The sequence below is a fragment of the Streptomonospora salina genome, assembly GCF_014204715.1.
Taxonomy (GTDB): Bacteria; Actinomycetota; Actinomycetes; order Streptosporangiales; family Streptosporangiaceae; genus Streptomonospora; species Streptomonospora salina.
On sequence record NZ_JACHLY010000001.1, the window covers coordinates 337,294 to 450,273 of the forward strand.

105 protein-coding genes, 3 pseudogenes and 1 riboswitch (2 of these 109 cut by a window edge) are annotated in these 112,980 nt (G+C 72.5%); of the genes and pseudogenes, 45 read left to right on the plus strand and 63 right to left on the minus strand.

Annotated features, from left to right (window positions below; all coding sequences use genetic code 11):
- Positions 1-12, plus strand: partial view of a DUF997 family protein gene (locus HNR25_RS01585; RefSeq protein WP_184632804.1) — the 3' portion only. 309 nt of this gene lie to the left of the window's left edge; 12 of the gene's 321 nt are visible here — the last part of the coding sequence; its start codon lies beyond the left edge, outside the window; it ends in the stop codon at positions 10-12.
- A 5-nt stretch (positions 13-17) separates the two neighbouring features.
- The gene (gene panF, locus HNR25_RS01590; RefSeq protein WP_184632806.1) at positions 18-1,523 is read left to right on the plus strand and encodes a sodium/pantothenate symporter; all 1,506 of its coding nucleotides are present in this window, start codon (positions 18-20) and stop codon (positions 1,521-1,523) included.
- A gap of 249 nt (positions 1,524-1,772) precedes the next feature.
- Here panF and HNR25_RS01595 read toward each other — a convergent pair whose 3' ends face one another.
- From HNR25_RS01595 to HNR25_RS01610, 4 genes are all read right to left on the minus strand, one after another.
- The gene (locus tag HNR25_RS01595; protein WP_184632808.1) at positions 1,773-2,186 is read right to left on the minus strand and encodes a hypothetical protein; all 414 of its coding nucleotides are present in this window, start codon (positions 2,184-2,186) and stop codon (positions 1,773-1,775) included.
- Positions 2,187-3,114: 928 nt separating this feature from the next.
- Positions 3,115-3,393 (minus strand): hypothetical protein, encoded by a 279-nt coding sequence (locus HNR25_RS01600; RefSeq protein WP_184632810.1) that lies wholly within the window; start codon positions 3,391-3,393, stop codon positions 3,115-3,117.
- Positions 3,390-3,860, minus strand: coding sequence for an ATP-binding protein (locus HNR25_RS01605; RefSeq protein ID WP_184632811.1), 471 nt, complete (start codon positions 3,858-3,860; stop codon positions 3,390-3,392). Before HNR25_RS01605 ends, HNR25_RS01600 begins: the two co-directional genes overlap by 4 nt.
- Positions 3,857-3,997, minus strand: coding sequence for a hypothetical protein (locus HNR25_RS01610; protein WP_184632812.1), 141 nt, complete (start codon positions 3,995-3,997; stop codon positions 3,857-3,859). The genes HNR25_RS01605 and HNR25_RS01610 overlap by 4 nt, the downstream gene beginning before the upstream one ends.
- A gap of 267 nt (positions 3,998-4,264) precedes the next feature.
- Here HNR25_RS01610 and HNR25_RS01615 point away from each other — a divergent pair, with 267 nt between their 5' ends.
- From HNR25_RS01615 to HNR25_RS01635, 6 genes are all read left to right on the plus strand, one after another.
- The gene (locus tag HNR25_RS01615; RefSeq protein WP_184632814.1) at positions 4,265-5,029 is read left to right on the plus strand and encodes a Scr1 family TA system antitoxin-like transcriptional regulator; all 765 of its coding nucleotides are present in this window, start codon (positions 4,265-4,267) and stop codon (positions 5,027-5,029) included.
- Positions 5,026-5,202, plus strand: a complete 177-nt coding sequence (locus tag HNR25_RS01620) for a DUF397 domain-containing protein (protein ID WP_184632816.1) — start codon at positions 5,026-5,028, stop codon at positions 5,200-5,202. The genes HNR25_RS01615 and HNR25_RS01620 overlap by 4 nt, the downstream gene beginning before the upstream one ends.
- 200 nt (positions 5,203-5,402) lie before the next feature.
- Positions 5,403-5,969 carry a replication initiator gene (locus HNR25_RS26715; protein ID WP_312862700.1) on the plus strand — a complete coding sequence of 189 codons (567 nt, stop codon included), beginning with the start codon at positions 5,403-5,405 and terminating at the stop codon, positions 5,967-5,969.
- 681 nt (positions 5,970-6,650) lie between these two features.
- The gene (locus HNR25_RS01625) at positions 6,651-6,824 is read left to right on the plus strand and encodes a hypothetical protein (protein WP_184632818.1); all 174 of its coding nucleotides are present in this window, start codon (positions 6,651-6,653) and stop codon (positions 6,822-6,824) included.
- A gap of 228 nt (positions 6,825-7,052) precedes the next feature.
- Positions 7,053-8,276 (plus strand): hypothetical protein, encoded by a 1,224-nt coding sequence (locus HNR25_RS01630; RefSeq protein ID WP_184639727.1) that lies wholly within the window; start codon positions 7,053-7,055, stop codon positions 8,274-8,276.
- Positions 8,277-8,553: 277 nt separating this feature from the next.
- Positions 8,554-9,066, plus strand: coding sequence for a DinB family protein (locus HNR25_RS01635; protein ID WP_184632820.1), 513 nt, complete (start codon positions 8,554-8,556; stop codon positions 9,064-9,066).
- Between the two features lie 42 nt (positions 9,067-9,108).
- On the opposite strand, the gene HNR25_RS01640 is transcribed toward HNR25_RS01635, so the two are convergent.
- The gene (locus tag HNR25_RS01640; RefSeq protein ID WP_184632822.1) at positions 9,109-12,363 is read right to left on the minus strand and encodes an AfsR/SARP family transcriptional regulator; all 3,255 of its coding nucleotides are present in this window, start codon (positions 12,361-12,363) and stop codon (positions 9,109-9,111) included.
- 116 nt (positions 12,364-12,479) lie between these two features.
- Here HNR25_RS01640 and wrbA point away from each other — a divergent pair, with 116 nt between their 5' ends.
- Positions 12,480-13,112: an NAD(P)H:quinone oxidoreductase gene (wrbA, locus tag HNR25_RS01645; protein WP_184632824.1), complete on the plus strand. Its 633-nt coding sequence runs from the start codon at positions 12,480-12,482 to the stop codon at positions 13,110-13,112.
- A 223-nt stretch (positions 13,113-13,335) separates the two neighbouring features.
- Positions 13,336-13,501, plus strand: a riboswitch (cobalamin riboswitch).
- Between the two features lie 173 nt (positions 13,502-13,674).
- Entirely contained in the window at positions 13,675-15,954 is a 2,280-nt protein-coding gene (gene metE, locus HNR25_RS01650) for a 5-methyltetrahydropteroyltriglutamate--homocysteine S-methyltransferase (protein ID WP_221457875.1), read from the plus strand.
- Positions 15,955-16,106: 152 nt separating this feature from the next.
- Here the strand turns inward: metE and HNR25_RS01655 are convergent, their stop codons facing one another.
- From HNR25_RS01655 to HNR25_RS01665, 3 genes are all read right to left on the minus strand, one after another.
- A complete protein-coding gene (locus HNR25_RS01655) occupies positions 16,107-17,672 on the minus strand; it encodes a PTS transporter subunit EIIC (RefSeq protein WP_184632828.1) in 1,566 nt (521 codons plus the stop codon).
- Positions 17,669-18,658, minus strand: a complete 990-nt coding sequence (murQ, locus tag HNR25_RS01660; protein ID WP_184632830.1) for an N-acetylmuramic acid 6-phosphate etherase — start codon at positions 18,656-18,658, stop codon at positions 17,669-17,671. The genes HNR25_RS01655 and murQ overlap by 4 nt, the downstream gene beginning before the upstream one ends.
- A 240-nt stretch (positions 18,659-18,898) precedes the next feature.
- Positions 18,899-19,297 (minus strand): transposase, encoded by a 399-nt coding sequence (locus tag HNR25_RS01665; protein WP_312862296.1) that lies wholly within the window; start codon positions 19,295-19,297, stop codon positions 18,899-18,901.
- Between the two features lie 736 nt (positions 19,298-20,033).
- Between HNR25_RS01665 and HNR25_RS25590 the strand changes: the two are divergent.
- Positions 20,034-20,169 (plus strand): annotated as a pseudogene (locus HNR25_RS25590) (IS5/IS1182 family transposase); the annotation flags it as partial.
- Positions 20,170-20,290: 121 nt separating this feature from the next.
- On the opposite strand, the gene HNR25_RS01670 reads toward HNR25_RS25590, so the two are convergent.
- Positions 20,291-21,196, minus strand: a complete 906-nt coding sequence (locus tag HNR25_RS01670) for an NADP-dependent oxidoreductase (RefSeq protein ID WP_184632834.1) — start codon at positions 21,194-21,196, stop codon at positions 20,291-20,293.
- A gap of 145 nt (positions 21,197-21,341) precedes the next feature.
- Between HNR25_RS01670 and HNR25_RS01675 the strand changes: the two genes are divergently transcribed.
- Positions 21,342-21,713, plus strand: coding sequence for a MerR family transcriptional regulator (locus HNR25_RS01675; RefSeq protein WP_184632836.1), 372 nt, complete (start codon positions 21,342-21,344; stop codon positions 21,711-21,713).
- Positions 21,714-21,853: 140 nt separating this feature from the next.
- Positions 21,854-22,008: pseudogene (locus HNR25_RS25595) on the plus strand (IS5/IS1182 family transposase); the annotation flags it as partial.
- A gap of 62 nt (positions 22,009-22,070) precedes the next feature.
- Here HNR25_RS25595 and HNR25_RS01680 read toward each other — a convergent pair.
- The 4 genes from HNR25_RS01680 to HNR25_RS01695 form a co-directional block, all read right to left on the minus strand.
- On the minus strand, positions 22,071-24,233 hold the full coding sequence (locus HNR25_RS01680; RefSeq protein ID WP_184632838.1) for a peptidase domain-containing ABC transporter: 2,163 nt from the start codon (positions 24,231-24,233) through the stop codon (positions 22,071-22,073).
- A gap of 67 nt (positions 24,234-24,300) precedes the next feature.
- The gene (locus HNR25_RS01685; RefSeq protein ID WP_184632840.1) at positions 24,301-27,282 is read right to left on the minus strand and encodes a type 2 lanthipeptide synthetase LanM family protein; all 2,982 of its coding nucleotides are present in this window, start codon (positions 27,280-27,282) and stop codon (positions 24,301-24,303) included.
- 121 nt (positions 27,283-27,403) lie between these two features.
- Positions 27,404-27,583 carry a plantaricin C family lantibiotic gene (locus tag HNR25_RS26720; RefSeq protein WP_184632841.1) on the minus strand — a complete coding sequence of 60 codons (180 nt, stop codon included), beginning with the start codon at positions 27,581-27,583 and terminating at the stop codon, positions 27,404-27,406.
- A 536-nt stretch (positions 27,584-28,119) separates the two neighbouring features.
- Positions 28,120-29,121, minus strand: a complete 1,002-nt coding sequence (locus HNR25_RS01695) for a LacI family DNA-binding transcriptional regulator (RefSeq protein ID WP_184632843.1) — start codon at positions 29,119-29,121, stop codon at positions 28,120-28,122.
- A gap of 429 nt (positions 29,122-29,550) precedes the next feature.
- On the opposite strand from HNR25_RS01695, the gene HNR25_RS01700 reads away from it, so the two are divergent.
- Positions 29,551-30,975 carry a glycoside hydrolase family 16 protein gene (locus HNR25_RS01700; protein ID WP_184632845.1) on the plus strand — a complete coding sequence of 475 codons (1,425 nt, stop codon included), beginning with the start codon at positions 29,551-29,553 and terminating at the stop codon, positions 30,973-30,975.
- Between the two features lie 99 nt (positions 30,976-31,074).
- Here HNR25_RS01700 and HNR25_RS01705 read toward each other — a convergent pair whose 3' ends face one another.
- From HNR25_RS01705 to HNR25_RS01725, 5 genes are all read right to left on the minus strand, one after another.
- The gene (locus HNR25_RS01705; protein ID WP_184632847.1) at positions 31,075-32,535 is read right to left on the minus strand and encodes an FGGY-family carbohydrate kinase; all 1,461 of its coding nucleotides are present in this window, start codon (positions 32,533-32,535) and stop codon (positions 31,075-31,077) included.
- Positions 32,532-33,584 carry a 2-hydroxyacid dehydrogenase gene (locus HNR25_RS01710; RefSeq protein ID WP_184632848.1) on the minus strand — a complete coding sequence of 351 codons (1,053 nt, stop codon included), beginning with the start codon at positions 33,582-33,584 and terminating at the stop codon, positions 32,532-32,534. The genes HNR25_RS01705 and HNR25_RS01710 overlap by 4 nt, the downstream gene beginning before the upstream one ends.
- A gap of 100 nt (positions 33,585-33,684) precedes the next feature.
- A complete protein-coding gene (locus HNR25_RS01715; protein ID WP_184632850.1) occupies positions 33,685-34,137 on the minus strand; it encodes an RpiB/LacA/LacB family sugar-phosphate isomerase in 453 nt (150 codons plus the stop codon).
- Positions 34,138-34,144: 7 nt separating this feature from the next.
- Positions 34,145-35,923 (minus strand): dihydroxyacetone kinase family protein, encoded by a 1,779-nt coding sequence (locus HNR25_RS01720; RefSeq protein ID WP_184632852.1) that lies wholly within the window; start codon positions 35,921-35,923, stop codon positions 34,145-34,147.
- Positions 35,923-36,618: an HAD family hydrolase gene (locus tag HNR25_RS01725; RefSeq protein ID WP_184632854.1), complete on the minus strand. Its 696-nt coding sequence runs from the start codon at positions 36,616-36,618 to the stop codon at positions 35,923-35,925. Before HNR25_RS01725 ends, HNR25_RS01720 begins: the two co-directional genes overlap by 1 nt.
- A gap of 164 nt (positions 36,619-36,782) precedes the next feature.
- On the opposite strand from HNR25_RS01725, the gene HNR25_RS01730 reads away from it, so the two are divergent.
- Complete coding sequence (locus tag HNR25_RS01730) at positions 36,783-37,574, plus strand: DeoR/GlpR family DNA-binding transcription regulator (RefSeq protein WP_184632856.1); 792 nt, start codon at positions 36,783-36,785, stop codon at positions 37,572-37,574.
- A gap of 298 nt (positions 37,575-37,872) precedes the next feature.
- Entirely contained in the window at positions 37,873-39,243 is a 1,371-nt protein-coding gene (locus tag HNR25_RS01735; RefSeq protein ID WP_184632858.1) for an MFS transporter, read from the plus strand.
- 163 nt (positions 39,244-39,406) lie between these two features.
- On the opposite strand, the gene HNR25_RS01740 is transcribed toward HNR25_RS01735, so the two are convergent.
- Positions 39,407-39,892 carry an Lrp/AsnC family transcriptional regulator gene (locus tag HNR25_RS01740; RefSeq protein WP_184632860.1) on the minus strand — a complete coding sequence of 162 codons (486 nt, stop codon included), beginning with the start codon at positions 39,890-39,892 and terminating at the stop codon, positions 39,407-39,409.
- A gap of 100 nt (positions 39,893-39,992) precedes the next feature.
- On the opposite strand from HNR25_RS01740, the gene HNR25_RS01745 reads away from it, so the two are divergent.
- Positions 39,993-40,613 carry a LysE family translocator gene (locus HNR25_RS01745; RefSeq protein ID WP_246463498.1) on the plus strand — a complete coding sequence of 207 codons (621 nt, stop codon included), beginning with the start codon at positions 39,993-39,995 and terminating at the stop codon, positions 40,611-40,613.
- Between the two features lie 265 nt (positions 40,614-40,878).
- Here HNR25_RS01745 and aztC read toward each other — a convergent pair whose 3' ends face one another.
- From aztC to aztB, 3 genes are read right to left on the minus strand one after another with little or no spacing between them, the layout of a single operon-like run.
- Entirely contained in the window at positions 40,879-41,874 is a 996-nt protein-coding gene (aztC, locus tag HNR25_RS01750) for a zinc ABC transporter substrate-binding protein AztC (protein ID WP_184632862.1), read from the minus strand.
- Positions 41,868-41,990, minus strand: coding sequence for a hypothetical protein (locus HNR25_RS26365; RefSeq protein WP_281387408.1), 123 nt, complete (start codon positions 41,988-41,990; stop codon positions 41,868-41,870). Before HNR25_RS26365 ends, aztC begins: the two co-directional genes overlap by 7 nt.
- The gene (gene aztB, locus HNR25_RS01755; RefSeq protein WP_184632864.1) at positions 41,987-42,904 is read right to left on the minus strand and encodes a zinc ABC transporter permease AztB; all 918 of its coding nucleotides are present in this window, start codon (positions 42,902-42,904) and stop codon (positions 41,987-41,989) included. The genes HNR25_RS26365 and aztB overlap by 4 nt, the downstream gene beginning before the upstream one ends.
- A gap of 53 nt (positions 42,905-42,957) precedes the next feature.
- Here aztB and aztA point away from each other — a divergent pair, with 53 nt between their 5' ends.
- The 6 genes from aztA to HNR25_RS01785 all read left to right on the plus strand — a co-directional run bounded on the left by aztA (position 42,958) and on the right by HNR25_RS01785 (position 47,992).
- Positions 42,958-43,728 (plus strand): zinc ABC transporter ATP-binding protein AztA, encoded by a 771-nt coding sequence (aztA, locus tag HNR25_RS01760; RefSeq protein ID WP_184632867.1) that lies wholly within the window; start codon positions 42,958-42,960, stop codon positions 43,726-43,728.
- A gap of 323 nt (positions 43,729-44,051) precedes the next feature.
- Positions 44,052-45,287 (plus strand): sensor histidine kinase, encoded by a 1,236-nt coding sequence (locus HNR25_RS01765; RefSeq protein ID WP_184632868.1) that lies wholly within the window; start codon positions 44,052-44,054, stop codon positions 45,285-45,287.
- On the plus strand, positions 45,284-45,727 hold the full coding sequence (locus HNR25_RS01770; RefSeq protein WP_184632870.1) for a roadblock/LC7 domain-containing protein: 444 nt from the start codon (positions 45,284-45,286) through the stop codon (positions 45,725-45,727). Before HNR25_RS01765 ends, HNR25_RS01770 begins: the two co-directional genes overlap by 4 nt.
- Before the next feature lie 31 nt (positions 45,728-45,758).
- On the plus strand, positions 45,759-46,103 hold the full coding sequence (locus HNR25_RS01775) for a DUF742 domain-containing protein (RefSeq protein ID WP_184632872.1): 345 nt from the start codon (positions 45,759-45,761) through the stop codon (positions 46,101-46,103).
- A complete protein-coding gene (locus HNR25_RS01780; protein WP_184632874.1) occupies positions 46,081-46,701 on the plus strand; it encodes a GTP-binding protein in 621 nt (206 codons plus the stop codon). The genes HNR25_RS01775 and HNR25_RS01780 overlap by 23 nt, the downstream gene beginning before the upstream one ends.
- A 49-nt stretch (positions 46,702-46,750) precedes the next feature.
- Positions 46,751-47,992 (plus strand): styrene monooxygenase/indole monooxygenase family protein, encoded by a 1,242-nt coding sequence (locus HNR25_RS01785; RefSeq protein WP_184632876.1) that lies wholly within the window; start codon positions 46,751-46,753, stop codon positions 47,990-47,992.
- Between the two features lie 103 nt (positions 47,993-48,095).
- Here HNR25_RS01785 and HNR25_RS01790 read toward each other — a convergent pair whose 3' ends face one another.
- Entirely contained in the window at positions 48,096-49,241 is a 1,146-nt protein-coding gene (locus HNR25_RS01790; protein WP_221457406.1) for a hypothetical protein, read from the minus strand.
- Between the two features lie 475 nt (positions 49,242-49,716).
- Positions 49,717-50,145: a nitroreductase/quinone reductase family protein gene (locus HNR25_RS01795; RefSeq protein ID WP_184632878.1), complete on the minus strand. Its 429-nt coding sequence runs from the start codon at positions 50,143-50,145 to the stop codon at positions 49,717-49,719.
- Positions 50,146-50,412: 267 nt separating this feature from the next.
- Here HNR25_RS01795 and HNR25_RS01800 point away from each other — a divergent pair, with 267 nt between their 5' ends.
- Positions 50,413-53,436, plus strand: a complete 3,024-nt coding sequence (locus HNR25_RS01800) for a glycosyl hydrolase (RefSeq protein WP_184632880.1) — start codon at positions 50,413-50,415, stop codon at positions 53,434-53,436.
- A gap of 153 nt (positions 53,437-53,589) precedes the next feature.
- Here HNR25_RS01800 and HNR25_RS01805 read toward each other — a convergent pair whose 3' ends face one another.
- Positions 53,590-54,960 (minus strand): sodium/glutamate symporter, encoded by a 1,371-nt coding sequence (locus tag HNR25_RS01805; protein ID WP_184632882.1) that lies wholly within the window; start codon positions 54,958-54,960, stop codon positions 53,590-53,592.
- Positions 54,961-55,075: 115 nt separating this feature from the next.
- Positions 55,076-56,209 carry an NAD(P)/FAD-dependent oxidoreductase gene (locus HNR25_RS01810; protein WP_184632884.1) on the minus strand — a complete coding sequence of 378 codons (1,134 nt, stop codon included), beginning with the start codon at positions 56,207-56,209 and terminating at the stop codon, positions 55,076-55,078.
- 75 nt (positions 56,210-56,284) lie between these two features.
- Between HNR25_RS01810 and HNR25_RS01815 the strand changes: the two genes are divergently transcribed.
- Complete coding sequence (locus HNR25_RS01815) at positions 56,285-57,184, plus strand: MurR/RpiR family transcriptional regulator (protein ID WP_184632886.1); 900 nt, start codon at positions 56,285-56,287, stop codon at positions 57,182-57,184.
- 63 nt (positions 57,185-57,247) lie between these two features.
- On the opposite strand, the gene HNR25_RS01820 is transcribed toward HNR25_RS01815, so the two are convergent.
- Both HNR25_RS01820 and HNR25_RS01825 read right to left on the minus strand, forming a co-directional pair.
- Entirely contained in the window at positions 57,248-57,601 is a 354-nt protein-coding gene (locus HNR25_RS01820) for a hypothetical protein (RefSeq protein ID WP_184632888.1), read from the minus strand.
- Positions 57,598-58,095: an ATP-binding protein gene (locus HNR25_RS01825; protein WP_184632890.1), complete on the minus strand. Its 498-nt coding sequence runs from the start codon at positions 58,093-58,095 to the stop codon at positions 57,598-57,600. Before HNR25_RS01825 ends, HNR25_RS01820 begins: the two co-directional genes overlap by 4 nt.
- Before the next feature lie 222 nt (positions 58,096-58,317).
- Between HNR25_RS01825 and HNR25_RS01830 the strand changes: the two genes are divergently transcribed.
- The gene (locus HNR25_RS01830; RefSeq protein WP_246463500.1) at positions 58,318-59,148 is read left to right on the plus strand and encodes a helix-turn-helix domain-containing protein; all 831 of its coding nucleotides are present in this window, start codon (positions 58,318-58,320) and stop codon (positions 59,146-59,148) included.
- Entirely contained in the window at positions 59,135-59,332 is a 198-nt protein-coding gene (locus HNR25_RS01835) for a DUF397 domain-containing protein (protein ID WP_184632892.1), read from the plus strand. Before HNR25_RS01830 ends, HNR25_RS01835 begins: the two co-directional genes overlap by 14 nt.
- Before the next feature lie 138 nt (positions 59,333-59,470).
- Here HNR25_RS01835 and HNR25_RS01840 read toward each other — a convergent pair whose 3' ends face one another.
- Positions 59,471-59,758, minus strand: coding sequence for a helix-turn-helix domain-containing protein (locus tag HNR25_RS01840; RefSeq protein ID WP_221457407.1), 288 nt, complete (start codon positions 59,756-59,758; stop codon positions 59,471-59,473).
- Here HNR25_RS01840 and HNR25_RS01845 point away from each other — a divergent pair.
- Positions 59,715-60,017: pseudogene (locus HNR25_RS01845) on the plus strand (type I methionyl aminopeptidase); the annotation flags it as partial. The gene HNR25_RS01840 and the pseudogene HNR25_RS01845 sit on opposite strands and share 44 nt — an antisense overlap.
- A 46-nt stretch (positions 60,018-60,063) precedes the next feature.
- On the opposite strand, the gene HNR25_RS01850 reads toward HNR25_RS01845, so the two are convergent.
- Positions 60,064-62,511, minus strand: a complete 2,448-nt coding sequence (locus HNR25_RS01850; RefSeq protein WP_184632893.1) for a PEP/pyruvate-binding domain-containing protein — start codon at positions 62,509-62,511, stop codon at positions 60,064-60,066.
- Between the two features lie 270 nt (positions 62,512-62,781).
- Positions 62,782-63,126 carry a hypothetical protein gene (locus HNR25_RS01855; protein ID WP_184632895.1) on the minus strand — a complete coding sequence of 115 codons (345 nt, stop codon included), beginning with the start codon at positions 63,124-63,126 and terminating at the stop codon, positions 62,782-62,784.
- Positions 63,127-63,759: 633 nt separating this feature from the next.
- Here HNR25_RS01855 and HNR25_RS01860 point away from each other — a divergent pair.
- The 7 genes from HNR25_RS01860 (at position 63,760) to HNR25_RS01890 (ending at position 72,064) form a co-directional block, all read left to right on the plus strand.
- The gene (locus tag HNR25_RS01860) at positions 63,760-64,797 is read left to right on the plus strand and encodes a LacI family DNA-binding transcriptional regulator (RefSeq protein WP_184632897.1); all 1,038 of its coding nucleotides are present in this window, start codon (positions 63,760-63,762) and stop codon (positions 64,795-64,797) included.
- Between the two features lie 118 nt (positions 64,798-64,915).
- Positions 64,916-66,157, plus strand: coding sequence for a sugar ABC transporter substrate-binding protein (locus HNR25_RS01865; RefSeq protein WP_184632899.1), 1,242 nt, complete (start codon positions 64,916-64,918; stop codon positions 66,155-66,157).
- On the plus strand, positions 66,154-67,116 hold the full coding sequence (locus tag HNR25_RS01870) for a carbohydrate ABC transporter permease (protein ID WP_184632901.1): 963 nt from the start codon (positions 66,154-66,156) through the stop codon (positions 67,114-67,116). The genes HNR25_RS01865 and HNR25_RS01870 overlap by 4 nt, the downstream gene beginning before the upstream one ends.
- On the plus strand, positions 67,113-67,970 hold the full coding sequence (locus HNR25_RS01875; protein WP_184632903.1) for a carbohydrate ABC transporter permease: 858 nt from the start codon (positions 67,113-67,115) through the stop codon (positions 67,968-67,970). The genes HNR25_RS01870 and HNR25_RS01875 overlap by 4 nt, the downstream gene beginning before the upstream one ends.
- A 118-nt stretch (positions 67,971-68,088) precedes the next feature.
- Entirely contained in the window at positions 68,089-70,419 is a 2,331-nt protein-coding gene (yicI, locus tag HNR25_RS01880) for an alpha-xylosidase (protein ID WP_184632905.1), read from the plus strand.
- A 136-nt stretch (positions 70,420-70,555) separates the two neighbouring features.
- The gene (locus HNR25_RS01885) at positions 70,556-71,173 is read left to right on the plus strand and encodes a hypothetical protein (RefSeq protein ID WP_184632907.1); all 618 of its coding nucleotides are present in this window, start codon (positions 70,556-70,558) and stop codon (positions 71,171-71,173) included.
- 51 nt (positions 71,174-71,224) lie between these two features.
- Positions 71,225-72,064 (plus strand): aldo/keto reductase, encoded by an 840-nt coding sequence (locus tag HNR25_RS01890; RefSeq protein ID WP_184632909.1) that lies wholly within the window; start codon positions 71,225-71,227, stop codon positions 72,062-72,064.
- A 51-nt stretch (positions 72,065-72,115) separates the two neighbouring features.
- Here HNR25_RS01890 and HNR25_RS01895 read toward each other — a convergent pair whose 3' ends face one another.
- From HNR25_RS01895 to HNR25_RS01915, 5 genes are all read right to left on the minus strand, one after another.
- Positions 72,116-73,441 (minus strand): hypothetical protein, encoded by a 1,326-nt coding sequence (locus HNR25_RS01895; RefSeq protein WP_221457408.1) that lies wholly within the window; start codon positions 73,439-73,441, stop codon positions 72,116-72,118.
- A 123-nt stretch (positions 73,442-73,564) separates the two neighbouring features.
- On the minus strand, positions 73,565-74,227 hold the full coding sequence (locus tag HNR25_RS01900; protein WP_184632913.1) for a class I SAM-dependent methyltransferase: 663 nt from the start codon (positions 74,225-74,227) through the stop codon (positions 73,565-73,567).
- Positions 74,227-74,979: a TIGR04282 family arsenosugar biosynthesis glycosyltransferase gene (locus HNR25_RS01905; RefSeq protein WP_184632915.1), complete on the minus strand. Its 753-nt coding sequence runs from the start codon at positions 74,977-74,979 to the stop codon at positions 74,227-74,229. Before HNR25_RS01905 ends, HNR25_RS01900 begins: the two co-directional genes overlap by 1 nt.
- Positions 74,976-75,737, minus strand: coding sequence for a glycosyltransferase family 2 protein (locus HNR25_RS01910; RefSeq protein WP_184632917.1), 762 nt, complete (start codon positions 75,735-75,737; stop codon positions 74,976-74,978). Before HNR25_RS01910 ends, HNR25_RS01905 begins: the two co-directional genes overlap by 4 nt.
- A gap of 302 nt (positions 75,738-76,039) precedes the next feature.
- Positions 76,040-77,098: an NAD-dependent epimerase/dehydratase family protein gene (locus HNR25_RS01915; RefSeq protein WP_184632919.1), complete on the minus strand. Its 1,059-nt coding sequence runs from the start codon at positions 77,096-77,098 to the stop codon at positions 76,040-76,042.
- Between the two features lie 125 nt (positions 77,099-77,223).
- Between HNR25_RS01915 and HNR25_RS01920 the strand changes: the two genes are divergently transcribed.
- From HNR25_RS01920 to HNR25_RS01935, 5 genes are all read left to right on the plus strand, one after another.
- Positions 77,224-77,649 (plus strand): pyridoxamine 5'-phosphate oxidase family protein, encoded by a 426-nt coding sequence (locus HNR25_RS01920; protein WP_312862302.1) that lies wholly within the window; start codon positions 77,224-77,226, stop codon positions 77,647-77,649.
- Positions 77,649-77,804: a hypothetical protein gene (locus HNR25_RS26725; RefSeq protein WP_312862303.1), complete on the plus strand. Its 156-nt coding sequence runs from the start codon at positions 77,649-77,651 to the stop codon at positions 77,802-77,804. The genes HNR25_RS01920 and HNR25_RS26725 overlap by 1 nt, the downstream gene beginning before the upstream one ends.
- Before the next feature lie 171 nt (positions 77,805-77,975).
- Positions 77,976-78,713 carry an SAM-dependent methyltransferase gene (locus tag HNR25_RS01925; protein WP_246463501.1) on the plus strand — a complete coding sequence of 246 codons (738 nt, stop codon included), beginning with the start codon at positions 77,976-77,978 and terminating at the stop codon, positions 78,711-78,713.
- 132 nt (positions 78,714-78,845) lie between these two features.
- Positions 78,846-80,018: an IS4 family transposase gene (locus HNR25_RS01930; protein WP_026129722.1), complete on the plus strand. Its 1,173-nt coding sequence runs from the start codon at positions 78,846-78,848 to the stop codon at positions 80,016-80,018.
- Positions 79,999-80,220 carry a hypothetical protein gene (locus tag HNR25_RS01935; RefSeq protein ID WP_184632921.1) on the plus strand — a complete coding sequence of 74 codons (222 nt, stop codon included), beginning with the start codon at positions 79,999-80,001 and terminating at the stop codon, positions 80,218-80,220. Before HNR25_RS01930 ends, HNR25_RS01935 begins: the two co-directional genes overlap by 20 nt.
- Before the next feature lie 86 nt (positions 80,221-80,306).
- Here HNR25_RS01935 and HNR25_RS01940 read toward each other — a convergent pair whose 3' ends face one another.
- Complete coding sequence (locus HNR25_RS01940; protein WP_184632923.1) at positions 80,307-80,645, minus strand: histone-like nucleoid-structuring protein Lsr2; 339 nt, start codon at positions 80,643-80,645, stop codon at positions 80,307-80,309.
- Positions 80,646-81,068: 423 nt separating this feature from the next.
- Between HNR25_RS01940 and HNR25_RS01945 the strand changes: the two genes are divergently transcribed.
- Complete coding sequence (locus tag HNR25_RS01945; RefSeq protein WP_184632925.1) at positions 81,069-81,743, plus strand: HAD family hydrolase; 675 nt, start codon at positions 81,069-81,071, stop codon at positions 81,741-81,743.
- Positions 81,744-82,168: 425 nt separating this feature from the next.
- Here the strand turns inward: HNR25_RS01945 and HNR25_RS01950 are convergent, their stop codons facing one another.
- From HNR25_RS01950 to HNR25_RS02040, 19 genes are all read right to left on the minus strand, one after another.
- The gene (locus tag HNR25_RS01950) at positions 82,169-82,774 is read right to left on the minus strand and encodes a cysteine hydrolase family protein (RefSeq protein WP_184632928.1); all 606 of its coding nucleotides are present in this window, start codon (positions 82,772-82,774) and stop codon (positions 82,169-82,171) included.
- Between the two features lie 66 nt (positions 82,775-82,840).
- Positions 82,841-83,146: a GNAT family N-acetyltransferase gene (locus tag HNR25_RS01955; protein ID WP_184632930.1), complete on the minus strand. Its 306-nt coding sequence runs from the start codon at positions 83,144-83,146 to the stop codon at positions 82,841-82,843.
- A gap of 223 nt (positions 83,147-83,369) precedes the next feature.
- Positions 83,370-84,794, minus strand: a complete 1,425-nt coding sequence (gene der, locus HNR25_RS01960) for a ribosome biogenesis GTPase Der (protein ID WP_184632932.1) — start codon at positions 84,792-84,794, stop codon at positions 83,370-83,372.
- A 297-nt stretch (positions 84,795-85,091) separates the two neighbouring features.
- Positions 85,092-85,835: a (d)CMP kinase gene (cmk, locus tag HNR25_RS01965; protein ID WP_184632934.1), complete on the minus strand. Its 744-nt coding sequence runs from the start codon at positions 85,833-85,835 to the stop codon at positions 85,092-85,094.
- 134 nt (positions 85,836-85,969) lie between these two features.
- Positions 85,970-87,073: a prephenate dehydrogenase gene (locus HNR25_RS01970; RefSeq protein WP_184632936.1), complete on the minus strand. Its 1,104-nt coding sequence runs from the start codon at positions 87,071-87,073 to the stop codon at positions 85,970-85,972.
- A gap of 188 nt (positions 87,074-87,261) precedes the next feature.
- A complete protein-coding gene (gene aroH / locus HNR25_RS01975; protein WP_184632938.1) occupies positions 87,262-87,624 on the minus strand; it encodes a chorismate mutase in 363 nt (120 codons plus the stop codon).
- Positions 87,625-87,702: 78 nt separating this feature from the next.
- Entirely contained in the window at positions 87,703-89,193 is a 1,491-nt protein-coding gene (locus tag HNR25_RS26730; RefSeq protein ID WP_184632940.1) for a pseudouridine synthase, read from the minus strand.
- Positions 89,177-89,782: an SMC-Scp complex subunit ScpB gene (gene scpB, locus HNR25_RS01985; protein WP_376767408.1), complete on the minus strand. Its 606-nt coding sequence runs from the start codon at positions 89,780-89,782 to the stop codon at positions 89,177-89,179. The genes HNR25_RS26730 and scpB overlap by 17 nt, the downstream gene beginning before the upstream one ends.
- Positions 89,779-90,606 carry a segregation and condensation protein A gene (locus HNR25_RS01990; RefSeq protein ID WP_184632942.1) on the minus strand — a complete coding sequence of 276 codons (828 nt, stop codon included), beginning with the start codon at positions 90,604-90,606 and terminating at the stop codon, positions 89,779-89,781. The genes scpB and HNR25_RS01990 overlap by 4 nt, the downstream gene beginning before the upstream one ends.
- Before the next feature lie 62 nt (positions 90,607-90,668).
- The gene (locus HNR25_RS01995) at positions 90,669-91,106 is read right to left on the minus strand and encodes a hypothetical protein (RefSeq protein ID WP_184632944.1); all 438 of its coding nucleotides are present in this window, start codon (positions 91,104-91,106) and stop codon (positions 90,669-90,671) included.
- Positions 91,079-92,038, minus strand: a complete 960-nt coding sequence (locus tag HNR25_RS02000) for a ParA family protein (RefSeq protein WP_184632946.1) — start codon at positions 92,036-92,038, stop codon at positions 91,079-91,081. Before HNR25_RS02000 ends, HNR25_RS01995 begins: the two co-directional genes overlap by 28 nt.
- Before the next feature lie 189 nt (positions 92,039-92,227).
- On the minus strand, positions 92,228-93,247 hold the full coding sequence (locus tag HNR25_RS02005) for a site-specific tyrosine recombinase XerD (protein WP_376767533.1): 1,020 nt from the start codon (positions 93,245-93,247) through the stop codon (positions 92,228-92,230).
- A gap of 242 nt (positions 93,248-93,489) precedes the next feature.
- Positions 93,490-94,149 (minus strand): NUDIX domain-containing protein, encoded by a 660-nt coding sequence (locus HNR25_RS02010; RefSeq protein ID WP_184632948.1) that lies wholly within the window; start codon positions 94,147-94,149, stop codon positions 93,490-93,492.
- Positions 94,146-95,897, minus strand: a complete 1,752-nt coding sequence (pyrG, locus tag HNR25_RS02015) for a CTP synthase (RefSeq protein WP_184632950.1) — start codon at positions 95,895-95,897, stop codon at positions 94,146-94,148. Before pyrG ends, HNR25_RS02010 begins: the two co-directional genes overlap by 4 nt.
- A gap of 233 nt (positions 95,898-96,130) precedes the next feature.
- A complete protein-coding gene (locus tag HNR25_RS02020; protein ID WP_184632952.1) occupies positions 96,131-96,772 on the minus strand; it encodes a hypothetical protein in 642 nt (213 codons plus the stop codon).
- A 179-nt stretch (positions 96,773-96,951) separates the two neighbouring features.
- Positions 96,952-97,860, minus strand: coding sequence for a hydroxymethylglutaryl-CoA lyase (locus HNR25_RS02025; RefSeq protein ID WP_184632954.1), 909 nt, complete (start codon positions 97,858-97,860; stop codon positions 96,952-96,954).
- A gap of 256 nt (positions 97,861-98,116) precedes the next feature.
- The gene (locus tag HNR25_RS02030; protein WP_184632956.1) at positions 98,117-99,112 is read right to left on the minus strand and encodes a GNAT family N-acetyltransferase; all 996 of its coding nucleotides are present in this window, start codon (positions 99,110-99,112) and stop codon (positions 98,117-98,119) included.
- Between the two features lie 395 nt (positions 99,113-99,507).
- Positions 99,508-101,616, minus strand: coding sequence for an excinuclease ABC subunit UvrB (gene uvrB / locus HNR25_RS02035; protein ID WP_184632958.1), 2,109 nt, complete (start codon positions 101,614-101,616; stop codon positions 99,508-99,510).
- 507 nt (positions 101,617-102,123) lie between these two features.
- A complete protein-coding gene (locus tag HNR25_RS02040) occupies positions 102,124-102,684 on the minus strand; it encodes an ATP-binding protein (RefSeq protein ID WP_184632960.1) in 561 nt (186 codons plus the stop codon).
- 203 nt (positions 102,685-102,887) lie between these two features.
- Here HNR25_RS02040 and HNR25_RS02045 point away from each other — a divergent pair, with 203 nt between their 5' ends.
- Entirely contained in the window at positions 102,888-103,748 is an 861-nt protein-coding gene (locus HNR25_RS02045; RefSeq protein WP_184632962.1) for a helix-turn-helix domain-containing protein, read from the plus strand.
- Entirely contained in the window at positions 103,745-103,999 is a 255-nt protein-coding gene (locus tag HNR25_RS02050) for a DUF397 domain-containing protein (protein WP_184632964.1), read from the plus strand. The genes HNR25_RS02045 and HNR25_RS02050 overlap by 4 nt, the downstream gene beginning before the upstream one ends.
- Positions 104,000-104,066: 67 nt before the next feature.
- Here the strand turns inward: HNR25_RS02050 and HNR25_RS02055 are convergent, their stop codons facing one another.
- From HNR25_RS02055 to polA, 7 genes are all read right to left on the minus strand, one after another.
- Positions 104,067-104,729, minus strand: a complete 663-nt coding sequence (locus HNR25_RS02055) for a class I SAM-dependent methyltransferase (protein WP_184632966.1) — start codon at positions 104,727-104,729, stop codon at positions 104,067-104,069.
- Positions 104,730-105,292: 563 nt separating this feature from the next.
- On the minus strand, positions 105,293-105,424 hold the full coding sequence (locus HNR25_RS26370) for a hypothetical protein (protein ID WP_281387414.1): 132 nt from the start codon (positions 105,422-105,424) through the stop codon (positions 105,293-105,295).
- A gap of 43 nt (positions 105,425-105,467) precedes the next feature.
- Positions 105,468-106,061 (minus strand): dephospho-CoA kinase, encoded by a 594-nt coding sequence (coaE, locus tag HNR25_RS02065; protein ID WP_184632968.1) that lies wholly within the window; start codon positions 106,059-106,061, stop codon positions 105,468-105,470.
- A 10-nt stretch (positions 106,062-106,071) separates the two neighbouring features.
- Positions 106,072-106,584, minus strand: a complete 513-nt coding sequence (locus HNR25_RS02070) for a GNAT family N-acetyltransferase (RefSeq protein ID WP_184632970.1) — start codon at positions 106,582-106,584, stop codon at positions 106,072-106,074.
- A 113-nt stretch (positions 106,585-106,697) separates the two neighbouring features.
- The gene (gene rpsA, locus HNR25_RS02075) at positions 106,698-108,200 is read right to left on the minus strand and encodes a 30S ribosomal protein S1 (protein WP_184632972.1); all 1,503 of its coding nucleotides are present in this window, start codon (positions 108,198-108,200) and stop codon (positions 106,698-106,700) included.
- A 422-nt stretch (positions 108,201-108,622) separates the two neighbouring features.
- Positions 108,623-109,054 (minus strand): alternative ribosome rescue aminoacyl-tRNA hydrolase ArfB, encoded by a 432-nt coding sequence (gene arfB / locus HNR25_RS02080; RefSeq protein WP_184632974.1) that lies wholly within the window; start codon positions 109,052-109,054, stop codon positions 108,623-108,625.
- A 125-nt stretch (positions 109,055-109,179) separates the two neighbouring features.
- Positions 109,180-111,957 carry a DNA polymerase I gene (gene polA, locus HNR25_RS02085; RefSeq protein ID WP_184632976.1) on the minus strand — a complete coding sequence of 926 codons (2,778 nt, stop codon included), beginning with the start codon at positions 111,955-111,957 and terminating at the stop codon, positions 109,180-109,182.
- A 198-nt stretch (positions 111,958-112,155) separates the two neighbouring features.
- On the opposite strand from polA, the gene HNR25_RS02090 reads away from it, so the two are divergent.
- Complete coding sequence (locus HNR25_RS02090) at positions 112,156-112,572, plus strand: PaaI family thioesterase (RefSeq protein ID WP_184632978.1); 417 nt, start codon at positions 112,156-112,158, stop codon at positions 112,570-112,572.
- A 355-nt stretch (positions 112,573-112,927) separates the two neighbouring features.
- Positions 112,928-112,980, plus strand: partial view of an ABC transporter substrate-binding protein gene (locus HNR25_RS02095; protein WP_184632980.1) — the 5' end (the start) only. The gene runs 1,189 nt beyond the window's last position; the window shows 53 of its 1,242 coding nt (coding positions 1-53); it begins with the start codon at positions 112,928-112,930; its stop codon lies off the right edge, out of view.

Sequence of the window (112,980 nt, forward strand, 5' to 3'; positions counted from 1 at the left end):
GAAGAAAGGTAGTCGCCATGCGCTGGGGCATTCTCATCCCGATCCTGCTTTACGCCGTCGTGCTCCTGGCGATCGCCTGGTGGAGCTTCCGGCGGCGCCAGGCGGTCGCCGAAGGACGCAAGACCGAGCACTACTACATGGGCGGCCGCTCGCTGGGCTGGATGCTGCTGATGTTCACGCTCCTGGCCAGCGGCGCCAGTGCGGGCACGTTCATCGGCGGTCCCGGGCTCGTCTACGGCGAGGGCTACGGCTGGATCCTGGTGTCGGTCTTCCAGGTGCCCACGGCTTTCATCGCGCTGGCGGTGCTCGGCAAGAAGTGGGCCATCGTGGGGCGCAAGCTGGGCGCGCTGTCGATCGTGGAAATGCTGCGCCACCGCTACGAGAACCCGGTCGTGGTCGTCCTCAGCTCGCTGGGCATCGTGGTCTTCCTGTCCGCGTACATGGTGCCCCAGTTCGTCGGCGGCTCCCGGTTGCTGGAGGCGGCCACCGGCGCCGACTACCGGGTGGTGCTCATCTGCCTGGCGGCGCTCGTCGCGGTCTACACGACCTTCGGCGGCTTCCTCGCCGACGCCATGAGCGACGTGCTGCAGGGCGTCATCATGCTCGTGGGCGCCGTAGTGGTGTGGGTGGCGCTGCTCAGCGCCGCCGGCGGCATGGGCGCCGTCAACGACCAGGTGATGAGCACAGCGCCGGAGCTGTTCACGCTGCCCGGTCCGGGCGGGTTCACGCCGCAGATGATCGCCTCCTACTCGCTGCAGCTGGGCCTGATGTTCGGCGTCCTTCCGCACCTGGCGGTGCGGGCGATGAGCTACCGCGATTCCCGCTCGGTGCACACCGCGATGAAGGTCGGCCCGCTGGTGATGACCGTCATCACGCTGGGTTTTCTGACCATGGGCATGATGGCGCGCTACTACCACCCCGACATGGAGGTCGGCGACCTGGCGCTGCCGACGACCATCGTCGAGGTGCTGCCCGCGGGCGTCGCCGGCGTGCTCTTCGCTGCGCCGCTCGCCGCGGTGATGTCCACGGTCGACGCGATGATCCTGGTCGTCGCCGGCACCATCATCCGCGACCTCTACACCGCCTACGTCAATCCGCGCGTCAGCGACGGCCGCACTTCGGCGATCACCTCGGCGACCACGCTGGGTCTGACGGCACTGGTCCTCGTGCTGGCCCTGAATCCGCCCGACTACCTGGAACTGCTGGTCATTTACGCCATCGGCGGCCTGGAGACGGCGTTCTTCTTCCCGCTGGTGCTGGGGCTGTACTGGAAGCGCGCCAACGCGCTGGGCGCCGGGCTGGGGATGGCCGGCGGGATGGCCTGGTACACGGTCGTCAACAACTGGGCGCCGGAGCTGGCCCTGGGAATGTTCCCGATCGCGACGTCCTCGGCCGTCGCCTTGGCACTGTTCCTGCTGGGCAGCTACCTGGGGCCGCCGCCGCGACGCGAGGTCCTGGTGAAGTTCTGGGGCACTCAGGCCGAGATCGACAGACTGGGCGACGCCGCACGTCCCGCCCGCTGAACCGCCGCCTTCGGCACCTCGCCGAGGCCGGTCCGGACGGCCTCCTCACCCGGTGCCCGGGGGCGTGGCGTTCCCTCTCGCGCCCCCGGGCACCGGGCCGCGGCTCCCCCGCCGGAAGAAGCGGCGGGGGAGCCGCCGCCTCGGCCGGCGGGAGCCTGATCCGGAATGTGCCGCTGCACGAGGTCGCGCAGCCAGACGTCGACCGGCGACATCGCCACCGCTTGGACGGAGGCGAGCCGCGGCCCGCGCTCAGTCCGCGCCGGACGGACCGCCGCCGCGCCGGTCGAGCTGCTCACGCAGAGCCTCCCAGTCGCTCCTGCGCGCCATGACTCGATATACCGGCAGCGACGTGGTCGTTCGCCGCCCCACCGTCATCGTCAGCCGTGTGCCGCCGGCATCGAGGCGCGCCTGCGGACGGATCCCGGTCCGGGCCAGTCGGCCCCGCATCATGGGCACTATCAGTTCCGTCGGAGTCAGGATGAAATAGGGCATGCGGACGTAAAGGATCCCGAAGAACAGGGCGATCACACCGGGGACGAGCGCGGACATCCCCTCATTACCGCCGACGGTCGCCCAGAGCCAGATGCCGAGACCGCAAGTGCCGATGCCCAGCGCCAGGAACATGCCGCAAAGCCACCAGGCGATCCGTACCGTGACCGTCACGCTCTTCTCACCGCTTCCACGGGCGACCGGCTCCGCCGATCAGGGACCTTCAGGCAAAGCCTGATTCTAAGGGAGGCCGGAACCCCGTCGCCACCCGGCCCCGACCGCTTCCGGTCATGGTGGCGACGCGCCATCGCCCCACCTGGGACCGTCCCCCGGGTGTGCGGGGAGCACGGCCGTATGCGCAGCCTTCTCAACCGGCGCGAGGGACCATCCCCGCGTGCACGGGGAGCACGGCCGCCACCGGCGCGTGCGTGCTGGTGCTGCTGGGACCATCCCCGCGTGCACGGGGAGCACGCCAGCCCTTCGCCGGCGAGCACGTTGGCGGCGGGACCATCCCCGCGTGCACGGGGAGCACTCCCCGCCGTCCTGCCTGCTGGCGGTGTAGTCGGGACCATCCCCGCGTGCACGGGGAGCACACTGAATGACCTGCGCCTTCGCCAACCCTATAGGCCGTTTTCCTTCACTTCCCCAGAAACCGACAAAAGCCCCACGCTGCTGCAGCTCGCTCCGCCCCGGCCCCGTTCCGGTCGCTGCAGCGCGAATGGAGGCGCCGCCGCCCGGTCGAAGCTCCCCTCCTGTCCCCATCGCTTGATCGAGCCGCCCCAACGGTCTCCGTGATCGCGGGGGACGCGATCCCGCCGCCGGTGGGGCCGGAGTCGTTGTAGCAGTGGGTGCACTCCAGCGGGCATTTGCGCGTGAGGTCCAGCCAGAGTGTGTCCAGAGGGGGTGTGGTCGCCGGTTCGGGAAGAGCGGTGGTCATTCCTCGTTCCTCTCGCTGTGATGACCGGGCCGCGACGCGGGGATGGCAGCGGCGCGGTCCCGGCGGCCGGACGGCCCTCGTCGCGCCCGGCCGGTGCGCTCGGTCTCTCGGTCGGCGCGTACTCCTTTCGTCATGGCCCGGGAGCGGACGTGTCGGCGGTGGGGGCTAATTCGGGTGCTGCGTGTCGTGCCAGTGCTGCCAGGCGGTTTCCTGCTCCTCCAGCCACGTCCACAGTTCGGCGGGGCGTATCCATCCCGCGTGCCGGTCGCACACGCCGTGAGCGGTGGCGTCGGCGGGGGCGGGCCAGCGGCGGGTGGCGGTCCAGTACCACCCGCCGGGGGTGGGTTCGCACGTGATGTGCCAGGTGGCGCCGAAGCGGTGGTTGAGGTATCCGTGCGGGTCGTGGCCGCCGGGGCCGAGTTGGGCGTCGGGGATAGCGATCATCGCGCGTGCTCCCGTGCCGTGCGGGCGCTTGCGCTGTCGGGCGTGCCGGTCGGTGTCGGGGTGAGGCTGAGCGTGAAGGAGATCCCGTTGCCTCCCGGCAGTGGTTGCCAGGTGTCGGCGAAGGCCTCGACCAGTGCCAGGCCGCGCCCGTGATCGTCGGTGATAGAGGTTCGTGCGCGCTCGGGCCGGGTGGTGGCGCCCGCGTCCTGGACGACGAGGGTCAGGGTGTGCCGGTCGGCGTGGACGTGGACGGTGAAGGTGGATCCGGGGGCGCCGCTGGGCGTGTGGGCGAGCGCGTTGGTGGCGGTTTCCGACAGCAGGAGCACGGATGTGGCGGTGGTCGCGTCGGGGATGCGTCCGGGGGTGCGGGTGAGGGTGTCCTCCAGCCAGCGGCGGGCGGTGCCGACCTGGTCCGGGGTGCCGGGGAAGGTGCGGGCGACCAGGATTCCGGGGGGCGTGAGTGTCATCGGTGCACTCCCGCCGTGGTGGGGGCCGGGTGGGCCAGGTCGGGGCGGGTGGCCAGCAGTCGCCGGACCGCGCTGCACAGCTCGGCCGTGCCGTCGTCGGAGACGGGCAGCACAGGGGGCTCGGGGGCGGGCTGCATCGCCAGGTACGGACGTGCACCGCGCGGACGGCGAGCGCGGCGTCGGCGCCAGGGCGCTGGGGAGACGGACCGTTGGTGGGGTCGCCATCCGGGCGCGGCCTCGTTCTCGGCTTTCGCGGCTTCCCGGACGGTCCAGCACGCCGGGACCGCTGCTGCAAAGTTCGTCATGCTGTCCAGCCTGAAGACAGGAAGGTAGATCCCATAGATCTCACAAAGATCGTGGGATTTGCCGTACGAACATGGGATCGCGCCGGTAGCGTTTGAGGCATGCCCCCTACTTTGTTCTCCGCTGCCCTCACCAAGTTTCGCGAACTGGCAGGGTTAACACAGCTCCAGCTGGCCGGCCGGAGCGGCACCGCGCATTCCAGCGTCAACCGCTGGGAAAACGGCGGTTCGCTGCCCAAGCGGGATAATGCGGAAAGCCTTGATGCTGCCCTAGACGCCAACGGGGAGTTGCTTGCCGCGTGGCGTCGTTCGACTACTGGAACGGGGCTACCGGAGTGGGCTCGCACGCTGGACGCGATCGAGCGCGGAGCGCGTCACCTCTCCATTGCCGCACCGTCCTTGGTACCTGGCTACTTGCAGTGTGAGGAGTACGCGCGGTTCGTTTTCGCCTCCGGTCAGCCGTTCGCGGAATCTGATGAGCTAGACCGGCTTACCAACCTGAGATGCCAGCGGCTCAGGGATCTTCCCCAGCTCAGCATCACCGCTGTGTTCCCACTGTCCGCTGTGGCGGGCGTCCCTACCGCAATCGCTCAACAGCAGGCCCGGTACCTGGTGGAATGGGCTGATACCGATAGGGTTGCGGTCCATGTGGTACCGAGCGGTTCGACGATGCCCGTTCCCACGTCGCCGCTCATGCTCTTCCGCCTTCGTAGCGGGGAACAGGTCGTCACTAGTGACTACGCGGACGGTAGTGTGACCTTGGATCCCGACACGCACGAGCGCATGGGCACGCTGTTCACGACGGCTTTGGCTGCCTCCCTACCGGGCGATCTATCAGTTGCAGCATTGAAGGACATCTACTCATGAGTGACTGGCACACCTCTAGCTACTCCCCCAACGGTTCCAACTGCGTAGAGGTCCGGGAGACGCCTGAAACCGTGGACGTCCGGGACACTCAGAACCGCGCGGTCGGGCATCTCACCTTCGATGCGGCGGAGTGGACGGCGTTCCTGGACGAGGTTCGTTCCGGTCGGCTGTAGACCTCCCTCCTGGCTCGACCTGACCCCTTCGGCTTCGGCTGAGGGGGTTTCGTCATGCCAGGGGGTGTGTGCGGCGTCGGGTGCGGGTCCGCGCAGGTCCCGGGAAAGTCGTCGTTGACCCTGGGTGCGGCTGATCGAAGGATCGGGGGTGTCGGTTCGCCGGTTGTGGGGCGAGGGTTGGCGTGGATCTGTCGGCGGGTATGCGGGCGGTGCTGGACCGGGTGGAAGCGGCGGACTATCCGGCCTGGCGGCGACAAGTCGAGCGGGCGGGCCACTGTGGGGCGCCGGTGCGGGTGCGGAGCTCGGCTGCGGCGGTGGATCGGGCTACGGGTCAGGTGCGGGCGGAGTACTCCTCGGCCGATCAGCCGGACGGGACGCTTCTGGTGGCGTGCGGGGATCGGCGGGCGCGGGATGTAGACGCTGTCGCTGGGACCATCCCCGCGTGCACGGGGAGCACACTGAACGACCTGCGCCTTCGCCAACCCTATAGATCGGTGATGGGGGTTTGCCGAGGGGCTGCGGACCGAGGAGGCACCCTCCGGGAACCACAAGCATCGCCGCCACCACAGAGGTTGCGGCAATGGGGCGCAGCTCGCCCCGCGAGCGAGCCGGCTTGCCGCCGAGCGCACGCCGCACACGGCAACGGGACCCGCCGCCGCCCACTGGAGACGCTTCGCGTCGCGTGCGTGTCCGGGGCCGCCGAGCGCACGCCGCACACGGCAGCGGGACCCACCACCGCCCAGGGCTGGTTCACAGTCGTTCGGTGAGTGCGATGAGGCAGGTCACGGCATCATGACGGTTGCGGCGATCGACCGACACACGACACCGGAACACGCGCTGCTGTGCGGGTCCCGCTCGCTGCGCGCGATCGGCCGGTGGGCCGCCGACACGCCCCGGCACACCCGCACCCGCCTGGGCCGCCGCATCGCCGGTCCTGAACCGGCCGTGCGCATCGCGCCCGGCACCTCCACGATCCGGCGGGTCCGGCAAAGCCCCCACGGGCCACGGGCCACGGGCCGACCGACCTCGCCGCGTCGCGCGGCCCGGCCGCGCTGCCGCTCTCCGCGCCGGGACGCCCGACCGCCCCCGATGCGATCCGGCGGGTCACCTACGCGTACCTCATCCGCCCGCTCGATCTCATCGGGATCGCCTGACCGGCGAGAACCCGCACGATCACCGACGTTGCATCACCCCTGGGCGGCGGCGGGTCCCGCTGCCGTGTGCGGCGTGCGCTCGGCGGCAAGCCGGCTCGCTCGCGGGGCGAGCTGCGCCCCATTGCCGCAACCTTTGTGGTGGCGGTGATGTTTGTGGTTCCCGAGGGGTGCCTCCACAGTCCGCACCCCGGCGGCGGGAGCCGTGTGCGGTGGCAGGGTGGCGGCACGGCACCGTCACGGGAGAGGCTCGTACGTAAAGCCGACCAGTCCGACGACACGTAGGAAACACCCCGTATGGCCGCACGAAAGAAGAGCAAGCGCACGTCCCGTCCGGGCAAAGGCGCCCAGGACATCCATCTGGGCCCGACCCGCGATCCCGGGCCGACCGGCAGCGTCGGCTGCTCCATCGTCCTGATCGCCCTGGTGGTGATCGGCGTCGCCGTCGTGCTACTCGAAACGCTGGGCTGAGGCGGGGACCGGCCCCGGGCTCCTCGGCTCCGGGCCTCCCCCGCCGGCTGCGCGGGCCGACCGGCGGTGGCCGGTGTCGGCCAGCGGATCCCCGGCATCGGGCCACATACGGAGAGGCACTCCGGGCACGGAACCGGGAGTCGGGCCGCATCGGCGGCAGCCGCACCTACCGCACGCGGCGGCCGTCGAACGGCCCGGTGCCCTGGTTCCGGGTGCGGGGAGTCGTCCGTGGCAGTGTCCGTTCCGCTCGCGATCGGGTCCGCCTTCACGCTGATCGCGCTGTGCTATGCCCTCACCGCGGCGCGGATCCACCGGGCACGCCGCGCCGCCCCGTCCGATCCCCCGCCCGGTATGGCCGGGCTCGACCACTATGAGGTCGCGCTGCTGGCAAGCGGCCGCCGGCGCGTGGGCGAGCTCGCGCTGGCCCAGGCGTATCTGGACGGGCTCGTCCATGTGGAGCGCGACGCCGGGATGGTGCTGGACGCTCTGCTGCGGCCCGCCCCGGAGGCCGCGGCCACCCGGATCGACCGCCACCCGGTCGTGTCCCGGGCGCTGCGCGAATGCCTGCGCCGGTCCCGCGGCCCCACCGGGTTCGCACCGGACGCGCTGGTGGCGGTGGCCGCTGCCAGGTCCGTCTGGGTCACGCAGGCGCTGGCGCGGCTGCGCGCGCACGGCCTCCTGCTGCCCGAGCGGATCGGCCGGGCCCAGGCCCTGCGGCGGTTCGCCGCGGCCGTGCAGATCGCACCGCTGGTGCCGATGGGGCTTGTCGCCACGCTGGTCGCCGGGATACTGCTGTTCTCGCTGGCCGTGCGCTTCCCCGGTGCCCCGCTGTTGGCACTGGCGGGTATCGCCGGGTTCTTCGGCACCGGCGTCGGCCTCTACCTGCTGTTCTTCCGGGTCGGCCCGCCGGCGGCCATGGCGGTGGTCACCGCGATCGCGGCCCTCGCCGCGGCGGCGGGGCTGATCCCGTGGGAGGCCGGCGCGTGGGTGCTCAGCGGGTGCGGCACGTGGTTCGCGGTCTACGGGATCTTCGCCGCCACGAACCGCTACTGCGGGTCGCGCACGATCGCCGGCGACGCCGCGCTGGCCGCTGCGCGGGCCGAACTGCGTTCGGGGGCGGGGACCGCGGAGGAACGGGCGCATGCCGCCGTGGCGCTGTACGGGCTCGCCCACGTGGCCAAGCACGCACGCGGGGACACCGCGGCCGGCTCGGGGGCGGCCGGGGGCGCGATCGAGCGGGTGGGCGCGTTCGCCCGGAGGTGCGGCCGGGTGCGTGACCGCGCGGCCGGTCCGTCGGGCGACGGCGGGCCCGGCGGCTGTGTCGCCGCCGACGGCGGGCCCGGCGGGTTCGGCGGAGGCGACGGCGTCGGCGGGGCTGGCATGGGCGGCGGCTCGGGCGGAGACGGTGGTGGCGGCGCCGACGGAGGAGGCGGCGGGGGTGGCGGCGACTGAAAGACGGTCGGGTGTCCGTCCGCGCACGGCGAGTAATTCCGGGATCGCCGAACGGGTGCCGGGTGCCCCGGAAAACGAGAACGATCTCGGGGTTTTCACCGTTCTCCGGCACTGCGCCGGTAATGACCCCGCGCCCGGCGGGACCGGGTCCGGGCGTGGACCTCTGGCACCGGGGCCGGGCGCGGGCCGCCGGGGCGGTGCGGGGCGGGGCGGTGTGCGGCGGTGCACATCGCGGGCGCGCACCGAATGTCGGCCCCTGCTGTCAGGATCGTTTCCCATGGACGACTCCGACCGGCCGATGCCGCTTCTGAACGCCGACGAACGCACCAACCTGGAGGGATGGCTCGACTTCTACCGCACGACCCTGGACATCAAATGCCGCGGCCTCACCGAAGCGCAGCTGCGCGAGGCCTCCGCCGCGCCGTCGCCGCTGACGCTGCTGGGCCTCGTCCAGCACATGGCCGAGGTCGAGCGGAACTGGTTCAGCGGCGTGCTGCTGAGCGAAGAGGCGTCTCCCCTGTTCGCCTCGTCGGATGATCCCGAGGGCCGCACGAAGGGCTTCGACCTCTCCGACGGTGTCGGATTCGCGGCGGTCCGCGGCATCTGGCACGACGAGATCACCCGGGCACGCGAGAACTGCGCCGCGCGGTCGCTGGAGGACACGGTTCCGTCCATGGGGGCCGAGGTGAGCCTGCGGTGGATCTACACCCACATGATCGGCGAGTACGCCCGGCACGACGGCCACGCCGACCTCATCCGCGAGCGCATCGACGGCGCCACCGGCGTCTGACGGCGGCCGGGGCGGCCCGGGTTCCGTAGCGGGCCCGGCCGCTCACTCGGCTCCGCTCCCGCGGGCGAAGGCCGCGTCGAACTCCGCGCCGCCGATCGCCCTGCGGGATGCGGCCGAGATCCGGTCCACGTCGCCGCGCTCCGCGCCGGGCAGCGGCGCATCGGCCGAGGCCCGGGCCGCGGTCGCCTCGCCCAGCAGGTGGGCCGCGCGGCGGTGGTCGCCGGCGAGGGCCGCCGCGCCGGCTGTGCCCTCCAGGGCGAGTGCCACCGCCCGGGGGTTTCCGGTCTCGCGGGCCACCGCCAGCCCTTCGGCGTGCAGCGCGGCGGCGGCGCCGGCGTCGCCGCGCTGCTCGGCCACGAATCCCAGCTCGGCCAGCACCAGCGCGGTCCCCGGTTGGTAGCCGGTGCGGCGGTTCCAGGCCAGCAGCCGGCGCAGGTGGGCCTCCGCGGTGTCGAGTCGGCCCCGGCGCCGGGCGCCGAGTGCGAGCCCGGTGGCGGCGAACGCCTCCCCCGATCCGTCGCCCTGCTCGGCGGCCAGCAGCCGCGCCTGCTCATGCAGCTCGTCCGCGTCGTCGACGTCGCCGGCGAGCAGGGCCAGCCGGCCGAGTGCGGCGGTCTGCACGGATACCAGGGGCCAGAGTTTCAGTTCCTCGGCCAGCCCGAGTACGCTGCGATGCGCCCGCTCGGCCGCGTCGTAGTCGCCGGCGATCTCGGCGAGGAGGCCGCGGGTACGGGTGGCCTGGACCTGGCCCCAGCGGTCCCCGACCTCCTGGAACAGCGACTCCGCGGCCTCGCTGTCGCGCCGGGCCGCCGCCAGGCAGCCCCGGGCCAGGGCGGTCTCGGCGCGGGTACTCCTGGCCGCGGCGATGCCCCACCGGTTCCCGCGGGCGCGGAAGGTGCTCAGTGCCTGTTCGACCAGTTTCTCGCTGCCCGCCAGGTCGCCGGAGCCTTGCCGGGCGAAGGCCAGCAGCCACTGGGCGTGCGCGCGCCCGTCGGGGTCGTCGAGGCGGTCGTAGGCCTCCAGCGCGTCGCGGGCCCGTTCGTCGGCATCGGCGCCGCCGAGGGTCGTAAAGCCGAGCGCCGCCAGCCAGGACAGCGCTGCCGCCCGGTCCGGCCCCGCCGGCGCACCGGGCAGCTCCAGTGCCGCCCGCAGCGATTCGCAGGCCTGGCCGTAGCGTCCGCGGAGGATCAGATACCAGGCCAGCGCGTTGACCAGGCGCAGCGCAACGGATGCGGCGCCGAGACGCACGGCGGTGTCCAGGGCCGCACGCATGTTGGCGGACTCGGTGTCCATGCGCTCCAGCCACGCGTGCTGGCCGCTGCCCCGAAGCCGGGGCCGGGCCTGCTCGGCGAGGCGGGTGTAGTAGTGGGCGTGCCGGTGCCGCACGGCGTCGGTCTCGCCGGCCTCGTCGGCGCGCTCCAGGCAGTAGGCGGCGACGGACTCCAAAAGCCGGTAGCGAGGCGAGGGGCGGGCTGCGGTCCCGTGCTCCGCGCCGCCTCCCGCCCGGGTTCCGGGTGCGGTCTCGGCGACCACCAGGGAGCGGTCCACCAGCCGGGAAAGCAGGTCGAGGACGTCGGCGGCGGCCACCTCGCCGCCGGAGCAGACGTCTTCGGCCGCCTCCAGGGTGCAACCGTCGGCGTGCACGGCCAATCGGCGCAGCACGGCGCGTTCGGGCTCGGGTAGCGGCTCCCAGCTCCAGTCGATCATCGCCCGCAGTGTCCGCTGCCGGGCCGGGGCGTCGCGGTTTCCGGCGGTGAGGATCCGGAACCGGTCGTCCAGCCGCGCGGCGAGCTCGCGGACTCCCAGCGACCGGACCCGCGTGGCGGCCAGCTCCAGCGCGAGAGGGATCCCGTCAAGGCGCCGGCAGATCGACGCCACTGCCGCGGCGTTGTCCGGATCGAGGGCGAATCCCGGTGCGGCGGCGGCGGTCCGGTCGACGAACAGCCGCACGGCGGGGGTGTGCTCCATGGCGTGCACGTCGGCGTCCGGGTCGGGCAGCTGCAGCGGCGGCACCGGGTACAGCAGTTCTCCGGTGATCCCTAGGGGCTCCTGCGCGGTGGCCAGGATGTGCACGTGGGGCGCCGCGGCCAAGAGGACCTGCGCCAGCTCGGCTGCCGCCTCGACCACGTGTTCGCAGTTGTCGAGGATGAGCAAGGGCCTCTCGGCCTGCAGCGCCGCCGTGAGCCGGTCGAGGGGGCCGGTGTACTCCCGGCCGGCGGCCGCCCCGACGCCGGCGTCCTCGCGGATGCCCAGCGCCGCCAGCACCGCCCCGGCCAGTGCCTGGGCCGTGTCGGTCGGGTGGTGCGCGGCCAGTTCCACGAGCCAGGTGCCGCCGGGGAAGTCTTCGGCCGCTCGGGCGGCCGTCTCGACCGCCAGCCGGGTCTTGCCCACCCCGCCCGGACCGGTGAGGGTGACCAGCCGGCCGGCCGCCAACCGGGTGCGCACGTCGGCGGTGTCGCCGTCGCGCCCCACCAGGCCGCCATCCGCCAGCAGTGGGGCGGGCAGGTTGGTCCGGGGGCGGGCGGCGGCCTGGTGGGGCGGGTCCGGCCGGAGAGCGGGATCCTGCTGCAGGACCGCCTGGTGGAGCCGGACGAGCTCGGGGCCGGGGTCCGCCCCCAGCTCCGTCCGCAGCCGCACGCGCATGCGCTCGTAGCTCGCGAGGGCGTCGCTCTGGCGGCCGGACTGGTACAGGGCGCGGATGTGGGCGCCACGCAGCCGCTCCCGGAGCGGGTGCTGCTCCACCAGCGCGTCGAGTTCGCCGGCCAGTGGCCGGTACTCGCCCAGCTCCAGGCGCGCGTCGGCGAGGTCTTCCAGCGCCGTCGTCCGCTGTTCCTCCAGGCGGGCGATCTCGGTGCGGGCGAACTCCGCGTCGGCGAAGTCGGCGTAGGCCGGGCCGCGGAAGAGCTCCAGGGCGTCGGTGAGCAGGGCGGTCCGGGCGCGGGGGGCGCCGCTGTCGCGCGCTTGGGCGGTGATCCGCGCGAACCGTCCGGCGTCCACGTGCGAGCTCTCGACGCGCAGCAGGTAGCCGGGGGTGCGCCATTCAACCAGGGCCCGGCCGCCCGGTTCGGCGTCCTCCAGGGACCGCCTCAGCTGGGAGACCTTGGCCTGCAGCGCTCCCGCCGGGTTGGCCGGCGGCTCTTCGCCCCACAGGTCGGCGACCAGCCGGTCGGCCGATACGGGCCGGCCCGCGTGCGCGAGGAGGTCGGCCAGCAGGGTCCGCACTTTCACTCCGGGCACCTGGACGGCCGTGCCCTCGTCCGTCCAGACCGCGAGCGGCCCGAGCACCCCGAATCGCATACCGGACACGCTAGGCCATGGCGGCGGGGCAGCCGACCGTAAGCCGACGGGCAGCGTCCGGTAAGCGCGGGCGAGCACGGTGGGACCGCACCGCAACGACGAAAGGAACCGCTCCGATGAACACCCACGACGCCCGGATCGCGATCATCTACTACTCCTCCACCGGCAACATGCACCGCATCGCGGAGGCGTTCGCCGAAGGAGCCGCCGACGCGGGGGCCGAGGTGCGGCTGCGCCGGGTCGCGGAGCTGGCGCCGGCGGAGGCCGTGGACGCCAACCCGGCCTGGCGCGCCCATCTGGACGCCACCGCGCACGTTCCCGAAGCCGGCCACGCCGACCTCACCTGGGCGGACGGCTACGCGTTCGGCACGCCGACCCGCTTCGGCAACATGGCGTCCCAGCTGCGGCAGTTCCTGGACACGACCGCGTCGCTGTGGGAGGCCGGGGAACTCGCCGACAAGCCGGCCACCGGGTTCACGGGGTCCTACGAGCACCACGGCGGTCAGGAGTCCACCCTGCTCTCGCTGTACCACACGATGTACCACTGGGGTGCGCTGGTGCTGCCGACCGGCTACGTCGACTACGACGCCGTCCACGCAGCGGGCGGCAACCCCTACGGGGTCAGCCAGACCGAGGCGCTTGCGGCCGAGGACCCCGCCCACGCCAAGGCGGTGCTGGTGGCCGCCCGCTCCCAGGGCGGGCGGCTGGCCCGGGCGGCTGCGGCGCTGGCCGCCGCGCACGGCCGGTAGCCGCAGGCGGCCCCCGCGCCCGGGCCGCCGCAGCGGGGTGCCCCCGGGGCGCAGAGACCCGTGCGCCCCGCGGGCGTTTCGAGCGATCCGGTGACCGCCGTCACTCCTTCCGGTGATCCGACCGGTGTTGCCTTCGGGCGGTGGAGGGCTAGTCTGGACGTGCTGGTGGTTCGTCCTCCCGCGGAACACGCCTGAGACGGCGGTCCGGGGCGGACGAGGCAAGAGGGAACCCGGTGCGAGTCCGGGACTGCCCCGCAGCGGTGAGCGGGAACGAACGCCGCCCCCGGTTCCCAGGGACCGGGCAGCACTGGACCGAGGAGTCTGGGAAGCAGGCGGCCGGTAGGACGATCCGTCCGACGGACGGAAGGTGCCCGCGAGTCCGAAGACCTGCCACCCGCACGCGCACCTGCCGGTGCGCGTCGGTCCCGAGGTCTCGCGGGAGGACCTGGCGGACGATCGGCCCGCAGGGGCGTCGCACGCGCCGCTGCTCGCTGGTCGGCCTCTGGCCGCCGCAGCCCTCGGAGCCTGCCGTCGAGCTCGCGAGGAGAGAGCGTTGACCAGCATGATCGGATCGACTGTACTGGGCTATCCCCGGATCGGACCCGACCGGGAGCTCAAGCGTGCGCTGGAGAGTTACTGGTCGGGGCGCAGCAGCGAGGCGGAGCTGCGCGAGGAGGCGCGCCGGGTCCGCACGGACACGTGGCGCACGCTCGCCGACGCCGGACTGGACTCGGTACCGGGCAACACGTTCTCGTTCTACGACCAGGTGCTGGACACCGCGGTCACGTTCGGTGCGGTGCCCCCGCGCTTCAGCGGACTGGGGCTGGGCCCCCTGGACACCTACTTCGCCATGGCGCGCGGCGCGGACTCCGCGGTGCCGCTGGAGATGACGAAGTGGTTCGACACGAACTACCACTACCTGGTGCCGGAGATCGGGCCGGACACGCGGTTCCGGCTCGCCGACCGCACCCCCGTCGAGCAGTACCGGGAGGCGCTGGAACTGGGCGTGGCGACCCGTCCGGTGCTGGTGGGGCCGGTGACGTTCCTACTGCTGTCCAAGCCCGCCGAGCAGGCGCCGGAGGGATTCCGGCCGCTGGACCGGCTGGAGGACGTCCTGGACGCCTACGCCGAACTGCTGTCGGAGCTGCGCGACGCCGGTGTGGAGTGGATCCAGCTCGACGAGCCGGCGTTCGCGGCCGACCGCTCGGAATCGGAGCTGGACGCGCTGCGGGCGGCCTACCGCAGGCTCGGCGAGCTGCGGGAGCGCCCGCGCCTCATGGCGGCGGGCTACTTCGGCGATCTCGGTGAAGGGCTCGGCGTGCTCGCCTCTTCGCCCGTCGAGGCGCTGGGGCTGGACCTGGTCGCCGGCCGGTCCGCGCTGGAGAGGCCGGCGGCGCTGTACGGCCTGCGCGACAAGACGCTGGTCGCCGGGCTGGTCGACGGCCGCAACGTCTGGCGCACCGACCTCGATGCGGCCCTGACGACAGCGGCAACGCTGCTGGGCCTGGCCGGTGAGGTGGCGGTGGGCACGTCGTGCTCGCTTCTGCACGTGCCCTACGACGTCGAGGCCGAATCCGGGATCGATCCGCAGGTGAAGTCGTGGCTGGCTTTCGCCCGGCAGAAGGTGGACGAAGTCGTCACCCTGGGCCGGGCGCTGCGCGAGGGCCGCGACGCCGTCGCCGGAGAACTGGCCGCCGCTTCCGCAGCGGTCGCCGACCGGATGCGTGCGGAGGGTGTGCGCAACCACCGCGCGCAGGAGCGGGTGGCGTCGCTGCGGCCGGAGCACGCGCGCCGCACGGACTACGAGGCCCGGCGGCGGGCCCAGGAGGAGTCGCTGCGGCTGCCGCCGCTGCCGACGACGACGATCGGCTCCTTCCCGCAGACGGCCGGGGTCCGCGAGGCCCGCGCCGCGGCGCGCACGGGCGGCATCGACCGGGCGGCCTACATCCGGCGGATGCGGGAGGAGATCGCGGGCGTCGTCGAGCTGCAGGAGCGGCTGGGTCTGGACGTCCTGGTGCACGGCGAGCCCGAGCGCAACGACATGGTGCAGTACTTCTCCGAGCACATGGAGGGTTTCGCCGCCACCGACCAGGGGTGGGTGCAGTCCTACGGTTCCCGGTGCGTGCGCCCGCCGATCCTCTTCGGCGACGTCGCGCGGCCGGAGGCGATCACCGTGGAGTGGGCCGAATACGCCCAAAGCCTGACGGACAAGCCGGTCAAGGGTATGCTCACCGGCCCGGTGACCATTCTGGCGTGGTCGTTCGTGCGCGACGACCAGCCGCTGGCCGATACGGCCGCGCAGGTGGCGCTGGCGATCCGGGACGAGGCCGGTGATCTGGAGGCGGCCGGGATCCGCGTGGTTCAGGTCGACGAACCGGCGCTGCGGGAGCTGCTGCCCCTGCGCGCGGACCACCGCCGGCAGTACCTGGACTGGGCGGTGGAGGCGTTCCGGTTGGCGACTTCCGGGGTCGCCGACTCCACGCAGATCCACACCCACCTGTGCTACTCCGAGTTCGGCGACGTGATCGACGCGATCGTCGCTTTGGACGCCGACGTGACCAGTATCGAGGCGGCGCGCTCCCGTATGGAGGTGCTCGACGACCTGAACGCGGTCGGCTTCGCCCGCGGGGTGGGGCCCGGCGTCTACGACATCCATTCGCCGCGGGTTCCCGAGGCCGAGGAGGTCGCCGATCTCCTGCGCGCCGCGCTGAAGGCCGTTCCTGCGCAGCGGCTGTGGGTCAATCCCGACTGCGGGCTCAAGACCCGCGGCTACGCCGAGGTCGAGTCGGCTCTGCACAGCATGGTCGGCGCGGCGGCAGCGGTGCGCCGCTCCCTGCGCTGATCTGAGCCGCGGGCGGTGCCGACGGAGAGTCGAGACTCCGGCGCCGCCCGCGGCGGCGCCCCCTCCCGGTGCGCCGCATCCGCCGGCGTCCCGGAGCCGGATCGCGCGGCCTCCCGCGCCGGCCCGTGGCGCGGGTGCGGCGGCCGTGCCCGTCAGCCGCCTCCGGAGGTGCGGGTCTGCGCCGGATCGCCGGAGGGGCGGGACGGTGCCGGGGACTCGCCGGGCGGGTCCTGCTCGGGTGCGGCGTCCGGTGCGATGGTCCCGGCCGTGTTGAGTTCGGTTGCGGCCTGGCGGCTCAGGCCGAAGAAGTAGGTCAGCGCGAAGCCGGCGATATAGCCCACCACCAGGCCCAGGCCGTAGACCGCGACCGCGGCGCCGATGCCTTGGCTGCCCTGCACCAGGGGGAACAGGGTCCATCCGGAGGGGCCGATCGCCGTCGACCCGGCACTGACCCCGAGCTGGTTGGCCAGGCCGAGGAAGCCGCCGGCCACCGCGCCGCCGGCGCAGGCGGTCACGAACGGCCGGCCCAACGGCAGCGTCACCCCGTAGATCAGCGGCTCCCCCACCCCGAGCAGGCCCGCGGGCAGTGCCGAGCGGATGGTGGCGCGGATGCCCGCGTTGTTCTTGAGCCGCAGGTACAGCGCGAAGGCGGCGCCCACCTGGCCCGCGCCGGCCATCGCCAGCACCGGAAGCAGCACGGTGAATCCGTCGACGCCGATCAGGGTGGTGTGGATGGGGATGAGGGCCTGGTGCAGCCCCAGCATCACCAGCGGCAGGAACGTCCCGCCCAGCAGGAATCCGGCCGGCGCTCCCGCGTAGCCCAGCAGCCAGTTCGCCGCCACACCGATGGCCGCGGAGACCTCTCCGGCCACCGGCATCAGCCCGTAAACGGTGACCAGGCCCGATACCAGGACGGCGACGGTGGGTGTGACGAGGATGTCCAGGTTCTCGGGCACCCACCGGCGTGTCCGGCGTTCGACGCAGGCGCACAGCACCGCTGCGCCCAGGGCGCCCAGCACACCGCCCTGCCCGGGTTCGAGGTCGACGCCGAACGCCTGGACGTCGGCCACCCCGGCGAAGGGGATGATGGCGGCGACGGCGCCGCCCAGCACCGGAGTGCCGCCGAACTCCTTGGCGGCGTTCATCCCGACGAACACCATGATCAGGGACATGAAGCCCTTGGCGATCGCGTCCAGCGCGGGCAGCACCGGGCCCAGCCAGCCGAGGTTGGTCAGCACTCCGGTGACGCCGGCGAGGATGCCGCAGGCGATCAGTGCGGGGATCAGCGGCACGAAGATGTCGGCGATGCGCCGCAGAAGCAGCTTGAACGGTGTGGCGTTGCGCCTCGTGTTCGCCGCCCGGATCGCCTCGCCTTCGGCGGCCAGCGCTTCGGCGTCGCCGTCCGGGGCGTCGGCGGCGGGCGCGGCCCCGGCCGCTCGGCCGCCCGCGCGCTCGGCCTCGACCGCGCGGGAGAACTCCTCGGCGACCGTGGAGACCGCTCCGGGGCCCAGCACGATCTGGAAGGTCTCGTCCTCGACCACGCCGAGCACCTTCGGGTGGTCGCGGATCTCCTGATCCCGGACGAGCGCGCGGTCGGCGACGCCGATCCGCAGCCGGCTGATGCAGTTGGCGGCGGAGGTGACGTTGCGCTCGCCGCCGACGAGCGCGAGGAGGTCGTAGGCCGTGGCCGCGTGGCCGGCGGCACCCGGGTCGCTCATTGCCGACTTCCTTCCGAACTCAGGGGGGTCGGGCGGATCCGGTCCCCGCGAGCGGCCGTTTCGACCGCGTCGCGGAGTCGGCCGCCGCAGGCGTCCAGGAGGCGGCCGGCTTCCTCGGCACCGACGCGGCCGAGGATGGTGAGGATCGCCGTCTTGACGTCCCCGGCGCCGGCGGACAGGGCCCGGTCCACCTCGTCGTCGTCGGCACCGGTGGCCATCCCGACGATGCGGTGGGCACGCGCCCGCAGTTTCTCGTTCGTGCTGAGCAGGTCGACCATGAGGTTTCCGTAGGTTTTGCCCAGGCGGATCATGGTGACGGTGGAGAGCGTGTTCAGGACCAGCTTCTGTGCGGTTCCGGCCTTGAGCCGGGTGGAGCCGGTGATCAGCTCGGGGCCGGTGTCGACCTCGATGGCGTGGTCGGCGGCGTCTCCCAGGGGCGAGCCGGGGTTGGAGGACACGCCGACGGTCAAAGCGCCGCGTCCGGCGGCGCAGCATACCGCCGCGACCGAGTACGGGGTCCGCCCGGAGGCGGAGACGCCCACGACGGCGTCCTCGGGGGAGAGCTCCAGTCCGTCCAGGTCGGCCGCAGCGGCGCGGGTGTCGTCCTCGGCGTTCTCCACGGCTCCGCGGATCGCAGCGGGGCCGCCGGCGATCAGCCCGATCACCTGCTCGGGATCGGTGTTGAAGGTGGGCGGGCACTCGGAGGCGTCCAGCACGCCCAGGCGTCCCGCGGTACCGGCGCCGGCGTAGACGAGCCGTCCGCCGCGGGCCATCCGCGCGGCGACGGCGTCGACGGCCGCGGCGATGGCCGCAGCGGCGGCGGCGACCGCGGGGGCCACCGTGCGGTCCTCGGCGTTCATGGTGCGCACGATGGCCTCGGTGGCCATCTCGTCGATCCCGCTCAGGTCGTCGCGCCGGGCCTCGGTCGCCAGACCGGCGAGGTCGGTGCGCCGGCCGCCGGGGCCGGTGGTGTCGGTGGTGGCCATGGGCAGGAGCGATCCTTCCGACGCGTGCGCCCGGCGGGCGGTCCGTGGCATGGAAAATTTTCACCTGATGTGGCGAATGTCAATTAAAAAACCTTCATGCCCAGCGCACGGGGGTGGGCGCGCACACGGGAGCGGCCGCGGCGCGGACGCCCACTCGGCCACCGCGCACCGCAGGCCCCTCCGCGAATCCGCGCCGGCCTCCTCGCCCCGCGGCGGGTGCGCCCGCTCGGGCCGCCCCGGTCACCGCTCGGATACCGCCGGATCGGCCCGGGCCGCCGCGGCGTCCACGATCACCTCCGTCCACCCGAGTTCGGCGGGGGCTTCAGCCGCCACCGCACGGTGCAGCCGCGGCCACACGTGCGCCCGCGTCCAGGCCGTGAACCGGCGGTGGGCGGTCGCGGGCGACACGGCGAACTCCGCCGGCAGCCGGCGCCATACGCATCCGCTGGTCAGCACGTAGACCACCGCGGTGAACGCGGCACGGTCGTCGACCGGCGCCGTACCGCCTCCCTGGCGCCGCGCCCCGAACGATGGGAGCAGGGGCACGGCGAGCTCCCACAGGCTGTCCGACACCAGCCGCCGGGACAGCCCGGAATCGCAGCGGACAGAATTCTCCGCAGTGGAACCGCGATGAGACACGAACGGGAATCCCCAACTAGCACTTCTTATACCGACAGGTGACGCATGGAAACCAACATATCCGATGTCTCACCGTATTCCCGTTAAGCCGCTACGCGAGGAATCGCGAATCCTTCCGCTCCGCGATTCGCATTCCGGTTCCCCGCCGGCAGGCACCTCCCGGGCGGCCCCGAACCCGCCGCCCGGGAGGCGGGACCCGTCGACCGTTCTGCCGCCGCGCCCCACGCCGTTCCTCCCGGCACCGCCGAACCCGGTATCCGCCTGCGACACGCCACAGCGGAACCGGCCGCGGACGCCGCTTCCGGCCAGCCGGCGGCGCGTCCGGAACCGGTATCGGATATAGGCGCGAACGGACTCCGAACTGCGCGGACTCCGCGTTCCGGGATCCGCGGGGACGCCGCTCCCCTCGAAAGCCGGTGCCCGGTCACGCCCCCGCGTACCTGCGTCGGATATTTCAGAAGGAGGGGAACGCCTATCCTGTCCCGGTCCGCGCGAACGCTCCCCCGCCGCCGTTCCCGCACCGCCGATATCCGCGGACAGGGGACCCCGGTTGCGCGAAATCGAGAACGTCGGCGAACGCACGGGGACCGCACCGCGCCCGACGACGTGAGCGAGCCTTTGCCAACCTGGTGTTCGGGCTGCTCGGAGGGTGTACGGCGCGGCGCGGCCACGAACAAGCGAAGCTCCCGGCAGACGGGCGATTGCCGAGATCAAACCGTCCGACCGGGAACTCCACGTGCTGCCCTACCCCTCCGGATGAATGTTCCAGCCGCGCGCTCGGCGTGCTCGCCGACGCGCTGCGGGCCCACCGCAAACAGGTCGGAACCCGGTGGCGCCGGCTCTCCGCCGGCCGCCAGGGGCTGAGCTGCCTGGACCCGAAGAACTCCTAACGCAATGATCTCCGAGGTGGTCGGATCGCTCCAGGACCGGTGATCCGGAGGTGCGGGCTGCCCGCGGCCGCAGCCGTGGGCAGCCCCGAACGGTGGGACAAGCTCACATACAGACCACGATCTTCCCCCGCGTGTGTCCCCGCTCGGCGTATGCGTGCGCTTCCGCGATCCGTTCGAGCGGGTAGGTCCGCTCGATGCGCGGTGTGTAGCGGGCTTGCCGGCCGAGTTCGCCCGCTTCGGCGAGGAGCGCGGAATCGTTTTCCGCGTTGGCCAAATGCACACCCAGGCGATGCGCGTTGGCGTAGTCGGCGATCGTCGACACGCGGACAGGGTCGCCCACGATCGCGATGAGATCGGCCAGAGACCCGGAGGCCGCAGTGTCGAGGGCGATGTCGACACCGTCCGGAGCCAGGGCGGCGAGGCGTTCCGCGAGGCCAGTGCCGTAGGTGGTGGGAACGGCTCCGAGAGAGGTAAGAAACGCGTGATTGCGCTCGCTGGCCGTCCCGATCACGGTGGCGCCCTGAGCCACCGCGATCTCGACCGCAGCACTGCCCACTCCTCCGGCGGCGCCCTCGATGAGCAGAGTGCGCCCCCGCAGGGGACCGAGCGCCTTCAGTCCGCCCATCGCGGTCACGGATCCCAGACCGGCGCCGGCGGCCTCCTCGTCGGTCCACGTGGTGGGCGCGTGGGCCCAGGCCGAGAGCACGGCCAGCTCCGCCGTCGCGCCGGTGACGCCGCCCAGCCCGAAGACACGGTCGCCGATGCTCACGCCCTGCACACTCTCACCGGTCTCGTCGACCACGCCGACGGCATCACGCCCAGGAATCGCGGGCAAGTCCACGGGGAGCACCTCGTGCACCGCACCGGAACGCACCTTCCAGTCGACGGGATTGACGCCGGCCGCCGCAACGCGGATGCGGATCTCGCGGGCCCCGGGATGCGGGTCCGACACCTGCTCGACCATGAGAGTCTCGACACCGCCGTACTCGTGATAACGGACTGCGCGCATGACGTTCTGCCTTTCAACACGGCCTGCACCGGCCGTTCGTGAAATCAGTGGGGTGAATGTTCGGCGAGTGCCGACGCCCGCTACGCTAGAACCTGACGTCGACGTCAGATGCAAGTCGGGCGGGCCGCCCGATAGAGGAGGACCGGTGCGCATCGGTGAGGTCGCCGAGAAGGCGGGAGTGAGCGTCCGGGCGCTGCGCTATTACGAGGAACAGGGTCTACTCCAGGCAAGCCGCAGTCCCGGCGGCCAGCGGCATTACCCCGACACTGCCGTCGACCGAGTCCGGCTGATCCAACAGCTGTATGCCGCGGGCCTCCCGAGCAGAGTGGTCCGCAAGGTGCTGCCGTGCGTGGACTCGGGTGAAGTGAAAGCGTCCCCGGAACTCCTGGACCAGATGGCGGCCGAGCGTGTCCGCGTCGACCAGCGGATCACCGACCTGCTCGCTGTGCGCGACCGGCTCGACGACGTGATCGCCGTCGCGCGGGACCCTGATTCCGACTGCTCTCACGTGAGGTGAAGGCTACTGCCGCACTGAGCCTTTGCCAACCTGGTGTTCGGGCTGCTCGGAGGGTGTACGGCGCGGCGCGGCCACGAACAAGCGAAGCTCCCGGCAGACGGGCGATTGCCGAGATCAAACCGTCCGACCGGGAACTCCACGTGCTGTCCTACCCCTCCGGGATGAATGTTCCAGCCGCGCGCTCGGCGTGCTCGCCGACGCGCTGCGGGCCCACCGCACACAGCGCGGAACCCGGTGGCGCCGACTCTCCGCCGGCCGCCAGGCCCTGCTCGCGATCGCCTACCTGCACAAAGGCGCGACCTGCGCCGAAGCGGGTGACCGGGTTCCTCGGCCCGACGGCGCCCCTGCCCGCCGTGCCTATCCCCGTCCGACCGGCTCCTCGCGCTCGGCGCTCTGGCGCCGGTGCAGCTGGGCGTACTCGCCCCCGCCGGCGATCAGTTCGCCGTGCGTGCCGCGCTCGACGACCTCGCCGTCGCGCATCACGTAGATCACGTCCGCGTCCTCGATCGTCGAAAGGCGGTGGGCGATCACGACCCGGACCGCTTCCCGGTCGTCGAACTCGGCGGCGATCGCGCGCTCGTTGACCGTGTCGAGCGAACTCGTCGCCTCGTCGAGGATCACGATTCGGGGGTTCTTCAGCAGAGCCCGGGCGAGCAGGATCCGCTGGCGCTGGCCGCCGGATATGCCCTCGCCGAACTGGCTGATCAGCGTCTCGTAGCCCATCGGCATCGCCAGGATCTCGTCGTGGATGCGCGCGCGTCGGGCGGCGTGCTCGACCGATCCGGGGTCCGCGCGCCCGGTCCCCCAGCTGACGTTCTCCCGGATCGTCTTGTTCTGCAGGACGACTTCCTGGTGCACGAAGGCCACCGAGTCGAAGAACGCGCTCTTGCGGTACTCGCCGATCGCGCGGCCCGAGTAGCGGATGCGCCCGTCCGTGGGGCGGTAGAGACCCGCCAGCAGCCGGGCCAGGGTGCTCTTGCCCGACCCCGATGCTCCGACGATCCCGACCTTCTGGCCAGGGGCGACGTCGAGGTCGACGCCGCGCAGAACGGGCGCGCTGTAGCGCGAGTAGGAGAACCAGACGTCCCGCAGCTCGATGCGGCCGTCCAGGGTCTCCAGCGTGCCGTCGCCGAACGTCGCGTCCTCGGGCGTATCCAGAATGTCGCCGATGCGGTAGAGGAGCGCTTTGACCTCGAACAGTTTCGTCACCGTGGTGAACGTCGTCGACGCCTGAGCGAAGAACGACGACGCCGCCACCTGGAACGCCATCACCTCGCCCAGGGACATGCCCGCGGCGGGCGCCAGCCGCAGGCCCGCAGCGACGACGAGCAGCGGGCCCAACGTCTGCACCGCTTGGATGCCGGCCCCGGTCATCCCCTGCCACCAGGCCCTGCGGTGGTAGCGGTCCAGGATCCGGTGGTTGGCCTGCTCCCAGGCCCGGACGAACTCGTCCTCGGCTCCGCTGGTCTTGATGGTGGAGACGGCGCCGACCGCCTCGACCTGGACGGCCTGCCCTTTGGCCTGCTCTTCGACCTCCGACAGCGACGCCTGCGAGATCCGCGCCCGCGTGGCGAACAGCAGCGCCAGGGCGAGCGCGAAGAGCGCGAACGCCACCGCCGCGAGCATCGGCGACCGCGCCAGCATGTAGCCGGCCAGGACCAGGGTCAGCAGCACGCTCATCGTCCCGCTGACCAGGTCGTTGGCGAGGAAGTCGCGCAGCCGGGTGACGTTGTTCAGCCGGAACAGCAGGTCCCCGGTGGAGCGCATGGCGAAGAACTTGTACGGCAGGCGCAGCAGGTGCTCGAAGACCGAGTCCGCCATGAACCGGCCCATGCGCTTGACCGAGCGGATCGTCAGCAGCACCTTTCCGGTCTGGGCCGCCAGGTAGCCCGCCGCGGTCGCGGCGAACACGAGCACCAGCAGCCCGGCTCCGCCGGGACCGGCTCCCCCCTGCCCGGCGGTATAGGCGTCCACGAGGGCCTGGGTCAGCATCGGAACGGCCAGGACCGCGCCGAACGCGACCAGCGAAACGGCGACGAGCAGGGCGAGGGGGCCGGCCGCGAAGCGTACGTAGGGCAGCAGCCGCCACCACTCGCTGCGCGGACGCTCCCGGCTCTCGGCGAATCCCGGCGCCGGTTCCGCCGTGACGGCGATTCCGGAGAACTCCGCGTCGAACTCGTCGGCGCCGATCTCGATCCTGCCGCGCCCCGGATCGACGATCCGGGCCCCCTGGTCGCCGACCTTCTCCACCACCACGAAGTGGCGCCGGCCCCAGAACGCGATGAAGGGGGTCGGGACCCCGCCGGCGCCTCCGGGCTTGACCCGCAGGGCCCGGACGCGCAGACCGCGGTCCCGCAGGACGCCGACGATGTCGCGGACGGCCATGCCGTCGCGCCCGACTTCGTAGGTCTGCCGGAACCGCGCCATCGAGAAGTTGCGGTCGTGGACCGAGATGAGCATGCCGCAGCAGCACAGGCCGCATTCGGTCTGCACGTTCTGGTACAGCGGACTGACTCTCACCGGGCGTCCTCTCCTGCCGGTCCGGGCGGCGGTGCGGTGCGGCCCCCGTCCCGATGCGGCCGCCGGATCACCGGAGGAACCACAGCACCGGCGGAACGGTGTCGGGGCGCAGCCGCCGCAGCAGGGTCAGGCCGATCCCCGCGCGGCCCGCCATCACGCTCTCGGCCAGCACATGCCGGCTGCCCTCCCGGTCGAGGAGGCCGGGAAGCGTGTCGCGGGCGAAATCGTCCAGGCGCCTCTCGGCGCGGTCCTGCAACGCGGTGTCGCCGAGGACGCCGGCCGCGAAGGAGACGATCTGCAGGTTTCCGAGGTCGCCGTGGCACAGGGTGAGGTTGTGCCCGAACGAGGAGGACAGGACGGTGTCGAGCAGCAGCCGGATCTCGGAGCGGAACCCGTCCAGCAACGCCGGCGCGAACGTCGCGGCGAGGCACTTGGCCAGCAGCATGCCCGGCGCCCCGTGGCACCACCCGTGCGCCGCGTTCTCGCTGTCGTTGCCGATCGCCCACGTGCCCGTCGCCTCGTCGAACAGCGCCCGCTCCCGGTCGAGGAGGAACTCGACCAGGCCGGCGCAGGCCGGGTGGCCCACCTCGGCGTCATAGCGCAGAAGGTAGGGGTACACGCCCGACACGCCGTGGGCGAAGCCCGAGTAGTAGGTCGCCCCGGGGTCGGCCCGCAGGTGCTCGACGGCGCTGCGGGTCCGTTCGTAGAAGGCGGTCGCGGTCTCCAGGCAGTGGGCCTCGTACTCGGTGCCCCGCAGTCGCTCCGCCAGGGTCAGGGACGCGCCCAGCAGCCCGGCGGCACCGCCCAGGACGTCGAGCTCGGGCGTCTCCGGCAGCGCCTCGGGAAGACGCCGCCACAGCCCGTCGGCGAGGTGGCGCAGTTCGGGGTCCGCGGCGGTGTCGGCCAGGTTGTGCATCGCGTAGGCGATGCCGCCGGCCCCGGTGTACATGCCGGGCAGGAGGTTCTCGATATCGGAGATCCCGTGCTCGACGAGCCGTCGGGACAGGCGGGTGAAGTACCGCATCGCCGGTGCGGTCCACTCGTCGCGCTCCAGGACGCCGCCGGCCTGGCCCAGGAAGTAGGCGAGTCCGGGAGAACCGGAGTAGAAGTCCGTACCGAGCTCCTCGACCTTCCAGTACTGCAGCGCCGTCGGCGAGATGCGCGCGCCGATCCAGGTGGGCGGCAGCGGGGCGGTGCCGTCGATGCGCTGGGACACGATGCCGTCGGCGATGCGCCCGACGGTGTCCCGGGCCACGTCGCCCGCCGCCTGCCCGCCGCCGGCGGAGGGGCCGGCGAAGGCGAAGCCGGTGCGGTCGTTCGCGCGGCGGAGCTTGGACACGTAGGACAGCCGGATGATGGAGGAGTTGCGGTCGCGGTCGGCGTCCGAGCTGGAGGCGACGAGTTCGCGCGCCGTGTCGATCGGCGGCCGGGCGAGGTGCCGGCCGAGGCTTCGCCCTCGGGAGTCGAAGACGTCGGCGGAGCCGCTCCGCAGCTCGAAGTAGGGGACGTCGCCTTCCAGCAGGTCCTCGATCTCCGCGCGCAGGATCGGTGCGGGTACGTCCGGGCGCCCCACCCCCACGCGGTGGAAGAGCAGCCGTCCCGCGCCGTCGGCGCCCTGGAGCTTCGGGTGGGTGGCCATCCGCAGCAGTTGGGAGTAGAAGTGCGTGTTCTCGGCGACGAACCGGACGGAGACGTCGCCGAAGAGTTCGCCGATCCAGTGCGAGAACTCGGTCCGGTGGCCCGAGATCCAGTCGTAGGCGGTTTCGAACCCCGCGACGACCTCGTCGATCTCCTCTTCGGAGGTGTCCAGACGCGGGGCGGGCGCCGGGTCCCCGACGGGCAGGTTGCGAAACTCCAGGCGCATGTCGTCGCGCCCGTGGCCGACCACGACCAGGGACTTGAACGGCGACGTCTGTCCCCGGGTGTAGCCGAGGAGCCCGACGTCGATCACGCCGAGTTCGTCACTGGGATTCTCGATGACCGAGGGCAGCAGCCCGATCATCTTGACCGAGCGGCTCAGCGCCTCGGAGGCGCGCTTGTCGGCGCCGCCGCCGTCGTCGGCGGAGGGGTTGATCGCCAGGAGGGTCTCGGCGTCGACCAGGCAGGGAACGGCTCCGCGGCAGACGATGTTCTGGTAATGGACGTCCATCGCGCGCAGGAAGTAGAGCAGGCAGACGAGTGATCCGGTGTTGCGGTAGAACCCGGCGGCGCTGCGGGTGTCCTGCGGCGGGTCGGATTCGGCGTACTCCTCCCAGCCGCAGTCCTCGCCCGCGACGACGTCCAGCGATCCGAAGGGGATTCCGGACGCGCGGCTCGTCCTGCGCGCCAGCTCGTGGTAGGCGCGCTCGACTTCCATCGGCCGGGGCTTGTAGACGATCCGGGTGCCGCCGGCGAAATCGAGGAAGGCCACGGCCCGTCCGCCTCGGTGGGTATCGCCCATTCCGGCCCGGATCCCGGTGATCTCGGGTGCCTCGCCGAGGCCGAACACCCGGCTCAGCTCCGGCATCTTCTGCTGTGTGTCGGCGAGGATCCGGCCGATGCCGCCGACGAACCGCCCGGCGGTCCTCCGCAGCGATTCGAAGAGTCCGGGGAAGCGCTGCGCCAGCGATTCGGTGTAGGCGGGCGACGCCGCGATCCGCTCGAAGTGCGCGTAGCGTTCCCGGCTGTCGGATCCCGACAGCAGTGACCGTTCGCGGTAATCGTGGAGGTCGGTGACCAGTGTGCGCAGGCACAGTCCCCGCACCTGTTCGTGCAGTTGCTGCGAAAGCGTTTCGACGAGTCCGTCGCAGTCGGAGCCGACCAGCGGCGAGGAGCGCACGGTGCGGTCGAGGTCGGCGAGTTCGCCGGCGAGCACGGCGGCTAGGAAGCCGGAGAACAGGCCGCCGTCCGGCCCCGCCGGCGCGGATCCGTCATCCGGTCCGGGAACCGGAGGCGAAGCGGGCCGCGCCTGCGCCGGCGATGCCAGCACCCGCTCCGCTTCGGATCCGGAGATGCGCCGGACGAGCGAATACACATCGTCCTCCGATGCGAGTTCCGGAAAGAATTCCATCCGGCGGTCGCCGACCCGAAGCAACGTGGTGTTCTCCTCATTCTACGGACGGGAGACCGCCGCCGCAGCGGGGCCTCCCGTCGTTTTCCCCAGCGGATTCGCCGGTCGGCGGAATGCGCTCTTAGTTGCCGCAGACCGTTCCGCCGTTGCACTCCCAGGAGATCGTGCAGACGGCGCCGATCGTATGGGTTCCGGGGACCGTCCACAGGCCGCCCGACTGGCCGCCCTCCTTCCCCGAAAGGTCCTGGTCGGTGAGCTCCTCGATCATGCTGCCGGCGGGGTCGAGAACGTGGGAGTCCACAGCTTCTCCTTCTGTCGATGGGGTGTGCACAAAGGTGCCGTCGAAGCACCGGAAGAAACAAAACACACAATCCCGTAAAGCACAACCGGTATCGGTGCAGTCCGTCCGAAAACGGCCAGCCCATCGGAAATACGGACTTACCTGGAGAAACGCACCGCGTATTCTGTGGCGGAAGTCGGCCACGTGAAACAGCCGGTCTTTCGGGGGTCGGGGACCGGCGCGCCCGGCCGGGCCCGGCACGGGACGCGTCCGCGGAGGCCGGGTCCGGCCTCCGCGTGAGACGGTGCCGGGCGGGTCGGCACCCCGCCCCGTCTCATGTGGCCGCGGGGCGCCCGGGCGGGCGCGCCGCGCCCGGGCAGTACCGGCGGCACCCGGAAGCGGCTGCATCGTTCCTGCTCACCGGAGGAGGCGGGCCGACCGCTCGGGGCGGGGGCCCGGCCCGCGGCGGGGTGCACCGAACCGGGCCCGCTGCGGCGCTGCGGATCCGTGGCCGGGACCGGCCAACGGCGGTACCCGCCGGACGGCGGGTACCGCGGTCAGGCCGACTCGCGCACGACCAGTTCGGTGGGCAGGACCACGCGGTCGCGTGTGCGCTCCTCGGGCGGAGTGAGGACCAGGCCGACCATGGCGGTGGCCTGGTCGACGACGGGGTGGCGGAGCGTGGTCAGCGGAGGGTCGGTGAAGTCGGCCGCTTCGATGTCGTCGAAGCCGATCACGGCTACGTCGTCGGGCACGCGCCGCCCCGCTTTGCGCAGGGTCTGCAGGGCGCCGACGGCCATCAGGTCGTTGGCCGCGAACACGGCGTCGAGGCCGGGGTCGTCTTCGAGCAGGTGGCGCATGGCCGCCGCGCCGGAGGCGCGGGTGAAGTCGCCCTCCGCCACGATCGACCGGCGGTCGGATGCGCGCAGCGCGTCGCGGTAGCCGGTGAGGCGGTCCTGGCCCGCGGTCATGTCCTGCGGACCGGCGATGGCGGCGATGCGGCGGCGGCCGGTGTCGAGCAGGTGGCGCACGGCCTGCTCCGCGCCGCCCACGTTGTCGTTGTCGACGTGGGCCAGGTCCACCGCGACGGCGGGGCGGCCGTAGGACACCACGGGCACCGGCATGCGCGCGAGAGCGCCCGGGAGCGGATCGGCTCCGTGCATGGACAGCAGCATGACCCCGTCCACGTGTCCCCCGGAGACGTAGCTCTCGGCCCGCGCCTGGGCCCGCTGCGAGCCGGCGAGCATCAGCACCGCCTGTTTGCCGGCCCGCTCCAGCTCGCTACTGGCGGTGCGGATGACCAGGGAGAAAAGCGGATCGTCGGAGAACACGCGGGTGGGCGCTTCGGAGACGACGAGGGCGATCGAGTCGGTCTGGCGCGTGACCAGGCTGCGCGCCGCCGAGTTGGGGACGTAGCCCAGTTCTTCGACGGCGCGCAGCACGGCGGCCCGGATCTCCGGGTCGACGGTGTTCTGCCCGTTGACCACACGGGACACGGTCGCGCGGGACACCCGCGCCCGAGCGGCCACCGCCTCCAAGGTGGGACGTCTGCTACCCAATGATCCTCCCTGCCGTCCGTGCCGCCGCTCTGCGGAGAGCGCTCTCACCGGTGCGGCTCCGCGCAGGCGGCGACGCCGGCGGGCGACCGCAGCGAGTCCCGCCGGTCCGTCCGCTCGCGAACGCGTGCGGCGGTCGCGCACGGAAGCGGTCGCGCCGACGCCGATGATCCGCTCGCTCGGCGGATTCTCCGCCACAGTCCATCATTCCAGTTCCGCGGGCCCGTCCGGAAGCAATGCGGCGGCGACCGGTGAACCGGCGGCCTTCGCGGTCTTGCCTGACGGTGCGGCGTGTGCCATGTTCGATGCGTGAGAGAGCGCTCTCTCACGCCGAGGCCGCCCCGCACGGATCCCCCGGCTCCTGCGGTGCGGTACGCACAGCCACTGACCGAGCGCATCCCCCACCTGCGAACCGTATGGAAAGAGGTCAGCATGGAGAGCCCCCAGCCCTCCAGGAACTCACGCCCGCGCAGACTCCTCGCCGCCCTCGCCGCCCTCGTCCTGCCCCTCACCCTGGTGAGCACGGCGAGCGCGCCCGCCCAGGCCGACACGCCACCGCCACCGGACGGCTGGAACCTGGTCTGGAGCGACGACTTCGACGGTCAGGCGGGCGCACTGCCCGACTCCGACAAGTGGATCGTCGACACCGGCACGTCCTACCCCGGCGGACCCGCCAACTGGGGCACCGGAGAGGTGCAGACCTACACGGACGACCCCGAGAACATCGGTCTCGACGGGCAAGGCAACCTGCGCATCACACCCCGGCGCGACGCGTCCGGGGAGTGGACCTCCGCGCGGATCGAGACCCGGCGGGCCGACTTCAAGCCCGCCGACGGCGAGACCCTGCGCATCGAAAGCCGGCTCCAGGTACCCGACATCACCGGCGAGGAGGCCCTGGGCTACTGGCCGGCGTTCTGGGCGCTGGGCGAGCCCTACCGCGGCGAATACTGGAACTGGCCCGGCGTGGGCGAGTTCGACATCATGGAGAACGTCAACGGGATCGACTCGGTCTGGGGTGTGCTGCACTGCGGGGTCGACCCCGGCGGCCCCTGCAACGAGACCGAAGGCCTCGGCGACAGCCGGACCTGCCCCGATTCGACCTGCCAGTCGGGCTTTCACACCTACAGCTTCGAGTGGGACCGCAGCGGCTCCTCCAGCCAGCTGCGCTGGTACGTCGACGGTCAGCAGTACCACAGCGTCGACGAGGGCCGGATCGGTTCGTCGGCGTGGAGCGACATGACCGACCACGCCGGTTACTTCCTCCTGCTCAACGTCGCCATGGGCGGCGCCTTCCCCGACGGAGTGCAGGGAAGCGCCACCCCCACCGACGCCACGCGTCCCGGCGAGCCCATGACCGTGGACTACGTCGGAGTGTGGGAGAGCGGATCCGGCTCCGGCGGCGGAGACGACGGCGGCGGCGACCCCGACCCGCCCGAAGGCGGGGTGGACGCCCGCTCCACCATCCAGGCCGAGGACTACCAGCAGCAGTCGGGCACGGCGCTGGAGACGACGTCGGACACGGGCGGCGGGCAGAACGTCGCCCAGATCGGCGACGGCGACCGGCTGCGCTTCGACGGCGTCGACTTCGGCGACACCGCCGCCGGCCATTTCGAGGCGCGCGTCGCCTCGGGCGCACCCGAGGGGGTGAGCGGCTTGGTCGAGGTCCGGTTGGACAGCCCCACGGCCGATCCGGTCGCCGACTTCGCGGTGGCCGACACCGGCGGATGGCAGAACTGGCAGACCGTTCCGATGAACATGAGCCCGGTGACCGGGACGCACACCGTCTACGTGACCTTCGCCAGCGGCCAGCCGGCCGACTTCGTGAACCTGAACTGGTTCACCTTCTCGACCGTCTGACGCCGCTTGGACTCCTGGCCCCGCTCGCCGGCGCACCGCCCCGAACCCGGGCGGTGCGCCGGCTCTTCCCGCCGCACGGCCGAGACCGTGCGGTCCGGGTCAGGCGGGCGCGTCCGAAGCCCAGAGGCGGCGGGCGCTGTCCAGGTGCGCCCGGTAGCGTGCGTAGCCCTCCGCGTAGCGGGCGCTGGTCGCGCGACGCGGCGATATCCGCTCGCCGTGGGCGAGCCACCGGGCCTCGTCGGGTGCCTCCCCCAGAGCGCGCCAGGCCGCGGCGGTGGCGCCGCGGACGCCGATCGCGTCGTCGGAAGGCAGAATCACCGGCCGCCCCAGTACGTCGGCGAAAACCTGCATCCACGCCCGCGACCGGCTTCCGCCGCCGCAGACGGCGAGGTCGCCGCTCAACCCGGCCGCCTCCAGGCAGTGCCGGGCCGCATACGCGATGCTCTCGCAGACCGCGCGGACGACGTCGGCACGCTCGGTGCCCAGATTGACGCCGGTGAGCTGGCCGCGAGCCCACGGGTCCACGAACGGAGCCCGCTCGCCCGACTCCGCCAGAAACGGCAGGGCCGACACGCCGCGGGCACCGGGCGGGCTCGCTTCGAGCAGCGTCTCCACATCGTCGATGCCCAGCCCGAGGAGGTCCAGCAGCCAGTCCAGGCCCGCCGTGCCGACCATGGCCGGCATCGCGCGCGAGAACCGGTCCGGCCGGTCGGTGCACAGCCACATGCCCGCGGGTTCGGCGTCCGGTTCCACGCTCACCCGGTCGGCGATCACCTGGCAGGCCAGGGTGGTGCCCACCGTGAGCAGCCCGTCGCCGACCTCGCTGAGGCCGCTGCCCAGCAGGCAGGCGGGCAGGTCGAACGGACCTCCGGTGACGGGGGTCTGCTCCGGCAGGTCCAGCAGCCCGGCGCCGCGCCCGTCCAGCGCGAACAGGCGATGGGGCTCGGCGGGTTCGGCCAGCAGTCCGCGCCGGTGGGCGACACCGCACTGCTCCAGCGCATCGGAGTTGTAGGTGCGGGTGCCGACGTCCAGGAAGGGCAGTGACGCGTCGGAGGCGTCCACGGTGATCTCGCCGGTCAGCTGCTGCACGATCGCGTCGACGCAGTAGCCGGCCACCGCGGAGCGCCCGAGCGTCTCGGGCTCCTCGCGGTCCAGGGCCGCCAGGAGCGGTCCGTGCGCGCCCGGGAACATCCCTTGTCCGGTCAGCCCGTGGACCCTGCCCATGGTGCCGTCGTCGTACCACTGCCGCACCAGCGGGCCGGCGCGCCCGTCCAGCCAGGAGACGGCGCGCCGGGTGGGGCGGCCGTCGGCGTCGCGCAGCCACAGCCCGTCGCCCTGGCCGGTCAGGGCGACGGCGGTGACCGGTTCCGACTGCGTGGCGGCGGCCTTGCGCACCACCGAGGAGACGGTCGCCAGCACTTCGTCCAGGTCCTGCTCGACACGCGCGCCGCCGGGGCGGTGCAGCGTGGTCGGTTCGTCGGCCTCGGCCACCGCCCGGCCGTCCCGGTCGAAGACGGCGGCTTTGGTCACCGTCGTACCCACGTCGACGCCGATGATCATGCGTGCACCTCCCGGACCTCGGGGTTGGCGAGGTGGCGGGGCGGTTCCCCGCGCAGGTAGCGCCCCGCCTCGCCGGCGACGATACGAGCGGCCCGCTCGGCGGTCTGGCGGGTGGCCCCGGCCAGGTGCGGTGTGGTGACCACGTTGTCCAGCCCGCGCAGCGGCCAGTCGGCGGGCGGCGGTTCGACGTCGTAGACGTCCAGTGCCAGCGCGCCCAGGCGGCCGCTGCGCAGCGCTTCGGGCAGCGGGGCGTGGTCGAGCAGGCCGCCGCGCGCCGTGTTCACCAGAACCGCTCCGCGCGGCATGAGGGCGATCCGGTCGCCGTCGATCATGGCGCGGGTCTCCTCGGTCAGCCGTGCGTGCAGGCTGACAACGGAGCACGCGGACAGCAACTCCTCCAGCCCGACCAGTCCAACGCCGTCCTCGGCAGCGGTGCTCTCGTCGGTGTAGGGGTCGCTGACCAGCACCTCGGCTTCGAAGGCACGCAGGATGCGGGCCACGATCCGCCCGATGGCACCGTAGCCCACCAGACCCACCGTGGTGCCCCGCAGCTCCACGCCCGCCTGATCGTAGGCGTAGAAATCGCCGCGCCAGCGGCCCTCGCGCAGTTCGGCGTCGGCCGCGGGCACCCGGCGCAGCGCGGCGAGGATCATCGCGATCGCGTACTCGGCGGCGGCGGTGGCGTTGCGGCCGGGGGCGTAGGTCACGGCGACACCGGCGCGGGTGGCGGCTTCCAGGTCGACGTTGACCGGCCCGCCCCGGCACACCGACACCAGGCCCAGGTCGGGGCAGGCGTCGATGACCCGCGAGGTCACCGGGGCCATCTGGGTCATGCAGACCTCGGCCCCGCGCAGGGCCTCGATCATCTGTTCCTCGGTCCCGCTCGCCTCCTCGACCCCGCCGACGGGGCCGAACGGCTCGACGGGCCAGGGCAGTTTCAGCCGGGCTTCCTGCGGCGCCGCCGGCGGGCCGTCGCCGATCTCCTCTTCCAAGGCGGCCACCAGCAGGTCCGGGCTCACGAAGTGGTCGCCCGCGGCCAGTACTCGCATGTCGGCTCCTTTTCACGTTCGGTCGGTCGGAGCCCCGTCGGGGGCCGGGATCGGCGGGGCCGGGATCGGCGGTCGGCCCGATGCGGCCGCCCGCCGCGGCTCAGGCCTGCTCGTAGTCGCTGATGCGGGCGACCTTGGCCGCACTCGCGGAGCCGGGGTCGAATACGTGGCCGATCCACTCGGTGGCGATCCGCTTCGCCAACTCCGGCCCGATCACCCGTGCTCCCATGGTGAGCACCTGGCAGTCGTTGGACATGACCGAGCGCTCGGCGGAGTAGGAGTCGTGGGCGACGGTAGCGCGCACCCCGGCGACCTTGTTCGCCGAGATGCACATGCCGATTCCGGTGCCGCACACCAGAACGGCGCGTTCGACTTCGCCCGCGGCCACCTCCTCGGCGGCCGCGATACCCAGCAGGGGGTAGGCCCGGTCGTCGGCGGCATCGGGGACGCCGAGGTCGCGGACCTCGGTGATGCGTCCGTCCGCGCGCAACAGGTCTCTCAGTTCGTCCTTCAGCGCCACCCCGGCGCTGTCGGCGGCGACGGCGATCTTCACAGCGTGTTCACCGGCTTTCGGGGTCGGATTCGGCGGTGGTGCTGCGGGCGCTGAGGACGTCGGCCGCGGCCGCGGCCATCAGCGCCAGCGAGGTGGCTCCGGGGTCGGCGTGGCCCCGGCCGCGTTCGCCCAGGCGGGCGGCGCGTCCGCGTTTGGCGGGCATGTCGGCGGTGGCGCGGGCGGCGCCGGTGGCCGCGTCGGCGGCCGCCGACCACGCGGCCGCAAGCGGCGCGCCGGCGGCCGCGTGCTCGACCAGGGTGTCGCGGAAGGGGGCGAGCGCGTCGAGCATGGTCTTCTCGCCGGGGGCGCCGCCGCCGAGCTCGCACACCGCGTCGAATGCGGCCTCGACCGACGGGGCGATCAGTTTCGCCGTGACCGGTACGGGCCCGGCCTCGGCCAGCCCGCCGCCGATCTCGGTGAGCAACAGTCCGTAGAGCGCCCCCGAGGCGCCGCCGGCCGCGTCGGCCAAGGCCGTTCCCGCCAGCAGCAGCGCCCGGCCCGACGCCTCGGCGTCGTCGCCGGGTCCGGCGGTCCGGGCCGCCGCGGCGGCCGCGTGCAGTCCGCGCACGATGCCCTGGCCGTGGTCGCCGTCTCCGGCGACCGCGTCGAGCCGGCCCAGTTCCTGCTCCTGGGACTCCACGGCGGCCAGCGCGGCCGCCAGCGCCTCGGCCGCGGCGCCGCCGGAGGCCGGTTGCGTCGCGGAGGTGTGCTCGGGGCCGACGGCGGTGCCGACGTCGGCGCCGGGTGCGGGGCGGCTCCGGGGGACGGCGGGCTCGGCGTCGGGCGCCATGGTGTAAGCCGGGCTCTGGCACGGTTGGCCGTAGAGGTCGGCCAGTTCGTCGTCGAGGATCATCAGCGACAGTGACAGTCCCGCCATGTCCAGGGATGTGACGAACTCGCCCACCTCGGGGCGGTGCGCGGCGATGCCCGCTTGGGCCAAGCGGCGGTGCACCCGGTCGTAGCAGATGAACAGGTCCTCGTAGGGGGTCTGGCCGAGTCCGTTGAGCAGCACCGCAGCGCGCGGGCCGCCGGCTCCGGACGGCTCGGGCAGCTCGGGCAGCAGGGTTTCGACGAGCACGTCGGCGAGTCCGGCCGGATCCTGTGCGGGGACCCGCCGCAGCCCGGCCTCGCCGTGGATGCCCAGTCCCAGCTCCATGGTCCCCGCCGGCACGGTGAACAGCGGCTCGTCTCGGCCGGGCAGGGTGCACCCGCTGAAGGCCGCGCCGAAGGTGCGGGTCATGGCGTTGGCGCGGGCCGCCACCCGGGCGACGCCGTCGAGGTCGTAGCCGCGCGCCGCGGCGGCCGCGGCGATCCGGAAGACGAAGAAGCCGCCGGCGACTCCGCGGCGCTGTGCGCTGTCCTGGGCGGAACCGCTGGCGACGTCGTCGGTCACCAGCACGGTGCGGGAGTCGACGCCCTCGGCGGCCAGCCGCCGGGCGGCCAGTCCGAAGTGCATCACGTCCCCGGAGTAGTTGCCGTAGCCGAAGAACACGCCGGCACCGCCGTCCACCGCGCTCGCGGTGCGGTAGACCTGTTCGGCGCTGGGGCTGGTGAACACGTCGCCCACGACGGCCGCGTCGGCGAGGCCGGGCCCCACCAGTCCCGCGAAGGCCGGGTAGTGGCCGCAGCCGCCGCCGATGACGACGCTGACGCGGCCCTGCTCGGGCGAGCGGGCGCTCATCACGCCGTAGGCGTCGGGAACGGGCGCGACGAGCCGGGAGTAGGAGCCGACCAGGCCCCGGATCCACGAGGATTTGAAAGCGGCGGGGTCCTCGACCGACGGCATCAGCTGCTCCCCTGGGCCTGAGTGCGGCCGAGCAGCCGCAGGAGGCGGTCGCGGACGTCGGCGAGGTCGCCGGCCTCTTCCGCGGCCATTTCGAGCGCGTCGGGGGCCGGGCGGTAGCCGGGGGCCGGGTTGGGCAGCGCGATCACGGTCATCGTGGCGGCGTAGGCGGCCCTGATGCCGTTGGAGGAGTCCTCGACCGCCGCGCAGTCGCTACTCGGATGCCCGATCCGCGAGGCCGCCTCCAGGTAGACGTCGGGGTGGGGCTTGCCGCGCTCGACCTCGGCGCTGGAGACGGTCGCGGAGAAGCTGTCGTCGAGGGCGTGGCCGCGCAGCACGGCGTCGATGAGCCGGCGCGGTGCGGAGGAGGCGAGCGCGATGTCGGCCTCGGCGCTGACGGCCTGCACGGTTTCGCGCGCTCCGGGCAGCAGGTCCACGCGCCCCTGTTCGAAAGCGCCGACCATGCCGTCGACGACGGAGCGTTCGGTGTCGGCCTCGCTCTCGGCGGCCCCTGCCATCCGGTTGAGGTAGTGCGACCATTCGCGGGAGCTCATGCCCTGCACGGTCGCGGTGTCCTCGGAGGACCACCGGGCGCCGTGGCGGGCGGCGTAGTCCGACCACATCTCTTCCCACAGGTGGTCGCTCTCGATCAGTACGCCGTCGAGGTCGAACACCACGGCGCTGAGTCTGCTGCTCATCGCGTCCTCTCATCCACCTTCATGACATCGATGGCGTTAATTTAACACGATCGACGTTATTCGACCATGCCTTCGTGTTACCTCTGCTGCCGGAAACGCTCCGATAGCGTCTGTCGAGCAGCACAGCGTCCAGCAGACGGCAGATCTTCGAGGACAGGGGTCCCATGAGCACCCGACGCGGCGATACCCGCCCCCAGGAAGCTCGCCAGCAGGCCATCGCCGAGTTCGTCGCCAAACAGGGCTCGGCCACGGCGGTCGAACTGGCCGAGCTCACCGGCGTCAGCGTGATGACCGTGCATCGCGACCTCGACGAGCTCGCGCGGCGCGGCCTGCTGCGCAAGTTCCGCGGCGGGGTCTCCGCCCAGCCCTCCACGGTCTTCGAGAGCGACGCCGAGTACCGCCTCAACGCGCGCATCGAGCAGAAGCGCGCCATCGCCGCCCGCGCCGCGGAGCTCATCGATCCGGGCGACTCGGTGATGCTCGACGACTCCACCACCGCGCTGCAGCTCGCGGCGCTTCTGGAGCCGCTCGCCCCGCTGACCGTGGTCACCAACTACCGCCGGACCATCGACGAAGTGTGCGCGATGAAGGACGTCCGGCTGATCGCGCTGGGCGGCGACTACTTCCGCACCCACGACTCCTTCAACGGCCTGCCCTGCACGGAGGCGATCGCCTCGGTCAACGTCGACACCGCCTTCATCAGCACCTCCGCCATGACCGCGGCGATGACCTACCACCAGGAGCAGGAGATCGTCGTGGTCAAGCGGGCCATGCTCGCTTCGGCCTCGACCAAAGTGCTGCTCATGGACTCCGACAAGATGCCGCGTACCGCGCTGCACCACTTGGCGCCGGTGGACTCCTTCCACCGCGTGATCGTCGACGACGGCGTCGAGGCCGCCCTGCTGGCCGAACTCCGGGACCGGGTGGAGGTCGAGGTCGCTTCGACGAAACACTAGATAACGTATTGCGTGTTAATTTCACGCAGGTTATGTTCTCTCTGTGGCGAAGGTGAGACCTGGATCACCTGCGGGCCGCGTTCGATGCGGATCACGGTGCCGTACGGGGGATTCAGGCCTTCGGCTTGGGTGCGGGCGCAGCTCCGCACGCCTGCGCACCGCCCGGCACCCGGCCCGCGGGGCGGGGCGCCGCCAATCCGCCCGCACCGGGAGCACCCGGGCGCCGGCCGAGTCCGGGCCTGCGGTTTCTCTCTGGCTCCGCGCCGCGGGCGGATCCCACCCCCTGCGAGGAGAGACCATGAACGAGCCGGCGACTTCACGCCAGCCGCAGCATCCGCCTGCCAGCCAGCCCGACCCCGAATCGAGACCGCTGCGCGGCATCGAGCGCATCGGCATCCCCAAGCCGCTCTTCTGGGGTTTCGTCGCCGTGCTGATCTACATGGTCGGCGACGGTGTCGAGATCAGCTACCTCACCGACTACCTGACCCAGCCCGACGGCGGCGGACTGGCCGGCGAGCAGGCGACCTTCGCCACCGTCACCGTCTACGGGGTCGCCGTGATGGTGGCGTCGTGGCTGTCGGGCACCCTTTCGGCGATCTGGGGCCCGCGCCGCGTCATCTGGCTGGGCGCCGCGTGGTGGGTCGTCTTCGAAGCGATCTTCCTGTTCGCCGCCATCCCGTCCCAGAACTTCGCGTTCATCGTGACCACCTACGGCATCCGCGGTTTCGCCTACCCGCTCTTCGCCTTCGCCTTCCTGGTATGGGCGCAGACCACCAGCCCCACACGCATGCGCGGCTCGGTCGCGGGCTGGTTCTGGTTCGCCTTCACCGGCGGCCTGCCCACACTCGGTGCGGGTGTGGCGGCGCTCGCCATCGGTCCGCTGGGCTTCACGCTCTACGACACGCTCATCCTGTCGCTGGTGCTGGTCGCCGCGGGCGGCCTCCTGGGCTCCTTCGCAGTGCGCGAACCCAGCGGCCTCAAGCCCATCGCCGACGCGTCGGTGGCCGAACCCCGGAGCTACCGCCGGCTGCTGGAAGGCGTGGACATCCTCTGGCGCGACCGCCGCACGCTGTTCGGCGGGCTGGTGCGCATCGTCAACACCGCACCGCAGTACGGGTTCTTCGCGATGTTCCCGTTCACCTTCGGAAGCGCCGGTGCCAACGAGGGCTTCCTCAGCGTCGCCCAGATCGCCACGCTCACCGCGACCGCCTACGGCGCCAACATCGCCGCCAACCTGTTCTTCGGCGTCTTCGGCGACTACTTCGGCTGGCGCCGCACGGTGACGGTGTTCGGCTGCCTGGGCTGCGCCGTCGCCACACCGCTGTGGTACTTCACCGCGATGGCCACGGAGAGTTTCGCCGTTGCCATCGCCCTGGGCTGCCTCTACGGCGTCCTGCTGGCCGGATTCGTCCCGCTCTCGGCTCTGATGCCGTCGATGGTGCAGCACAAGGACAAGGGCGCCTCCCTGGCGATCCTCAACTTCGGCGCGGGCGGCGCCGCCTTCGTCGGCCCGATGGTGGTCACCCTGGCCTACCCCCTCGTCGGCGGCGGCGGTGTCGCGGTCATCTTCAGCTGCCTGTACCTGGGCGTCGCCGTGCTCTCCACGCGGCTCAAGGACCCGAGCGACCCGGGCGAGAAGCGCCTGGCGGCCCGGGCCGAAACCGTCTGACCCGCCCCGGACGCCCCCGGCCCGCCCGCGAAACGCCGCGGGCGGGCCGCGCGCGTCTCCCCCGGAGACGGTTCGCGCCGGTACCGCTCGGCGGTCACGGCGCGCCTGGCCGAACCGGACGCCCACCGCGGCACGGCGCTCTCCGTGGCGGCCCGGACTCCGGTCAGCCGGTGCCGGTCTCCGGCGGCAGCAGGGGCCGGCCCGCCCAGTGCTGGAAGATCAGGTTGGTGCGGACCCGTGTCACCTCCTCGCGGGCGGTGAACGCGTCGAGGACGAGCCGCTGGAGCGAATGGGCGTCCTCGGTGGCGACGTGGACCATGAAGTCGTCGGCGCCGGTGAGGTGCCACAGGCCCCGTGTCTCCGGCTGTCCGAGGACGTGCTCGACGAACGGGTCGACGAGGGCGCTGCGGTGCGGCTGGACGCGGATGTAGAGGAAGGCCTGCAGCGGGCGCCCCAGCTTGGCCGGATCGACGTCGACTCCGTAGCCGGTGACGACCCCGCTCTCGCGGAGGCGGTTGACGCGGTCCAGGCACGTCGAGGGCGCGACGCCGACCGTGGCGGCGAGCTCCTTGTTGAGCAGCCGTGCGTTGTTCTGCAGAGCGGAGAGAATCCGGAGATCGACCGGATCCAGTTCGGCAGGTTCGTTCATACCCCGAAGTCTAAGCGAAATGGTTGCCACCAACTCGGATGGAGAACGAGAATAATCCTGTTCCCTCGCTCTCTGTTCGCTTCCGAGGATTGGCCAGGCGATGGTTGCCCACCTGCCCGTCTTCCTGACGACCGTGATCCTGATGCTGGTCGTTCCGGGTCCGGACTTCGTACTCGTCACCCGCAGCGCCGTCGCCAACGGAACCCGCGGCGCCCTGTACACCGTCGCGGGGATCTGCGGCGGCCTTGCGTTTCTGACCCTGGCGGCGGCCGGACTCGCTGCGGCGGTCGCGGCCGATCCCGTGCTGGCATCCGTGCTGCGCGTCGCGGGCGGCGTGTACCTGTTCCTGCTCGGGTCCGGTTTCGTCGTCGCGGCGTGGCGCAACCGCGCCGCTCCGCCCGCCGAGGCCGCCGCACCGCGCAAGGCCGGGTCGGCCTTCGTCCAGGGCTTCCTCAACAACGTGCTCAACCCGAAGGCGCTCGTCTTCTATCTGACGTTCATGCCGCAGTTCCTGGTCGCCGGCGAACCGGTCTTCGCCCAGACGGTGGTGATGGGGGCGGTGGTCGTGGCCTGCGCCGGCGCGTGGTGGACCCTCTACATCGCCGCGCTCGGGTCGCTGGGCCCGGTGCTGCGCCGACCGGGTGTGCGTTCGACCGTCGACGCCGGGGCCGGCGCCGCCCTGGCCGCGCTCGGTCTGGCGGCCGTCGCCGGTCTGCTGTGAAACCGCGGTCGCGGGGCCGGCCGCGGTCCGGTCCCGCGACCGGACCGCTGCGCGGCCCCGTCACTGCGCAGGCTCACACTCCGGTGAGCTCGTTGGACGCCTCGGGCAGCTCCGCCTCGCGTTCGACCTCGCCCGAGGCGGGGTCGACGGCGTAGATCCGCTTCGCGCCGGGGCCGGTCACATACGCCGTATCGCCCGTTTCTTCATGGGGACGGGGCGGCAGGAGCCGCCCTTTCGTACGGGGGCCGGGGGTGGGCGAGGCGCCTCAGCCGGTGAGCGCTCCGGCGACGGCGTCGGTGTTGGACCGCGCCATCCGCAGATAGGTCGGGGCTCCCCCGCCCTCCGCGGTGAGGGACTCCGAGTGCAGGGGCACCACCGCGACGTCGACCCCGGCCTCCTCGGCCATCACCCGTGCGAGGCGGTCCGGCTGTGCGGAGTCGGCGAAGACCGCCGGTATGCCGGCCGCGCGCACGGTGTCGGCCAGGGACGTCAGATCCGAGCTGCTCGGCGAGGCCAGCGTGGTGCCGCTGGGGATGACCGCGCCGACGACCTCGAAGCCGTAGCGCCGGGCGAGGTAGCCGAAGACGTGGTGGTCGGTGACGAGCTTGCGCCGGTCGGGCGGGATCTCGGCGAAGCGCTCCTCGGCGTACTCGTGCAGCCGGGCCACGCGTTCGCGGTAGTCCCCGGCGTTGGCGCGCACGGCCGCCGCGTCGGCCCCGTCGACCTCGCCGGCCACCGCGTCGGCGACGAGTCCGACGGCCCTACCGACGCGTACGGGGTCGGTCCAGAAGTGCGGGTCGGGCTCTCCGGCGGTGTCCCCGGCGGAGAAATCGACGGGGTCGACGCCTTCGGCGACCGCGAGGGCGGGGGCACCCGCCTCTTCTGCGGTCTCGACGTTGCGCAGCACGCCCTCCTCCAGGCCCAGCCCGTTGTAGACGACGAGCTCGGCGTCCTGGAGCCGGGCGGCCTGGCGCGCGGAGACGCTGAAGGAGTGCGGGTCGGTCTCGGGCCCCATCAGTACGGTGACGTCGGCCTGGTCGCCGACGACGTTGCGGACGACGTCGCCGAGGATGTCGGTGGTGACGACGATGCCGGAGCGCTCCGCTGCGAAGGCGCCGCACCCCGACAGCGCGGCCGGCGCCAGAAGGAGCAGCAGCGCAGGCAGCGCGGCCGCCGCGCGCCTGGAGCGACGGCGCCGGGGCCGGGGCGGGATCCGCTCCGCGAACGGGAGCCGCGCCCGCACGGCCGCCGCGCTCACCATCCCGTCTCCACCATCAGGTCGGGGCTGAATCCGAGCTCGAAGGTGCGAGCCAGGCGCGCCAGCAGCCCGCCCGCGGCGGCGTCGAGGGCCGCTCTGGTTCGTTTCGCGAACATCATCGTGTGAACTCGTGCTCCTGTTCCGGTTCGGTCCGGGGGGACCGTGCTTCGGGGAGTTCGGGGGGACCCGGGAGGTCGGGAACCGCCGCGGCGCCGGGGTACAGGTCGCGGACGCGGGCAGCGGCGGCGGACAGGCAGAACAGGGCCACTGCGGCCGCGGCGATGGTCGCGCCCGCCGCGGTGCCCAGATGCCAGGAGGCGAGCAGGCCGGAGAAGGTCGCGGCCGAACCGAGCGCCGCCGCGCCGAGCATGATCGCCGGGATGCGCCGCGCCCACAGCGCCATCGCCGCCGGAGGCGCGATGAGCAGGCCGAAGACGAGCAGGGTTCCGACGACGCGGAAGGACGCGACGATCGCGAGGGTGATCAGCCCCAGCATCGCGGTGTGGGCCAGGCGCGGGTGCAGCCCCAGGGTGCGGGCCTTGCGGGGGTCGAAGGCCAGAGCGACGAAGGCGCGGTGGCCCGGCAGCGCCACGAGCGCGGCCGCGGCCGCCGCGAGGGCGAGGAAGGCGAGGTCGCCGGAGCGCACCGCCAGGACGTCGCCGAACAGGAACCCGGTCAGATCGACCGCGAAGGACTGGGCGTAGGACACGATGATCACGCCGAGGGCGAGCATTCCGACGAAGAGCAGTCCGATTCCGGTGTCCTGGGACAGGCGGGACCAGCGGGTGACGGCGGCGACGCCCAGCGCCATGGCGACGGCGCTGGCGGCCGCGCCGAGGAACAGGCTGCCGCCCAGCAGCGAGGCCAGCGCCACGCCGGGCAGCATGCCGTGCGCCATGGCGTCGCCGAGGAACGCCATACCGCGCAGCACCACCCAGGTTCCGGCCAGTGCGCACGCGCAGGAGACCAGGATGCCCGCCCACAGGGCGCGGGCGACGAAGGCGGCGGCGAAGGGTTCGGTCAACCAGTCCATACGGATGACCGTACAATGAAAACGATTATCGTTGTCAATATGGGGGTCAAGCGATGCACACCACCCACGCCGCCGTGGAACTGCGGGGAGTCGCCGCCGCCTACGGCGCCGCGACCGTCCTGCACGAGGTCTGGGCCCGGATTCCGGCCCGGCGGGTGACGGCGCTGCTGGGAGCCAACGGTTCGGGCAAGTCGACACTGCTGGGCGTCGTCGCCGGAGTGCACGTCCCCGCAGCGGGCGCCGTCGAACGCTTCCACACCGCCCGGCCGGCTCTGGTCGTCCAGCACAGCGCCGTATCCGACGCCCTTCCCGTCACCGTGCGCGACACCGTGGCCATGGGACGCTGGGCCCGCCGGGGACCGTGGCGCCCGCTCGCCGCCCGCGACCGGGCGATCGTCGCGTCCTCCATGCGGCGCCTGGGCCTCACCGCGCTGGCCGGCCGCCCGCTGGGCGGCCTCTCCGGCGGCCAGCGCCAGCGCGCCCTGCTCGCCCAAGGGCTGGCTCAGCACTCCGACCTGCTACTGCTGGACGAGCCCGCCACCGGCCTGGACGCCGCGACGCAGCGGGAGATCCCCGGGATCCTCGAGGAACTGCGCGCGCAGGGGGCCACCGTCGTCCACGCGACACACGACCCCGAGGCCGCACGCCGGGCCGACTACCGCCTCCACCTGCACGGCGGCCGCCTCGTCGGCGGGGACGGCCCCGACCGCGCTCCCGCTCCGGATCCGGAGGCAGGCGCGGACGCCGGCCCGGAGCCGAGCGCGCCCCCGGACCGGCGTACCACCGCGCATCCGCCGGCGCGCTCGGCCGCCGCGCATCCCTGATCACGGAAAACGGCGTCGCACGAATCCGGGCGTGCCGACGGCCGTTAGCGCCGACAACTCAATTTCGGGCAATCGGGATATTGCATCGATCTAACCCTCTTCAGGCGCATAAATCCACAATCGCGACACGACAGGTTCTCCTGTGCGCCGAATTGTGGAACCCTTGCCGCCGACGGCGCACCGCCCCGAACCCGGCCCATACCCGGCGCGGCGCACGTTCCCGCCCCTCGCCGCATTCTCCGACCGCGAACGCGAAATCCGACACCACTAGGCCGCCGAGTTCCGCACACGGAATCGTGCCGTCCTCCCCTGGGAAAACGACCATGATCAGGTTACTCCGGCGCCGGCGCGACGCAGCGCCCGCGCCTCCCGCCCCGGCACAGGCCGATTCCGCCGGGGCGCCCGCCACGTCCCCGCTCTCCGCTGCGGCGCCGGCCGCGCAGGCCCCGCCCGCACCGGCGGCGGGGGCGGGCGACGACCCGACCGCCCCCCTCACCGGACTCATGGACCGGTTCGCCCTGCAAGTGCTGGTATTGGCCGAACAGCAGCGCAGCGAGATCGACCGGCTGGAGCACGACGAAGACGACCCCGAGCGCCTCCGACGGCTCTACGAGGTGGACCACGCCCTGACCATGATCCGGCGCACCGCCCGCGATCTGCGGGTACTGGTCGACCGCGACGAGAACGAGACCGGCGGCGACGCCGCATCGCTGCTGGACGTCGTCCGCATCGGGGCCTCCTCCATCGAGTCCTACGCGCGCGTGCGCATCGCCGCCGTCGCCGAGTTGGCGGTGCCCTCCTACGCGGCCGACGACATCGCTTCGATGATCGCGGCGCTGCTCGACAACGCCACCCGCTATTCGCCGGGCACGGTCGACGTCGGCGTGCACCCCACCGAGACCGGCGGCGTGGTCGTGCGCATCGCCGACTCCGGGATCGGCCTCGGCGAGCAGCGTGTACGCACCCTCAACGCGACCATGAGCGGCGCCGTCCCGCCATTGGACCGGAACGCGGCCCGCCACACCGGCTTCCCGGTCGTGCACCGGCTCGCGCACCGCCATGGCGCCTCGGTCACCTTCAGCAGCCGCCCCCCGACCGACTCCTCCCGACCGTCGGGCACCACGGCGGTGGTGTCGCTGCCCGCCCACCTCGTATGCGACCCGCCGGCGCCCGCCCCGGCCGTCGGCGAACTCGCCGGCGACGGGCGGCCGCAGTCCGATCCCTCTCCTCCCCCACCCGCCGACGCCGCGGCCCGACCGGCCCACCTGACCCTGGCACCCGGCCCCGTCGGTCCCGAGAACGCCCCGCCGCCCGACCCCGCGCCGCCCGAGCGGCCGACCGCCGGCGGGCTGCCGCGCCGCGAACGCAAGAGCCTGCGCGACGGCGGCGACCGCAGCGGCGCGCTGCGCCCCCTGACCGGAGACGGCGCCGCCGGCGGCCACGGCGGCGCGTCGTTCGCCGACGACCTCAGCGCCTTCTCGGCCGGCGCGTCTGCCACCGGCCGCGACACAGCACCACCCGCAGGCGGACACACCGACGACGAGGAGGAGGGGCGATGAACGGCGGCACCGCCCAGCCGCGCGAACCCCAGGAGTTCGGCTGGCTGCTCGACGACTTCACCGCGCAGACCCCCGGGGTCTCCCACGCGCTGATCGTCTCCTCCGACGGCCTGCCGCTGATCACCTCCGGCGACATACCCGCCGACACCGCCGACCCCATGGCGGCCATGATCAGCGGCCTGATCAGCCTCGGTACCAACATCGCCCACCAGGTGGGCGAGCCCGGGTGCGACCAGGTGATGCTGAAGTTCCCGTCCGGGCACTTCCTGTTCATGGGTATCGGCAACCTCGCGGGACTGGCCGTCCTCGCCCGCGACGGCGCGAACCTCGGCGTGGTCGCCCATCGCATGACCCAGCTCGTCGAAAGCGTCGGCCACGTCCTGACCCCGCAGCTGCGCGACGACCTTCGCGGACTGTCCATGAGCCGGGGCGTGTCGTGAATCCGGCCGCAACCACTGCGAGAGAGCCACTATGACGGTCAATCCATGGGTGCGCCCCTATGTTCTGACCGGCGGACGCACCCGAACGCGGCACCGCCTGTTCGTCCACACCCTCATCGCGGTGCCCGACTACGATCCCGGCTACTCCCACCGGCTTCCCCCCGAGGGGCGCGCCCTCTACGAGCGCGCGCGCTCGGCCGTGCAGTCGGTCGCCGAGCTGTCGGCGCACTGCGGGGTGTCACTGGGGGTCACGCGGGTGCTCATCGGCGACATGGCCGCCCGCGAACGGCTGGTCGTCAACCCCGACGCCTACCCCTCCCCCTACGACCCCCGGTTGCTGAAGAGAGTCATCGATGGGCTTTACGAACTCGCCTGAGCGAACGCCGCATCCGGCCTCGGCCAAGATCGTCGTCGCCGGCGGATTCGGCACCGGGAAGACCACCCTGGTCGGTGCCGTGTCGGAGATCCCGCCGGTCAACACCGAGGCGTGGCTGACCCAGGCTTCACGCACCGTCGACCCGGAGGCGGGCGGCGACGGGAAGACGACGACCACCGTCGCTATGGACTTCGGCCGCATCACCATGTCCGCAGACCTCGTGCTGTACCTCTTCGGCACCCCCGGGCAGGCGCGCTTCTGGCCGATGTGGGACGACCTGTGCCGCGGTGCCAGCGCGGCCGTCGTCCTCGTCGACACCCGCCGGCTGGACGTGTCCTTCGCCGCGGTCAACTACTTCGAGAACGACTCCGACGTCCCTTTCATCGTGGCCGTGAACCTCTTCGACGGCGAGCAGAGCCACGCGGCGGCCGACGTGCGCGACGCGCTCCGGCTGTCGGCCGACGTGCCGATGGTGTCCTGCGATGCGCGGGACCGGCGGTCGGTCGTCCAGACGCTCACGTCCTCGCTGACCCACACGATGCGCAGCACCGCACCGGGCGAGGAAGAACCGGTCGGAAGCCGGCACGCCGTCCGTTGAGCCACACCGGCCCTATCCAGTCGTACCGAGGGAACCAGGAGAAGCGGCAATGCGCAGAATCCTCATCGTCGGCGCCGGGCAGTCCGGGCTCCAGCTCGCGCTCAGCCTGCAGAGCGCGGGGTACGAGGTCACCGTCATGTCGGCGCGCACCCCCGAGGAGATCCGCGGCGGGCGGATCATGTCGACCCAGTGCATGTTCCATCCGGCCCTGGAGGTCGAGCGCCGGCACGGCCTCAACCAGTGGGAGGACCGGGCCCCGCGGATCGTCGCCCAGCGCGCGACCGTCTCGGACCCGCCCGGCGACATCGCGTTCGGCTTCGTCGGCCGCTGGGACTCCTACGCCCAGTCGGTCGACCAGCGGGTGAAGACCGCCGGATGGCTGGAGCTGTTCGAGGAGCGCGGCGGCGAGGTCGTCTACCACGGCGCCGTCACCTCCGAGCTCGAAGGCCTGACGGCGCTCTACGACCTGACCGTCGTCGCGGCGGGCAAGGGCGATCTGGTCGACGTGTTCGAACGCGACGCCTCCCGCTCCCCCTATGACACGCTCCAGCGCAAGCTCTCCTGCATCTACGTGCGCGGGATGACCCCGCGGCCCGACTACCCCGAGCACCACGTGCGCATGGCCGCGTTCCCCGGGATCGGCGAACTGTTCTTCATGCCGGGGCTGACCACCACGGGCCACGCCGACATCCTGCTGTGGGAAGCGGTCCCGGGAGGGCCTTTCGACTGCTGGGACGACCGCCCCGGCCCGGAGGCGCACCTGGAGCGCACCCTCGACCTGATGCGGCGCTACGTGCCCTGGGAGTACGAACGCGCGACGGACGCCCGGCCCACCGACGAGCGCAGCACCCTCGTCGGCGGCTACGCACCGGTGGTGCGCCACCCGGTTGGGCGGCTGTCGGCCGCCTCGCACGTGCTGGGCATGGCCGACGTGGTCGTCGCCAACGACCCGGTCACCGGCCAGGGGGCCAACAACGCCGCGCACTGCGCCGACATCTACCACCGGGCCATCCTGGAGCGCGGCGACCGGCCCTTCGACCCGCAGTGGATGCAGGAGACCTTCGACGCCTACTGGTCCTACGCCCGCCACGTCACCGACTTCACCAACATGATGCTGGGCCCGCTGCCGGACCACGTGCAGCGGGTCCTCGCGGCCGCGGCGGACAACGACGCGGTCGCCTACCGTTTCGCCAAGGGCTACACCGACCCCACCACCTTCCGGGACTGGTTCATGGACGCCGGGAGCGCCGACGCCTACCTCGCCTCGGTGGACGGCGGCTCCGCCCCCTGAACCACAGTCGCCGGCCCGATCAGCCCGTCCGTCGGGCGGTCTTCACCGCTGCGGTTCCCGGAAGCGGTGAAGACCGCCCGACCGGTCGGGACGACCACCGAAATCAGGAGCCGTCGATCGGCAGTCTGCGGATGGCGAGCACGGAACCGTCCTCGTGCACCGAGACAGGGCCGTTCCACGTACCGCGGTCCAAGCCCGTTCCGGGCCAGCTGCCGCGGAGCGCGTACACCTCGCGGCGATACCGTTCCACCTCGCCCCGTTCGAGATGGCCGAATAAGGGCTCGGCCACCCCGGAGAAGGCTTCTACACGTGTCCCGTTGAGCCGGAAGACGTGGTCGGTGCCGACGACGCCGATGCCCCGGATCACCCTGCGGATGCCCCGGTTACTCCCCAGCACGGCGTGCACATGGCCCCCGAAACGCTTTCTGCCCTGGCGATTCGTAATATAGCGGGTGACCGTGGCAGGGGATCCGACGAAGGCCGCCAGCCCGGCGGCAGCGGTACGGGCGGAAACCCGCCGGAACCACGGGAAGTCCTCCGGCCGAAGGTGGTATCCGGGAACGGTCGGAGGTTCGGTTCCACCCTCCTGCGGCGGTCGGATGACCCACGGACCGTTCCCTTCCCTGAACCGCTGGTCCAGATCACTCGGCGCCGGTATGCCCAGCCATCCCCCCGCACCTTCGGCGTGCAGCGCATGGACGGTGAGCGGTCCGTTCCGCGGAAGCAACGCGGAACTGAAGACCATACCGGGTGTTTCGTTCCACTCCCCGATATGCACGGCCTCGACGTGCGCCGAAGCGGCAGCGAGTTGTTGATACGACGCCTTGGATCCGGAGGCGTGGTTCGCCCTGCCCACAATGGGGACGATCAACGACGAATCACCCGGGCGCCAGATTTCGGCGAAGAACTCGGGGCGGAATCTCCACGGCTGCGCATCATGCCTGGGCGAGAGCGTCGACCATCCGGCGAGGAGCGTGGTATCGGCGGGAACGAGCGAGACACGGTGGTCGGGATAGCGTCGGCGCAGCACGATCCCGGCCAGCGCGAGTCCTATACCGTTCCCGAGCTCCCGGGCCTGGACGGCCCGGTGCTGTCCGACGGTTTCCCGTCCTTCGGAAGAAAGCCCGAGGTAGCCGTACTCGTTTTGCGTCAAAGCCTGGAGGTAGGTCAGGCTGGCCCAGTGCTCGGCCATCCCGCGCGCCGCCCCCTGGTGCGCGAGGGCCATGGAGAGGCCCAGTGTGTGGAGCATGTCCAACGGTGCGAGCCGGACGTCGTCCTGTTCCCGCCACGGAAGCTCCCGCAGCCCCGGTTTCCGGCGCCGCGGTTCGCGACCGCGTTCCCTTTTCCGATCATCGTCCTCGTCCACTGCCTCTTGCATATTCCCGGCCAACCCGGGATCGGAATCGATCGCGATCGTAGACCTACGTACCAGATTCCTGAACACTTCGGCTGTCCCGGTCAGAGTATCCTCCTCGCAACTCGTGCAGAACCCGGAAGCACAGCACGAGCATCCCGGCCACGGTGCGGATCAGGCAACCCCGGGGAAGCGACATAAATCCGCGCAACGAAGAACGCCCCAGAGGCATATGGTGCAGGTGAGACTCCAGCGAAAACCGCCTCTTCGGATCCGCGGACCGTCCTGGTTCCGTTCCGTGCGCGGATCCGCTGATTCCCGGAATCCCCGTGCTTCGCAGCGTCGAACACGGGGGGATCAGATTCCCGGTTTACGGTTCCTCGCCGGCGAGCGCCTGTACCGGCGGGGCGGTTACGCGGAACACGGGGAACCGGTGGGCCACGCGCGCGAACTCCGCGAGCGGGGAGCCGGCGCTCACGGGAAGGTGCACTCCGGCGTTGGGCGCCCGCTGCAGATAGGTCATCGGCACCTGCGCGCGGTGCTCCGCGGCGACTTCTGCGAGGAGCACCTCCTCGCGGCGGCCGTGGCGCAGCACCGCGCTACCGCCAGCCGCGCGGACGTTGCGGACCCGGTTCGACCCGTCCCCGAGCATCGACACCAGGTGCCTCTCCCCGCCGGCGACGGCCATCACCAGCGGCGTGGCTACGGTCCGGCCCGTGCTCCTGCCGGCCACTTCGAGAACGACCAGGTGATCCGGGGCGATCCCGCGCGCGTCGACGACGAAGTCCCGCAACGCCACGGTGCGTAAAACGTTCCTATCCCCAGAGTGCGCCGCAACCCCGCGTTCGCCTCCGCACCTCTCCCGCTCATCGCAACACAGCACCTCCGAATTGGCCGAATCCGGCCACACAGTTGATCATCGGCCTCATTTGTCAGTAACTTCACTGAAACGTTTTAAGTGGTGCGGGTCACGTGATCCGCACCATGGACGCGTGCCACCGCACCATCCCCCTGCCCATCCCCACGCGACGACCTCGCCGCTTCGGCGGCGCGGGAAGGAGCGCCCATGCCCGCCCACGACGACACCGACGCCCACCGCCCCCGCTCGGGCTTCTCCCGCCGCTCGTTCATCGGCGCGGGGGCCGCCCTCGGCACCACCGCCGCACTCCAGCCCGCCCTCGGCCTGCCCGGCGCGGCCGCCGCCCCCGCCGAGGCCGACCTCACCGCCGGACTGGCCGACCCCGCGCGCGCCGTCCAGGCGAAATTCCGCTGGTGGTGGCCCCACGGGATGGTCGAACCCGCCGAGATCCGCCGCGAGATCGACCAGATCGCCGACGCCGGATTCGGCGGTGTGGAGATCTCCGACGTCCACCACAGCGTGGAGCAGGACCTCGACCCCGCCGGTTCGGGCTGGGGTACCGAATCCTGGTGCACCGCACTGGAGGCGGCACTCTCGCGCGCCGAACGCCGCGGCGTGGTCGTCGACGTCACCATCGGCCCTGCATGGCCGGCGGCGGTTCCCACCATCACGCCCCAGGACGACGCCGCCATGCGCGAACTCGCCCACGGCGCCCGGTTCGTCGACGCCGGGGAACAGGTCGACGGCCCGCTGCCCGAACCCGAAGTCGCCCCCGCCGACGGGGTGAGCGAGCGCTCCCTGTTCGCCGTGCAGGCGGTGCGGCTGGCCGAGGGCGCTTCACCCGGGGACTCCCCCTGCTCCCTGGATCCCGACACGCTCGTGGACCTGACCTCCTCGGCCGACGGCGAGCGGCTGTCGTGGACCGCTCCCGACGGCGGCGGCACCTGGGCGCTCCTCGCCTACTGGGAGCGCGGCAGCGGCCAGCGCCCCGAGGCCGGCCCGCACACCGAGCCGGCCTCCTACGTCGTCGACCACTTCAGCCGGGCAGGCACCCGCGCGGTCACCGGCTTCTGGGAGGAGCACATCCTCACCGGCGGCATCCGCCGCCTGCTGAAGGGGCCCGCCGGAGGTGCGCTGTTCGAAGACTCCATCGAGATGGAGACCGAAGCGACCCTCTGGACAGCCCGGATGCCCGCCGCGTTCGAGGAGCACACCGGCTACGACCCGCTGCCCTACCTGCCGGTGCTCGTGCGCGCCCACGAGGACAAGGTGTTCAGCTACGGCCCCGACGCCGACCGCCGCGCGATCGACGACTACAACGACGTCCTCTCCCAGCTCTACATCGACCACCACGCCGCCGCGCTCACGGAGTGGGCGCACGGGCTCGGCCTGCAGTACCGCATCCAGCCCTACGGACTGGAGACCGACGCCGCCGCGAAGGCGGCCGTGGTCGACATCCCCGAGGGCGAAACCCTGGGCTTCAACAACCTCGACGACTTCCGCAGCCTCGCCGGCGGACGCGACCTCGGCGGAAACACCGTGCTCTCCAGCGAGGCCGGCGCCGTCTACGGCGGCTCCTACAGCACCACCTGGAAGCAGACGGCGCGCACGATCGGGCGGGAGTACGCCGCCGGTGTCAACCAGGCCGTTCTGCACGGGTTCTCCTACGCCGACGCTCCCGGCGCCCGCTGGCCCGGATTCGCCGCCTTCACCCCCTACAGCGGAGGCGTCGGCTACAGCGAGTCCTGGGGGCCGCGCCAACCCACATGGCAGCACGTGGACGCCGTATCCGGTTTCTTCGCCCGCGCCCAGCACACACTGCAGTGGGGCGCCTCCACCGTCGACGTCGCCTTCCTGCGGCAGAAGGGGTATGCGGGCTCGGGATTCGGCGCCGCCTTCTTCAGCGACGCGGGTGTGCGCGCGGGCTGGACGCACCAGTTCGTGAGCCCGCGCCTGCTGGAGATCACCGATCCGGACGTGCACGACGGGGTGCTGGCGCCGGACGGCCCCGCCTACCGCCTGCTGGTCTTCGAAGGCGACGCGTTCAACGGCCGGGTGGCGACCCTGCCGCTGGAGACGGCCCGCCGACTGCTGCGCTACGCCCGTGCGGGCCTGCGGATCCTGGTCGTGGGCGACTGGAGCTCGCCGCAGCCGCCCGGCGTGGACCAGAGCGACTCCGGGGAGCTGGGCGAGACGGTGCGGGCCCTGCTCGACGAGCCCACGGTGCGCCGGGTGGCCACCCGGGAGGACATCCCCGACGGCATCGCCGCGCTCGACGCCGCCCCGGCCGTCTCCTACGCCCAGGACTCGCCGCTGCTGCACGCCCGGCGGCGCTCCCGCCGTCTGGACGCCTACTACCTCACCAACGGCTCCGACGACACCGAGGTCGACCACGACGCCGTCTTCGCCACGGACGTCCGCCACGCCTACCCCTTCGCCGTCGACCTGTGGACGGGCGCGGTCTCCCCGATTCCGGTGCACACCGTCGAGGACGGCGGAATCCGGCTGCGCGTGCGACTGGCGCCCGGGGCCTCGACGGTGATCGCCCTCGCCCGGCCGCAGTGGGCCAAGGACGCCGCCGGCGCGTCGGAGGGGACGCCGCCGGGGCAGCTGCGCAAGCTCCGCTTCAGCGAAACCGACGCCGACACGGTGCACGTAGTCGGCAAGAGCGCCAAAGCGCGGGCCGCGAAGGCGGGCACCTACACCGCGACGCGCGCCGACGGCCGGTCGGTCTCCACGACGATCGCGAAGGTCGGCGAGCGGCGGGAGCTGACCCGCTGGCACCTGGAGGTCGAGGACTGGCGGCCCGGCGACGCGACCGCCGAAACCGCGATCCGCACCCACGACCTGGACCTGGACGGGTTGGCGCCCTGGACCGAGCTCGACGGCCTGGCCGACGTTTCGGGGATCGGGCGCTACACCGCCACCGTCGAGCTGGGGGACGGCTGGACCGGCGGGCACGGCGCCTACCTGGATCTGGGCCGGGTCAGCGACCTGTACCGGGTGCGGGTCAACGGCGGCGCCGTCCCCGCCGGCGACCAGATCGCCCCGGTCGTCGACCTCGGCGACCGCCTGAAGCGCGGCACGAACACCGTCGAGGTCGAGGTCTCCACGACCCTCATCAACCGCATGCGGGCGTTCCGCCCCGATGTCTACGGCGACGTGCCCCGCCAGGAGCAGGGCCTGATGGGCCCGGTCCGCCTGCTGCCCTACGGACAGGCCAAGCTGTAGCCCGCCCCGGCCGGCGGTCCGGGGCCGAGCCCCGGACCGTCGGCGGCGGATCGGGCCACGGTCGAACGGAACGAGGACGTCCCGCTGCGGCGGACCGACCGAAACCGCCGGCCCCGCCCTTCGGTGCAGAGCGGGGCCGGCGGACCGGGTGCGTCAGGACGAGGCCGCCGCCTTCTCCGCCTTGGCGGGGCTCTGCCAGATCCGCAGCAGCCGGGCGAGCAGGCCCAGCAGCAGGGCCGCCGCGCAGGCGCCGGCGCCCAGTGCCCAGGCGCCGTAGTTGACGGCGAGCACCGGCAGCAGTGCGGTGATCAGGCCGCCGCCCAGAACCGGGCTGAAGAACGGCGCGCGCAGCGCGTAAGCGCGGGCGGCGTCGGTCTTGAGGTCGGGGTCGGCGGTGCGCAGCAGCATCAGGCCCACCGAGGAGACCGCGGTCAGCGTGCCGAAGTTGACGATGGCGTGCTCGAACCAGGACTCGCGGAACATCCGCGGGCCCGCCCAGTAGAAGAACGCGACCGCGACCGCGGCGGCAACCAGCATGACCAGGGTCAACGGCACGATGTTGGCCAGCACCACCGGCACCGAGACCGACGCCACGGCCGCGACCACGAGCAGGTCCAGCGCGGCGCCCTGGATCGCGCGCAGGCTGCCCGGGTCCACCGCGTCGGCGATCCGGGTCCGCCCGATCACCGCCTGCACGACGGCACCGCCGATCATCGCCAGCGGGAACAGCGGCATGCCGGGCACGACCAGCTCCAGTGCCGACTGCAGAATCCAGCCGATGAACACCGCCACAGCGATGAGCGCACCGTGGAAGGCGAGTCCGTCGACGAGGTCCTTGTTCAGCGTGACCCGGCCCAGGCCGGGGCGTTCGTCGCCGCTGAGCAGGTCGCGGGTAGCGGCTGCGCCCCCGGCGTGGGGCACGTCGCCGCGGCGGGCGCCGATGTTGATCAGCACCATTCCCATGACGATGCCGAACACCAGGCCGACGGTCGCACCGGCAAGCGCGAGCGCTCCGCCGTCGGCCCACCCCAGGTCGGAGTAGACCGGGGCCATCCCGCCCGCGGTGCCGTGGCCGCCCGGCCAGCCGATCTCCACGATGGTGCCGAACATGGCGTCCACGTTCCAGAAAGGCATCAGAACCGCCGCGCACACGAGCATCGGCACACCGATCATCAGCAGGTCGCCGATGTAGCCGAACAGCAGCTGCGGCGCGATCAGCCGGTAGCTCTGCCGCACGTTGGGCATGCGCACGCCGATGAGCATCGGCGCGAACACCACGGTGATGAGGATTCCCGGAAGCGTCGACCAGGTGGCGGTCATGCCTTCGGGGAACAGGCCGGCGCCATAGGGCCCGAGGGCGGCGCCGAGAACGCCGCCGATCAGCGCGGCCGGGATGAAGAGCCTGCGCAGCGGGGTGAACAGCAGCCGCAGCAGTACTCCGGCGAGGATGAGCAGGCCCAGCACGGTGAGGGCGAACAGAAGTGCGGTGACGGTGTCGCCGGAGACTTCGTCGGTGGGGAACATAGCGCTCCTTGGGTGGCCGTTGGGGGCGGGCGGCCGGCGGCCGCTCCCGGCCGCGGTAGGTGTGCCCCGGGCGCCGCGTGCGCGGCGGATCCCGGGCGCCTTCCGCGGCCCGGGTTCAGAACCGCGTTGCCGAGAAGGGGGCCAGGCTCTCCGGGCGCGCCCCCGTGCGCGCCCAGAACGCCAGCGCTTCGGCCACCGCCGGTGCGATGGCGAAGCCGTGCCCGGTCCAGCCGGTGCCCACCAGGGCGTTGGCCGTTCCCGGTACGCGGTCGATGACGGGGATCTCGTCGGCGCTGCAGGACTCGGGCCGGGCGGCGTCGGCCAGGTCGAGTTCGGCGTCGGACAGGTCGGCGTAGACCTCGGCTGCGGCGCGCAGGTTGCCGTGCACGTTGGCCTCGACGGTTTCGCCGCGGTCCAGTTCGGCGTTCCATCGGCCGCGCCAGCCGCCGCTGACCATGACGCCGCCGTCGGGCAGCGGTTTGAGCGACAGCGAGCGGTGGTCGTGGCCGATGAGGTGGCGCATCGGCGGCCCGGACTGCGGCACCACGCGCAGCGCCTGCGGGAGGATGCGCCAGACCGGCAGACTCACGCCGAAGTGCTCGCGCAGCAGATCGGGCGCTGCGGTGTTGTTGAGGATCAGCAGCGCCTGACCGATCTCGTAGCGGCGGCCGTCGGGGGTGGTGACGGCGGTGGCGCGTCCTCCGGCGACCTCGACGCCGGTGACCGGGCTGTACTCCTCTACTGCGGCGCCGCGCGCCCGCGCTGCCGCGGCGAAGGCCGCGGTGGCGGCGCCGTGGTCGGCGGTACCGTCGAACGGGCAGTACAGGGCTCCGCGCACCTCTGCGCCGACGGCGGGCTCCAGGGCGAGCACGCGGTCGCGGGTGAGAACCTCGGTGGGCACGCCGTTGCGGTTCTGCACGTCGGCGTGCGCCTGGGCGGCCACCAGTCCGCCCTTGGTGCCCGTCGCCTCCTGCTCGATGAGGTTGAGCCCGCCGGTGCGCTCGTAGCCTGTGTCGGCGCCCAGGCGTTCGGAGAGCGTGGGCCAGAGGCGGTAGGCGGCCCGCATGAGGGGGAGTTCGCGCAGGTCGCGCCGGTTCCCCCGCACACCGCGCCGGCCGAAGCCGCCGGAAGCGCCCGAAGCGGTTTCACCGGCTTCGAGGAGGAGCACGTCCTCCCCGGCGTCGGCGAGCATCCACGCCGCGGCGCACCCGTGGATGCCGCCCCCGATAATCACGAACTGGTGTTTCATCGAAGTCGAGTCCTTGCCAAGAGATCTGCTTCCGAGGAAGCGTAGTGTTCACTTCATGGTTGGATCAATAGTGACATGAAAACTTCATCAACTGACGACGGCGGGTTCCGCGCCCGCGTAACGGCGCGGCTGGACTCGCTGTCTCCCCGGGAGCGCGCAGTCACCGACTTCGTGCTCAACCGCCCCGCGGAGGCCGTGACCGCCTCCGCCCAGCAGCTCGCCGCGCTGACCGGAACCAGCGACGCGACCGTGGTGCGCACCGCCCGCTCGCTCGGCTTCAGCGGGCTGCGCGAGCTCAAGCGCTCGGTACTGGACATGCTCACCGCGCGGCGCGACCCCGCTATGGTGCTCGACCAGCGGCTGGAAGGACTCGGCGATCACCCGGTTCTGGACCGGGTGATCACCGACAGCGCCGACCTGCTGCGCCGCCTGCCCGAGGTGCTCGACACCCGGGCCTTCGCCGCCGCCGTCGACCTGCTCGGCGCGGCGGCGCGTACCGTCTGCTACGGCATCGGCCCGGCGTCGACGACGGCACGCTACCTGGCCATCGAGGTGGGCCGCCTGGGGAAGCGCAGCGTCGCCCTGGAGGCCTCGGGCTTCCGCCTCGCCGACGACCTGCTGGGCATCGGCGGAGACGACGTGGTCGTCGTCGTGGCTCCACTGCGCCTGTTCCGCGAGGTCGAGGCGCTGTTGGAGCACTGTTCGGAGGTGGGGGCACCCGTCGTGGCGATCACCGAGGCGCTCGGCGACGAACTGCGCGACCGCGTGCACGCCGTGCTGAGCACTCCCCCCTCCACCGCGGGCACCGCCGACGAGGGCTTCGCGGGCCGAGTGGTGGCCCACGCCCTGGTCATGGACCTGGCGGCGCGCGACAGATCCGGATCGGTCGCGTCCCGGCAGCGGTTGAACCGGCTGCGCGGCACGATCGCGGGCGACGGCATCGACGCCGACGTCGCGCCTTCCGACCCCGGCTGAGCGGGCGGCGAAGCGATGTGAGGGCCGGAGGCCCGGGGCCGGTCCCCGGGCCTCCGGCGGCGGTCAGGGGCGGCCCGGGCGGGGCCGACCCGGTTGGGGCGGCGGCACGCTCGGCGGGGTGCGGGGCGACATCCGGCACCGGGCGGGGACGGCGGCCGGAGGCGAGGACGGCCGCCCCGGCCGGAACCGGGTGATCGCCGCGGCCAGCTCGGCCTCGCCGTCGCCGCACACCAGGACCATGGCCGCGCTGTGGGCGGCCCAGCACTGCCCCGTGGCGGCGCCGTACCAGACGGTCCAGCCGTGGGGGCGCCAGGCCCGGCGCAGCCGCGCCAGCGGCGGGGCGGCCTGCGCGCGCTGCGGTGCGGGCGCGGTCGCCGTGCGGGCCGTCGGGGCGGCGGCGCCCAGGGACGCGGTCATGGCCGGACCTCCTCGGGCATCGGCACTGCCGGAGCGGCGGTGCCGGTGTCCCAAAGCAGCTCGAAGAACGTCCCCGCCCCGCATCGGGACGTGAAGCGGCCCCAGCGGTAGGCGAGCGTCGCGACCAGCAGCAGCCCACGCCCGTGCTCGGCGTCGGGGGCGGGCTCCGGTGCGGTAGAGGGAACCTGGAAGGGGGCGCCGCCCTCGTCGCGGACCTCCACGCGCAGCCGTCCGGGGAGGAAGAACGCGCGGACGGCGAACCGCCCGCCGACGTCCCCGCTGGGCGTATGCAGCACGGCGTTCGTGGCGAGTTCGGACAGCAGCAGCACGGCGGTATCGGCGGTCTCCGCAGGGACACCGGCGACGCTCATGCGGCCGTGGAGCCACGTCCGCGCCGCCTTGACGCAGTGCGCGCGGCCGTCGAACCGGAATGCGCACCGCCGCTGCCGGAGGCGCCGCGGAAATCGGGATTCGGGAGCGATAGCGTTGGACATGAGTCCTCACCTGCTGGTTCAGGTCGTGGGCTAAGGCCCTGGTCAGTGTGCCTGCACTGGTCAGGGCCGCTTTTGTCTGAAGCGGATACTCGGCTTCGGGCAGCTCCGACTTCAGATGGCCACAGTGCCACGCAATTTTGTATCCGCCCTCGTGCGGCCATGACGTGCAGTTTCTTGTGGAAACAGGTGGCACGGCGTAGTGAAAAGTGGTCAACTGTAGCCATGAGCCACGATGTGCGGATGGCGGAGCGGGCAGCACTCGTACAGTTCGGCAGCGAACTGCACAGATTGCGACGCACGTCCGATATGTCCCAGCGCGAACTCGCCAAGGCGACTTTGGTGTCGCACCAGATGCTGGGGGCGATCGAGCGCGCGGAGCGGTCTCCACGGAAAGAGTTCGCCGAGAAAGCCGACCAGGTACTCGGCGCCAACGGCACCCTCGCTCGGCTGTGGCCGGGCGCGCGGGACGCGTATCCGCATTGGTTCAAGAAATTCATCGATGTGGAGGCGGAAGCCGAGGCCATCTACGACTTCCAGGTCCAAGCGGTTCCCGGCCTCTTCCAAACGAAGGACTACGCTCGCGCCGTCCTCGGCGCCGGCTGGCCGCCCAAGACAGAGGAAGAGAACAGCCGCCTACTCGCAGTCCGACTCGAGCGACAGACGCTGCTCCAGCGCAACCATCCTCCGCTGCTGTGGGTCGTAATCGACGAGGGGGTACTTCGCCGTCCGGTGGGGTCGGCTGAGATCATGATCGAGCAGCTCGGTCGGCTCTTGGAGATCGCCGCTATGCCTTTCATCCGGCTTCAGGTCCTCCCCTTCGCGAAGGGCGTACACGCTGCGATGGACGGCGCCTTCAAGGTGTTGGACATGAGTAACGGCGAGAGTGCGGCCTACGCGGAAGTTCCGGGAACCGGCCGGGTGATCACCGACGGCAACGAAGTCTCGCAATGTGCGTTGCGTTTCGGCGCACTGCGCTCGGTCGCACTCTCCCCAGACGAGTCCGGCGAATTCATTCGCCAGTACAAGGGAAAATACGAAGATGAAATCCATTGATTCCGGCTGGCGCAAGAGCAGTTATAGCGGAAACCAGGGAGGCGACTGCGTCGAAGTCGCCGACGAAAGACACCGGGTCCACGTCCGCGACACCCGCAACCGGGAGCTGGGCCACCTGTCTTTCCCCGCCGCCTCCTGGCGAGCCTTCATCGCCGCCCTCAAGACCGACCGGCTGAGCGGATAGGCGTGTTTCGAAGGGCCGAGGTGCGGCCCGGAAAACGAGGCCCCCTCCGGAAACGCCACGGGCGCGTGACCGCGGGTGGCCGCCCCAGCACGTCCCGGTGGGGCCCTCACCGGGGGCGCGGGGCCTGGGGCCGGGCGGCTACGAGGCGGCTTCCAGCGGTACGCCGCTGCCGCGCCATACGGCCGCCAGCTCCTGCACCGGCACATCGAGCGCATCGCCGAGGCCGATGATCGTGCCGAACCCGGGCGAAGGCAGGCGGCCGGTTTCGATCTTGCGCAGGGTTTCCGGCGAAACACCGGCCGCGTGGGCGACGTCCGCGAGGTCGCGCCCTGCCCGCGCGTGGCGCAGCAGGGCACCGAGGCGCCTGCCGGCTTCGATCTGTGGGCTCGGCCGCACGATGCACGAAGGGCCGCACGTGTCGAACAAGGGCAGGGCGGGACACGGCCTGAAGCTCCGCTCGGGGCTGACCCTCGCGCTCGAACCCTGGTTCGCCCGCACAACCGACCGGATCGCCTACGACGCCGACGGCTGGACCATCCGGTCGGCGGACGGCTCGCGCACGGCCCACTCCGAACACACGGTGGCGATCACCGAGGAGGGCCCGCTCGTGCTCACCCGGCGCCGATCCGACCGCCCGGCGACGGAGCCGCATGCGCCGACCCGCCGGTCCGCGACGAGCGCGTGACGCTCCACCGCCGCCGGCGCCCGGGAACGCGCCCCGCCCCTGCCGGTCACCCCTCCGGTTCGACGACCACCGTCCCCGCGCCGCCGTCGATCGTGATCAGGTCGCCGGTGGAGACCGCCTCGGTGGCACCGGGCAGGCAGATGACGGCCGGGATGCCGTACTCGCGGGCCACCGTGGGCCCGTGGGCGACGACGGATCCGGTTTCGGTGACCAGGCCGCCGGCCGTCATGAACAGCGGAGTCCACCCGGGGTCGGTGGTGGGGGCCACCAGAATCTCGCCGGGTTCGATCCGGGCGCCGGAGGGGTCGAGGACCACACGTGCGCGCCCAGTGGCCCGGCCCGCCGCGGCCGGTGCGCCGGTCAGCGTCCCTTCGGATGCCTGCAGCGGCGGGGCCGGCGCCTCGACGGCGGTGCCGTCGGACAGCAGCGCGGCCGGCACGTGGCGGCGGCGCAGCTCGCGGGCGTGGACGGCTTTGCGGTCGGCGACCAGAGCGCGCTGGTCGAGACCGCCCTCGGCGGCGGCGCGGGCCTCGTCGAGACCCAGGAACACGATGTCCTCGGCGGCCTCCAGCCGTCCGCGCTCGGCCAGCTCCGCCCCGGCCAGCAGCAGCTGCCGGCGCATCTCGGCGTAGGGGACCAGCCAGGCGAACTTCGCCAGCTCCCGCATGCCGGCCAGCTCCCGCGTGCGGCGCATCAGGAACGCGGCCGCCCGCCCGCGCACGGGGCGGGCGCCGACGGCGCGCCGCGCCAAGTCGGCGACGGCGGCCTCGGCCTCGGCGGCGGCGCGCGCGAAGCGCCGCGGCGGGGCCTGGTCGGGGTCGTCCAGGCGCAGGTAGTTCGCGATGGTGGCGAACAGCGGCGCGGGGTCCTCCGACCAGCGCGGCAGGCCGATGTCGATCTCCCCGCCGGCGCGGTGGCCGTAGCGGTCGAGGAAGCCCTCCAGGCCGATGTCGGGCAGGGTCCCCGCGTGGTAGCGCGCCGCGAGCTCGGCCGGGTCGGTTCCGGTGAGCAGCTCGCGGTACTCGGCGGCGCCCTCGGCCAGCCGCCACAGCTCCAGGTCCATCTCGGTGGTGACGTTGTGCGGCGCACCGGCCAGCACCGCGGCCGCCTCCTGGGGTGTGGCGATACCTTTGAGCAGCGCGGGGAGGACCCGGGGCAGGAAGACGCCGACCATCGTCGGCATCGCCGCCGCGAAGACGTCGGGGCCGTAGACGCGGTCCAAACCGTCTTCGCCGATGTAGCGCAGCCGTTCGGAGGCCTCGGCACCGGGGCCGGGGCCCCGATGCCGGCGCAGCTGCGCGACGGCCTCCGCCGCGCGGGCGCGCGCCGCTTCCGGGCGGGCGAGGGCGCCGGCGAAAGCGAACACAGTCGGCGGCCCGTACCGCAGAGCCAGCCGGAGCAGCGCCGCCACAGGCAGCGGCACGGACCCGCGATCGGCGGAGAAGCGGGGGTCGGCCAGCATGCGCCGCACGGCGGCCTGCACGCGCGGGCCGTAGACCTCCATGCTCTCCGCCAGGTTCGGGCCGATCCACCGGTTGCGCATCAACCCGGTGACGTCGGTGAAGAGCCGCCCGCCGATGGGGACCATGTCGAAGAGGTCGCGGACGCCGTCGTCCAGGCGCGCGATCGCGAACATCCGGTCCAGGGCCTGCTGCAGCAGGGACATGCCGATCGGCGTGAACGGCCGCGCCATGCCCTGGATGGTGCCGACCTCCAGGTACAGGCGGGGTTCGGGGCGCCGAGGGGCCGCGGGCAGCGGGAAGAGCGCGGTGATCGGACGCGACTGCAGCAGCCACAGGACGCCGTCGCCGTCATAGGCCCACTCGACGTCCTGGGGCGCACCGAAGCCGCGCTGCAGGCGCTCCCCGACCGCGTGCAGCTCCTCCAGCTGCGCGGCCCGCAGGCAGCCGTCGTCGGGGGCCTCGGCGACGCCGCCGGCGTCGAGGACGTAGTGGTCGGGAGCGATGCTGCCGTCGACCACCGCGGTGCCCAGCCCCGAGGCGGCGTCGACGACGCTGCGGGAGCGGCTGCCGGTCGTGGGGTCGGCGGTGAACAGCACCCCGGCGGCCGCGGCGCCGACCATGCGCTGCACGACCACGGCCATGCGGGCTTCGGTACCGGGCGCCAGGTTGGCTTCGCGGTAGGCGCGGGCGCGGTCGGTCTCCAGCGACTCCCAGCAGCGCCGCACCGCCTGAACCAGCTCGCGCTCACCCTCGACGTTCAGACAGGTCTCCTGCTGCCCGGCGAAGCTGGCCTCGGGCAGGTCCTCGGCGGTGGCGCTGGAGCGCACCGCGACCGGACCGCCGCCGAGGTCGCGGTAGGCCGCCAGCAGGGCGTCCTCGGGGATCGCGCCGGCGGTGTAGGCGTCGGTGGTCAGGCAGAACCCCGGTGGAACGCGCTCGCCCAGGGCGATCATCGCGCCCAGCCCGGCGGCCTTCCCGCCGACGGTGTCCTCCATTCCCGCCGCAGCGGCGTCCAGGCCGACCACGTCCATGGCGCGCTCCTCCTCGCGGCGCCGCGGAGCCCGCTCGGTCCGGAGGCTCGCACCGACGGCGCCCTGCGGCCATACTCCCGCCGTGCGGGCGGGCCCGGCCAGGGCCGCACGGGCGTTCGCGTGTCAGGGGTGCGTTAAGGGTGCCGGGGCGCCAGCGTTCCGGCACCTGCCCGGCGCCGATCCCGACCAGAAGGAGTGCCGCCCGAGGCTCCGCCAGGCGAGAATGCCGGCGCTGCGGGGGTGTCGCTCCCGCGGGCCGACATCGTCGGCTCAGGCGTCGGCGAGGTGGGTGACGGTTCCGGTGTGATAGGTCATGTGCGCGATCGGCCACGCGGCCGTCTCGGCACCGGCGGCGTGCAGCGCGGTCCGCAGGACCGCGGACGCCTTCTCCAGCGCCGCAATCGGCTCACCGGTGAATACGAGGATCTCTACGTTCATGACCGATTCACCGGCGTCGCTGCTCACCGTCGGATCCGCGATGTCAGCGTTGCACGCGTCCAGATCCATGAGCGCATCCATGAGAGCGGTCGCCCGCTGATGGAACGAGGCGGGAGCCACCGGACCGGCAGTGTCGACGTGAAGGTCGAACACGACCTTCACCACCTGCTTGCTCATTGGTCCTCCTCGGTGTTCCTCATGCAACGCTGGCGCTTCGCCCAGCGAAGACGTTCCCCCCAATGACGGGGGTTGGAGGGCGTGAGGTGAATGTGGGTCATGTGCTCACCGCACGGACAGTAGACGGTGAAGTACTTCGGCGGACTCTCGATTCTCCAGCCTAGGCGATCGAACTCTTCGAGCGCCGCGCGCCCTTCCTTCTTGGGATGCCTGCCCCAATACCTACCCACGGTTTGTTCTCCGCCACCCGTTCTCGACTCGGCGACCCGCTACGACCGCTCCTGCGAAGCTTCGGCAGCCTGTCTCCTCGTGCTGCCGACGCGGCTAGGCGTGGCCACAGGTATGTCAGCCAGTCGGAGGGAGTGCATGGTCTTCCTGCTTGTTAGCCGATAAGGGACGGGCCCATTGTTGCCCTCTGTGACTCCTGCCGTGGCGAAGTGCCGAGGTTGGCCGCTTCCGGCCATCAGGGCTCGCCTGCGGGGGGCGCGCCAGCCGTGCACGCGCCGGAGCCCATGTGCCGCTTGCCACAGGGGTCTATGACCTCTAGCATTCCGGCGGCGGTGAATCGATTCGACATCGGACCTGTACGTCCGATTATCGAATCGATTCGACGACTCAGTGAGGAGGCAGGGCATGGCCACGATCAAAGACGTCGCCCGGGCGGCCGGGGTGGCGCCCAGCACGGTGTCCTATGTCCTCAGCGGGTCCCGGAAGATCTCCGCCGAAACCCGCACCGCAGTACAGGCGGCCGTCGAGGAGCTGGGTTACCACCCCAACGCCGGAGCGCGGTCGCTGCGCAGCACCCGCACCGGCGTCCTCGCCCTCGCGCTGCCGCTGTCCGGACGCGGGTACCTGCCCGTCGGCGGGCGCTTCATGTACGGGCTCAGCGAAGCGGCCGGCCGGCACGGCTACCTGGTGCTGCTGGTGACGCCGCCCGGCCAGGACGACACGGGTGCGGGGCTGGAGCGTGCCGCACGCGGCCGGTTCGCCGACGCCGCGGTGCTCATGGGAGTCGAGATGGCGGACCCCCGCGTCGCGGCCATGCGGGAGCTGGAGTTCCCGGTCGCCCTCATGGGCCACCCCGACGACGAAGCCTCCGCCCCCTGGACCGACCTGGACTGGGAAGAGTCCGTGGTGGCCGCGGTACGCGCCCTGCGCGAAGCCGGCCACCGCCGCGTGCTCTACCTGGGCACGGTCGAGGAGGACGTCGGCGCCCGCCGGACGTATTCGGTGCGCGGCATCCGCGGCGCCGAACGCTCCGCCGCCGAATCGGGCACGGCCGTCGACGTCTGCCACTCCAGCGACGACCCCGCCGAGCTGTACCGGCGCCTGGATTCCCGCTTCGACTCCGACGCCCCGCCCACCGCGCTCGCGGTCCAGCACCCTCCGGCGATCCCGGGCATCCTGCGCCATCTGGCCGCGCGCGGGATCGAGGTGCCGCGCGACGTGTCGCTGGTGGCGGTCGGCAACTTCCCCGAAGACCTCGGCGGCCTCGACGTGACCCGCATCGAGCTGCCCGTCGAGCGGATGTCGGCCGCCGTGACCCGGCTGGCCGTGGAGGCCGCCGCACACGCCGGTGATCCCGGACCGTCCGGCGACGGCGGCCGCGCACCGAACACGCTGATCCCGCCGCACCTCATCCGGGGCGCCACGGTCGCCCCCGCTCCCTGACCCCGTCCCCCACCGCCCGCACGCGGCGGCGCCGAGTCCCCATCCCCGTTCCCCCTACCCCGTCGACCCCCGACCCCGCGGCGGGCGGGCCCCGTGCCCGCCCGCTGCCGGAGACTCCATGAGACACCGACTCTCCCGCCCGCCACGCGGCGCGGCAGCGGCGGCCGCCGCAGTGGCGCTGGTCTGCGCCGGCTGCGCCGCCGAACCCGACCCGGACGTCTACACGATCATGAACTCCGCCACCGACGAGCCCTACCACAGCTGGGACGACGAGGTGATGGCCGAGTGCGGCGCCCAGGCGGGCGTAGAGGTCCGCCAACAGAGCGTGCCCGCCGACCAGCTCGTCCCCAAGGCGCTGCGCATGGCCTCCTCGCACTCGCTACCCGACGTGCTGGTGCTCGACGGCTCGGACATGCCCCAGTTCGCCGACCCCGGCGGCCTGGTGCCGCTGGCCGAGCTGGGCATGCCCCCGGACGAGCTCTCCGACGGGGCCCGCTCCTTCGGCAGCTACGACGGCACCTACTACGGCGCCGCGCGCTCGGTGAACTCGCTGGGCCTGTTCTACAACGAGGACATGCTGGCCGACGCGGGCGTGGAGCCGCCCCAGACCTGGGACGAGCTGCGCGAGACGGCGGCCGAGCTGACCGAGGGCGACCGCTACGGGCTGGCGATCAGCGCGCTGTCCACCGAGGACGGCGTCTACCAGTTCCTTCCGTGGCTGTGGTCCAACGGCGGCGACGAACGGCGGCTGGACGAACCCGAAGCGGTGGAGGCGCTGGAGTTCGTGTCGTCGCTGATCGACGACGGCTCGGCCTCGCGCTCGGCGGTGAACTGGACCCAGGCCGACGTCAACGACCAGTTCGTCGCGGGCAACACCGCCATGATGATCAACGGCCCCTGGCAGAAACCGGTGCTGGACGAGCACCCCGACGTCGACTGGGGCGTGGTCGAGGTGCCGGTGCCCGAGGAGGGCGCCGACCCGGTGGCGCCCATCGGCGGGACGACGTTCACCGTCCCGGCCAACTCCCGCAACCCCGAGCGCGAACAGGTCGCCGGCGAGCTGGTGACGTGCCTGACCGCCTCCGACGCGCAGCTGGAGTGGTCCACCAAGGCCAACAACGTCCCGGTGGCGCCGCAGGCGGCCGAGGAGTACCGCGAGCAGGTGCCCGAGCTCGCGGCCTTCGCCGACCAGGTCGAGACGGCGCGCAGCCGCACCGAGCACGTGGGCACCGACTACAGCGTCTACTCCCAGGCCATCGGAACGGCGGTGCAGGCCGCGCTGACCGGCGAAGCCACACCCGAGCAGGCGCTGACCCGGGCCCAGTCCCAGGTGGAGCAGGAGCTGAGGAGCCGGCCATGACGACAGCCGTCGACGAAACCGCGCAACCGCCCGCCCCCGCGGCCGGTGAACGCCCCCCGCGCAGCAGGTCCGGCGCCGGCCGCCGCCGCGTCCTGGCGCAGTGGCTGTTCGTCGCGCCCGCCGTGCTGTACATGCTGATGTACTTCAGCTTCCCGCTGGTGCGCAACGTGGTGATGAGCTTCCAGAGCTACACCCCGGCCACCTACTTCACCGGGGAGGCGCCCTTCACGGGGCTGGACAACTGGCGGGCGGTGCTCAGCGACGAACTGTTCGCCGCGTCGCTGTGGCATACGCTGCTGTTCACGCTCGGATCGCTGGCCGGCCAGTTCGTCCTGGGCATGGCCTTGGCGCTGTTCTTCCAGCGCCGCTTCCCGCTGTCGGGGCTGATGCGCTCGCTGCTCCTGCTTCCCTGGCTGATCCCGATGGTGGTGGCCGGCACCCTGTGGCGCCGCGTCCTGGACCAGGAGACCGGAGTGCTCAACGGCGCTCTGCAGGGCCTGCAGCTCACCGACTCCGCGATCCCGTGGCTGAGCAGCCCCGATTTCGCGCTGCTGTCGGTGATCCTGGTCAACATCTGGATCGGGATCCCGTTCAACATGGTGATCCTCTACGGCGGCCTGCAGGAGATCCCCCGGGAGATCCGCGAAGCGGCGGTGCTGGACGGGGCGGGCTTCTTCCGCCGGTTCTTCAGCGTGACGCTGCCTATGCTCAAGCCGGTGGTCACCGTCGTGCTGGTGCTGGGCTTCATGTCCACGGTCAAGATCCTCGATCTGATTCTGGCGCTGACCAACGGCGGCCCGGCCCACGCCACCGAGACACTGGGCACGCACACCTACCAGCTGTCGTTCCTGCAGCTCGACTTCGGCCAAGGCGCCGTGGTCGGCAACATCCTGATCCTGGTCAGCATGGTCTTCGCGGTGATCTACCTGCGGGCCAACCGCGAGGGGGTGACCCGATGAGCAGCACCACGAGCGGAACCGCGGCCCGGGGCGTGCGGCCGACGCGCGCCAAGCGGCCGGACTACCTCAGCGCCGCGGCGGGCACGGCGATCCTGGCCGTCCTGCTGTTCCCGCTGTACTGGATGGTCAACACCGCGCTGCAGCCCGACGCGGCCCTGGCCGAGGTGCGCTGGCTGCCCCAGACCCTGGACCTGAGCAACTTCCGGCGGGCCTGGAGCTCCCAGGCCGGCAACCTGCTGACCAGCATCCTGGTGGCGCTGGGGGCGGTAGCGGTGTGCCTGGCGCTGGCCGCGCCGGCCGCCTACGCGCTGGCGCGGTTCCGGTTGCCCGGCGGACGCGCCGTGGTCTTCGGGACGCTGATCACCCAGATGGTTCCGGGGATCGTGGTGGCCAACGCGCTCTACAACGCCTATGTGGAGCTGAACCTGGTCAACTCCTACCTGGGCCTGATCCTGGCCGACGCGTCGCTGGGGCTGCCGTTCACCATCATCCTGCTGCGCGCGTTCATGGTGTCCATCCCCGAGGAGGTCCTGGAGGCCGGGATGGTCGACGGGGCGGGCCGGTGGCTGGTCATGCTGCGGATCGCGCTGCCGATGAGCCGCAACGCGCTGATCACCGGCGGGCTTTTCACGTTCCTGTTCGCCTGGAGCGACTTCCTGTTCGCCCTGACGCTCAACACCACCGACGCGGTCAAGCCGGTGACGCTGGGGATCTACGAGTACCTCGGCGCGCACGTGGGCGACTGGGGCGCGGTGATGGCGGTGGCGACGCTGTCCTCCGTCCCCGCGGCCGTGCTGCTGGTGGTCGCCCAGCGCTATGTGGCGGCGGGGATCTCCGGCGGCTCGATCAAGTGAGCCCGCCCCGCTCCCCCGGCGCGCGGGGTCCGCCCCGGCGCCCGCCGGGCCGTGCGGCTGCCGGCCGCCGGCTTCTCCCCACGCAGCCATCCGCCTACGACGACACGAAGGCCGCCGAATGAAGTTCACCGACGGGTTCTGGCAGACACGGGAGGGCGTGCGCGCCAGTTATGCGCGCGAGGCCCGCGACGTCCGCGTCGACGACGACAGCATGACCCTCTACGCCCCCGTCCGCAGGATCACCCACCGCGGCGACACCCTGAACACGCCGCAACTGACGGTGGAGGCCTGGTCTCCGGCCCCCGGGGTGATCGGAGTGCAGACCACGCACCTGGCCGGTTCCGTCCGCCCCACCCCGGAATTCGACGTGCGGTCCGACCCCGCCGCGGCGCCCGAGACGCGTCGGGACGGCTCGGTCGTGGAGCTGGCCAGCGGGGAGCTCGCGCTGCGGGTCGACACCGAGGGACCGTGGCGGATGGATTTCCGCGCCCGCGGACGCACCCTGACGTCGGTGGGCGACCGCGGCACGGGCTTCGCCGAGACCTCCGACGGCGCCCACCACATGCTCACGCAGCTCAACCTGGGGGTGCGTGAGCTGGTCTACGGTCTGGGCGAGCGGTTCACGCCGCTGGTGCGCAACGGCCAGCCGGTCGACATCTGGCAGGCCGACGGCGGCACCAGCAGCGAGCAGGCCTACAAGAACGTGCCGTTCTACCTGACCAACCGGGGATACGGGGTATTCGTCGACCACACCGGCCCGGTGTCCTTCGAGGTCGGGTCGGAGTCGGTGGGCACGGTGCAGTTCAGCGTCGAGGACCAGGCGCTGCGCTACTACGTGATCGAGGGCTCCACCCCCAAGGAGATCCTGGAGCGCTACACCGCGCTGACGGGGCGCCCGGCGCTGGTGCCGCCGTGGTCGCTGGGGTTGTGGCTGTCGACGTCGTTCACCACCGACTACGACGAGCAGACGGTGACCGGGTTCGTCGACGGCATGGCCGAGCGGGGCATCCCGCTGAGCGTGTTCCACTTCGACTGCTTCTGGATGCGCGAGTTCCACTGGTGCGACATGCGGTGGGACCCCGAGCGGTTTCCCGACCCCGAGGGCATGCTGTCCCGCCTCAAGCGGCGCGGGCTGCGGGTGTGCGTGTGGATCAATCCCTACATCGCCCAGCGCTCGGAGCTGTTCGAGGAGGGCCGGCGGCTGGGCCACCTGGTGCGCCGGCCCGACGGCAGCGTGTGGCAGTGGGACATGTGGCAGGCGGGCATGGCGCTGGTGGACTTCACCAGCCCGGCGGCGCGGGACTGGTACGCCGGCAAGCTGCGCGCGCTGCTGGACATGGGCGTGGACTGCTTCAAGACCGACTTCGGCGAGCGCATCCCCACCGACGTCGCCTGGTCCGACGGTGCGGACCCCCAGGGCATGCACAACTACTACACGCACCTGTTCAACACCACGGTGTTCGACCTGCTGCGCGAGGAGCGCGGCGCGAACGAAGCGGTGGTCTTCGCGCGGTCGGCGACCGCGGGCGGCCAGTCCTTCCCGGTGCACTGGGGCGGCGACTGCGCCTCCACCTACGGGGCCATGGCCGAGAACCTGCGCGGCGGGCTGTCGCTGGGGCTGTCGGGCTTCGGATTCTGGAGCCACGACATCGGCGGTTTCGAGGGCACCCCCGACGCCGGGTTGTTCAAGCGGTGGCTGGTGTTCGGGCTGCTCTCCTCGCACAGCCGGCTGCACGGCAGCGGCTCCTACCGGGTGCCGTGGGCCTTCGACGAGGAAGCCGGCGACATCGCCCGCAGATTCACCCGGCTCAAGCACCGGCTGATGCCCTACCTGTTCGGCGCAGCGGTGCAGGCCCACGAGCGCGGGGTCCCGGTGATGCGGGCGATGCTGCTGGAGTTCCCCGACGACCCCACCTGCCACCACCTGGAGACCCAGTACATGCTGGGTTCCGACCTGCTGGTGGCGCCGGTCTTCTCCGGCGACGGCGAGGTCGAGTACTACGTTCCCGAAGGCGAATGGCGGCATCTGCTCACCGGCGAAGCGGTGCAGGGGCCCGCGTGGCGGCGGGAGGAGCACGCCTTCGACTCGCTGCCGCTGCTGGTGCGCCCGGGCGCGGTACTGCCGATGGGCGCGGTGCAGGAGCGGCCCGACTACGACTTCGCCGACGGGGTGACGCTGTGCGTCTACCCGGGCGGCGGCACCGAACCCGTGCGCACGGAGGTCCCGGCCGCCGACGGTTCGCCCGCCGCGGTGTTCACCTCCCGGCGGGACGGCGACACGGTGGTGGTCGAATCCGCGACCGGGGACGTGCCCGCGTGGAACGTGCTGGTCGTGGGTGCCTCCGCGGACACGCCGGCGGAGGGCGCCCGGAGCGTGACCGGAACCGCCGACGGGCTTCGGGTGGAGGCCGCGGCCGGCACGCGGCGGGTCCGGATCGCGCCGGCCTGAGTCGGCGCCGGCGACGCGGGTGCGGGGGCCCGGGGGCTCCCCGCACCCGCGTCCCCCGGGCCCGGCACGGACCGCCTCCGGTGTGTGGCAGGCTTTTCCGCACCCGCACCCTGCCGCAGGACAAGGAGGCGCCGCCGTGGTCGACGCCCGAAGGGACGCGTTCAAGCCGGGCAGGACGCCCGGCGATGCCCGATTCCGCCGCTGGTTCGCCGGACCGCCGGGATGGACGCTCGGCGGCCTCGCCGCAGGCAACGCGGTGGTCAGCCTGTGGACCTACTCGGTGCCCGGCGGCTATCTCGTGCCGCTGCCGGCGACCACGGCGGTCTGGGCGTGCCTGCTGCTGGCGGTGGGGATCAAGGCGCTGATGCAGCCCGTGTTCGGTGTGCCGGGCGGACGGCCCGGCTGGCACTCCTGGGCGCGGTGGGGCGCGGTGCTGGGGACCGTGGCAGCCGCGTGGGCGCTCGTCCAGACCGGAGTGCCCGTGCGGGCGGGGACCGCCTGGGCCGAACCGGCGGTGGCCGCCTACGCCGCCGATTCCCGGTCCGCCCAGACTCCCGAGCGGTTCGGCCCCTACCGTGTCCAAAGCGCCGGGAACCTCGGCGACCAGGAGGGCGCGCGCTTCCTGGTGGAAGGAGCGGGGTTCCTCGACGACACCGGCTTCGCCTACAGCCCCGGCGGTCCCCCTCCCGATTCGGTCCACGGCGAGTACGCGCACCTGCACGGTCCCTGGTACTCTTGGACCCGGGAGCTCTGAGCCGGGCGACACATGAGCGGGCGCCCTCGAAGATCGAGCTAGGCTGGGCGGATGCGTGGAGTCGATTCTTACGAACTGAACGACGGGAACTCTCTGCCCGTGGTGGGTTTCGGCACGGTATCGCTGCGCGGCGACGAAGGGGTGGCGGCGATGCGCGCCGCCCTGGAAAACGGCTACCGGCTGCTCGACACCGCCGTCAACTACGGCAACGAGGAGGCGGTCGGTCAGGCGGTGCGCGCATCCAGCGTGGCTCCGGAGGACGTGCGCATCACCACGAAGATCCCCGGCCGACACCACGAGTACTCCCTGGCCGTGAAATCGGTCGAGGAATCCCTGCGCAGGCTCGGGTCCGACTGCATCGATCTGTGCCTGATCCACTGGCCCAATCCGAGTGTCGGCAAATACGTCGAAGCGTGGCGCGCCTTGGTCGACGCCCGCGAGCGGGGCCTGGTGCGGTCCATCGGCGTCAGCAACTTCACCGAGCACCACCTGCGCGCCGTCATAGACGACAGCGGGGTCGCACCCGCGGTCAACCAGATCGAGCTGCACCCGTACTTCCCGCAGGCCGCGATGCGCCGGGTCAACGACGGGCTCGGAATCCGGACGCAGTCGTGGAGCCCCTTGGGCAAGCACAGCGCCCCGTTCGCCGAGCGGCCGGTGGCCGAAGCCGCGGCTGCGCACGGCGCCACCCCGGCGCAGGTGATCCTGCGCTGGCAGCTGCAGCTCGGTGCACTGCCCGTTCCGAAGTCGGCGGACCCGCAGCGGCAGCAGGAGAACCTCGACCTGTTCGGCTTCGAACTCACCGATGCCGAGGTCGCGGCGATCAGTGGGCTGGGCAAGGACGACGGGCGCCTGTTCGGCGGGGACCCGGACGTCCACGAGGAGTTTTAGCCGCGCATCCCGCGGTGCCGGGCGCCCGGCGCCGCGGGATGCGTCCCGTCGTCACCAGCCGTTGAGCAGCAGGTGGTTGGCCGCCAGGGCAAGCGCGGCCTGCACAGCCAGCCACACCCGGTGGTCGCGCGCGGGCAGCAGCGCCGCAGCCGGGACCACCCACACCACGAACGGCAGCCAGATCCGCTCGGTCTCGCCTTTGCTCATCCCGGACAGGTCGGCGGCGGCGATCGCCAGCGCCGCGGCGGTCGCCAGCACCACCAGGGCGTCGGCCCCCTCGGGAGGCGCGCGGCGCAGGCGCTTCACGGCGCCCGGGGCGGCGAGCACGGCGCGGCGCAGCCCGGCGATCGCCGCGGGGCCCGCGGTGATCACCACGACGGCGAGATTGGCCCAGGCCCAGTAGTACTGGGGCCGCTCGCCGCCCACCCCCTGGAAGTAGCGCGTGACCAGCAGGTCGTAGCCCTCCAGCCACCAGAACCCCGCGGCGGTGAACGCCGCGGCGACCGCCGCCGCGCCGACCACCGCCAGGGGCAGCGGGCGCAGAGTGCGCGTGCAGGCCACCACCGCCAGGGCGAGGATCGCCGCCAGGGTCAGGCCGTAGGACAGGTACAGCACCCAGCCCAGAAGCAGGCCCGCCCCCAGCGCCGCGGCCCAGCGTGCGGCGGTGCGCTCCGCCGTCCCGGCCAGGGCGAGCAGCGCCAGCCCCCAGGCGGTGACCGCCGCGAAGTAGCCGTCGGCCGACGTGCCCACCCACACCGCGGCGGGCGCCAGCACGACGAACGGCGCGGCCAGGCGCGCCGCCGGCGCGGCGCCGAGCGCGCGCAGAGCGATCAGGATCGCCGCCGCGGCCGAGGTTCCCACGACGATGCAGAACACGCCCGCCCAGGCGCCTCCGCCCAACCCGATGCGGTCCAGTCCGACGAAGGTCAGCATCGCGCCGGGCGGGTGCCCGGCGACGTGGGCCGGCCAGTTTCCCGGCACGTCGATGAGGATGTGGTCGGTGAAGCCGCGCAGCGCCGCGCCAGCGTCGTCCCAGCGGTCCATGGCCAACAGGTACTCGTGCTTGGCGCGCAGGCGGCCCGCGATGCCCTGCTCCCAGCCGTCGACCAGGGCGAGCGCGAAAGTCCAGGCCATAGTCGCGCCCCAGGCCGACAGCACCAGCGTGCGCCAGCGCAATCGGGCCGCGACGGTCGGCCCCCAGCCCGCTACGGCAACGGCGATCGCCAGCGCGGGCAGGGTTCCGGGGCCGACGTGGGGCGCCCAGTCCGACGACAGCGGCTCCCAGTCGACGTAGAGCTTCTGCCCGGCCCGCTCGATCAGCACGCCGGCGACGGCGGCGAGGGCGACCAGCACGGCGGCGGCCACCGCCGTGATCACGTCGGGACGGCGGGCGGACCGAACGGGGCGGTCCTGCGGCGCTGCTCCGGGGGCCGGGGACGGCGTCGGCCGGCTACCCACGGCACGGCCCCGGTGCCGCGCAGCCGTCGGCGTCGCCGCCCGTCACGCTCTGCGCAGGGCGGCGAACACCCTGCTTCGCATGTTCCACGTCTCGGTCACCTCCAGACCCGCGTTGGCCGCCGCGGCGGCCAACGCGTTCACACCCACGCGCGCCCACCGGAACGGGGCGCTGCACCGGCCCCGGCCGTCGCAGACGTGCACCGCCATCCGCTCGTCGACGTCCTCGCCCGCCGCCTCGACCAGCAGCCGGCCGTTCGGAGCAACGACATCGGCCAACCGCGCGAACAGCCGTTCGGGGGCGCCGCCGATCCCGATGTTGCCGTCCAGCAGCAGCACCGTGCCCCAGCGGCCCTCGCCGGGCAGCCGGTCGAACACGCTGCGGCACAGCGCCCGGCCGCCGGCCTCCCGGGCGCGCCGCACCGCGTCCGGGTGGGCGTCCACGCCCAGGGCCCGGCACCCGCGTCCGGCGAGGTCGGCCACGATCCGCCCGGGGCCGCAGCCGACGTCGAGCACCGTGCCGCGGCAGCGCCGCAGGACGGCGGTGTCGGCGGAGTCGGGGCGGGCGCACCAGCGTTCGATCTCCAATGGCAGCACCCTCCCGTCCGCGCAGCGCAGGAACAACGGGCCGCGCCCGGTGCCCAGCGCTCGGGAGTAGGGATCGGCGGCGCGGTCCGCTCCCCACGCGTGCGCGGTTCCGGGTGCCATCAGGCGCCTGCCGAACCGCGGCGCCGCCAGGCCGCGGCGAACCGGCTTCCGGGGGCGGCGCGGGCGACGCGGGCCGCGGCTTCGGGCGTGTCGGCGTCGACCAGCGCGGGCAGGTCGCCTACCCGCAGGCCGGCGCGCACGAGGCGCTCGCGCTGGATCGCGCCGGTGCGGTCGGTGGACATGGGAACGCCGCGCAGCAGCCGCGGGTCGGGCTCGGCCATGCCCAGCGCCCAGAACCCGCCGTCCTCGGCGGGCCCGAACCAGGCGTCGGCGCGGTGCCAGGCGTCGGCGGCCAGCGCCGGGCCGAGCACGGCCGGGGTGGCCTGCGGTGTGTCCATGCCGATCAGCAGCGTGGGCCCCGAGCAGGCGGCGAAGGCCGCGGCGAGCCGCTCGTCGAGGCCGCCCGGGGCCTGCCCGACGACCTCGAAACCGCGTTCGGGCAGCCACGGCCCCGGGGCGCCGCTGAGCACCAGCACTCTGCGCCGGACCGGTGCGGCCAGCGCCGTGTCCAGCGTGTCGGCCAGGGCAGCGGCGGCGACGTCGGCGGCCTCCTGCGCGGTGCACGCGGGTGCCAGCCGCGTCTTCACCCGGCCCGGGACGGGTTCCTTGGCGATGACCAGCAACGCCGTCGGCCCGGTGGGGGCGTCGCGGCCCGCCGGGGGCGGGGCGGGTGCGTGCTCCGGGAGGGGCGGGGGCCGCGTGCCCGGGTCCGCCGCGGCGGGGCCGTCGCGGCGGCCGCCCGGCGCCGTCATCGCGCCTCCTCGGACGGGCGGGCCGGCGCGGGCGGCCGGCTCAGCACCGACCGCATGTCGCGCACGGCCGTCCAAGTGCCCCGCCAGGTTCCGGTGACTTTGGAGCGTCCGCTGCGGGGGGTGTAGGCGACGTCGACCTCGCCGATGCGCCAGCCCGCGTCGGCGGCGTGCACCACCATCTGCAGCGGATAGCCGGAGCGCCGGTCGGTGAGACCGAGACCCAGGAGTGCGCTGCGGCGCGCGGCGCGCATCGGCCCGATGTCGCCCAGGCGCACCCCGGTGCGCCGCCGGAGCATGCGCACCACGGCGGCGTTGCCCGCACGCGCGTGCACGGGCCAGGCCCGGCGGACGGTGGGCCGGCGCCGGCCCACCACGAGGTCGGCGGCGCCGCTGCGCACCGACTCGACCATCGGCGCGAGCAGCGCGGGGTCCAAGGAGCCGTCGCAGTCGCAGAAGCAGACGTACTCCGCTGCGGCGGCGCGCAGACCGGCGTGGCAGGCCGCGCCGAACCCGCGCCGGGGCTCGGTGACGACGCGTGCGCCCGCCTGCGCCGCGACGCCCGCGGATCCGTCGGTGGATCCGTTGTCGACGACGATCGCCCGCCATCCCGGTGGTATGCGGTCCAGCACCCACGGCAGGGCCGCGGCCTCGTCCAGGCACGGCAGCACCACCTCGGCAAGCGGGGGCCCGTGCGCGGTGCCGTCGCGCCCCGCCGCCGATTCCTCCTCCGAGCCGCCGCGCGGCTCGCCTTCGCCCATGGCACCTCCTGCGCCGGTGGCGGCGGTGCGCGCATAGGCGCCGGGCCCGCGGTGTCGGCGGTGCCGCGGACCCGGCACCCTCCGGCGGTGCCCGGCCGATGGCCGGACCCGCCGGTGCTCGCCCCGTCGCCGACGGACTGACGAAAGGTCAGAGTGCGTTCACTCTTCGTTCTCTCCTACCCCGCTACGCCGTAGTAGCGACCAGGAACACCACTCGTCGTTCGGAGCCGGCGGCGGTGGAGCGACCCGGAACGGCCGCCGTTTCTCGACGGAGCACGGGGGGCGGGCGGGCTCCGCCTCCGTCAGCCGGCCGGTGCGGAGGCCGCACCGGGCGGCGCCGCGGCGAACTCGGCCATACCCTCCGCGAATCCGACGCGGGGACGCCAATCCGACTCCTCCATCAACCTCCGGGAGGAGGCCGTGATGTGGCGGACGTCGCCGAGCCGGTACTCGCCGGTGACGCGGGGGGACGGCCCCCCGTGGGCCCGGGACAGCTCCTCGGCCGTCTCCCCGACGGTGTGCGGTGTTCCGCTGCCGGCGTTGTAGGCCCGCAGGGTGCCGTCCTCGCGGTCGGCGAGGGCACCGAGCGCGGCGGTGTTGGCGCCGGCGATGTCGCGCACGTGCACGAAGTCGCGCCGCTGCCGCCCGTCCTCGAAGACCGCGGGCGCTTCGCCGCGCGCCAGCGCCGACCGGAAGAACGAGGCGACGCCGGCGTAGGGCGTGTCGCGGGGCATTCCGGGACCGTAGACGTTGTGGTAGCGCAGCGCGATCGCGCGCCCGCCCGTCGAACGGGCCCAGGCGGCGGCGAGGTGCTCTTGGGCGAGTTTCGTGGCGGCGTAGACGCTGCGGGGGTCGGTCGCAGCGTCCTCGGACACCGCTCCGGGTTCCACGGCGGCGCCGCACTCGGGGCACGGCGGTTCGAACCGCCCCGCGTCCAGCTCGGCGGGCCGCCGCGGCCCGGGGCTGACGTCGCCGTGGCGGGGGCAGGTGTAGCGGCCCTCCCCGTAGACCACCATCGACCCGGCCAGCACCAGATCGCCGACCCCGGCGCGCGCCATCGCCGCCAGCAGCACGGCGGTGCCCAGGTCGTTCACTCCGACGTAGGCGGGCGCGTCGTCGAAGTCGGGCGACAGCCCCACCATCGCCGCCTGGTGGCATACGGCGCCGACGCCGCCCAGCGCCGCCTCGACCGCTTCGGCGTCGCGGACGTCGCACGTGATGCGCTCGGCGTTGCCGCCTGCGCCCGCCCGGTCGTGCGGCGGCCGCGTGTCCAGCACGACCGGTTCGTGCCCGGCGCCGGCGAGCGCGGCGACGACATGGGACCCGATGAACCCGGCTCCGCCGGTGACGAGTATGCGCATGCCCGTGAAGCTACGCCGGATCCGGGATTCGGCGCCACAACCCGGGCGGTGCCGGACGGTGCCGCCGGTCGGATCTCCCCCGCCGCCGGCCCCGGGTCTCGCCGGGTCGGGGGCGCGGCGGCGGTATGGGCAAGGTCTACGACCGCATCGACGAACGACTGCACCGCTTCATCGACGAGCAGCCGGTCTTCTTCGTGGCCACAGCGCCGATTTCGGGAAGCGGCCGCGTCAACCTCTCGCCGAAAGGCCGCGCCGGATCGCCGGCCGTGGTCGACGAGCACACCCTGGCCTACCTCGACTTCAGCGGCAGCCACGCCGAGACCCTCGCCCACCTGCGCGAAAACGGCAGAATCACGCTCATGTGGTGCGCGTTCACGGGACCGCCCACGGTTGTGCGCGTGCACGGACGCGGACGTCCCGTGTTCCGCGACGACCCCGGATTCGCGGAGTCGGCGGCCGCCTTCTCCGGCGCCGACGCCCCGGGGGCCGCGCCGTGGTCGTGGTCGACGCCGAGCGGATCAGCGACAGCTGCGGTTTCGCGGTCCCGCTGATGGATTACCGGGAGGAGCGCTCCCTGCACGCCGACCTTTTCGGCCGCGAATCCGATGCGGAGTTCGCCGAGTACTGCGCGGCCAAGGAGTACAACGCCGCCAGCATCGACGGCCTCCCCGCGCTCCCCCTGCCGCTGCCGCCCCGGCCCGCCTGACCGCCGCACCGGGACGGGACCGGCCGGCCGACCTACGATGGCCGCAACCGCGTCCCCCACACCCGCGGAGGTTTGCGAGGATGTCCCAGGATCGCGACGACCGGAACGACGCGCAGTGGCCGCCGCCGGGCCTGGACACCGGCACGCCGACCGTCGCGCGCCTACGACGCGTTGCTGGGAGGCCGGGACAACTACGCGGCCGACCGGGAACTGGCGGAGTACGCGACCCGCAGCGTCCCCGGCCTGAAGGAGTCGGCGGAGGAGAACCGCAAGGTGCTGGTGCGCGGCGTGCGGCACCTGGCGGCCGAGGCCGGCATCGACCAGTTCCTCGATCTGGGCAGCGGCCTGCCCACCGTGCAGAACACCCACGAGGTCGCCCAGGCGCACAACCCGGATGCGCGGGTGGTCTACGTCGACATCGACCCGCTGGTGGCCGTGCACGGGCGGGCGCTGCTCGCCGGGAACGCCAACGCCCGGGTCGTGACCGGCGACGTGCGCCGTCCCGCGGCGGTATTGGGCAGTCCCGAGGCGCACGCGCTGCTCGACTTCGACCGCCCCGTCGCCCTGATGCTCGTGGGGATGCTGCACTACCTCTCGCCCGACGTCGCCGACACGGTGGTCGGCGCCTACCGCGACGCCCTCGCCCCGGGCAGCTGCCTGTTCGCCACATCGCTGGTGGACACCGGGCTGCCCGCGCAGCGGGAACTCGCCCGGATCACACGCGAGAACCTGGAGGAAGGATGGGCGCGCACACCCGAGGAGATCGCCTACCACTTCGGTGATTTCGGCCTCATCGAACCGGGCGTGAGCTACACCGCTCTGTGGCGCCCCGACGAACTCGTCGACAGCGACAACCTGACGCCCGGCGAGCAGCTGGGCATGGCCGGAATCGGGTTCAAGAAAAGCTGAGACGACTTCGGGGGCGGGCCGCCGGCCCCAACACCGTTGTTTTAGGGCATCTTCGCTGGTAAGGGCCTCGGGGTGGTGCGAGCCTGGCACCGAGGGTTCGCGGCCGCCTCTACCCGCGGGATACTCGATGGCGTGACGAACGCGGCTGACCGCGCCTCTTTCGGGGTGCTGACCCAGACCTTCGACCCGCACCTGGTCGAGGAGGTGGCCACCCGGGGCGGCGCCCTCCAGCAACGGCGGCGCGAGCTGCCCGCACGGCTGACCCTGTACTTGGTCCTGGCGCTGTGGCTGTGGCGCAACCTCTCCTACAAAGAGGTCTGGCGCAGGCTGGCTGACGGCTGCGCGTTCAGCGGCGGGGCCCGGGAGTTGGCCGTGCCGGCCTCGGGCGCGCCCGAGGCCTCCAGCGTGAGCCGGGCCCGGCAGCGGCTGGGCACCGAACCCCTCACGCTGCTCTTCGCCCGCACCGCCGGGCCCCTGGCCGAGAGCGACACCCCGGGAGCATGGTGGCGCGGCTACCGCCTGACTGCGGTGGACGGCACCTGCCTGGACACCCCCGACACCACCGCGAACCGGGCCGCGTTCGGCGGCCCCTCTGAGGGGGCCTTCCCTCAACTGCGTCTGGTCGCCCACTGCGAGATCGGCACCCGCTGCCTCATCGACGCGTCCTTCGACGCCTACACCACCAGCGAGAAAGCCCTGTGCGAGCGCATGGCGGCCTCGTTCGCGCCCGACATGCTCACGGTCTTCGACTCGGGGTTTTGCGGCAGCGACCTGTACTGCACGATCACCGCCACCGGCGCCCAGGTCATCATGCGCGCCGGCGCCCAGTTCGCCCTGGCCCCCGTCGAGGTCCTGGCCGACGGCTCCTACACCGCGCACCTGTCCAAGGGCGGTCCGCTGGTGCGTGTGGTCGAGTACACCGTCTACACCGACACCGTCACCGCACACGGCGGCCACACCACGGCCGGGGAGACGATCACCCTGGTCACCAGCCTGATCGACCCGGTGCTCCACCCCATCGCCGACTTCCCGGGGCTGTACGCGGCCCGCTGGGAATCGGAGATCCTCTACGACGCGGTCAAGACCGAACTGCGCGGCGGAACGACGGTGCGGTTCCGCTCCCAGAGTCCCGACCTCATCCGTCAGGAGGCCTGGGCGCTGCTGCTGGTCTATCAGGCGGTCTCGGACCTGATCACCCGCGCCGCCGGGTACGCACAGCTCGATCCCGACCGCATCAGCTTCACCACCGCGCTCAACACCGCCCGCCGCTCGGTCAACCGGACCGGTGGGCGTTTTTCCCCCTGAGGACCTGGCCGTACTGGACGTGTGGGCCTTCGACGAGCTCTGGGACGACCTGCTGCCCCGGCGGCGCCGGCGGTCCGCACCCCGTGAGGTCACCCGGCGCTCCTTCCGGTTCCTCACCCGCAAGCGCGCCACACCCGCCTCGGGTAGAACCCGACATCGCGTCCACATCTGGCGCCTCACCCCACCAGCGAAAACACCCTAAAACAACGGTGTTGGCCGCCGGCCCGCCCCCGAAGTCGTCTCCTGTGCGGGATCCGCCCACCCGGTGAGCGATCCCCGCATTCGGTCTCAGCGATGCGCGGCCTCGTATTCGGCCACGATCTCAGCCGGAATACGCCCGCGGTCGTTTACCTGCTTGCCGGCCTGCTTGGCCCAGGAGCGGATCTCCGACGCCCGGCGGCTGCTTCCGCCTCCGGTTTTCTTGCGCCCCTGCTGCCCCCGGCGGCCGGACTGCGGAACCTTGCGCGCCCCCTGCAAATACTGGGAGAGGGCCGCGCGGAGCTCATTCGCGTTTTCGGAACTGAGATCGATCTGGTAGCTCTTCCCGTCGACGCCGAACTCGACCGACTCATCGGCGGTTCCACCGTCCAGGTCGTCGACGAGCGTGACTTCAACCTTCCGAGACATGCCGGTACCTCGATCTTCTCAATCAGCGCCATGGGATTCGCTTCCTCGGCAACCACTATAGGAAATAACCCAACGAAAACCAAACGGGGGAGAACTTTACCTTTGATTCCCCCTCCCTTTCGGGTATTCCGCGCCGGTTGGCGGGGGCGGACGGTCCGGTCGGAGGGTGCGCCCACCGCCGTAGGGGTCCTCCGGCGGCCGGGGACGGGCCGTATCCTGCTAGACGGCGCCACCGCGGCCGGCGCTTCCCGGTGCGTGCCGGATCACGACGCCGGAGGCGCCGGTCCGCGCCGGTCGGCCGGACGCGGCCTCCGGGCGGGCGGCGGCGGCTGCGATGCTGGTGGACGACCCTGCCGGCGCGACTGCGCCGACCCGGGCCGAGGACCGCTGCATGGGCGCAAGCGGTGGGATGATGGGAGAAGCATGGCGTTGACGTCCGAGCTGACCGGTGCTCCGCGGCCGCAGGCGGTGCTGTGGGACCTGGACGGCACCCTCGTGGACTCCGAGCCGCTGTGGGGCGTCGCCTTGAGCGAGGTGGCCGCCGAGCTGGGCCGGCCGCTGACGCCGGAGGTGCGCGAGGCCATCACCGGAACCGACGACCGGACGACCATGCGGCTGCTGGCCCGCCACACCGGCACCGACGCCACCGAGGACGAACTGGACGCGCTGCGCGACCGCATCGTGGGGCGCGTCGCCGGCCTCCTGGAGGGCGAGGTCCCCGTACTGGAAGGGGCGCTGGACGCGGTCCACGGGCTGCGCGCGGCAGGCGTCCCGCTGGCCCTGGTCACCTCCTCGCCGCGGCGGGTCGCCGAGATCTCGCTGGCCGCGCTGGGCCCCGGCCTCTTCGACGCCGTGGTCACCGCCGGAGAGGTCACCCGGCGCAAACCCGAACCCGAGCCCTACCTGCTGGGAGCCCGGGAACTCGACGTCGACCCGGCGCGCTGCTGGGCGGTGGAGGACTCCCCCAGCGGCGCCCTGGCCGCCGAACGAGCGGGCTGCCGCGTCCTGCTCGCGCCGGGAGCGCTCGCGGCGGCGCGCACCCCGGGCCGGGTGGAGCTGGCGACACTGGCCGAGGTGCTGGCGGTGCGGGCCGCCTGACGGCTCACCCGGGGGCGCCGGCGCCCCCGGCCGCCCCGCGTTCCCGGGTCCGCCGCCGGACGGCGGGCTCTGGATACCGCGGGTGCGGCCCCGGTGCGAGACCGCACCCGTGCGGCGCCGGGCCGCCCGGCAACACCGGCCGGCTTCGGCCGGTCCGGTCTGAACGGCGGTCGGGCCGTCAGCGTCCTCGGCACGCGGCCGTCACACGCCCTGTCCGGCGCCGTGCGGCAGACCGGCGTCGGCCTCGCAGTCGCCGCCCTGGAAATCGGTCTCGCTGACCCGTCCCCACCGGCCCGTGTCGGACTCGGTCAGCGCCCACCAGGTGTTCGAGTACCCGGCGAACCGGCAGACACGGCGTTTCCGTCCTCCACGCGCACGCGGCTTTCCCCACCGAGTACGGCCACGAGGGGTGCTCCGACGCTCTCTCACCCCAGCCGGTCGAGGGCCTGCTGCGCGCTCAGGCAGCCGGCGGTGGCCAGGTCCAGATCGGCGAGGGAAGCCTCGTGGGCGGCCGGGTCGCCCGCTGCGACGCAGTCGGAGACCGGGTGGACGGTGAAGCCGAGTTCGGTGCCGTGGCGCGCGGTCTGCTCGACGGTGAGGTTGGTGGCCACCCCGGTGACGAGCAGGGTGTCGATCCCCAGCGCCGCCAAGCGTCCGGGCAGCTCGCCGGACAGGCCCGACAGACGCTGGCCGTCGACGACGAGGTCGCCCTCGGCCGGGCCCGTCTCGGCGATCAGAGCGGCTCCGGGAGCGTCGGGCCGGAAGCGCTCTTGGGCGTCGCCGACGGCGGCCATGAACGCGGTGTTGCGGACCAGGGCGCCTTCGCCTTCGGGAACGGTGAACCGGGTGAAGACCACGCTCGCACCCGCCGACCGGGCCGCGGCGTGGAACCGCGCGGCCCGCTCGATGACGCCGCTGCTGCGCACGGGGCCGCTGAGCATAGCGCCGAAGAAGCCCTCGGGACGGGTGGTGTTCACCTGCCAGTGCAGGGCCAGGACCGCTGTGGACCGCGCCGGGATCGTCGAAGCCATGGGCCGATCGTGCCACGGGCGCATTCCGTCCGCGGCGCCGCCCCTCGACGTCCCCGCGCGCGGCGCTCAGTCGCTCACGGTACCGGTTCGGGCCTGGTAGACGAGGTCGGCGTAGTCGCGGTGGCGCTGGATCCAGCCTTTGACGAACGGGCAGACCGGCAGCACGGCCAGGCCGCGGCGGCGGACGTCGTCGAGGGCCCCGCGCACCAGTGCACCGCCCACCCCGTAGCCCTCGTAGGCGGAGTCGACCTCGGTGTGGGTGAAGACCACAAGCTCGTCGGTCGTCTGGTATTCCGCGAAACCGGCGACCTCGCCTCCGGTTCGGGCCTCGTAGCGCTTTCGGTCGGGGACGTCGGTGACCTCGATGTCCATGGCTGCTCCTGTACGTCGCCGGACGGCGGCTCGCGCGGCCGCGCCGCCGGCACCGAGTCTGCCAGGTGCCGTCCGGCGCCGGGCGGACCTCCGGGGCGCCGACGTGTCGGGGCGGCGGCACGGGCGGGCCGGACGGCTCCGAGCACGCGCCCCGCCCGCCAACGCCGACGGGCGCTGCCCGCTCCGATGCTCTCGGTGCGGGCAGGGCCCGTCGGCGAGGGCCTCAGCGCCGCCAGTCGCGGCGGGTGCTGCCGCGGGCGGCCTTGCGCCCGCCGCCCTTGCCCTGCTTTTCGCGGATGCGCATGGTCAGCTTGATCGGACTGCCGTGGAAGCCGAAGTCCTCGCGCAGGCGCCGCTCGATGAAGCGGCGGTAGTTGTCCTCCAGGAACCCCGTGGTGAACAGCACGAACTGCGGAGGCCGGGCGTCGGCCTGGGTGGCGAACAGGATCTTGGGCTGCTTGCCCCCGCGCACCGGCGGCGGAGTGGCCGCCACCAGCTCCTTGAGCCAGCCGTTGAGACGGCCGGTGGAGATGCGGGTGTCCCACCCCGCGAGACTGGTCTCCAGCGCGGGCACGAGGCGCTCCACGTGGCGGCCGGTACTGGCGGAGATGTTGACGCGCGGTGCCCAGGAGACCCGGGAGAGCTGGCGGTCGATCTCCTTCTCCAGGTAGTAGCGCCGCTCGTCGTCGAGCGTGTCCCACTTGTTGAACGCCAGCACCAGTGCGCGGCCCGCTTCCACGACCTGCTCGACCACGCGGATGTCCTGCTCGGCGAGCGGCTCGCTGACGTCCATCAGCACCACGGCCACCTCGGCGCGGTCCAGCGCCTGCGACGTGCGCACGGTGGCGTAGTAGTCGGCGCCCTGCAGTGCACGGAAGCGGCGGCGGATCCCCGCGGTGTCGATGAAGGTCCACGGTCGACCGCCCAACTCCACGACCTCGTCGACCGCGTCGCGGGTCGTGCCGGCCTTGGTGTCCACGACCACGCGGTCCTCGCGGGCGATCCGGTTGAGCAGGCTGGACTTGCCGACGTTGGGCCTGCCCACCAGGGCGATCCGGCGCGGAGCGTCCTCGTCCTCGCCCTCCCCCTCGGGCGTCTCCGGCAGCACGGCGGTCACGGCGTCGAGCATGTCGCCGGTGCCGCGCCCGTGCAGGGCGCTGATCGGGAACGGCTCGCCGATGCCGAGGTTCCACAGCGCCAGGGCGTCGGGCTCCTGCAGCTCCCCGTCGACCTTGTTGGCGGCGAGGACGACCGGCTTGCCGGAGCGGTGCAGCACACGCGCGACCGCTTCGTCGGCGTCGGTGGCGCCCACGGTGGCGTCGACGACGAACAGGATGGCGTCAGCGGCCCGGGCGGCGTACTCGGCCTGGCCGGCGACGCTGCCCGCGAGCCCGGAGGCGCCCGTCTCCCATCCGCCCGTGTCGACCAGGGTGAACTCCTGTGATTGCCACTCGGAGTCGTAGGCGACCCGGTCGCGGGTGACGCCGGGGACGTCCTCCACGACCGCCTCGCGCCGGCCGATGATGCGGTTGACCAGGGACGACTTTCCGACGTTGGGCCGACCGACCACGGCGACCACGGGTTTGACCTCGGTTTCCTCGTCGCCGCCGTCGGGCGGCCCGTCGAGGTCGGGGTTGTTCTCACTCATATGCCTGACTCCCGGTTTCGCCGCCCCGCGCGCCCAGGATCGCGTGCCGCGGAGCGGAATGACGGCCGTGCCCGCACCGGGCACGGCTGGTTTCCGGGCGGCGGCCGTGGGGCCGCCGCCCCTTGGTGCGCGGCCGGCGCCGTGCCGGCCCGCTGTGGCCGAGCTCCTCCGCCGGCAAGTCCGCGTGCGGGTCGCCGATCCGCGATCCCGCCTACCCGCGGTTTCCCTGCCCGCCGGGCCTGCGCCGCCGGCGGGAGGCCGCCGGACGGCCCTGCCCGCATGCGGCGGCGCACCGCCCTAACGGGCGGCGGAGCTCTCGGCCCGCCCCTCCCCGGCCGTCTGCGCCGCGCCGGAACCGCCGGCGCGGTCGACCAGTTCGAGCACGATCGCCACGACGTCGTCGAGCCCCAGGCCGGTGGTCTCCAGCTCCAGGGCGTCGGCGGTCTGCGTCAGGGGCGAGTCTTCGCGGCTGGAGTCGATCCGGTCGCGGCGAACGAGGTCGGCCTGGACGGCACCGACGTCGCCGCCGAGTTCACCGCTGCGCCGGTCGGCTCTGGCCGCGGCGCTGGCGGTCAGGTAGATCTTGACCGCGGCGTCGGGGGCCACGACGGTGGTGATGTCGCGCCCTTCGACGACGATACCTCCGGCTCGGCGCCGCCCCCGCGCGATGACCTCGCGCTGCTCGGCGACGAGCCGGTTCCGCACCGCAGGCACCGCGCTGACGGCGCTCACCTGCGCGGTGACCTCCCGGGTGCGGATCTCGCGGGCGACGTCCCTGCCGTCCACACGGACTGTGGGGTCGGCGGGGTCGGTGCCCATCGTGATGTCCGGGCGCCCGGCCGCCTCCGCGACGGCTGCCGCGTCGTCGACGTCGATCCGGTGGTGCTGCATCCACCAGGTCATGGCCCGATACATCGCCCCGGTGTCGAGATACCACAAACCGCGCGCCGAGGCGACGCCCCTGGCCGTGCTGGATTTGCCCGACCCCGAGGGACCGTCGATGGCCACGACGGTTCCCTCGGCGCTGCCTTGCGCGCTCACGTGGTGTTCTCCTCCGGGATGTACTGCATCCATCTCATCTCAACGGTTCAGCCTACAGGCGCCGGCGGCTCTTCGGCACCGCCGTGCCGGCGGCGGAGCGCGGGGTCCGGCGGGTGCGCGCCCGCCGGGTTCCGTCAGTGGACCGAATAGCCGCGCTCGCGCAGCACGCTCGCGAGGCGCTCGGCGGCGTCGGGTGCCACGGACAGCTGGGCCACGCCCATCGGCAGGCCGTAGGAGTGGTCCAGGCGCACGTCCTCGATGTTGACTCCGGATTCTCCGGCGGTGCGGAAGAGCCGCCCCAAGGCGTCGGGCTCGTCGGGGACGAGCACCGGCACCACCGCGTATTCGGGGGTGCGCCCGCCGCCGTGCTTTCCGGGTACACGCCCGCGGCCGCGCACACCGCGCTCCAGCAGTCCGCCGACGGCCTCGGGCGCGGGGCCGGTGGAGGCGGCGCCCTCGGCGGCGGCCCCGCGCAACGCGGCGGCGGAGGCGCTCAGGTCGGCGGAGACGGCTTCCAGCACGTCGGCGACCGGTCCGGCGTTGTGGCTGAGGATCTCCCACCACAACCGGGGGTCGCCGGCGGCGATGCGGGTGACGTCGCGCACGCCTTGGCCCGCCAGGGACAGCGCCGTGTCGTCGCCCTCCAGCAGCCGCGCCGCGACGGCGGCCGCGGCGACATGGGGGGCGTGGGAGACCAGGGCAACGGCGCGGTCGTGGGCGGCGGCGTCGATAGGCACCGGCCGGGCGCCGCACAGGCGGATCACCTCGCGGACCGCGGCCACGGCGCCGGAGTCGGCTTTGCCGGTGGGGCACAGCGCCCAGGAGCGGCCGAGGAACAGGTCGGCGCGGGCGGCGCTGGGGCCGCTGCGCTCGCCGCCGGCCATGGGGTGCCCGGGGACGAAGGTGGCCATGTCGCAGCCGGCCCGCTCGGCCGCGGCGACGACGCCGTCTTTGACACTGGCGGCGTCGGTGTAGACGTGGGCCAGGCCGCGGTCCTGGGCGCTGCGCACCGCGGCGGGAACGGCCGAGGGCGGTGCGGCGACGACGGCGATGTCGGCGGGGCGGGCGGGGGCGTCCTCGCCGAGCGGCTCGCCGGCTCCGAGTTCGCAGGACAACCGCAGGGCGGCGGGGTCGGGGTCGCTGATGGCGACCCGGGTGCCGTTCTCGCGCAGCGCCAGTGCGATCGAGGTTCCGACCAGCCCGGCTCCCATGACGACCGCGCGTTCGATCCTGGCCACGTCGCTCCTTGTCCTGATACTTCCCGCACCCGGCCTTGTGGTACGCGCACGGCTGTGCGCTGCACCGGCACCGGTCCGTCCGGGTTCCAGCGTAGTCGACGGCCCCGCCCCGCCGCCGCGGGCGGAGGGGTGCGCAGGCCGGAGCCGGCGAACCGGATTCCCGGGAGCCCGGGGGCTCCGGAACCCGTCTACTGGGCGATGTCCAGGCGCAGGGCCTGGGCGCCGCGCAGGTAGACGTGGTGCAGATCGGCGCGGGACCGATCGGTCTCGATGTGGGCCATCAGGCGCACGACGCGGGGCAGGGCGCGGGGCACCGCGATCTCGCTGGCGCACATCAGCGGAACCTCGCTGAAGCCGAGCTTGCGCGCCGCCAGCGCCGGGAACTCGGCGGTGAGGTCGGGGGTGGAGGTGAACAGCACGCTGATGACGTCCTCGGTGGTGATCCCGTTGCGCTGGAGGACCTCCGATACCAGTTCGGCGGTGGCCTCCAGGATCTGGTCGCGCTCGTCCGCGTCGACCTGCACCGCGCCCCGGATCGCTCGTACTGCCACTTCTCGTCCGTCCTTCGTCGTCGAAACAGCGGACCCCCGTCGGCGGCGTGCGCCGACGGGGGGTGAAGACGCCGCCGGCTACATGCCTGCGGCGGTATAGAGCTCGCTGACCTCGGCGGCTGTCAGCGCGCGCATGGTCCCCGGCTTGAGGGTGTTGATACCCACGGGGCCGATCTGGCTGCGGGCGAGCTCGATCGCCGGGTGGTCCACGGCCTCCAGCAGGCGGCGCACGATGTGCTTGCGCCCCTCGTGCAACTGGACTTCGACCAGGGCGTGCGGTTCGCCGTTCTCGACGATCCGGAACGCGTCGACCTTGACGGGGCCGTCGTCGAGATCGATGCCGGCGCGGACGCGGCGGCCGATCTCGCGCGGTATCGGGCCGGGGACCTTGGCGACGTAGGTCTTGACCACCTGGTAGCTCGGGTGGGTCAACCGGTTGGCCAGCTCGCCGTCGTTGGTGAGCAGGATCAGGCCTTCGGTCTCGGTGTCGAGGCGGCCCACGTGGAACAGGCGGTCCTCGGTGGTTCCGGTGTAGTCGGCCAGAGTGGGGCGGCCCTCGGGGTCCCACATGGTGCTCACCACGCCGCGCGGCTTGTGCAGCGCGAAGTAGCGCTTTTCCGGCGACACGGCGACGAGCATGCCGTCGACGCGGATCTCGGACGCCTCGGGGTCGACGCGGGCGCCGAACCGGCGCACGGTGTGCCCGTCGACGCTGACGCGCCCTTCGACGATCAGCTCCTCGCTGGCGCGCCGACTGGCGACGCCAGCTTGGGCCAGGGCTTTCTGCAGTCGGATGCCGCCCGGGACGTCGGTGTAGGCGTCGCGGTCGTCGCCGGGGCGGTCGTCGTCGCCGGGGTCGTACTCGGTGCGCAGCGTGTTGAGCCGGGCGCGGGCGGCACGCGAAAGGTCGCGCTCGGCGTCGCCGCCGCCGCGCGGCACGCCGCTGTCGCGGTTGTCGCGGGGCGCGGGACGCCGACCGGCCGGGCGGTCCTCGCGGCGGGCGTAGACGCGCGAGGCGGGGCGCTTCTCCCCCGATCCGTCCTGCTGTTCTCCGCGTTTGGCGCCGCGGCCGCGCTCGGCCTCGGCGCGCAGTACGGGATCGCGGTAGTTGCTGCCGCCCCCGTGGTTCTGGCGTCCGGGACGGTCGGCGCTCTGGCGGGACCGGCGCTCGCCGGAGCCGCCGCGGGACCGGTCGGAACCTTTCGCCTGGCCGCGCGCGGGCGAACCGCTTCCGGACGCACCGGGGCCCTTGGCCTGGCTGCGCGCGGGCGAACCCCCGCGGGAGGGCCCGCCGGAGGAGCCGCCGCCCTTGTCCTGACCGCGGGCGGACGCACCGCCACCGGACGCACCGGAGCCCTTGGCCTGGCCGCGCGCGGGCGAACCCCCGCGGGCCGGACCCGATCCCTTGGCCTGGCCGCGCGCGGGCGAACCGCCGCCGCGCCCCCGGCCCTTGTCGGGGTTGTTCTGGTCGCCGCGCTCACCGCGCGGGGCGGACCGGCCGCGCCCGGCGCGGCGGTCGTCGGCGTCCCGCTCACCGCGGGACTGGGAATTCTTATGTGGCTTGTTCACCGGTGTCGTCAAAACCTTCGATGTCGTCAGGCAGGAACGGGGCGAGATCGGGCAGCTCGTCCAGATCGCGCAGGCCGAGCCGCTCCAGGAAGTAGTTCGTCGTGCGGAACAGGTGCGCGCCGGACTCCGAGTCGTGCCCGGCTTCCTCGATGAGCCCCCTCAATACAAGGGTACGCATAACGCCGTCACAGTTCACACCGCGTACGGCCGACACCCGGCCCCGCGAGACCGGCTGGCGGTAGGCCACCACCGCCAGGGTTTCGAGGGCGGCCTGGGTCAACCGCACTTCCTGGCCCTCCTTGAGGAAATGCTCGACGACGCCTGCGCATTCCGGGCGGGTGTAGAAGCGCCAGCCGTCGGCGACCCGGCGCAGGTCGAAACCGCGGTCCTGGTCGGTGTACTCGCGGGAGAGCTCTTCCAGCACCCGTGTGATCTCTGCGACCGAGCGGTCGAAGGCGCGGGCGAGTTCGTACTCGGGCACGGGCTGGTCCACCACCATGAGCACGGCCTCCAGGCCCCGCCGCAGAGCGGCCGCCGATACGGGCGCATCGGCCCCGGTGCCGGTGTCCTGCTGATCTGCCGTGCTCACGCACCCTCCTCGGCGCCGTGCTTGGTCTGGTCGAACTCGTCGGAGACGGCGATCGCGTCCCCCTCGCCGCCGGTCCAGATCACTGTCAGCTCGGCGAGCGGTTCCGGCTGGTCGAAGTCGACGCCGCCCGCACGGTAGAGCTCCAGAAGCGCCAGGAACCGCGCGACGACCTCGAACGTACCGCCGCAGTCCGCGGTCAGCTCGGCGAACGTGAGACTGCCGTGCTCGCGCAGCGCGCGCACCACGATGTCGGCCTGCTCGCGCACCGACGTGCGCGTCTGGTGGATGTGGGTGACCGGTACGCTCGGCGGCTCTTCGGGCGTGAACACCCGCGCCGCCAGCATCGCGAACTCCTGGGGGCCGAGCTTGATGAACACGTCGGGCCGCGCACCGGCGAAGCGCTCCTCCATCCGGACGGCACGCGGGAAGCGGCGCCCCTGCGCGGCCAGGCGCTCCGACAGCATGCCGGCGACCTGCTTGTAGGCGCGGTACTGCAGCAGCCGCGCGAACAGCAGGTCGCGGGCCTCCAGCAGAGCGAGGTCGGCCTCGTCGTCGATCTCCCCGCGCGGCAGCAGCCGCGCCGCTTTCAGATCCAGCAGCGTGGCCGCCACCACGAGGAAGTGGCTGGCCTGGTCCAGGTCCCAGGACTCGCCGTGGGCCCGGATGTAGGCCATGAACTCGTCGGTGACCTTCGACAGGGACACCTCGGTGATATCGAGTCTGTGCTTGGAGATGAGCCCCAACAGCAGGTCGAAGGGCCCCTCGAAGTTGTCGAGGTGGACGTGGAACCCGCCGTCGGCGGCCTCCTCCTCGTCAGCCGCCATACGGCGGGATCGTGTCAGGTCGGTTCATCGTCCCAGGTTGCCACCGCACACCGGCGGACGGCTCAGTAATCGGTCAGACGCTGCACGAGCATGCTCGCGTCGCCGTTCTCCTCGAAGTCGGCGAGCAGCACCGCGACGGCCTCGCGCACGATCCGGCCGCGGTCGGCGGTCAGCCCGTGGTCGCCGCGCAGGACCAGGCGGGTCTGCTCCAGAGCGATCAGCTCGGGAGCCGAGATGTAGACGGTGATCTTCTCGTCGTGGCGCTGCCTGCCGCTGGGCCGCGGCGGCGTCGGCTGCAGCCCGCGCGGCGCCGGCGCCTGTGCAGGCGCGGCGGAGCCGGTTGCGGCCTCGTGGGCCTCCGGCTGCTGGGCGTACTGCCGGGTGTCGGCCGCCGCGGTGGACTGTGCGGGCTCGGGCTCAGGCTCTTCGGGGTCGGATGAGCGGAAGAACAGCTCGTCCGCACCCGGCAGGGTCACGCGCCGTGACCGCTGTTTGGCCACCGGGCCAGCACCTCCTTCGCGAGTTCCCGATAGGAATTGGCACCGGCCGACGACGTGTCGAACCGCGTTATCGGCTCACCCGCGACAGTGGCGTCGGGGAAGCGGACGGTGCGGTTGATGACGGTGCCGTAGACCTTGTCGCCGAATCCGTCGACGATGGTCGACAGGACCTCGCGCGCATGCAGCGTTCGCGGGTCGTACATGGTGCCCAGGAACCCGTCGATGACAAGCTGCTCGTTGAGCCGCTCCTGCACCTTCTGGATGGTGTCCATGAGCAGCGCGACGCCGCGCAGCGCGAAGAACTCGCACTCCAGCGGTACCACGACCCCGTCGGACGCGGTGAGCGCGTTGACGGTGAGCAGCCCCAGCGAGGGCTGGCAGTCGATGAGCACGACGTCGTAGTCCTGCACGACCGGGCGCAGGGCGCGCGCGAGCATCTGCTCCCGCGCCACCTCCCCCACCAGCTGCACCTCGGCCGCGGACAGGTCGATGTTGCTCGGGATCAGGTCGAGGCCGTCGATATCGGTCTTGAGCAGCACGTCCTCGACGCCGACGTCGCGTTCCATGAGCAGGTTGTAGACGGTGAGCTCAAGCTCGCGCGGGTCGAGCCGCCCCAGGCCCACCGACAGCGCCCCCTGCGGGTCGAAGTCGACGAGCAGCACGCGTCTGCCGTACTCGGCCATGGCGGCGCCGAGGTTGATGGTCGTGGTGGTCTTACCGACTCCGCCTTTCTGGTTACACAGTGCTACAATCCGTGCCGGACCGTGGCTGTCCAACGGCTCCGGATCCGGATACTCCGGCTTAGGTCTGTTCGCTTGCAGTTCAGCCCCCGTGCTGCGCGTTGCCCCCCATGGGTTGCTCGCCGGGGAGTCCGGCATGCTTTCGTCGATGGGCGCCCCCGGCCCCGCATCGTCGTACTCCGACCAGCTCACAACCCTTGACCTCCCTACGGACCGGCGTGTGCGAGCGCCGCTGCGCCCCCGACGTACCGGCCGCCGGAAAAACTCAATATGTCGACAGCAACCAACTGCCGTGCCGCGACTCTAGAGCCTCCGTGCACGATCGTTCAACGCGACACTCGACGCAGCTCGGCCGTGCCGCGAACTCTCGGCTCCGAAGGCTCACCCCGCGGCATTGGCGCGCGGGTGGCTGGCGGCGTAGACCTCGCGCAGCCGGTCGACGGTGACCATGGTGTAGACCTGCGTGGTGGTCACCGAGGCGTGGCCCAGCAGCTCCTGGACCACGCGCACGTCGGCGCCGCCGTCGATCAGGTGCGTGGCGAAGGAGTGGCGCAGGGTGTGCGGCGAGACGTCGCTGAGTCCGGCGCGCTCGGCGGCCGCGCGCAGCACCGTCCAGGCGCCCTGGCGGGTCAGCCGCCCGCCGCGGGCGTTGAGGAAGAGCGCGGGCGCTCCGCGGCCCGAGGCCGCCAGCACCGGCCGGGCGCGCACCAGATAGGAGTCGAGCGCGGCACGGGCGAAGCGCCCGATCGGCACGAGGCGCTCCTTGCCGCCCTTGCCGCGGTAGCGCACGGCGGCGACGCCGTCCTCGGGTCCGGCGTCGGCGGGGGCATCGTGGCCGGGGGCGGGTTCGGGGGCGAGCCGGGTGATGTCGTCGACGTCCAGGCCCACCGCCTCGGAGATGCGCGCCCCGGTACCGTAGAGCAGTTCGAGCAGGGCGCGGTCGCGCAGGGAGCGGGGTTCGCCCTCGCCGGGAACGGCGCCCAGCAGCGACTCGATCGCCTCCAGCGATACCGCTTTGGGCAGGCGCCGCGCGGGCGTGGGAGGGCGCACCCCGCCTGCGGGGTCGGTGGCGGACAGTCCTTCGCGCAGGGCGAAGCGGTGCAGGCCGCGTACGGCGACCACGGCGCGCCCGGCGGAGTTCCCGCCCAGCGGGGGGTGGTCGGTGTCGCCTTCGCGCAGCCGGCGCAGGAATTCGGCGACGTCGGTCTCGGCGACCGCCGCCGGCGAACCGATGCCCCGCCCGGCCAGGAACTCCAGGTAGCGGCGCAGGTCGCGGCGGTAGGAGGACAGCGTGTTGGCGGCCAGGCCGCGTTCGACCGCCAAGTGGTCGAGGTATCCGGCCACAGCCGCGTCCAGCGCGGCGGCGGGCTCTGCGCGGGCGCTCCCGTGTTCGGGGGACACCGTCGGGATCACCCGCCTTCCGCCGTGCCGAGGGCTCAGAGCTTCGGGGCGATCATGCCACAGGCGGGCGACATCGGCGGCTCGACACGGCGATACCGCCAGCAACCACCGCGATGCCGCCACCACCGACATGGCACGCAACCCCACCGATTCGGACGAAAGAGCAGGATCGGCGGAAGGCGGGCGGGTTTCGGGGCGCGCTCAGGGCCGCGGCGGATCCTGCGCGCCGCGGCCCGGAGGTCCTAACCGCCGGTGCGGGCCGACCGCAGGGAGGCGAAAGAGCCGCGGGACGCCGCGGCGGCCGCCAGCACGCCCACCGCAGCGGCGCCGTTGCGCACCCGCCCCTCCAGCACCGCTTGCACGGCTTCCTGCAGCGACACCCACCGCAGCACCATGTCGGTCTCCTCGTGGATGCGGTCGAAGCCGATCTCGGCCTCGTCCAGGCGGGTCGGCCCGCGCCCCAGGAACACCTGGATGCGCTCACTGGAGAAACCGGGCGAGGGGAAGAAGTCCGCTAGCTCGTACCAGTCCTCGGCGGCGAAGCCCGCTTCCTCGCGCAGCTCGCGCGCGGCGGTGGCGACCGGCCGCTCGCCCTCCTCGTCACGCACCCCGGCGGGCAGCTCCCACAGCCGGTGGGCCACGGGGTGGCGGTACTGGTCGAGCATCAGCACACGCTCGCGCTCGTCCAGAGCCAGCGCCGCCACGGCGCCGGGGTGGTCCAGGTACTCCCGGGCCACGACCTCGTCGGCGCCGCCGCGGCCGGGCATGTGCACGTGGTCGACCCGGGTGGCGGTCTTCGCGCCGCTGTAGACCGCACTGGTGCGTTCGACCTTCCAGCTCTCCGGCCGATCGGCGAGCGCGCCGGAGGCCTCCTCCTGGAAGGGCGTGGGCTCGCCGGTCATGCCCGCTCGGCGGTGTCGGCCGCCTCCGCCGCCTCGGCAGCCGCGTCCGCCTCCGCGAGCGCCGCCTCAGGGGACCCGTGCGGGGCCGCCTCCGCGACCGGAGCGGCGTCGGCGCCCGCCGCGTGGTCCACGGCGGCCGCGACCAGTCCGCGGAACACGGGGCTGGCGCGGGTGGGCCGGGAGCGCAGCTCGGGGTGGGCCTGGGTGGCGAAGAAGAAGGGGTGCCGGTCCCGGGGCAGCTCGATGTACTCCACGAGCCGGCCGTCGGGCGACAGCCCCGAGAACACCATCCCGGCCGCCTCCAGCGTGGCGCGGTAGGCGTTGCTGACCTCGTAGCGGTGCCGGTGGCGCTCCTGGGCGCGGTCCTCGCCGTAGAGCTCGCGGGCGATGGAGCCCTCGGCCAGTTCGGCCGGGTACAGGCCCAGCCGCATCGTGCCGCCCATGTCGCGCTCGCCGGCGACGACGTCGGTCTGGTCGGCCATGGTGGAGATGACCGGGTCCTCGGCCTTGTCGTCGAACTCGGCGCTGTTGGCCCCGGCCAGATCCGCCGCGTTGCGGGCGTACTCGATGACCATGCACTGCAGCCCCAGGCAGATCCCCAGCAGCGGGATGCGGTTCTCGCGGGCGTAGCGGATCGCGCCGAGTTTGCCCTCGATACCGCGCACCCCGAACCCGCCGGGGACCAGCACGCCGTCGGCGCCGCCCAGCTCGCGCTCGGCGCCCTCGGGCGTATCGCACTGGTCGCTGGCCACCCAGCGCAGTGAGATCCGCGTGTTCTCGGCGAAGCCTCCGGCACGCACCGCCTCGGTCACCGACAGGTAGGCGTCGGGCAGGTCGATGTACTTGCCGACGAGGGCGATGGTGACCTCGCGGTCGGGCTGGTGGACGCGGCGCAGCAGGTTGTCCCACTCGGTCCAGTCGACGTCGCGGAAGGCCAGGCCCAGGCGGCGCACGACGAAGGCGTCCAGGCCTTCGCGGTGCAGAACCTTGGGGATGTCGTAGATCGAGGGGGCGTCGGGGGTGGAGACCACGCCGCCCTCGTCCACGTCGCACATCAGGCTGAGCTTGCTCTTCATGCTCTGCGGAATGGGCCGGTCCGAGCGGCACACGATCGCGTCGGCCTGGATGCCGATGTTGCGCAGTGCCGCCACCGAATGCTGGGTGGGCTTGGTCTTCAGCTCGCCGGCGGGGCCCAGGAACGGGATCAGCGACACGTGCAGGAAGAAGCAGTCGTCGCGGCCGATCTCGTGGCGGATCTGGCGCACCGCCTCCAGGAAGGGCTGGGACTCGATGTCGCCGACGGTGCCGCCGATCTCGGTGATGACCACGTCGACGTCGGCGGAGTCCATCGCGTAGATGCGCGCCTTGATCTCGTTGGTGATGTGCGGGATCACCTGCACGGTGTCGCCGAGGTAGGCGCCCTGGCGCTCCTTGGCGATGACGCTGGAGTAGACCTGGCCGGTGGTGACGTTGGCCGAGGCCGACAGCTCGGTGTCGAGGAAGCGCTCGTAGTGGCCGATGTCGAGATCGGTCTCGGCGCCGTCGTCGGTGACGAACACCTCGCCGTGCTGGAAGGGGTTCATCGTGCCGGGGTCGACGTTGAGGTAAGGGTCGAGCTTCTGCATGGTGACGCGGAGGCCACGCGACTTCAGCAGCCGCCCGAGGCTGGATGCGGTCAGACCCTTGCCCAGACTGGAGGCGACCCCGCCAGTGACGAAAAGATGTTTGGTACTCGTGGCGGTTGCCAAAGATTGCTCCCGTGGTCGTACGGCGACGGGCGCCCGGTTCGGCTCGGAGGCCCGTGCGGTGCCCGGCGCCGAAGGGGCTCGGCCCCGTCCGCGACCTCGGACTCCACGGGCCACCAGGATAACAGCGCCGCACCCCCGCCCCGGCACATCCCGCGCGACACCCGCACCCGGCGGCGGCGGGGCTGCCCTGCCGCGACGCCGGGATGCGGGCGGCGGCGCGGCGCGGCGAACCGCTACCGGTCTGCCGGGCCGCCGTCGGGAGGCCGGTGCGGCGGCGGCTGCCCCGGGGCCGGCGGCGGATAGGGCTGCCCGCCGTGCTGGGGGCGGGGCTGCTGCGGGTGCTGCTGCGGATACGGCCCGCCGGCGTAGGGCTGCTGCGGGTACTGCTGCGCATACGGCCCGCCCGCGTGCGGCTGCCCCGGGTAGGGCGGCTGATACGGCGGCCCGGGGTAGGGCTGGGGACCGGCGTAGGGGCCGGCCTGCCGGACTTGTGCTCCGCCGCGGTCGAGCAGGAACGACACGGACAGGAGCACGAACACCAGTGCCGTCGCCCCCAGGACGCCGTAGAGCAGCCCCAGCGGCGGGATGTCCGCCAGGTTCGCCAGTCCCGCCCCGCACATTCCCACTGCGGTCAGCAGCGCGAAGGCGAGGGGGAACCGGCCCCGGCGCTGGAGCAGCACCGCCGCAGTCCCGGCGAAGCCCAAAGCCACGACGGGGCCGACGGAGAAGTAGCCGATGACATAGCCCGGCTCCTGGCCGCCGGCGACCAGCGCACCGGCGATACCGAGGATCCCGCGCAGGACGACCAGGGCGGCGAACCCCAGGAAGACCGCCTGGGCGGTGCGCACGACCGGGGGGACAGGGGCGGTGGGCATGGGGGAACTCCCGGATTCGGGCTCGACGAGGGGACGGCCGCGGGCCCGGGTCGGCCTCCGCGGCCGGTCGCGCCCCGCGGCCGCGGCGGGACCGGCGCCGCGCTCGGACGCGCTCCGCCTAGGCAGATACTACCGACGGTGTCCGCACCGGCACACCGCGCCGCCGGCGTCCCGGTGTCTCAGCCGCGCACGGCCGGGAACTCCCCGGCGCGGCCGAGCAGGGCCGTGGGGGCGGCGCCCAGGACCGAGCCGAGCCACATGCCCGTGCGGGCGGTCTCGGCCGCGTCGACGCCGGTGTGCAGGCCGCTGCGGTCGAGCTGGAAGGCGAGGTCCTCGGTGGCGATGTTGCCGGTGGCGCCGGGGGCGAAGGGGCAGCCGCCGAAACCGCCGACGCTGGCGTCCAGCACGGTGACGCCGTGCGCGACGGCGGTGTGGGCGTTGGCGTAACCGGTGTTGCGGGTGTTGTGGAAGTGGCAGCGCAGCCGGGCTTCCCCGACGACCGGGCGGACCCGCCCGATCACGTCGGCGACCTGGCCGGGCACGCCCGCACCGATGGTGTCGGCCAGGGCGACCTCGGCGGCACCCGCCTCGGCGGCCCGCCGGGCGACCTCGGCCACCCGCTCCGGATCGGTCTCACCGTCGAACGGGCAGCCGAAGGCGGTGGAAACGGTCGCGCTGACGGGCATGCCGGCCTCGGCGGCGGCCGCGGCGATTCCGGCGAAGGCGTCGGTCATCTCGGCGACCGAGCAGCCCTGGTTGCGGCGGCAGAAGCCGTCGGTGGCGGGGATGGCGACGTTGACCTCGTCGACTCCGGCCTCCAGCGCACGGTCCAGGCCGCGGCGGTTGAGCGCGAGACCGATGTAGGAGACGTCGGCGCGGCGCGGGACGCCGGCCATGACCTCCTCGGCGCCGGCCATCTGCGGCACCCGCCGCGGGTCGACGAAGCTGACGGCCTCGATCCTGCGGGCCCCGGCGCCGATGAGCCGCTCGATCAGCTCGACCTTGCGGGCCGGCGGCAGCGGCGTCTCCTCGTTCTGCAACCCGTCCCGCGGTCCGACCTCGACGATCTCCACGTGCTGCGCGGCCATTGCGCCACTCCCGTCTCCACGTCGTCAGGTCCGCCGGGTGCGCCGCCCGCTGCCGGAGCGCCTCGGGGCGCGCTAGGGCGCGCGGTGGCGGGCACCGGCCCCGCCACCCAGGATAGTGCTCCGGATCATAGGCCGACCGGCGAGGGCTGACCCGATCATCCCATCCGGTCCGACGCGGATGCCCGATACCGCCGGCGCCGGACGCGTCCGGCGAGCGCGCGAGTACGCCCCGCTGCCGGTGCGCCTCGGCAGGAGCTCAGCGCAGCGCCAGCGCCGGACGGACCTCCCAGGTGGTCCACACGGGCCGGTAGCCCATGCGGTTCCAGAAGGGCCCCGAAAGAGGGTTCATCATGGCGTAGTTGAGAACGGACACCTGGACGTTGTGGGCGTCCAGCGCCTGATGGGCCTCGCTGACCAGGGCCGTGCCGATGCCGCGGCCGCGCTCTTCCTCGGCCACGACGCCGTAGCCGATGTGGGCGGCCGGCGCGGCCCGCACCAGCGGGGCGGCCCAGCGGGCGCGATCGGGCGGCGAGACCCACACCAGGCCGACCGGACGCCCCCGCCGCTCGGCCAGCCACACCCATGAGGGCGAGCGGCTCAGGGCGCGGGCGGCGACCCGGCGGGTCTGCTCGGGCGTCTCGGGCTGGATGAAGACCCCGCCGAAGAACTCCTCATAGCGGTGCTCCTCCATCAGCAGGCTGACGATGGGGGCGAGGTCCTGGGAGTCGGCCAGGCGGATCGTGACGTCGCGCGGCGGCAGTGCGGGAGGCACCCCGCGGCGCCGCTCGCGCGCGGCCAGGACGCTGTAGGGCTGGAGCCCGTGCGCCTGCAGCGCCGGAACGCCCAAAACGTCGCGCGCGGGCCAGGTCAGCTGTGCTGCCGACTCCGATCCGGTCCCGGTGGGCAGCTGCTGCAACTGCTCTTGCCAGCTCGACAGCAGCGAGTCCAAGGCGCGTCCGGGGTCGGGGCCGCCCACGATGGGCGTCAGCCAGTGCTGGTCGGGCATGCCCCAGGTCCGGCCGACCTCGCCGGGCTGGTACCAGGAGTAGCGCATGGTGCCGGTGGCCACCGGGTGGCCGGCCTCGTCGCTGACCGTCAGCAGCGGATAGGTGCTCTTGCGCGGGCGCGTCGGCGCCGGCAGCAGGGGATCGACCTCCCGCCAGCGCATAGCGACGGAGTCGACCAGCAGGTCGAACTCCGTTCCGCTTCCCGGAAGCTCGTCGTTCCGCACCCGGGCGACATAACCGCCCATCCCACCTCCCAGGCCGCGCATCCCGCACACACCCGCTTCGGCTCGCCGGCGCGGCTGTCGGGAGCCGGACAGTGGTCACGTACCGTCGCAACACGGACACGCAAACAGTAGCGCCTCACGAGTCCCTTCGCTCGCGATTGCGGCGAGATTTTCCCTGATCGTTTTGAAATTGTCGCTATGCAATTTCAGGGCGGCAAAGCCCGATCGGCCCAACCGTAGCCGATTCGTCCGGGATCACGGAGACCGGGGTGATGCCGCGCACACGCCGCTGACCGCCGAGGACACGGGCGCGACGGCCGACGGTGCGGCCCGGGTGCCGACGGCGCGGGCCGCCCGGGGCTGCCCGGACGACGATGCGCCCGCGCGAGCGCCGCCGTGCTCGCGCGGGCGGCGGTTCAGCTCACCCCGGCGGCGTCCATCCCGCGCAGTTCGCGCTTGAGCTCCTTGATCTCGTCGCGCAGCCGGGCAGCGAGCTCGAACTGCAGATCGGTGGCCGCCTGGTGCATCTGCTCGTTGAGCTGCTCGATGAGCTGGGAAAGATCGGCCCGCGGCATCCGGCTGACGTCCTCGGACCGCTCGGATCCGGCCCCCTTCAGGTCGGGCACCGGGGTGGTGGCCTGCTGGCCGCCCTTGCGGTACCCCGATCCGATCAGTTCCTCGGTGTCGACGTCCTCGCGCGCCAGCGAGTCGAGGATGTCGGCGATCTTCTTGCGCAGCGGCTGCGGGTCGATGCCGTTGGCCTCGTTGTAGGCCAGCTGCTTGGTGCGGCGCCGGTCGGTCTCGTCCAGGGCGCTGCGCATGGAGTCGGTGACGTTGTCGGCGTACATGTGGACCTGGCCGGCGACGTTGCGCGCCGCACGCCCGATGGTCTGGATCAGCGCGCTGGAGGAGCGCAGGAACCCCTCCTTGTCGGCGTCGAGGATGGCCACCAGCGACACCTCGGGCAGGTCCAGACCCTCGCGCAGCAGGTTGATGCCCACGAGCACGTCGAACTCGCCGGTGCGCAGCTCGCGCAGCAGCTCGACCCGGCGCAGCGTGTCGACCTCGCTGTGCAGATAGCGCACGCGGATGTTCAGCTCGGCGAAGTAGTCGGTGAGGTCCTCGGCCATCTTCTTGGTCAGCGTGGTGACCAGCACGCGCTCCCGGCGCTCGGCGCGCTCGCGGATCTCGTGCACGAGGTCGTCGATCTGGCCCTCGGTCGGCTTGACCACGACCTCGGGGTCGACCAGCCCGGTGGGACGGATGACCTGCTCGACGACGTCGCCCCCGCTCCGGCGCAGCTCGTAGGGGCCGGGGGTGGCCGAGAGGTAGACCGTCTGCCCGATGCGCTCGGTGAACTCCTCCCACTTCAGAGGGCGGTTGTCCAGTGCCGAGGGCAGCCGGAAGCCGTGGTCGACCAGGGTGCGTTTGCGCGAGGCGTCGCCCTCGAACATGCCGCCGATCTGCGGCACCGTCACGTGCGACTCGTCGACCACCAGCAGGAAGTCCTCGGGGAAGTAGTCGAGGAGGGTGTTGGGGGCGCTGCCGGGCTCGCGGCCGTCGAAGTGGCGCGAATAGTTCTCGATGCCCGAGCAGCTGCCCACCTGGCGCAGCATCTCCATGTCATAGGTCGTGCGCATGCGCAGCCGCTGGGCCTCCAGCAGCTTGCCTGCGTTCTCCATCTCGGTGAGGCGCTCGCCCAGCTCGGCCTCGATGTCGCCGACGGCGCGCTCCAAGCGCTCGGGGCCGGCGACGTAGTGGGAGGCCGGGAACAGGTAGACGTGGGCGTCCTCGCCCAGGACCTCGCCGGTGAGCGGGTGCAGGGTCTGCAGCCGCTCGACCTCGTCGCCGAACATCTCGATGCGGATGGCGAGTTCCTCGTAGACCGGGATGACCTCGACGGTGTCGCCCCGCACGCGGAAGGTGCCCCGGGTGAAGGACACGTCGTTGCGGCTGTACTGCATCTCGACGAGCTTGCGCAGCAGGTCGTCGCGGTCGATCCGCATGCCGACCTCCAGCTCGGCCATCCTGTCGACGTACTCCTGGGGCGTGCCCAGGCCGTAGATGCAGGAGACCGAGGACACCACGATCGTGTCGCGCCGGGTCAGCAGCGAGTTGGTCGCCGAGTGCCGCAGCCGCTCGACCTCGTCGTTGACCGAGGAGTCCTTCTCGATGTAGGTGTCGGTCTGCGGGACGTAGGCCTCGGGCTGGTAATAGTCGTAGTAGGAGACGAAGTACTCGACCGCGTTGTTGGGCAGCATTTCGCGCAACTCGTTGGCGAACTGCGCGGCCAGGGTCTTGTTGGGCTGCATGACCAGCGTGGGCCGCTGCAGCTGCTCGGCCATCCAGGCCACCGTGGCGGTCTTGCCGGTGCCCGTGGCGCCCAGCAGCACGGTGTCCTCGTCGCCCGCCTGCACGCGGCGGCTGAGTTCGGCGATGGCCGCAGGCTGGTCGCCGGCGGGGGTCATCTCCGAGACCACCTCGAACGGCGCCTTCTTGCGCTGGATATCGGTCACCGGCCGCACGTCGCCTCAGCTCCCCTCGCGTTCGACATGTCCGCCCACGCTATAACCCGCCGGTGACAACACGGCCCGCGCACGGAGGATTCCCAGCGCAGCGGCCGCGGACGGCTCCGGCGGACGCTGATCCGCACGGTGCTGGAGCCCGGCGCGTCCTGCCTCGGGGCGGTGGTCGCCTCGATCATGAGCAGCACGTCCATCAAAGCGTCGATGTCGGCGTCGCGCATGTGCTCCGCGTAGGTCGAGCCCTTCCCGCCGAGGCGGCGGCAGGAACGGAAAGCCCCCCGTTGGACACCAGGTCGTGCGTGGACACGGCGTCGTACCGACTGATCCGGACCGAAGATCGGGGTCTCCATCCCCGTCGTGGTCCAGCTGGCCTTGTTCTCCGTGCGGGGACGGCACCGGGGCGGGCCGGCACTCCCGGCTGTTTCCCCGCCTACACCGGGGGCGGCGTGCGCCGGCCACTCTCGTGGTCCCGGCCGCGCCACCCCCGGCGCAGCGGTTCGGGACGGCTCAGGCATCGGGCCAGACGCTTCCGGCCAGATCGGAGTCCAGGCGGAACCACACCTTGCGGAACCGCGGCATGCCGTTGTCGCCCCATGCGCTGGCCAGGCTGTCCACCAGCGCCAGCCCGCGCCCGCCTTCGCAGGCGACGCCGTCCGCGGGCCGGGCGGCGGCCAGGTGGCTGCGGTGCCCGTAGCCGGGGCGGCGATCGGCGCGGTCTCCCCCGTCGCGGCAGTTCAGGGTCAGGCCGGTGGCCGAGCGGTCCACGCGCAGGGTGTAGGTGCCGCCGGGCAGACCTGAGCGGGTGTGCTTGACGGCGTTGCTGACGAGCTCGGTGCCCAGCAGGTCGAACAGGAAGCGGTACTCCTCGCTCTGCGCGGCCGCGCACGTGTCCAGGAAGGCGTGCACCAGCGGCAGGAACACCGGCTCGCTGCGGAACTCGAACGCGCGGCGGGTGAAGTGCGGGCGGTCGGGGCGGCGGTTGAAGTAGTACTCGTAGCCGTTCGGGATGAGCAGGCCGAGGGGGACGGTCACCTCGGGCATGGGCGGGACGGCGGTGAGCGTGGGCATGGAGGGCTCCTTGACTGGGGGCGGAGGAGACAGGACGCGGGCGGAGCACCCGCAAACGCAGGACAGGCACGCGGGTGCGGCATAGCGTGACCCGGAGAACCGTGCTGGCCTCTGAGTCACTTTCCATATACACATAGTAGTTAGAGATTCTCTATGATCAAGTCTTATAGAGAATCTCCGTACATCCCGCTAGGGTCCTCCTCATGACACGATCGCTCAGTCCTACGGTGCGCCGCCGTCGCCTCGCCCGAGTCCTGCGCCAACTCCGCGAGGCGGCCAAGCTGACCCTCGATGCCGCTGCAAAGCAGTCGGGCGTTCCTCGCGCAACCTTGGGGAAGCTCGAAACCGCGGAGCTCAAGCGCATACGCCTCTCTGACCTAGACTCGCTCGCCAGGCTCTACGAGGTGGACAACGAGAGTCGCCTGGCGATGCACCAGTTGGCCAAAGACGCGACCGAGCGCGGCTGGTGGTCCAAGTACAAGGACGTCTTCGGCGCTCAAGCTCTGCCTGACTTCGAGGTCGAAGCGTCGATCATCAAGACGTTCCAGCCCCAGGTCATCCCAGGGCTCCTGCAAACGCCCGCCTACACCCGCGCCGTCTTCACCGGTACCAACGCCTTCGCGGAGGACGAGGTCAAGCGGCACGTGGACGCGCGGATGGAACGCCAACGCATCCTCACCCACCCTTACCCGCCGGAGTATGCCGCCATCATCGACGAAGCCGCCCTACGCCGCCCTGCCGGCGGACCTCGTTGCACGTCGGAGCAGCTCCACCACCTCATCGACATGGCAAGGCTCCCGCACGTGACGGTCCACGTGCTGCCCTTCTCAGCAGGGATGCACGCAGCGAGCCTCGGCGGATTCGTGATCATGGAGTTCCCCGAAGCGTCGGATCCCTCGATCGCACACTCGGAAACCCCTACAGCTAGCCTCTTCGTTGAGGCAGAGGAGGAGATACGGCGCTACGACGCGATGTGGCGCGAGGCCCACAACGCCTCTCTCACGGTGGCCCAATCCATCGACTTCATCAACGACGTCATCTCAACGCTAGAGTGTGAGCAGTGACAACTCTGAAGTTCCGCAAGAGCAGTCATAGTGGCGCAGGCCAGGACTGCATCGAGGTAGCCCCCCTCCCCGCCCCCTTCCACAAGAGCAGCTACAGCGGACAGGGAGTCGACTGCCTCGAAGCCGCCCCCCTCTCCCCCTCCCCCGGTGCCGCGCTGCGCGACTCCAAGCACCCCGATCTCGGCCATCTCGCTTTCCCCGCCGGCGAGTGGGACGCCTTCCTCGCCGCCGCCCGCGACGGGGCGCTGTAGGGCGGCGGGCTCGGCTGGCCGGCGCCCGCATCCGGCGAGGTTGCGTATCCGCGCGACCGTCGCCCGCTCAGCGCGACGCCTGCACGATCAGCGTGCCGATGCGGTCGGGTTCCGGGGCGGGCTCGGTCCACGCCCGCACGTCGGCGAACCCGTGCCGGGTCAGGATCTCTTCCCAGGTTTCGGGCTCGTAGGCCCACCGGTACACCCAGACCCGGCGGCCGCGGAAGCCTCCGCCGTACATGCCCTGGACGCCGTAGCTGCCGGGCACGGGAGGCGCGTGGGAGAACACCAGGCGCCCGCCCGGTGCCAGGCGCTCACGCACCAGGGGCAGCAGCCGGTCGGGGTCGGTGAACCACAGCGCTCCCCAGATCGAATAGATCGCGTCCCAGCAGCGGTCGGCCTCGGCGAGATACGCGCACCCCTCCCCTCGGGTGAATGAGGCACCGGGCAGGTGCCCCCACCGCTGGCGGGCCTGGTCGCACTGGAGCGGGGAGACGTCGATACCGGTGGCCTCGATCCCTTTCGACGCCAGGGCGGCGACGGCGTTGCCGCGCCCGGACCCGAGCTCCAGGGCGGAGAGCGGCTCCCCGAGCAGCTCGTCGCCGGGTCCGTGGCCCTCGTACTGGCACCAGCCGAACGCGTTCTTCAGCGCGTCTTCGGGGGACTCGGCGGCGACTCCGGAGGCATAGCGGTCCCAGTAGCCCGCAAGGTCGCAGGTGGCATCGGCCATGGTCGGGGCCCTTGTGACTCGGAGGGACGGGACCCGACTCACGGTAGCGGCGACGCTGCGTGTGCGGTAGAAAAACAGGTGAAATGGCCGGTACCGCGCGCAGCGCCGGCTCCGCGGGAACGGGTGGTCAACGGCAGTCGGAACCGGGACGGCAGGGGGTGCACTTGGCGCCGTCGCGCTCCCACAGCGGCCGGTCCGCCGCGAACCCGTCGTTCACCACGCCTACCGGGGGTACAGGCCCGGCACCGCCATCGCGCTGTGGGCGGTCGACCAGGCAGCGCAGCAAGGCCGCGCCTGGGTCAGGCGGGGGTGCTTCTTCCCGGAACTGGTCCGCTACTACGAACAGCAGGGCTTCACCCTGGTTCGCGAGCAGCGGCGCAGGGACCTGCGTTTGTACCTGCTCGCACGCCGAGCAGAGCGCATCGGCCTCGGCGCGCTGGGCTTCACCGGCCCCGGCCTGCACACCCCGCACGACGGCCCGTCGTGGCCCCTGCCCGAGCGGTGACGCCCCACGCACCCGCGCCACCGCCGATCGAGCGCGCGGATTTTCCCGTCGTGAGCGCTCACACCCCGTAAAAACCCCGCGCTCGATCGGTCCGCAGCCCACCGGGAAGCTGTAGCGCCGCCCGGATCTCTGCGGCGCCGAGCAGGTCGGCGAAGCGGCGCGACGCCTCTGCCGCGGTCATGGTGCGCATGCTCTGAGCGTATGTCCGATCGCCGGATCCGCCGCGGACGTCCTCAGGCGCGCTCGCGCAGGTACTCCCACACCTCGGCGACCCGGGCGTCCAGGTCCTCGGGGGTGCCGGAGTTGTCGACGACGATGTCGGCAGCGGCGCGGCGGCGCTCGCGGGTCGCTTGGGCCTGGATGCGGGCGCGGACCTGGTCGGAATCCATGCCGCGGTTGTGCACGACCCGGGCGACCTGCTCCTCCTCGGGGACGTCGACGACCACGACGACGTCGTAGAGGCCGCCGAGGTCGTTCTCCACCAGCAGCGGGACGTCGTAGACGACGACCGCGTCGGCGGAGGCGCCCTTCATCAGCTCCTCGGTGCGGGCGCCCACCCGCGGATGCACGATCGCGTTGAGCTTGGCCAGCTTCGCGGTGTCGGAGAAGACGATCTCCCCGAGCTTGGGCCGGTCCAGCCGGCCCTCGTCGGTGAGCACGTCCTCGCCGAACCCGGCGACGATCTCCTCCAGTCCGGAGGTGCCCGGCTCGACCACCTCGCGGGATATCCGATCGGCGTCGATGATCAGCGCGCCGCGGCCCTCCAGCCTCCGGGCCACCGCGCTCTTGCCGGATCCGATTCCTCCGGTGAGTCCCACACGCAGCATGCCGGCGACCCTAAACGCCGGCGGGCCGGGGCTCGCGCCCGGGGACCGCCTTGCGCATGTGCACCAGCGCCACATGCTCGGACATGCGCTCGCGGTGGGTCTCGGCGTAGCCCAGGCCGCGGTAGAGGCGCAGGTCGGTCGCGTTCTGCTGCCCGGTGACGGCGGCGAACACGGCGACGTCGGGATGGGCGTGCACCAAGCGCTCCTCCACGGACCGCATCAGCGCCCGGGCGATGCCGCGGCGGCGCCGGTCGGGCGCCACGCACAGCCGGCTGACCAGCCCGGTGCCGCCCTCAGCGCGCCCGCGTACCGCGCCGACGATCCGCGTGCCCTCGACGGCTGTGCGCACGTGCCCGCGGGCGATGGCACTGCGGACGTTGTCGAGCGTCTCCGCCAGCGCGAGGACGAACGGGTCGCCGTACAGCTGGGCCTCGTCGACGAACGCGGCCCGCTGCAGCGTCCAGATTTCGCCGGCGTCCTCGGCCGCTGCGGCCCGGACGGTCGGGTCGGGCGGGGTGGGCATCGCTGCTCCCGTGGTCCATGGACGAACGCGGCTGCGGCGAGCATAGCGAAGGGCCGCCCCCGTTTCCGGGAGCGGCCCTTGGCGATTCGCGTGCCGAGCGTGCGGCGAGGGTCTTAGCCCTCGTTGCCGCCGGCGAGCTTCTCGCGCAGCGCGGCCAGCGCCTCGTCGGAGGCGAGGGCGCCACCGGTGTCGGGCTCGGGCGCGGCAGGGGCGCTCGGGGCCGCCGCGGCGGGGGCGGCTTCGTCTTCGCCGCCCTCGTACGGGGCCTCGGTGCCGGCCTCGGCCTCGGCGGCCTGGGCCTCCTCGACCTGCTTGCGGTGCGCCTCGAAGCGGGCCTGGGCCAGAGCGTACTGGCGCTCCCACTCGTCGCGCTGGGTCTCGAAGCCCTCGAGCCACTCGCCGCTGTCGGGGTCGAAGCCCTCCGGGTACTTGTAGTTGCCCTGCTCGTCGTAGTCGGCCGCCATGCCGTAGAGCGTCGGGTCGAAGTCGACCTGGTCGGGCGAGACGCTCTCGTTGGCCTGCTTCAGCGAAAGGCTGATGCGCCGGCGGTCGAGGTCGATGTCGATGATCTTGACGAAGATCTCGGTACCGACCTGGACGACCTGCTCGGGGATCTCCACGTGGCGCTCGGCCAGCTCGGAGATGTGCACCAGACCCTCGATGCCCTCCTCGACGCGGACGAACGCGCCGAAGGGAACGAGCTTGGTGACCTTGCCGGGAACGACCTGGCCGATCTGGTGCGTGCGGGCGAACTGCTGCCAGGGGTCTTCCTGCGTGGCCTTGAGCGACAGGGAGACGCGCTCGCGCTCCATGTCGACGTCGAGGACCTCGACCGTGACCTCCTGGCCGACCTCGACGACCTCGCTGGGGTGGTCGATGTGCTTCCAGGACAGCTCGGACACGTGCACGAGCCCGTCGACACCGCCCAGGTCGACGAAGGCGCCGAAGTTCACTATCGACGAAACGACACCCTTGCGGATCTGGCCCTTCTGCAAGGTGTTGAGGAAGGTCTGGCGGACCTCGGACTGGGTCTGCTCCAGCCAGGCGCGGCGGGAGAGCACGACGTTGTTGCGGTTCTTGTCGAGCTCGATGATCTTGGCTTCGAGCTCGCGGCCCACGTAAGGCTGGAGGTCGCGCACCCGGCGCATCTCCACGAGCGAGGCCGGCAGGAAGCCGCGGAGTCCGATGTCGAGGATCAGACCGCCCTTGACGACCTCGATCACCGTGCCGGTGACGACGCCCTCCTCTTCCTTGATCTTCTCGATCGTGCCCCAGGCGCGCTCGTACTGCGCGCGCTTCTTGGACAGGATGAGGCGGCCTTCCTTGTCCTCCTTCTGGAGGACGAGGGCCTCGACGTGGTCGCCGACCGCCACGACTTCGCCTGGGTCGACGTCGTGCTTGATCGACAGTTCCCGGGACGGGATAACACCCTCGGTCTTGTAGCCGATATCGAGCAAGACCTCGTCTCGATCGACCTTCACGATGGTGCCTTCGACAATGTCACCGTCGTTGAAGTACTTGATGGTCTCGTCGATCGCCGCGAGGAAGGCTTCCTCGGACCCGATGTCGTTGACCGCTACCTGGGGTGTCGAGGTTGCCTCTGTGCTGCTCGTCATGTGTGGGTGGACTCCGGATACGGACATTGGCAGAATAGGTGCGCCGCGGAATCACGCGGCCGGATCACCACCGTGCGAAACGCATTCGGACCTGAATCGAAGAATCGCGAATTCGGGCCCTACCGTGAATCCCAGGTGCCGACCGGCTTTCGCCCCCGATGCCTCGGGGTTCGAGTCGAGTATGCGGTCTGGCTGTCACACCGGCACGATCTCCGAGGTCGAGTTGCGCACGCGAGTCCACAACGCTCTTGGCACAATATGAGACGCGGGCCTCCAGGTCAATCGGAAGCGGCCGAGTGCCCCGGCCTCCCGGCCCGGCCGGCGTCGCCGCGGCGCACCACCGCGCCCCCGCCGGCGCCGGCCCGCGCAGGCGGCGCCGCCGCGCTCGCCGCATACGGCCGAGCCGGCCACCGAGGCGTCGCCTACTCGTCACCGCCGCGCCCGCGCATGCGCTTGACCTGGCCGCGGCGCTTCTTGGCCGCCAAGCGGCGCTCGGTCGACCCGCGGGTGGGCCGGGTCGAGCGCCGGGAGCGCGGGCCGGGGGCGGCCGCCCCGGACAGCAGGCCGGCCAGGCGCTCGCGCGCGAGGTCGCGGTTGCGGGCCTGGGAGCGGGACTCCTCGACGGTGACGGTCAGCACGGTCCCGCTCAGACGCCCCGACAGCCGACTCAGCGCACGCTCGCGCTGCTCGGGCGTCAGCGACTCCGTGGCGGCCACGTCCACCGACAGCGAGACCCGGGTGTCGGCGGTGTCGGCGTGCTGGCCGCCCGGTCCGCCCGAACGGGAGAACCGCCACGCGAGTTCGCGTTCGCGCAACGCGACCCGGGGTCCGTCGGGGCCGCGGGATGCCGGCATCGCACTCGCCTCCTTGCGGACTGCGCCCGCCTCGGCACCGGATTCGCCGGGCGCGGGGTGTCGGCGTCGGTCTCGGGGCGGACTGCCCGCCGGCGACACGCGCGCCGACCGGCCGCACCGGCCGCTCAGTGCGCGGCGTCGTGCCAGTCGCGCCCCACGCCCACCGAGACGGCGAGCGGCACCCGCAGATCATAGGCGCCCGACATCTTTTCCGACACCAGTTTCCGGACGGCGCCGAGCTCGTCCTCGGTGACCTCCAGCACGAGTTCGTCGTGGACCTGCAGCAGCACCCGGGAGCGGTATCCGCCCTCGGCCAGCCCGGCCTGGACGTCGAGCATGGCGACCTTGATGATGTCGGCGGCCGACCCCTGGATGGGCGCGTTCAGCGCCATGCGCTCGGCCATGTCGCGGCGCTGGCGGTTGTCGCTGGTGAGGTCGGGCAGGTAGCGGCGACGGCCCAGCATGGTCTCGGTGTAGCCGTCGCGGCGGGCGCGCTCGACGACGGCGTGCAGGTAGTCGCGCACCCCGCCGAACTGCACGAAGAAGTCGTCCACGAGGCTCTTGGCCTCCTTGGGTGCGATCCCCAGCTGCTGGGACAGCCCGTACTCGCTGAGCCCGTAGGCCAGGCCGTAGTTCATCGCCTTGATCCGGGCGCGGGCCTGGTCGTCGACCTCGTCGACGCCTACGCCGAACACGCGGGCCGCGATCTCGGCGTGGAAGTCGCGGCCGGTCTGGAAGGCCTCGATGAGCGCCTCGTCCGCGGAGAGGTGGGCCATGATCCGCAGCTCGATCTGGCTGTAGTCGGCCGTAAGGAGGTCGTGATAGCCCGCGCCGACCACAAAGGCGCGGCGGATGCGCCGCCCGGCCTCGGTGCGCACGGGGATGTTCTGCAAGTTGGGTTCGACCGAGCTGAGGCGGCCGGTGGCCGCCACGGTCTGGTTGTAGGTGGTGTGGATGCGCCCGTCGTCGGCGACGGTCTTGATCAGGCCCTCGACCGTGGTGCGCAGCCGGGTCTGGTCGCGGTGGCGCAGCAGGATGCCCGGCAGCGGATGGTCGGTGCGCCCGGCCAGCCAGGTCAGCGCGTCGGCGTCGGTGGTGTAGCCGGTCTTGATCTTCTTGGTCTTGGGCAGGTCGAGCTCGTCGAAGAGGACCTGCTGGAGCTGCTTGGGCGAGCCGAGGTTGAATTCGCGGCCCACCGCCCGGTGCGCCTCGTCGACCGCCTCGCGCACCGCGGCGGCGAACTCCTGCTCCAGCGAGTCGAGATAGGCGCGGTCGGCGGCGATGCCGGCGCACTCCATCCGCGCCAGCACCCGCAGCAGCGGCAGCTCCACGTCGCGCAGCAGGGCCGCGCCGCCGCGCTTGTCCAGGTCGGCGTCGAGCCCGGCGGCCAGGTCGAGGGTGGCGCGGGCGTAGGTGGCCAGCTCCCGGCGCTCGGCGGCGCGCGGATCGGACTCGCCCTCGTCGCCGCCCGCGCCGCCGATGTCCAAGGAGAGCTGGCCGGAGTCGCCCTGCTGCTCGCCGAGCTCGCGGTTGAGGAAGCGCCGGCACAGGTCGGCCAGATCGAACTTGCGCCCGCCGGGTTGCACGAGGTAAGCGGCGAGTGCGGGGTCGCTGGTGAGACCGCCCAGCTCGAACCCGTGGGCCCACAAGGCCAGCAGCGGCCCTTTCGCCTCGTGCAGGGCTTTGGGCAGCTCGGGGTCGGCCAGCCAGGCGGCCAGAGCGGAGGCGTCCTCGGCGCCGAGTTCGGCGGGGTCGGCCCACAGCGCCGGGCCCTGGGCCGTGGCGATCGCGATGCCGGTGAGGGTGCCGGCGCCCGCGCCCCAGGTCCCGGCGAAGGCCGCGCCGCAGCGGGCGCCGTCCGCGGCGTTGGCCCGCAGCCAGGAGCCGAGTTCTCCGGGGGCGGGCACGGTCAGCTCGACGGTGAAACCCTCGTCCTCGGCCGGTGCGTCGTCGCCCCGGGGGTCGCCGAGAACGGCGAACAGGCGGTCGCGCAGGGTGGAGGCGAATTCCAGGTTGTCGAAGAGGCCGTCCACGGCGGAGCGGTCGGCCTGGACGCGGGTGAGCCCGTCGACGGGCCGCTCCAGCTCGATGTCGGGGTCGAGGCGGTTGAGCTGCTGGTTGCGCAGGACCTGGTCGAGGTGCTCGCGCAGGTTCTGCCCGGCCTTGCCGGTGAGTTCGTCGGCGCGGGCGACGAGGTCGTCCAGCGAGCCGTACTTGGCGATCCACTTGGCGGCGGTCTTGGGGCCGACTCCGGGCACACCGGGCAGGTTGTCGGCCTTCTCGCCGACGAGGGCGGCGAGGTCGCGATAGCGCTCGGGCGGAACGCCGTACTTGGTCTCGACGGCCTCCGGGGTCATGCGGGTGAGCTCGGAGATGCTGCGGCCCGGGTAGAGCACCGTGCAGGTGTCGTCCACCAGTTGGAAGGCGTCGCGGTCGCCGGAGGCGATGAGGGTCTCCATGCCGTGCTCGCGTGCGCGGGCGGTGAGGGTGGCGATGACGTCGTCGGCTTCGTAGCCGGTGGCCGACACGCTGGCGATGCCGACCATCTTCAGCAGCTCCTGGACGAACTCCACCTGGGAGGGCAGTTCCGGCGGCGTCTCGTTGCGCCCGGCCTTGTAGTCGGCGTAGGTCTCGTGGCGGAAAGTGGGCCCCGACAGGTCCCAGGCCACCGCGATGTGCGTGGGCGATTCGTCGCGCAGCAGCTTGATCAGCATCGAGGTGAAGCCGTAGACGGCGTTGGTGGACTGGCCCGTGCTGGTCGTGAACTTCTCGGCGGGTAGCGCGAAGAATGCGCGAAACGCCATGGAATGGCCGTCCAGCAGTAGCAGCCGCCCGTTTTCGGGCGGGGGCTGCTGCGCCGTCGGCGTACCGTTCTGTCCGGGGGTCTGCTCTGTCGTCGCCACAGGTGAATCCTAGGATGCCGTGCGGACATTCGCGCGTTGCGCCGTTCGACCGGGGCCGTCGGCTCGCGGGCCGCGGCGCCTGCGGCGTCCGACGGGCCGGCGCCGGCAGGTGCGCGCGGCGACGACGGCGGGGCGGTGCCCGCGGGCGCCCGGCGCCGGCGGCGGCCCCGACACCACACGGGAGGCGGGAAGAGACCGATGGCGATCGACGCGGACCGGCTGGCCGAGATGACCGGCGCCGGCAACATGGGCGGCACCCTCGGCGAGCGGATGGGGCTGGAGCTGCTGGAAGCCTCGTCCGAGCGCGTGGTGGGGCGGATGCCGGTGGAGGGAAACACCCAGCCCTACGGGATCCTGCACGGGGGCGCTTCGTGCGTGCTGGCCGAGACGCTGGGCTCGGTGGGGTCGATGCTCCACGCGGGTGAAGGCCGGATCGCCATGGGAATCGAGATCAACGCGACCCATCACCGCAGCGTCGGCGAGGGCCGCATCACCGGCGTGGCCGAGGCCGTCCACCTCGGCCGCACGCTGGCCAGCTGGGACATCTCCGTCACCGACGACCGGGACCGCCGGGTGTGCACCGCGCGTCTGACCTGCATGCTGCGCGACGCCTGACCGGCCGGCGTGCGGGGTGCGGCGCCGGGACCGGTTCACCGGCGCCGCACCGCGGCGCGGACGGGGCGCCGGGACGCTCGGCGGCCGCGCGCCGCAGTGCACTCGGCGTGGTCACCGAGGATGAGCATCACGGCGCGATTCGTGAAAATCGGCTCTGAGCAGCGAATATGCCGCCGGCATGGGACTACGGAGAGATAACGGCATGAATCCGACTCGGCACCGAGATGCCATCCGGCCTACCGCGATCGGACCGCGTGTGTTTAAGCTCCGCTAACGCCCGTGGTTAAGTGCGATCACCCTCGCAGCGGCCACGGCGCCCCCAGCGCTACCCAGCCGGTTGAACGGAGTGTCCTCGATGCCAAGCAAGAAGGCCCTCAGCGTTACCGCGGCGGCCGCGGCCCTCACCCT

Coding starts and splice junctions, on each gene's coding strand:
- panF (WP_184632806.1), top strand. CDS start 18: ATGCGCTGGGGCATTCTCATCCCGATCCTGCTTTACGCCGTCGTGCTC.
- HNR25_RS01600 (WP_184632810.1), bottom strand. CDS start 3,393: ATGATCGCTATCCCCGACGCCCAACTCGGCCCCGGCGGCCACGACCCG.
- HNR25_RS01605 (WP_184632811.1), bottom strand. CDS start 3,860: ATGACACTCACGCCCCCCGGAATCCTGGTCGCCCGCACCTTCCCCGGC.
- HNR25_RS01610 (WP_184632812.1), bottom strand. CDS start 3,997: ATGCAGCCCGCCCCCGAGCCCCCTGTGCTGCCCGTCTCCGACGACGGC.
- HNR25_RS01615 (WP_184632814.1), top strand. CDS start 4,265: ATGCCCCCTACTTTGTTCTCCGCTGCCCTCACCAAGTTTCGCGAACTG.
- HNR25_RS01620 (WP_184632816.1), top strand. CDS start 5,026: ATGAGTGACTGGCACACCTCTAGCTACTCCCCCAACGGTTCCAACTGC.
- HNR25_RS26715 (WP_312862700.1), top strand. CDS start 5,403: ATGCGGGCGGTGCTGGACCGGGTGGAAGCGGCGGACTATCCGGCCTGG.
- HNR25_RS01625 (WP_184632818.1), top strand. CDS start 6,651: ATGGCCGCACGAAAGAAGAGCAAGCGCACGTCCCGTCCGGGCAAAGGC.
- HNR25_RS01635 (WP_184632820.1), top strand. CDS start 8,554: ATGGACGACTCCGACCGGCCGATGCCGCTTCTGAACGCCGACGAACGC.
- HNR25_RS01640 (WP_184632822.1), bottom strand. CDS start 12,363: ATGCGATTCGGGGTGCTCGGGCCGCTCGCGGTCTGGACGGACGAGGGC.
- wrbA (WP_184632824.1), top strand. CDS start 12,480: ATGAACACCCACGACGCCCGGATCGCGATCATCTACTACTCCTCCACC.
- metE (WP_221457875.1), top strand. CDS start 13,675: ATGATCGGATCGACTGTACTGGGCTATCCCCGGATCGGACCCGACCGG.
- HNR25_RS01655 (WP_184632828.1), bottom strand. CDS start 17,672: ATGAGCGACCCGGGTGCCGCCGGCCACGCGGCCACGGCCTACGACCTC.
- murQ (WP_184632830.1), bottom strand. CDS start 18,658: ATGGCCACCACCGACACCACCGGCCCCGGCGGCCGGCGCACCGACCTC.
- HNR25_RS01670 (WP_184632834.1), bottom strand. CDS start 21,196: ATGCGCGCAGTCCGTTATCACGAGTACGGCGGTGTCGAGACTCTCATG.
- HNR25_RS01685 (WP_184632840.1), bottom strand. CDS start 27,282: ATGGAATTCTTTCCGGAACTCGCATCGGAGGACGATGTGTATTCGCTC.
- HNR25_RS01700 (WP_184632845.1), top strand. CDS start 29,551: ATGGAGAGCCCCCAGCCCTCCAGGAACTCACGCCCGCGCAGACTCCTC.
- HNR25_RS01705 (WP_184632847.1), bottom strand. CDS start 32,535: ATGATCATCGGCGTCGACGTGGGTACGACGGTGACCAAAGCCGCCGTC.
- HNR25_RS01710 (WP_184632848.1), bottom strand. CDS start 33,584: ATGCGAGTACTGGCCGCGGGCGACCACTTCGTGAGCCCGGACCTGCTG.
- HNR25_RS01720 (WP_184632852.1), bottom strand. CDS start 35,923: ATGCCGTCGGTCGAGGACCCCGCCGCTTTCAAATCCTCGTGGATCCGG.
- HNR25_RS01725 (WP_184632854.1), bottom strand. CDS start 36,618: ATGAGCAGCAGACTCAGCGCCGTGGTGTTCGACCTCGACGGCGTACTG.
- HNR25_RS01730 (WP_184632856.1), top strand. CDS start 36,783: ATGAGCACCCGACGCGGCGATACCCGCCCCCAGGAAGCTCGCCAGCAG.
- HNR25_RS01735 (WP_184632858.1), top strand. CDS start 37,873: ATGAACGAGCCGGCGACTTCACGCCAGCCGCAGCATCCGCCTGCCAGC.
- HNR25_RS01740 (WP_184632860.1), bottom strand. CDS start 39,892: ATGAACGAACCTGCCGAACTGGATCCGGTCGATCTCCGGATTCTCTCC.
- HNR25_RS01745 (WP_246463498.1), top strand. CDS start 39,993: ATGGTTGCCCACCTGCCCGTCTTCCTGACGACCGTGATCCTGATGCTG.
- aztC (WP_184632862.1), bottom strand. CDS start 41,874: ATGGTGAGCGCGGCGGCCGTGCGGGCGCGGCTCCCGTTCGCGGAGCGG.
- HNR25_RS26365 (WP_281387408.1), bottom strand. CDS start 41,990: ATGATGTTCGCGAAACGAACCAGAGCGGCCCTCGACGCCGCCGCGGGC.
- aztB (WP_184632864.1), bottom strand. CDS start 42,904: ATGGACTGGTTGACCGAACCCTTCGCCGCCGCCTTCGTCGCCCGCGCC.
- aztA (WP_184632867.1), top strand. CDS start 42,958: ATGCACACCACCCACGCCGCCGTGGAACTGCGGGGAGTCGCCGCCGCC.
- HNR25_RS01765 (WP_184632868.1), top strand. CDS start 44,052: ATGATCAGGTTACTCCGGCGCCGGCGCGACGCAGCGCCCGCGCCTCCC.
- HNR25_RS01770 (WP_184632870.1), top strand. CDS start 45,284: ATGAACGGCGGCACCGCCCAGCCGCGCGAACCCCAGGAGTTCGGCTGG.
- HNR25_RS01775 (WP_184632872.1), top strand. CDS start 45,759: ATGACGGTCAATCCATGGGTGCGCCCCTATGTTCTGACCGGCGGACGC.
- HNR25_RS01780 (WP_184632874.1), top strand. CDS start 46,081: ATGGGCTTTACGAACTCGCCTGAGCGAACGCCGCATCCGGCCTCGGCC.
- HNR25_RS01785 (WP_184632876.1), top strand. CDS start 46,751: ATGCGCAGAATCCTCATCGTCGGCGCCGGGCAGTCCGGGCTCCAGCTC.
- HNR25_RS01790 (WP_221457406.1), bottom strand. CDS start 49,241: ATGCTCCACACACTGGGCCTCTCCATGGCCCTCGCGCACCAGGGGGCG.
- HNR25_RS01800 (WP_184632880.1), top strand. CDS start 50,413: ATGCCCGCCCACGACGACACCGACGCCCACCGCCCCCGCTCGGGCTTC.
- HNR25_RS01805 (WP_184632882.1), bottom strand. CDS start 54,960: ATGTTCCCCACCGACGAAGTCTCCGGCGACACCGTCACCGCACTTCTG.
- HNR25_RS01810 (WP_184632884.1), bottom strand. CDS start 56,209: ATGAAACACCAGTTCGTGATTATCGGGGGCGGCATCCACGGGTGCGCC.
- HNR25_RS01815 (WP_184632886.1), top strand. CDS start 56,285: ATGAAAACTTCATCAACTGACGACGGCGGGTTCCGCGCCCGCGTAACG.
- HNR25_RS01820 (WP_184632888.1), bottom strand. CDS start 57,601: ATGACCGCGTCCCTGGGCGCCGCCGCCCCGACGGCCCGCACGGCGACC.
- HNR25_RS01825 (WP_184632890.1), bottom strand. CDS start 58,095: ATGTCCAACGCTATCGCTCCCGAATCCCGATTTCCGCGGCGCCTCCGG.
- HNR25_RS01830 (WP_246463500.1), top strand. CDS start 58,318: ATGAGCCACGATGTGCGGATGGCGGAGCGGGCAGCACTCGTACAGTTC.
- HNR25_RS01835 (WP_184632892.1), top strand. CDS start 59,135: ATGAAATCCATTGATTCCGGCTGGCGCAAGAGCAGTTATAGCGGAAAC.
- HNR25_RS01850 (WP_184632893.1), bottom strand. CDS start 62,511: ATGGACGTGGTCGGCCTGGACGCCGCTGCGGCGGGAATGGAGGACACC.
- HNR25_RS01855 (WP_184632895.1), bottom strand. CDS start 63,126: ATGAGCAAGCAGGTGGTGAAGGTCGTGTTCGACCTTCACGTCGACACT.
- HNR25_RS01860 (WP_184632897.1), top strand. CDS start 63,760: ATGGCCACGATCAAAGACGTCGCCCGGGCGGCCGGGGTGGCGCCCAGC.
- HNR25_RS01865 (WP_184632899.1), top strand. CDS start 64,916: ATGAGACACCGACTCTCCCGCCCGCCACGCGGCGCGGCAGCGGCGGCC.
- HNR25_RS01870 (WP_184632901.1), top strand. CDS start 66,154: ATGACGACAGCCGTCGACGAAACCGCGCAACCGCCCGCCCCCGCGGCC.
- HNR25_RS01875 (WP_184632903.1), top strand. CDS start 67,113: ATGAGCAGCACCACGAGCGGAACCGCGGCCCGGGGCGTGCGGCCGACG.
- yicI (WP_184632905.1), top strand. CDS start 68,089: ATGAAGTTCACCGACGGGTTCTGGCAGACACGGGAGGGCGTGCGCGCC.
- HNR25_RS01890 (WP_184632909.1), top strand. CDS start 71,225: ATGCGTGGAGTCGATTCTTACGAACTGAACGACGGGAACTCTCTGCCC.
- HNR25_RS01900 (WP_184632913.1), bottom strand. CDS start 74,227: ATGGCACCCGGAACCGCGCACGCGTGGGGAGCGGACCGCGCCGCCGAT.
- HNR25_RS01905 (WP_184632915.1), bottom strand. CDS start 74,979: ATGACGGCGCCGGGCGGCCGCCGCGACGGCCCCGCCGCGGCGGACCCG.
- HNR25_RS01910 (WP_184632917.1), bottom strand. CDS start 75,737: ATGGGCGAAGGCGAGCCGCGCGGCGGCTCGGAGGAGGAATCGGCGGCG.
- HNR25_RS01915 (WP_184632919.1), bottom strand. CDS start 77,098: ATGCGCATACTCGTCACCGGCGGAGCCGGGTTCATCGGGTCCCATGTC.
- HNR25_RS01920 (WP_312862302.1), top strand. CDS start 77,224: ATGGGCAAGGTCTACGACCGCATCGACGAACGACTGCACCGCTTCATC.
- HNR25_RS26725 (WP_312862303.1), top strand. CDS start 77,649: ATGGATTACCGGGAGGAGCGCTCCCTGCACGCCGACCTTTTCGGCCGC.
- HNR25_RS01940 (WP_184632923.1), bottom strand. CDS start 80,645: ATGTCTCGGAAGGTTGAAGTCACGCTCGTCGACGACCTGGACGGTGGA.
- HNR25_RS01945 (WP_184632925.1), top strand. CDS start 81,069: ATGGCGTTGACGTCCGAGCTGACCGGTGCTCCGCGGCCGCAGGCGGTG.
- HNR25_RS01950 (WP_184632928.1), bottom strand. CDS start 82,774: ATGGCTTCGACGATCCCGGCGCGGTCCACAGCGGTCCTGGCCCTGCAC.
- HNR25_RS01955 (WP_184632930.1), bottom strand. CDS start 83,146: ATGGACATCGAGGTCACCGACGTCCCCGACCGAAAGCGCTACGAGGCC.
- der (WP_184632932.1), bottom strand. CDS start 84,794: ATGAGTGAGAACAACCCCGACCTCGACGGGCCGCCCGACGGCGGCGAC.
- HNR25_RS01990 (WP_184632942.1), bottom strand. CDS start 90,606: ATGGCGGCTGACGAGGAGGAGGCCGCCGACGGCGGGTTCCACGTCCAC.
- HNR25_RS02010 (WP_184632948.1), bottom strand. CDS start 94,149: ATGACCGGCGAGCCCACGCCCTTCCAGGAGGAGGCCTCCGGCGCGCTC.
- HNR25_RS02020 (WP_184632952.1), bottom strand. CDS start 96,772: ATGCCCACCGCCCCTGTCCCCCCGGTCGTGCGCACCGCCCAGGCGGTC.
- HNR25_RS02025 (WP_184632954.1), bottom strand. CDS start 97,860: ATGGCCGCGCAGCACGTGGAGATCGTCGAGGTCGGACCGCGGGACGGG.
- HNR25_RS02030 (WP_184632956.1), bottom strand. CDS start 99,112: ATGGGCGGTTATGTCGCCCGGGTGCGGAACGACGAGCTTCCGGGAAGC.
- HNR25_RS02040 (WP_184632960.1), bottom strand. CDS start 102,684: ATGCCCACGCTCACCGCCGTCCCGCCCATGCCCGAGGTGACCGTCCCC.
- HNR25_RS02045 (WP_184632962.1), top strand. CDS start 102,888: ATGACACGATCGCTCAGTCCTACGGTGCGCCGCCGTCGCCTCGCCCGA.
- HNR25_RS02055 (WP_184632966.1), bottom strand. CDS start 104,729: ATGGCCGATGCCACCTGCGACCTTGCGGGCTACTGGGACCGCTATGCC.
- HNR25_RS26370 (WP_281387414.1), bottom strand. CDS start 105,424: ATGCGCACCATGACCGCGGCAGAGGCGTCGCGCCGCTTCGCCGACCTG.
- coaE (WP_184632968.1), bottom strand. CDS start 106,061: ATGCTGCGTGTGGGACTCACCGGAGGAATCGGATCCGGCAAGAGCGCG.
- HNR25_RS02070 (WP_184632970.1), bottom strand. CDS start 106,584: ATGCCCACCCCGCCCGACCCGACCGTCCGGGCCGCAGCGGCCGAGGAC.
- rpsA (WP_184632972.1), bottom strand. CDS start 108,200: ATGACGAGCAGCACAGAGGCAACCTCGACACCCCAGGTAGCGGTCAAC.
- arfB (WP_184632974.1), bottom strand. CDS start 109,054: ATGCCGGCATCCCGCGGCCCCGACGGACCCCGGGTCGCGTTGCGCGAA.
- HNR25_RS02090 (WP_184632978.1), top strand. CDS start 112,156: ATGGCGATCGACGCGGACCGGCTGGCCGAGATGACCGGCGCCGGCAAC.